This window comes from Terriglobales bacterium, assembly GCA_035651655.1.
In the GTDB taxonomy this organism is placed as follows: Bacteria; Acidobacteriota; Terriglobia; order Terriglobales; family Acidobacteriaceae; genus DASRFG01.
Genome location: DASRFG010000023.1, coordinates 403,701 through 519,043, shown reverse-complemented (window position 1 = coordinate 519,043; position 115,343 = coordinate 403,701). Strand labels below are relative to the sequence as shown.

Sequence of the window (115,343 nt, the reverse complement as noted above, 5' to 3'; positions counted from 1 at the left end):
GGCTGGCGCCAAAGAAGCCGAGTTCCCCCATCGGTTTCACCAGTTCGCGCGGAAAACGGCCTTCGCGGTTGCACTGCTCGATGATGGGAATCAGGTTTTCTTCTATGAACTTGCGAGAGGTGTCGCGAACCAGACGTTCGTCATCGCTGAGCAGGGAATCGAATTCGATGAAGTCAACCCCGCGAAATTTAAGGGCCATAGCTGTCCTTCGGCAAACTTTTGACGTTAGCAAAGCTGCTGGATGGCGTCAAACCCCGGGGCTGCGATTGGCGCTACCCCTCTGCAGTAAGACAAACGCGCCACTGTTTTGTTCATCTCACCCGTTTGATTTCATCCGGCTGGCGTACAGGTCGGAGCTCCTGAACGGCAAAGGGAGGGTTCCTGCGGAGCGGTTGCCGAACTCGACAAGATGGCGAATTCCTTCATCCTTTGCAGTTATAGGCACTTATGGCGAGTGACCTGTGCGGTATTGCTAGTGCTGCTAGTTCCTGATGCCGCCGGCGGGCAGACTACGCCCACTCAGCGCCCTCCCCAACTGCCCAAGACCGCCCCGCAGGTTGCGCAGGTACTCCCTTCGTATGAGGGGCAGAACGTGGCGTCGGTTGAACTCGCAGGCCAGCCTGACCTGGATCCGGCCAAGTATCTGCCGCTCCTGGCGCAGCGTGTGGGTGAGCCTTTTGCGCAAAAGAAAGTGGATGAGAGCATCGCCGCGCTGAAACGGACAGGTCAGTTTCAAGACGTGCAGTTGGAAGTCCGTCCGGACCCGAATGGCATACGGGTCTTGTTGGTCTTGCAGCCGGCGATGTATTTCGGGATCTTCGAATTTCCCGGTGCGGTGGAGCATTTTTCGTATTCGCGGCTTCTGCAGGTTACTAATTATCCGCCGCGTGGCGAATATACGCCGGTGGACGTGAGCCAGGCACAAGAAGCGCTACAAAAATTCCTGAAGCGTTCGGGATATTTTCAGTCGCAGGTCCGAACCGAGGTGCAAACCGACAAGCAGCACGGTCTGGCGAACCTTATTTTTCACGTCACTCTGAATCGCCGAGCGAAGTTCGGCAATGTAAGCATTACCGGCACTTCGCCGCTGGAGACTGCGCGACTGCAGCATACGCTGCGCTCTGTTATGGCTCGTTTGCGCGGTTCGGCGATCCGTGCAGGGAAGAACTATAGGTATAAGACTCTGCAGAACGCCAGCCAATATCTAGAGAACCAGCTCACCAAGCGAGATCTGTTAGCAGCCAAAGTTCATCTGGTTGGCGCCAACTACAACCCGGAGACAAACCGTGCTGACATCACCTTCCATGTGCAGCCCGGGCCGGTGGTGCACGTCAAAGTGGTGGGTGCACATCTCTGGAGTTGGCAGCGCCACAAGCTGCTCCCGGTGTACGCGCAGATTGGGGTTGATCCGGAACTGATCCAGGAAGGACGCCAAAATCTGATCTCGTTCCTGCAATCGAAGGGTTACTTCGACGCGAATGTCACCTCACAAGTTCAGCAGCAAGCGACAGAGGAGACGATTGTTTACAACGTGGTCAAGGGTCCGAAGCACAAGGTGGTGGCCGTGGGCGTCGCCGGCAACCAGCACATACCGGAAAAGGAAGTGTTGGCCCACGTTAAGGTGCAGAAAGGGAACCGTTTCCTCTTTTTTTCGCACGGCAAGTACAGTGAGCGTCTAGTCCGCTCCAGCGTGAAGAACCTCGAGGCGCTCTACCAATCCGAGGGGTTTAGCCAGGCGAAAGTCACGCCGCAGGTCAAAGATCAGGGCGGCAAGATCCTGGTGACGTTCCGCGTAGATGAAGGTCCGCAGGACATTGTGGAAGCACTACGCCTGGACGGCAACAATACATTGCCCCAAAGTCAGCTCGCGCCCCAGGGCCTGAAGCTGGAGCCTGGAAAACCATATTCGCAGAAACGAGCTGACGAAGATCGCACCCAGATCATGACGCGCTACCTCGAGCGGGGCTACTTGACGGCAACTTTTCGCGAAACCGTGAGGAACTTACCGAAGCAACCTCATAGGCTGGAGGTGGTGTACCACATCTACGAAGGACCACAAGTTCGCACCGCCTCGATTATTACCTTGGGCCGCAAGCATACGCGGCAGAAACTCATTGCCAGAAACATCCCAGAAATTCAGGTGGAAAAACCGCTCTCTGAAGGTGACTTGCTCACCGCGGAAAGCCGCCTCTATGGAGTAGTAGGAGTATTCGATTGGGCAACCATTGATCCGCGACGGCAGATTACTACGCAAACTGAGGAAGACGTAGTCGTCAAGGTGCACGAAGCCAAGCGAAACTCGTTAACCTATGGTTTTGGTTTCGAAGTGATCAACCGTGGGGGCAGCGTTCCCGGAGGTACGATCGCGGTGCCGGGAATACCGCCGGTAGGACTGCCTTCCAAATTCAAAACCAGCCAAAAGACCTTCTACGGTCCCCGTGGAACGCTCGAGTACACGCGCAATAATCTCCGCGGCAAAGGGGAGTCAATTACCCTGAGCGGTCTCGCGGGACGACTGGATCAGCGGGCGAACATCACCTATACCGACCCAACATTTCGCTGGACCAACTGGAGTGAAAACGTAACGCTCTCCGGTGAGCACAACAGCCAGAACCCCATCTTCAGCTCCCGTCAGGCGGAATTTGATTATCAACTGCAGCGGCCGCTCGACCCCAAGAAGACGCAGAATCTGTTTGTCCGCTATAGCCTGAGCCAAACCGGATTGACGCGGCTGCTGATACCCGATCTGGTGCCGGCGTCAGACCAGCATGTTCGGCTGTCCACTTTCTCCGGGACATATAACCGCGATACGCGCGACAACTCGCTTGACGCTCACAAGGGAATTTACGAAAGCTTTGAGTTAGACATTAGTCCGAAAGTGTTGGGATCGACCGCGAGTTTGGGTAAGCTCCTGGCGCAAGCGGCGTATTACAAGAAGCTCCCCGCCGGCCTGGTCTGGGCAAACAGTCTCAGGCTCGGAGTGGAGGTGCCATTTGCTGGTAGCCACATTCCGATCAGTCAGAAATTTTTCTCTGGCGGCGGCAGCACGTTGCGTGGCTTCCCCTTAAATGGAGCGGGCCCGCAACGGACCATTGTGGCGTGCGGCAATCCCGCCGATAAATCCACGTGTGTGCCTATAACTGTTCCGGTGGGTGGCAATCAATTGGTGATCCTCAATTCAGAATTCCGTATTCCAACCCATATCAACAAGAACCTGAGTGTAGTGACGTTTTATGACGGTGGGAACGTTTTTCAAAGAGTCGGCTTCCACGACTTCTGGGGAAACTACACGAACTCTGTCGGGTTAGGTCTGCGTTATGCCACGCCGGTAGGGCCAGTGCGCATCGATGTAGGCCACAACCTGAGCCCAGTGCCGGGAATCAAATCTACACAATACTTCATAACATTAGGACAAGCGTTTTGAGCGCCCTCCCCATACCGCCGCTGCCTCCAGAACACCGCCAGACGTTGCGGTTCCCGAGGCGACGCCGCTGGAGGAGGGTAGCCGCCTGGATCGGTGCCGGCGTGTTGCTTCTTTTCCTACTCGTCGTTGTAGCAGTCGTGGTGCTTCTCAAGAGTAGGTCGGTGCATGGTTACGTGCTTCGCACTGCGCAAGAGAAGGCCAGCGCTGCATTGAACACTCGAGTGCAGTTGCGAGACTTCGCTCTGCATTTTTCCGGCATAAGTCCAACTCTAGATCTGTACGACGTGGCAGTGAGTGGCGCTGCGCCATATCTGAATCCGCCACTGTTGCAGGCACAGCGTGTGGAGGTGAGGGTTCGCGTTGTGTCGTTGCTGCACCGCAAGTGGTACCTGGAGGACGTGAAAGTTGATCGCCCGATTGTGCGCGCTTTCGTGGATCGCAATGGCGCCAATAACCTTCCCAAAACCAAGAACAGTAATAGCCAGAGTCACACGAGCGTATTCGATCTCGGGGTGCGGCATGCCCGCCTGGAAGCGGGAGAGGTTTACTACAACAATCGTAAGAGCGCCCTCAGCGCCGACCTGCACGATCTGAATTTCCAGTCCGCATTTGACGTCGGCCAAAGCCGCTACTCGGGGACCATGAGCTATCGCAATGGTCACCTGCAGGTTGGAACTTTCAATCCCCTGGTTCACAACCTGGACGCGCGCTTTGATGTGACTCCGACGAAATTCACGCTCGATAGGGCGCTGTTGACCAGCGGGGTTTCACAGGTTGATCTCATGGCCACAATTGAGGACTTCAGCCAGCCGCGCGTCCAGGCGAGATATTCGGCGGCGGTGGATGCGGGCGAGTTTCGGCGAATCACCAAGAACCCTTCGCTGCCGCTGGGGATTTTGCGGTTGGCAGGGTCAATGCAGTACCAGAGTGAGCCTAACCGGCCAGTGCTCGAGACTCTGAAGGCGGATGGCGACCTCAGCAGCCGAGTCCTGCAAGTAGTGACGCCCAGTTTGCGGATTGACATCCGCAATATCGGAGCACACTACACGCTCGACAAGGGAAACGCCGAAGTGCGGGACATACGTGCGAACCTGCTGGGCGGCCAATTCAACGGCAACATGACCATGCTCGACATTGCCGGCGCTTCCCGATCCCACCTGCAGGCTGTTTTGCGAGGGGTGTCACTTGCGAACCTGAAAGCGGTGATGAATTCCCCTTCACTGCAGCGGGTCGCGGTAGGCGGGACGGTCAACGCCGACGCGGACGCGAGATGGGGGAAAACGACCGCCGATCTGGTAGCGACTAGCAACGCGATGATCAACGCCAGTATTGGACCGGCCAGTGTTGCAGCGGTAGGTCCAAATGCGGGCGGAGCCGCCAAGCCCATGCCGGTGAACGGCGTCATTCACGCGCGTTATGCCGCCCCGAGCAAGCAGATTTCGTTAAGTCAAAGCTATGTGCGGACCCCGCAGACCTCATTGAGCATGAACGGTACCGTGAGTAATCGCTCAAGCTTGCTGATTCACCTGCTGTCCAATGATCTGCATGAACTCGAAACCGTTGCCGACATGTTCCGCACGCCGACACCCGGACACCCGGCGCAGGCATTGGGCCTGTATGGCACGGCCGCCTTTAACGGGGCTGTACGAGGTTCGAGCAGCGCTCCACAAATCACCGGCCAGTTGAACGCTACCAATCTGCGGGTGAAGGGAAGCACGTGGCGGCTGCTGCGGACAAATGTTAGCGTCAGTCCAGCAATGGCGAGTTTGACGAATGGCGAATTGGATCCGGCAACGCGCGGGAGAATTACTTTTGATGTTAACGCAGGCTTGCGACACTTCGCGTTCTCGCAGGATAGCCCGATTCAAGTGGCTTTGAATGTGTCGCAAGTGAATGTCGCTGACTTGACCAAAGTAGCCGGCTCGCAGGCACCGGTGGAGGGAACACTTTCGGCGAACATCGCGATGCACGGGTCGGAACTAAACCCCGTTGGTCAAGGTTCCATCAAGCTCACCAGTGCCAAGATCGCAAACGAGCCAGTTCAGTCGGTGAACCTGGATTTCCGTGGGACCGGCGATCAGGTACTGGCGAACCTGGCCATGCACTTGCCCGCCGGGGCAGTCCAAGGCGTGTTTACCTTATTCCCGAAGCGGCGGGAATACGTCGCACAATTGCGGGCTGATGGGATCCGCCTTGACCAACTGCAGGCCGTTAAGTCACGCGACATGCAGCTGGTGGGGGTGCTGAACCTGGATGCCAATGGCCGTGGCGCATTGAGCAATCCGCAGCTCACGGCCACCGTGCAAGTACCCAAATTGCAGGTTCGTAACCAGACCATAAATGGAGTCAAATTACGGGCGGATCTGGCGAATCATTTGGCGAATGTGGCGGTGGATTCGCAAATGCTCAGTACCTATCTCCGAGGGCGTGCCCAGTTAAACCTAACCAACTATTACGCTGACGCAGCCTTGGATACGAGTCCAATCCCATTTCAGCCACTGCTCGCAATGTATGCGCCGTCGCAAGCTGCCAACATCACCGGCCAGACGGAGCTTCACGCAACCCTGCGCGGACCGCTCAAGAACAAGTCTCTGCTTGAGGCCCATGTCACCATTCCGACGCTGGCGATGAATTACAAGAACACGGTGCAAATCGGGGCGGCAAGCCCGATCCATGCCGACTACGTTAACGGCGTCCTGTCATTGCAGCGAGCGGTGATTCGGGGAACGGGTACTGAGCTGCAGTTTCAGGGAAGGATTCCAATGAACAGCTCCGCGCCCGCTTCGCTACTGGTATTAGGAAATATCGATTTGCGGGTTGCGCAATTGATCAGCCCCGACATTACTAGCGGAGGACAGGTTCGCTTCAATGTAGATTCGTACGGCGTGCGAAGCGACCCCAACATCCAGGGCCAGATTCAGATCGTCAATGCCACGTTCGCCAGCGGCGGCATGCCAATTGGTCTGGAAAACGGAAACGGAGTGTTGACGTTGACCAAAGACCGCCTAAGCATCACTCAGTTCCACGGCACGATTGGCGGCGGTACGGTTACGGCGGCAGGCGGAGTCGTATATAAGCCGTCGCTGCAATTCGATATGGCCGTCTCTGGCAGAGGAATTCGGATGCTGTATCCGGATGGCATGCGGGAGGGATTCGATACGGACCTGAGGCTGGTCGGTTCTCCTCAGAACGCGGTGGTGAATGGGCAGGTGAATCTTGATCAGCTCTCGTTCACGCCGGATTTCGACCTGTCAGACTTCATCGGCCAATTCTCGAGTAACACTCAATCGCCACCACCCCAGGGCATCACACAGAATATACAACTCGATGTTGACGCACGCTCCACGACTGGGATCAATCTGGTGAGCAAGACGTTAAGTCTGGAGGGTTCGGCGAATCTACATGTGCAAGGTACGGTGGCGCAACCAGTCGTGCTGGGTCGCGTGAACTTGAGCGGCGGCGACCTGATCTACGCCAAAAAACGGCTTATTTTGCAAGGCGGCACCATAGATTTCGTCAATCCGGTGCAGACCCAGCCGGTAGTGAATTTGACCCTGAATACAACCGTCCAGCAATACAACATCCACATGCAGTTTCAAGGCCCAATAGATCACTTGCGAACGAACTACACTTCTGATCCAGCGCTGCCGCCAGCGGACATCATCAACTTGTTGGCCTTCGGCGGTACGGCCGAGGCTTCTTCAGCGAATCCCACCCCCAACAGCGTCATGGCAGAGTCGGCAATTGCCTCACAAGTAACTGGTACGGTCACGAGCAAGCTCTCGAAAGTTGCCGGTATCTCGCAGCTTTCGCTCGATCCTACACTGGGAGGCAACGGTACTGACCAGAAACCAGGGGCGCGTGTGACCATCCAGCAGCGAGTTACGGGCAATATATTTGTGACCTTTTCTACCGACGTCACCTCGACCCAGAACCAGGTGATTCAGTTGGAATACCGTACCCGGAAACTCTCATTCAGTGGCACCCGGGACCAAAATGGCGGAGTGGGTTTTGATACCCGCATCCATAAGTCCTGGTAAGAGCGCAACACCGATTTAACTTGCGCTTTTGCAGAGGATGGCAAATTATATGGGTTTGTCTGTTGGCCCTGAGAAGGCTAGCATACATTCGACAGCCATGATCGCCCGCACACCCGTTCATTACGCATGAAATACCGCGTCCTGTTAGTGGATGACGAACCCGCTATTTTGTTCAGCGTCTCCATGATGCTGGAGGGAGACGATCTTGAAGTGCATACCGCGACATCGGTGGAAACTGCCAGGCAGAAACTGGTTACAGAGAGTTATGACCTGGTACTTACCGACCTGAAGATGGAAACCCCGGCGGCGGGTTACGACGTGGTCGAGGTCGCCAATCAACAAGATTACAAACCTGCAACCGCGGTCATGAGCGCCTATTCGGCATTGAGCAGCGACTGGGCCGACCACGGCGCCGATGCGGTGTTTGAGAAACCCACCAACCCTCCCGAACTCCTCCGGGCTATTAAGAAGTTGCTGGAAGCGCGCGAGCGCAAACTGATGCGTGCCTGAGCAAACGTTTTAGGCGCCCGCTCCGGCAGCGCGGGTTAGGTTGCCGCTGTTATGCGCAGCGGCCGCTTTGTTCTGGTTCAATTGGCGGGTTGCGAACCGAATTACATCTTCAAGGGTCGCCCCCTTGACGTAGGGCGCCATGCCGCAAGTGACAGACATGTTGTAGCTCAGTTTGGGCGTGCCGTTCCAGTGATCAATTGCGTCCAGCACGCGCACCACGGCACGTTCGGCCTGGTGCAGGTTAGTGTCCGGCAAGGCCAGAATGAAATGGTCTTCACCGTAGCGAGCAAGTGCGTCGCAGCCACGGAATACAGTTTGCAGCAGGTGTGCCGCTTCAACGACGAACCTTTCGGACTCCGCGGCACCGTATCTACTCCTCACTAATTCCAGTCCGTTGAGAGCAAGCATCAGGATTGTTAAATCACCTCCACTGCGGGCGGCGCGTGAGATTTCCCGTGGGATCAGTGCCGCCATCATGCCGGGAAACAAATGGAGGGGATATTGGTCCTGCTCGACCAGAGTCTTTTGTCGGTCATTTTGCATGTGGACAGCTCCTGTTAGCGAGCTGGTTGTTGCCATCAGCAGCTCGCGGCGCAAAAGTGGAATGACCATACTCAATATGGCGACCGCCTTCCGCGGCAACAAGGTAACGGAGGTATGTATGAATTCACCCGAAATGGCCAGGGGTGCCGGTTTCTGAGGAATATCAACGGTAGAAGCCCTTCCCAAGCAAGAAGCAACTGTGCAATCTCATGCAAACATGCCGAGCACAGGAGCATCCAACCCGAAGTGAAATTACCAAAATGGATTTGGCGGGCCCAGCTCGCAAGCCTGCTGGTGGTCGTCTGCTGCATGATCTCTTGCGGCGCTGTCACCAACATTTGCGACTGTTTGCCGGTTGCTCCAGATATTTCCGATTACCGCCATCGGGCGAAACATGTTCCTTTGCCTAATGCCACGGCCCAGGAGATTACGGTCGCGACTATCTTCAGTTGGCACCAAACCCCAGTGTTGCCGCCCGAAGCGCCCAGATTTGGGCGCGAAAACCAGCTCTTTCACGTCGCCAACGCGTTCTTGCAAAATGCCAGCGTCAATCCCTCTGACTGCGACGTTCACCTGGAAATTTCAGCGGTGGCCGACCGCAAGGCGCCGCGCGTGGTAGTGGAAACACCGGTGGATGGGGAATACTGCGCCGCGCGCAAGCGAATTCAGTCGGATCTAGCCCAACGTGGATTCAAGCTGGACGTACAGCATGGTGGCGATCTTCCTCAAGCCATGCCAGCCGAGGTGCTGGGTATGGCCTTCGAAGATTTTGAACATGGCCGGGGTTCACCCCAGGTAGCTACGCTCTGGGAACTCCATCCCGCGATTGTGACTCTGAAATAATGCGCCTGCTACGATTTCTCCTGTGCACTTAAGTCTTCAGTTCGGGATGCGGCTCGGATTCTGGTTCCTGTTCGCGACTATTGCTGCCCAGCCGCTGCAGTCGTATTCCGTCCTCTCGCACGAGGAAATCATTGACATCGTATGGGAATCCGATATTCATCCGGCATTGATGAAGCGATTTCCCGAAACCACACCGGAGGAATTGGGTCGGGCGCATGCTTTTGCCTATGGAGGAGCACTGATCCAAGACCTTGGCTATTACCCGTTCGGCGATCATGAATTCACCTACTTGGTGCACTACGTTCGCAGCGGAGATTTCGTTTCCTGGATGCTGCGGGATGCGCAGAACGTTGACGAATTTTCATTTGCGCTGGGCGCGCTCAGTCACTATGCGGCGGACTGCTGGGGACATCCCGCAGTGAACTCTTCGGTTCCCATCGAATACCCGAAGCTCCGCAAGAGGTTCGGTGAATTTGTCACGTATGAAGATGATCCCGAAGCCCATCTAAAAACTGAATTCAGTTTCGACGTAGTTCAGGTCGCAAAACGGCGCTACATCTCAAAGCAGTATCACGATTTTATCGGCTACAAGGTTGCTGAGGAACTACTGAAGCGCGCCTTTCTCGACACCTACGGAATCCCAATGACCGATATCGTGCATGCCGACACTTTGGCATTCGAGACATACCGCTTTAGCATTGCACACGTGATTCCAGAAATGACGCAGGTAGCTCTGGCCTATCGCAAGCAAAACCAAATGCAAGAAAAGCCCAATGCTGCGCGCCAGGAGTTTCTATACCATCTCTCGCGCGCGGATTACGAGAAGGACTTTGGGGCGAAGTACCGGCGGCCCGGAATTTTTGCCAGGATACTGGCATTTATTTTAAGGCTGATCCCGAAGTTCGGCCCCTTCAAAGCTCTGCAATACAAAGACCCCACCCCGGAGACCGCAGACCTCTACTTCCGCAGTGTGGACAAAGTTATTCGGGAGTTTCACCTGGAGATCCAGGATGTAAATTCATTAAAGATCCAATTTGTGAATCGCAATCTGGACACGGGAGCACTAACGCAGGCCGGCCGGTACTCTTTGGCAGACACAACTTATGCGAGTCTGGTCCGCCGGCTCGAACACGACCATTTTTCCCATCTGACACCCGCATTGAAGGCCAACATTCTTGCGTACTTCGCCAGCGGACCCGCGAACCTTTCCCTCAAACCAAAGCAGTGGCGAAAGACTGAGATGGCTTTGAGGGAATTGAAGGCTGCAGCAGCACACCCACCGGTGACGCCTGCTGGCAAGCCATGAATTACAACACTCCAGGGATGCACCAGCAGACCGATCATCTACTCGCCGACTATAGATTGGTTTCGCTCCAAGAATAAATTCTGAGCGTTGCGACTTCTTTACGGAAGTTTGTCTATGTAGCAGGGGCCATCTTTAGGTTGGTCGGGGGGCACCGGCGGAACCCGCCAGGGTACATTGTTGAAATCGAAAAACTCACCCATATTCATCTGCGCTTTATCGCGTTCTGACAGGTTTGGCAGGTTAAAACGCTGTTCGATCAGGCGAAGGATGGCGGTGTAATCCGCAACCGTGTGGGATACGTAATGCTTCTTTGTAAAGGGAGAGACCACAATCAGGGGCACACGGAAGCCGGTGTACTTAAAATCACAAATCGGACTAGGATCCAAGCCTTTGGAGCTCCAACAAACATCGGCTTTCTGACCTCTGCTCGGCCCCATTAGATCTTTGGGTGGAATGCCGTCAGGGCTCGGCATGCGCTGCGGCGCAACATGGTCATAAAACCCGCCGCCCTCATCCCAAGTCAAAATAAACACCGAATCTTTCCAGGATGAGCTGTTCATCAGCCCATTAATTAGTGAAGCAACGTAATGAGAGCCTTCCTGCACCGATCCCCCAGGCGCCCCCTCGGCCGGATGTTCATCTTTGCCATCCTGATAGCCACCCTCGATCATCGCAACCTGCGGCAAGGTTCCGTTAGCTAGATCGTTGAAGTAGTCCGGAATCACGGGAACCATCTTGGCCTTCACCTCGGGCTTTTGAGCGTAGGTGAACATTCCAAGATAGCTGTCGGGAGGCGAGTCCGTAATGTAGATCTTCCAGCTGATGTGGTTCTCGTCGAGTTGCTGAAAAATGGTTTTGTTGGGCAACGGTGCGGAGCCGGCTCCGGATGCCGGAATGGGTCGAACGCGGCCGGCAGAAGTCCCGGCCAGCAGATACATGCGGTTAGGCTGCGTCCGCGTCATGACCGGAGAAAACCAGCGATCCGAAGTGGCAAATTCTGAAGCCATGAAGTAGTAGTAGGGGAGAGCGCGTTCGTCGTAATACCCCATGACGCGGCGGCCTGCCTTATCGAATCCGTGTATAGCATCGCCGGCGGCGGTGGTAACAAAGCCATCGAGGGTAGGCGTGGTCGAAGTCGGATGAACCAGATTGAAGTCGACGTGGCTTTCATTCCAAAAAGGGCTGGGATTTTCAATGCACATGCTGTTCATGGGAAATGGCGTGACCGTTCCGCTGCCATCCGGAGTGGGATTGGAAGCGTTATCGGGAGTTCCATCCACGTCCGCGGGTAATCCGAGCGACGCGCGATACTGATTCAGGTGGCCGAAGTAGTGGTCAAATCCGCGGTTCTCCTGGGCCATGAAAATGATGTGATTAATTGGGGTGAGAGAAACAGGGGGCGGATCTGGTGTTGGTGGTGGCGGGGGCGGCGCGCCTGGGGGATCGCCGGGTCTCGAACCCGAGCCTGTGCCTCCACACGCAGTCAGAATCAATAACAGTCCCAATACGCCGTAAAAGAACCACTTGCGCCCCATCGTGCCGCGCCTCCGGACGGGATGTACGTATCCGGAGAACTCAGATGTTGCTAAGTGAGTAGCTGTTGGCCAGAGTAGCCTTAAAGCTCATGAACTTGCCACGCGTCTGGGGGACGGGACGGCGGCTCCAAACCCTACTTCGAGGCACGAAAAGCAAGTTTGACCTGCGCAGCCAGGGGGTCGTCCGGGGAGGAGCGCACGAATTCCGACAACAGCCGTTGACCGGCGTCAGAGTCGCTCTTCTGCAATGCGGCAAGCGCCACTTTTCGGGTGGCATTGTCAAAAGATACTTCCCCAAGAATTTTGGCCAGAAGCTCCAGTGCATGGTCGCCGGGAATGCCGGCCAGAACTTTCGCCGCTTTGGTGCCGAAGCGTGACTTGCTGGCAGCGTCGCCAAACAAAAAGCCTTCTAATCCACCTAAGGCGCTTGGATCTCTCAAATACAGAAGCTCATCCAACACGGGATCGAGAAGCGACGGGGCAAACTGGGTCAGCGAGTCTGCGAGGAGTTCTGCTCGGCCAGGCAGTCGAGTTTTGGTGACTACATTCAAGGCTGCTTGCTGCACCCGGTGGTCGGAGTGGCACAGCGGGCCACGCAGGCAAAGCAGTAATTCCGGGTCTTTCAATTCACCCAGAACGGTACAGGCGTTACGTACGACGTACCAACGCTCGTCATTTAATTTTTTGCGCGCAACTTCCAGCGCCGCGGCGCCGGTCTGTCCGATAAGGCGAACTAATACCAAACGATTAGCGCCCTTTTGTTCCTGCTCCAGGCGCTGGAAAACGGTTTCCACAGCACTGAATCCACTCCAGCGCAGCAATGCCGCCGCGGTTTTAAGCCAGGCCGAGTCCTCGCGTTGCTTGAGCGAGAGCTCAATGATGCGTTCCACCGATGCCGGCGCCATCAGGTTCTTGAGCGCGCTGCCGCAGCATTCCGTGTGCCGGGAAGGATCGCTCATCAGACATTGGTTCAGGGTGGAACCTATTGCCCGCACCGCCTCATAGTCTTCATAAAGAGCAACCGTCTTCCCCAAGGTGGCAATGCAGTGAGCGATTTGATAATGCAGGAATGGGCTCAAGTCTGAACGCTTTAATCCGCCGGAAAGCCGTTCGCTCGTCTCCTTGACGAAGGAGGAAGGTTTGCCCGCCACCAGTTGGATCAGTTCTGAAGCCCGGCTCAATTCTTCAGGACTGAGATCACCTCTTGAGAGATTCAGGGTTTCAAAGTAGCGGTCAGCTAATTTTGTGGCAACGTCCGTTTTTTCCTTGGTCAGCAGCTCTTGAATCAGGTCTTTCAGACGGCGAAACTCGGTGGGACTGAAGCGCGCAATCTTTAGCAGACGCTCCTGCTTTTGAGCCGGTGACAGGGCTGCCCATCGGGTCTCGTCCTGGATGCGATCATAGACGCTCTGGGGAAGCAGTTTGTCGCTAACAGCTTGCGCAAGTTTGTTCGACAAGCGTTGTGCGACGTTGGTAACTTTCATGCAGCGCAGCACAACACGAACAACCTCGTCCTGCGCCACTTCGCTGTTGGGAGTGCCCTCTTGCGCGGCGGAAATGTGTTTTGTCGCCCAACGCAGGGTAGTGTCTCCGATGAGTTCGCCTGCAAGTTCTTCGGGCTGCAGCGCGCTGAGTTCTTGCTGGCGAACGGCAGAGAATCCAAGCGTGGGATAGTCCAGGGGAATTGCCCGTAAGACGTGAGCCAACGCTGAGCTGCATTTGTCCGGGTCGCCGCGGTCGCCTACTAATGCAGCCTCCACCGTAGGACCGATTAACCGCATGATCTCGCTAGGGCCGCCGCCCGTAAGCTGCGGGCGGGTTTCCAGGCCGGTAGAGTCCATGAGCAGAGCCACGGCTTCGACGTAGCCGTGACGCAGTTTATCGTCATCGCGGGTCGAATCCGAATCGTCATCTAATCGCAGTGGTGATATGCGGAAACTTTCAAGCCGATTGTGTTCTAAGAAGGAGTCCAACCCTCCCTGCTTCTCGATGGTCTCGGCAGGAGTGGCCAGGATGGCAATGGCTTGCTTGTAGCGAGCCATGGTAATACCGATTTCAAAGCTCACCGACTTGATGGTGCGCTTCAGAAATTCTTTCTCAAGGTGGGCGAGGCCGGTGTCTGCGGTCAGCGTGCCGTTCAGCCGGACGCGTGTGCCCACAAATCCCAGCGTTAGTTTCCCAGTGCGCTTCAGGAATGAGTTAAGGAGATCAAAGCTTTGTTGGACGGGACGAATGGCGCCAGCGTGATCCACCGAATAGATTGCGACAATGCGCATTACGGCCTGCAGACTGCGGGCATAGCGCAGGCCTGCCGAGACTATTTCCTTATCTAACATGCGCTGAAAGAATCAATTTGCAAGATACGGATGAAATGCTAACACCGCGAACTGCCTACATCACGTACCGGAGGTTACGACAGTAACAGTACCGGCGGGGGCGTGGGGGTTGCGCGCGAACTTGGGGAGCGCCAGCGACAACGCCTGCAACGCAGTGTATATTCATCAGCTTCCATCATGACAAGGTGCATACGGAAAGCAGCCGCTCTTCTTCTGACGGTTCTCGCCATTACATCGCTGGCCGCAGGCGAGCCTGCCGATACCGTAGCCGTTGATCCGAACCTTGTCGCGGGACTGCGCTGGCGATTGATCGGTCCCTTCCGCGGCGGGAGAGTGCTAGCGGTCGCGGGCATCACCGGGCAGCCGAACACCTACTACTTTGGCAGCGTAGCAGGCGGCGTTTGGAAGACCTCGGACGCTGGGCAAGTTTGGGTGCCGATTTTCGACCAGCAGCATATTGCGTCCATCGGCGCATTGGCGATCGCGTCGTCCGATCCCAATGTGATTTATGTGGGCACGGGCGAGGCGGATATGCGTTCCAATATCAGCTTCGGAGATGGCGTGTACAAGTCCTCCGACGGCGGGAAAACCTGGGCAAACGTCGGACTGCGGGACACTCGCCATATCGGACGAATCCTGGTGGATCCGAAAAATCCCAATATTGTTCTAGTAGCTGCCTTGGGACACGCCTACGGTCCAAGTGCCGACCGCGGCGTGTTTCGCTCAGCGGACGGCGGTAAGACGTGGCAGAAGGTTTTGTACAAAGACGAGAACACCGGGGCGGTTGACCTCGCAGCCGATCCCGATAATCCCCAGACGGTGTATGCAAGTCTATGGCGGACGCGCCGGCCGCCGTGGAGCACGTATCCACCCTTAGGTGGCCAAGGCATCGGGTTATACAGGTCCAAGAATGGAGGGGCTACATGGACCGAGTTGAGCGGTCGCGGTTTGCCGGCGGCCGCAGTTGGCCGTATTGGTGTAGCCGTTGCGGCCGGGACGCATGGCAATCGGGTTTACGCCATTGTTGATGCGAAAGACGGAGGGGGACTGTATCGCTCGGACAATGGTGGTGAGAATTGGTCGCTAGCCAGCAAGGACCCGCGAATTCACGGACGCGGCTGGTATTTCGGGACAGTCACTATTGACCCGAAAGACTCCGATACGGTTTACATCCCGAACGTTACGCTCTATCGCTCGAGTGATGGCGGAAAGACCTTCACGGCTCTTAAGGGAGGTCCGGGCGGAGATGACTACCACCTGCTGTGGATCGATCCTAACGATCCGAACCGTATGATTCTGGGTTGCGATCAAGGCGCTGTGATCAGTGTGGACCGAGGCAAGACCTGGAGCAGCTGGTACAACCAGCCCACGGCGCAGTTTTATCACGTAGCTGTTGATAATCAGTTTCCCTACCGGGTGTATGGAGCGCAACAGGACAGCGGCACGGTCTCAATTACTAGCCGTAGCGATTACGGCCGGATCACGTTTCGAGATTGGTACTCAGTAGGAGCGGGCGAAGCCGGTTATATTGCCCCTGATCCGAGCGATCCCAATATTGTTTATGGTGGCGACACGTATGGTGAGCTGTTTCGTTTTGATAAGAAAACGGGACAGTCACAAACTATTACAGCCTGGCCTGCGGCAACATTTGGAACACCAATCAGCGAACGCAAGCTCCGCTTCACGTGGACTTCGCCGTTGGTGTTTTCTCCACAAGATTCCCACACCATCTATCTGGGATCGCAATATGTTCTGAAGACCACAGACAGAGGTAACAGTTGGGAACGGATCAGTCCCGACCTGACGGGAACCCAGCCTGGCGCAAGTTCAAGCGGACCGTTAGCTGTGGAGAATGCGCGGGCGCGCGGCTACGGCGTGGTTTATACAATCGCGCCCTCCCCAGTGCGGGAGAATTTGATTTGGGCAGGCACCGACACCGGACTTGTCCAAGTGACATTGAATGGTGGCAAGACTTGGGAGAACGTGTCCCCGCCGGGTTTGGAAGAATGGAGCAAGATCAGCCTGATTGAGGCTTCGCGATTCGACGCGGGCGTCGCTTACGCAGCGGTGGATCGGCATCGTCTGGATGATTACCGCCCGTATATCTATCGCACTCGCGACTACGGTAAAACCTGGACCAGAATCAGTGACGGCATTCCAGCGCCCGCCTATGTGCACGCAGTACGCGAGGACGCCGTGCGCAAGGGGCTTCTGTTTGCGGGAACAGAAACCGGAGTGTACGTCTCCTTCGACGATGGAGACCATTGGCAGGCCCTGCAGTTGAATCTTCCGATAGCCCCGATCCACGATCTGGTAGTGAAGGACAACGATCTGGTGGTAGCTACACATGGGCGATCGTTCTGGATACTGGACGACATTGCCCCGCTGCGCGAGATTGTGCCGCAGCTCGCAACCTCCGATGTCCACTTATTTCGCCCGGTTGAGGCGGTCCACGTCCGGCGCAACGAAAATCGCGACACTCCGCTCCCCTCGGAAACTCCCGCGGGAGAAAATCCCCCGGCAGGGGCGATCATTGACTACTACTTGAAATCTCCGCCGGCGGAAGAAATCACGCTGGAGGTCCGCGATCCGCAAGGTAAGGTGGTGCGGCGCTATTCCAGCAAGGAACCGAAGCTGCCATCCGAACCAGCACCGCCGTTGACCAGTGATTGGGTGCAGCCGCCGGCACGCCTAAGAAAAGGGACGGGGATGAACCGGTTCGTCTGGGATTTGCGGTATCCCGCGCCCGACGTGCTGCAGCACGAATATCCAATTTCTGCGATTCCCGGCAATACGCCTCCAGGACCTGAAGGACCGCTAGCGCTTCCAGGCCAATACGAGATATCACTTACGGTGGGCAGCCGGGATTATCGCGAACCTCTGGTCGTCAAAATGGATCCGCGGGTCAGCGTCTCGCAAGCTGACCTGGCCCGGCAGCTCGAGCTGGAGCTAAAGATCAGCGATCTACTGTCACAAATCACCGGGGCCCAGCGTCAGATACTGGCGGTGCGCACACAGTTGAATGCACTTAGAAGCCCAGCTGCCGTGGGACGTGGGAGTGCCGACCTGAACGCGGCGGTCTCTGCTCTCGACAAGAAACTGGAATCCACTGCCGGTTCTCCCGGGGAGGAGGCAGCGCCACAGCAGACCCTGCGCGGGGTAAGTGCGACCCTCGCTGGGTTGGTCTCCGGCCTGGACGGAGCGGATGCCGCGCCTACTCAGCAAGCCGTGCAGGTTTTTGACGAAAGCCAGGTCTTCGCGACCCGGCTTCTCTCTGAATGGCAACAGATTCAGCAAACCGATCTGGGCGCGCTGAATCACGCATTGCAACAAAATCATCAACCGGAAATCACAGTTCCGCCAGCTCCTGTCCTGCCGTGAGTGGTCTTGGGGCTGCGCTTTTTGTCGTTTAAACCGGAATTTTGGCCAGCTCCAACAGTGACCAAAGTACCGTTTGAATTGACCCATCGATATGTAAGACTTCCTTAGCGCCACCTACCCCCGGCCTGCGCGCTGAACGCATTCCCTAAATTTCAAGGAGCAATCATTGTGAAGTTCCGGACTCTATCCCTGCTTGCTAGCATGGTGCTGTTGGCCATCACCGCCTTGACTCAAAATTATCCGCAGAAACTTGCTACCGCTACTGTGCCCTTTGATTTTGTTGCCGGAGATGTCCAAATGGCCGCGGGCACGTACACCTTCCGTCAAATTAACCCCGAGGTCATTCAAATCCAGTCGAAGGACGGACACAACTCAGCCAAGCTTGCACCGTCCTCCCTGAAATGGCAAAAGGGTGAAAACGGAGGGAAAGTAGTGTTCAAGCGCTATGGGAAAGAATATTTCCTGTCGGAAATCTGGTCTTCCGATGACAAGCTGGGACGCGAGTTGCCAGTGACCAAACGCGAGCGCACCATGCTCGCCGGGAGGCCATCCGCCCAAGCGCAGAACGTTTCCCTGGTTGCCCGCTGAAGTAAGGCGAGCGCGCGAAGAAGTTAACCTCGACCGAAGAAGGCTCGCCACTTAAACTGGCGGGCTTTTCTTTGGCCAGGTCTACGTCCGGAATAAGCTGCCCTGGCCTTCCGAAGCGGCAGCACGTCTGCTCCTGCGGCCCAGAAAACGCCGCATCGGCGCATGGCTCGCAATGGTTACGCAGTTTCTACCAGAGTCTTTCGAAACATACAGTGCTTGGTCAGCCGCCTCGATGACCTGATCTACGGTTCGTGTACTGACATTTGCCTCGGCCACCCCGATGCTAATGGTCACGTTGGTGTCAATGCCCCCGCTTTTCGCGCGAATCATTCTGCGGGGAGTGCGAGAGGTGAGCTTGCGCCGATCACTACCGCGCCCTTGAGAGCGCCGCTCTCCCGTACGGACTCGGAAGACTGAAGCTTCTATCTCCTGACGCAACAAATCGAGGTGGGGGAAGGCTTCCTGGGCCGATTTTCCCCGAAACAACACTGCAAATTCCTCGCCGCCGACGCGGTAAGCCGCGCCCCCACCGGTGACGTTGGCCAGGCGTGATGCCACCATGCGGAGCACTTGATCGCCAGTGTCATGCCCGTAGCGGTCGTTAAAAGACTTGAAGTGGTCCACGTCAATTGCCGCCAGGGAGTAGATCTCTGACCGGCTACGTAGATGTTCGCGGAAGGCGCGCCGGCTAGGTAGACCCGTGAGTTCGTCGTGATACGCGAGGAAGTATGAGGTCTCGACAAGGGAAGCGCACAGAATCAGAGCGGCGACCGCCAGATAGGCTGTCGCAGTGATGCGGTTTCCACTCAACAGACCCAGCAGTATGGCCAGCAGACTCCAAAGGAATCCGCTCTCTACGGGCCTTCGATAGTGGACAAGACGTAAGGCAAAGATTGCAAATGCGATGGCAAATAGGATGTTCACAGGTGATAAAACGCTCCACCCAACATTCGTGGCTGCTGGTCCATAGGGGCGCCCCGTAACCCCCACGGCCACAAAATCTGCAACCAGAATGCCTAACCGTATAGGAATTGAGGCCAGCGTGAACCCGCGTTCTGGAAGAAACGAGAACACGACAAAATTCACTGGCAGCAGCACCGCAACCAAGGCCATGGTGACGCGAGCGGCAGCGAATGAGGAAAGCCCGGAAATGGGCTGCAGGGCGAGAGCCAGGACCAGCAGAAGACAGAACACTCGGGTGGAACTGAATCGCCAGGCGAGTAAGCATCCCACGATGATTGTGGCGTAACAAGCGAACTGAATTGCCGTCTCAAACCCTCGCCCCGGGGGCATGAACTGCATCAGCAGAACAGCGGCGAAGAGCAGCAAACCTCCGGGCAGCAAGTACGCAAACGTTCTCGCCCGTCGCAAATTCACAGAAAATTCACCAACTTGGAGCCTATGCGGCCTGCCCGGAGGGCACAATAACAACCGGGATACATGTGTTACTCGAAGTCGAGTTGCAGCCTTCGGAGAACAGTCCTTGACACGCAATCGCGGAGGCGTATGTTTGAGCGAATGCGAGGGTAAGAGGGATAGGGGCCATCCCTGTGATACCGCTCATCCTCCTACTTTGAAGCCGCTTGGGGGGCATCATGCAGAACTGCCGGTTACCCCGCCTCAGTTTGGCGATCACTCTGTTGCTTGTATTCGCGGTTAGCGCTGGTGCACAAACCCGTCCAGGTGGAAACGGCGGGCGCCCCACACCGGGTACAGGTAATACTGGGAACACTCCAACGATTACCCGTCCCAACAACCTACCCAGCATTACCACTCAACCCAGGTTGATGTTCCTTTCGGGAAAAGTAAGGTTGGAAGACGGCAGTCCGCTGACCGATCAGGCGATCATCGAGACTATCTGCCGCGGACAACGGCATGCGGTGGCCTACACCGATAGAAAGGGCAACTTCAGTTTTGAATTCGGGCAACGGCACTCCCCCATGGCGGAAGACATAGGCACTGGCGAGGCCAACATCTCCGGAGGCCCGACCGGACCGGTCTCCGGAAACCGTTCGGAAGTTGAGGGCCGGATGTGGCGCGAATGCGAATTGGAGGCAGTTCTGCCAGGATTTACATCGCAAGTGATTGAACTCGGTCGATTTGACGGCAGTGGAGCGACAGACGTGGGGACCATCGTGCTGCATCGGATGGGAGAGGCGCAGGGGCTTACCGTCAGCGCTACAACCGCTCAGGCACCCTCGGGTGCCCGCAAAGCCTTTGAAAAAGGACAAGAGGATGCGAAGAAGGCCAAGTGGGACGCGGCTGAGGAGAAGTTCCAGAAAGCAGTTCAGATTTACCCCAAGTTTGCTATCGCGTGGGTAGATCTAGGGCGTGTGCAGATGCAGAAGAAGGACAATAATGCTGCCCGGCAATCATTCGGACGTGCAGCCGAGGCAGATCCCAAACTGGTAAGTCCCTATCAGGAGCTGGCACGTATTGCGTTCGCGGAGAAAAACTGGCAAGAAGTAGTCACCCAAACCGACCACGTCCTCGCGCTTAACCCGGTGAGTTTCCCACAGGACTGGTTTCTTAACTCCGTCGGCAACTTCTACCTGGAGAAGCTTGACGCCGCCGAAAAAAGCGCCCGACAAGGCATTAAGACTGATGTGGAACGGAGAATACCCAAGATGGAATTCGTTTTGGGGGTAATTTTGGCGCAAAAGCACGACTACCCCGGGGCCCTGGAGCATCTACGAACCTATGTGCGTTTAGCACCAAATGCTCCCGATGTCGTAAATGCGAATAACCAGATCGCACAAATGGAGAAGATTACTGGAACCGCAACTGCCGCGCCCAAGTAGTCGTTACGCGGTGGTGGTGGGTTTCGCTTCTGCGTTGCCTGTACTTTTAAAATTATCAATTCCGAAGCCAAGCATCATCTGGAGCAATTGTCGCTTCAGACCTCTATAAGGACCGAGCTCGAGGTCTGGCATGTCAAGCGTTTATCGGACTTTCTTCCAACTATTTGGTTTCGGACGGATCGTGACCCCGTCTTTCTTTTTGATGCTGGTAATAGGCCTCAGCTCGGCAATCGCCGATGCACAAAACTGCCCCACCTGCGATGCGCCGCAGGAAAAAACTGTGGAATCAGCCTCCGGGCAGGAATGGATTTTTACCAAGAACGTGGACGAAGTCAGTGTTCTATTTACGGCGTCTAATAAAGGGAAGTTCGTCGATGACCTCACCTCGAACGACGTGGTCGTTCAAGATGACAAAAAGCCGCCCTCCGCAGTTATCGATTTTCATACGCAGCGCGATCTGCCATTAAGGGTTGGCCTGGTGGTGGACACCAGTGACTCCGTGCAGCCGCGTTTCAAATTTGAGCAAAATGCAGCGGGATCGTTCCTTGGGGAGATCGTCAAAGCGGGACGCGATCTCGGCTTTATCATGGGATTTTCAGAAAAACCAAATGTGGTGCAAGATTTCTCCGATGACACTCAGCTGCTCTCGCATGGGCTAGCCAAGCTGCATCGTGGTGGCGGAACGGCGTTATTTGATGCCGTCGCCGCGGCAGCGGAGAAACTGAAGAATCGACCCGAGCAGCAGATGGTGGCGCGCATAATAGTTGTGCTTTCCGATGGCGAGGACAATTCCAGTCACCTCAAGTTGGAAGATGCAATCCGTCTGGCCCAGCAGTCGGAGCTGATGGTCTACGCCATCAGCACCAACACGGTGGATTTGCGCCTGGAAGGCGACCAGAATTTACAAAAGCTGGCCGACGAGACCGGCGGCCGGGCACTCTTCCCTACTAAGACCAAAGAAGTGGCCAAAGCCTTTTCGCATATCGAGGACGAGTTGCGCAGCCGTTATGCGGTCTCTTATAGGCCGGCAGATTTCAAGGCTGATGGCCACTTTCGGCATATCAAAATCGTGGCCCGCCGGCTCGGCAAGAAGCTTAAAGTTCGTGCCCGCCGAGGCTACTATGCGCTTGGCCAGCTTGGCGCCGGAGCCACCGCACTGAATAGTTCTTTTGTGGATATTTCGAATAAGTAGTTGCGCTCGTACGCGAGGGCTCAAGTTAGTTTATCCTCTTGGGTTTCCCGGAGGATAAGTGGCCCTGCAACGCCTTTCCCTTTGTTTGTCCTTAGCTTTTTTCTTCTTCTTCTCATTTTCCCCGGTCGCCATCGCGCAGTCATTCAGTCCTGACCTGTATTCAGGAATGCGCTGGCGCATGATCGGTCCCTTTCGCGGCGGCCGGACCGTGGCGGCTAGCGGGGTGCCTGGCCAGCCGAACGCCTTTTACATTGGCGTCAACAATGGGGGCGTGTGGAAGACCAACGATTATGGTCGCACCTGGAAACCAATTTTTGATGGCCAGGCCACAGGATCGGTCGGAGCGCTGGCGGTGGCTCCGTCCAATCCGAGCATTATTTATGTTGGGAGTGGCGAGGGATTGCGACGGCCCGATCTCTCCACCGGAGATGGCATTTACAAATCTACCGATGGTGGCCAGACCTGGCAGCACCTGGGGTTGAGGGATGGCCAGCAGATTGGGGCGTTGATCGTTGACCCGCAGGACCCTAACCGAGTATTCGCTGGCGTCATGGGTCACCCCTATGGGCCGAATGCAGAGCGTGGGCTTTACCGCTCCACTGATGGCGGGCAGACCTGGCAGAAAATTCTCTACAAGGATGAGAACACGGGCGCTATTGACGTGCAGTTCGACCCAGTGAATCCGCAGACGGTTTATGCCTCACTCTGGGCCTCGCGCCGACCACCCTGGACAACAGGCAATGCGCTTCAGGCACCGGGCAGCGGGCTCTACAAGTCCAAAGATGGCGGCAACAACTGGCAGCAACTGACCCAGGGACTGCCAACCCAGGCAGAGGGCCTTGGGCGCATCGGGATCGGTATTGCTCCCAGTGACCCGAACCGCATTTACGCGTTGGTGGATGCCCCCATAATCGGCGGACTCTTTCGTTCGGATGATGGCGGGCAAAGCTGGCAGCGAATCAATGGCGAGGAGCGGATCTGGGGGCGCGGCTCCGATTTCGCCGGGGTGCGCGTTGATCCCAAGAACAAAGACGTGATCTATGTTGCGAATACCTCCACTTATCGCTCGAATGACGCGGGCGCCACCTTCACCGCAATTAAGGGAGCGCCAGGAGGAGATGATTACCACACCATCTGGATCAATCCGGAAAATCCGCAAATTATTTTGGTAGCCAGCGATCAGGGCGCGACCATCAGCGTGAACGGCGGTCAGACCTGGAGTTCCTGGTACAACCAGCCAACGGCACAGTTCTACCACGTGATTACAGATAACCGATTTCCCTATTGGGTCTATGGTGGCCAACAGGAGAGCGGTTCAGCAGGCATTGCCAGCCGCGGGGATGACGGCGAAATCACGTTCCGCGACTGGCATCCAGTAGGAACAGAGGAGTACGGGTATGTGGCCCCCGATCCCTTAGACCCCAATATTGTGTATGGCGGCAAGGCCAGCCGTTACAACCAGACCACCCACCAAAGTCAGGATATTTCTCCTGTGGTGCTGCGCACCGCGAAGTACCGCTTCAACCGGACCGCGCCGCTGATCTTCTCTCCCGTTGATCCGCACGTTCTTTATCTTGGTTCCAACGTGTTGTTCAAGACCACCAATGGCGGACAAAGCTGGGACATCATCAGTCCAGATTTAACTCGCGAGGATCCAGGTGTGGCGCCGAACTTGGGGGTGTTCGCCTCCGCCAAGGAGGCCAAGGAACAACATCGCGGCGTGATTTATGCTGTGGGGCCGTCCTTCAGAGACGTAAACCTGATTTGGATAGGCACAGACGATGGCCTGATTCACTTGACGCGGGACGGTGGAAAGAGTTGGCAGAACGTCACCCCGCCGGAGCTCACGCCGTGGAGCAAGGTCGCGCAGATCGAGGCCTCGCACTTCGATACTGAGACGGCCTATGCTGCGATCAATCGCTTCCGGTTAGATGACCTGCATGCCTATATTTATCGCACGCACGATGGCGGCAAGAGCTGGCAAAGGATTACCAACGGGCTTCCTGACAACGCCGCCGTTAACACTGTGCGTGAAGACCCGCAGCGCCAGGGATTGCTGTTTGCTGGTACTGAGAACACCGTCTATGTCTCGTTCGATGATGGCGAGCACTGGCAGTCGCTACAGCGGAATCTGCCTGCGACATCGATTCGCGATCTGGTGGTTCATGGCGACGATGTCGTGGTGGGAACACACGGCCGGTCGTTCTGGATTCTGGACGACATTACGCCGCTTCGACAACTGGATTCGCATATCGCAGAATCGACTGCTTATCTTTTCCGTCCGCAGTTGAGTTATCGAGTACGCCGCAGCACCAATACCGATACTCCGCTTCCTCCCGAAGAACCGGCGGGTCAGAACCCGCCAGATGGTGTGATCATCTATTACTTCCTGAAATCTGCCGCCTCTGGATCGGAGACGCTGGAGATTCTTGATCGCTCCGGCAAACTGGTGCGGCGATTCTCAAGTACCGACCGGCCGGAAGCGATCAATGAGAAGGAGCTGACGGCGCCTATGTATTGGGTGCGCCAGCCGCGAACCCTGGCGAGCGATGCCGGGATGCACCGCTGGGTGTGGGACCTGCATTACCCCTCGCCGCAAGCGCTGAGCCACGAGTATCCGATCTCTGCCGTGTACGGCGATACTCCTCGCGACCCGCTGGGAGCGCGCGCCTTGCCGGGCGAGTACACAGTAAAGCTGACGGTCGCAGGACAGACCTACACGCAGCCGCTCACCGTCAAGATGGACCCGCGGGTAAATACATCCGAAGCTGGCTTAGTACGGCAGTTCGAGCTTGAAACTCAAATTGTGGCTGCCATGAACGGGGAGTATCACGCCCTTCAGGAGGTACGCGATCTACGCGCGCAACTTAAGAGACTGCAAGGACAAACCAACAACCCACGATTGGCCAGCGCCATTGCGGCACTGGACACAAAGCTTTCGCCGCTTGACGGCAACCCCACCGCATATGGCGGCGCAGGAGGAGAAGGGTTGACCGGCTTGAACGGGCAACTCAGCTACTTGCTCGGAGTTGTGGACAGCGCCGATGCTCCACCGACTACTCAGGCGGCTGCTACGTTTAAAGAATTACAGCAAAAAGCCGCGGAGTTTGAAATGCATTGGGCAGCGTTCAAGAACCAGGATGTGCCTGCGCTAAACAAGCAGTTGCGAACTGGTCGATTGCCAGAGATTAAGGTTGAAGCAGCCGATCACGAGCGCACGTCTAAATAATATTCTCCGAGACGTCGTGCAGCCACCTCGCTTGCGAACTACCATGCAATCAAACTGACATTGTCCAGCCAGACATCGTAGTTGTGTTGTGCGTAGTCTCCGTCCATCTGGAAGGCTACGTTCACCTCGAATACGTTCATCGGCTTAGGCTTGAAATACATGTTGATCGGGTGAGCAACGCCATCGAAAGTCATGCTCACAAAGTGTGCCCGCTGGTCGCTGGTTCGCTCAAATTCCCAGGTTAGGTGGTGCCAGGTGTTAGCGCTGGGCACAGGGCAAGGTACCCCGGTGTGTATCCATTTTTTGCCGGCAGTGTCCCAAACGTCCCACTGATGACCGCGGCCCTTGTAGTCGCACTGGGTGCCGAAAATATATTTCAGGTTATCGGTTGATTGATTGACGTCGAATTCTAACGCTTGGGATGCACCAGGGTCCCTCACATAAAAGTAGAGGTCATAGAGGAAGTGGTGGAGATTGTTGTTGCCGCCCAATTGTTTGTCCCAAATGGCGGCGGAATAGGGAGTATGTCCGCCGAGCCAGAAATGGGCAGAGTTGCCATCCATGCTGGGCGAGGAGACCCCTTCGGTCATGGAGTAGAGCGCCACCGGGCCCCGGGCATTGATACCCGCACATACGGTGCAACTATCCCAGCCACCAATCTCCTCGATGTGCGTGAAGCGCGAGGCATTGGGAGGACCCAAGGTTGCAGGATCTGACGACGAAGATTTCACGTTGACCTGCACTGTGCTTTGGTAGGAACGTTGGGAGCTGTCCCATGCTTCCCCAGTGATGTTGTGCTTCCCAACGGGCAGTGTGATCTGAGTATCTATTTGGCTGGTGGCGGATTCATACACGGATTTTCCGTCCGCTAAAATTTTGATTCCCGCCACAGGCGTCGCGGACCGTGCCGACATCACCACACGAAGCGGAGACCCGACGGTTGCGCCATTGGCAGGTTGGCTGATGGTAACGCTGCTGGTGAGCGGGGCGGCGGCCTGCACCTTGGCTGGCTGGTATCCACCACCGCCGCAAGAACTCAGTAACACGGGCAGGACGACAGTGGTCACCGCAAGAGCAGAGAAATATCCTTTTCGCATCGCGCGAAGCTTAACTCCTGTTCATTTTTTGGAATGTGTCACAAAGGTAGAGCAGCATCTACTCTGCCTCAATCAGGAGTTCACCTTACGATGGAGTTACTGGGAGGGATGGCCCGCGCCTTAGTCCTACTTGCCAGCTAGCTAGCAGTCCGGCAGTTCGAGTTGATCGGCATGCGACTTGTTGGATTGGTGCTCTTTAGTCAGCACCAGCTCCAGCCATTTGGCCTGTTTCTCTGCGCGTGCGGAATCGGCGATTTCGGGAGGGTGGCTGATAGAGAACTCCTGGCCGCAGTGGTCGCAACGAACCGTGCCCATGCTGGTAAATCCCGGAGCCTGCGCCCGCTCCTGGCCTTTCCTAATTGCCACTCCGGTCATTGGTATTCGGTGGGTGGTTGTCCCTGTCCCATTTTACTGTGGAGGTCAGGAATTCTCTGCACGAGTTCAGCTCGGCGGTTCTTTTCGAAGGTACCCTGAGCACTCGACAACCGGGAGGCGAGGATACTTGGGAAAACTCTGATCGCGGAATGAGAGCTGGCACTGGTAAAACTTCGACGAGCGCGGAGTTTCGATCACCCGCGCGTTCTCGCAATCCAGGCACAAACCTAGGCGACGTCTTTCATCTTCACGATCCATGGCAATAAAACCGACCGCGCACGAGTAGCTGATGCTCCAGTAACGCAGGATTGAGTGCTGCTGGATGCAGCTCTCGCCGGCGCACGGCAGCACGGAGCGTAGACCCTGCATCTCTTTAACCTAAGGTGATTGCGCCGCGTCCAGGCGGCATTTGATTTCCGACTCTACCAGAGAGACTATACATGCCATCAAAAACGGTTCTCATAGTTGACGATAACGAAATCATCCTAAAAACTCTAACCGCGATTTTTGAAGGGGCAGGGTTTAGCGTCCTTGGCGCGCCCAATGCTCGCTCCGCTTTCGGCCTTTTCCGAGACAAAGCGGTAGATCTAGTGCTGTTGGACTTTGCTCTTCCGGATGACGGGGAATGGGTGGGACCGGAGATGAAACGCATGAAGTCAGGTGTGCCGATCGCTGTCTTTTCGGGCGATCCTGCGGCGGCGAAAGCTCTGAGCTTTGCGGATGCCCTCATCGCCAAACCCGAGAGTCCAGAGATACTGCTTGCGACTGTCCGAAAACTGATGGACACGTCGGAGAGGCAGGCGGCATAGAACCACCCAAACTGCTACGGGATCTTACAAGTTTCGAGGTGTGAGGCGTTCCTTCACTACGCCGCCTGGCGGCGGCCGTTCTTCAGGAAGATCACTTTTTGGCTCGGTGCAACCGCCTTAATCTGGCGTACCAAGGCTTGCCCGCGGTCCTTCTCGCGACGGATGTCCACAAATACCACGTCGTACTGATCCGGTGCCCAGAGCGAGACCGCTTCGTCCTGATTTTTTGCCCACCGAACCTGGTATCCAGCGCCAGACAGCTCTTCGCGCACGATCTTTCCGATGGTCGGATTATCCGCGACGAGTAGAACCGTCTGCAGGGCAAGTTCCTGAGTTTCCACGTTGGCAAACCGTCCAAATGCTTCTAATTTCAAGGATTCTAACTAATTGATGCCCAGACTCAAAGCATAGATTCAGACCTAGACGGAGGTCGTGCCGAATATCCCCTGAAGCCACTCAGCTCCGATAATGGTTTCCGCTTGTCTACCCGGACAGGGATGTAGAAATCCAGAGGGCAGTTCCTATATAGCTGAAAATTATGGGTTTGCGAGTTAGATTGCGGCCGAATAATATTGTACCGGACCGGTGCTATATTGTATTATCATAATCGTACCGATTCAGTACTGTATGTTTGTAGCCGTTTCAGCGGTGACGTTCCGAAAGAACAGGAGCCGGCGATGATCCGACTGGGTAAGTTAACCGACTACGGACTGGTCTTGATGACCTACATGGCGAGCAACAAGCCACGCGAGCTGCATACTGCGCGCGACCTGGCTTCCGACTCGCAGTTGCCCTTGCCCACGGTTAGCAAAGTCTTGAAGCAGCTCCTGCAAGCGCGCTTGCTGGTTTCGCATCGTGGCACCAAGGGGGGGTATACCTTGGCTCGTGGCCCCGAGGAAATCTCAGTTTCGGAAATCATTGGCGCCCTCGAAGGCCCAATTGCTTTAACCGAGTGCAGCACCGAGGTGACCGGGCTTTGCGAGTTGGAACCTTCCTGCCCAATCAAAAGCAATCAGCGCATCATCAGCCACGCGGTTAGAGGCGCCCTCGAGAAAGTAATGCTCGCCGATTTAGCGCAGCCGCTGCAATTGGTGGGAATCAAAGATGGCGAGGGCAAAGTCATACCCGTCGGTCTTATATCTGGGAGAACGCAATGAGCACTAATGTAAATATCGAGGACCTGGCGAATCGCGAGTACAAGTGGGGATTCGTCACCGACATTGAAGAAGAGCGGATCCCAAGGGGTCTGAACGAGGACATCGTCCGCGTGATTTCGGCCAAGAAGCAGGAGCCGGAATTCATGCTGGAGTGGCGGCTGAAGGCATATCGCCATTGGGCTTCGCTGCAGAAGTCGGAAGCCGAGCCTAAGTGGGCGAACATTAAGTATCCGCCAATCGACTACCAGAACATCTACTACTACTCCGCGCCCAAGAAGAAGGCTGGGCAGAAGAGCATGGAGGAAGTCGATCCGGAGATCCTGCGCACGTACGAAAAGCTGGGCATTCCGCTACAGGAACGGGCAATGCTGGCAGGAGTGGCTGTGGACGCGGTATTTGACAGCGTATCCGTGGCTACCACTTTTAAAGAAAAGTTGGCGGAGAAGGGAATTATCTTCTGTTCGTTCTCCGAAGCGGTACAGAACCACCCTGAGCTGGTGCAGAAATATCTCGGCACGGTAGTTCCTTACAGTGACAACTTTTTCGCAGCGCTGAACGCAGCCGTGTTCAGCGATGGGTCGTTCGTGTACGTCCCTAAAGGCGTGCGCTGTCCGATGGAGCTTTCGACATACTTCCGCATCAACGCGGCGGAGACCGGACAGTTCGAGCGCACTCTAATCATTGCAGACGAAGGCGCGTCCGTCAGCTATCTGGAGGGCTGTACCGCGCCCATTCGCGACGAGAACCAGTTGCACGCTGCCGTGGTCGAACTGATCGCGCTCGATAACGCTCAGATCAAGTACTCCACGGTGCAGAACTGGTATCCGGGCGACAAGGAAGGCAAGGGCGGGATCTATAACTTCGTCACCAAGCGCGGAAAGTGCGCTGGGGTGAACTCCAAGATTTCCTGGACACAGGTGGAGACCGGCTCGGCCATCACCTGGAAATATCCGAGCTGCATTCTGCAGGGCGACAACTCAGTTGGCGAGTTCTACTCGGTCGCTCTGACCAACAATTATCAGCAGGCGGACACCGGCACCAAGATGATCCACCTTGGTAAGAACACCAAGAGCACGATTGTCTCGAAAGGCATTTCTGCCGGGCACGGCCAGAATACCTATCGCGGCCAGGTAAAGATCCTGAAGAACGCGGTGGGCGCGCGTAACTACACGCAATGCGATTCGCTGCTGATCGGCGATAAGTGCGGCGCGCACACCTTCCCGTACATCGAGGTAAAAAATGCCACGGCTCACATGGAGCACGAGGCGTCGACTTCGAAAATCGGCGAAGACCAGCTCTTCTACCTCCGCCAGCGCGGACTTAAGGCTGAAGACGCCGTTTCCATGATCGTGAACGGCTTCTGCAAACAGGTATTCCGCGAGCTGCCGATGGAGTTTGCAGTAGAGGCCCAGAAGCTGCTGGGCGTCAGCTTGGAAGGCAGCGTCGGATAACTAATGCCGCCTCGGCGGAAAAAGAACAGCCGGTGAGGACGCCGGCGTACACAAGCCGACAAGATTTCGGCGCTACGAAAAGGAAAAATCACGAATGAGTCTTCTCGAAATCAAGAATTTGCACGTGGCGGTGGACAACCACGAGATCCTCAAGGGCCTTGACCTGAAGGTGAATCCGGGCGAGGTGCATTCCATCATGGGGCCGAACGGCTCGGGCAAGAGCACGCTCGCGCAAGTGTTGGCTCGCCGCGAAACTTACAACGTCACCAAGGGCGAGGTCCTGTTCAACGGCAAGGACCTGCTGGCTATGAAGCCGGAAGAGGCGGCTTGTGAAGGCATATTCCTGGCTTTTCAGTATCCGGTGGAGATTCCCGGCATTGGCAATGCGTATTTCCTGCGTGCAGCTTTGAACGCGCAGCGTAAGGCACGTGGCGAAGACGAGCTGGATGCCATGGATTTCCTGCCAATGTTCAAGGAGAAACTAAAGCTGCTGGAAATGGATGAGCGGCTGCTTAATCGTTCGGTGAACGAGGGTTTCTCCGGCGGCGAGAAGAAGCGCAATGAGATTCTCCAAATGGCGGTGCTGCAGCCGAAGCTTGGCATCCTCGATGAGACCGACTCCGGGCTCGACATCGATGCCCTGAAGATTGTGGCAAAAGGTGTGAATGCCATGCGAGGGCCTGACCGGTCCTTTGTTGTGGTGACGCACTATCAGCGGCTGCTCGATTACATCAAGCCGGATGTGGTGCACGTTCTGGTGGACGGCCGCATCGTGAAATCTGGCGGACCAGAGCTGGCGCTGGAACTCGAAAAACAGGGCTATGTGGGGATCGAAGGCGAAACCCGCACCGCCAGATCGGCGTAAGGATCAGGAACTAATGTCAAATGTGATCACTACAACTCCGCAGCTGGCCAGTTATCTGGATGCCTTCAGCGCGTTCAACAAGCGCGCTCCTGGACACACGCAGCCCTGGCTTCGATCCTTGCGTGAAGACGCCTTTTCTCGCTTTGCCGAGGTTGGTTTCCCCACTACGCACGACGAAGACTGGCGCTTCACCAGTGTGGCTGCGATTGCCAACACGGCGTTCCAGCTTCCGGCAGCCGGCAAAGCCAAAGTGTCTGCCCATGAACTTGAGCCGTATCGATTCACCGCGTCAGCGTGTCAGCTGGTATTCGTTAATGGGCGATATGCGCCGGAACTCTCGGTTCTTGGTGTCCTACCTAAAGGCGTGAAGGTGGGTAGCCTGGCGGAGCAGATTACAAATAACGCCAGTGCAATTGAACCTCACCTGGGTCGTTACCTCAATACGCAACGCGATGCCTTCTGCGCCTTGAACACTGCGTTCATCGAGGATGGCGCCTACTTACACATCGCGCGCGGTGCGGTGCTGGAAAATCCGATTTATCTTCTGTTTGTCTCCGTAGGCAGCGACACGCCGCTCATGACGCACCCGCGCAATCTAATCATCGCGGAAGAGAACAGCCAGGCAGCCATTATTGAAGATTACATTTCGCTGGGCAGCGGGGAGCCGGCATTTTCCAACACTGCTACTGAGCTGGTCGCGGGCGACGACAGCGTCGTTTCGCATTACATGCTGGAGCGCGAGCACGCGCAGGCGTTCAACATTTCGACTTTGCGCATTCAGCAGGGACGCAGCACCAGCGTCGCTTCGCATTCCGTTCTGTTGGGTGGAAGGCTGGTGCGTAACAACGTCCATCCTGTGCTCGCGGGCGAAGGCGCCGACTGCCTGATCAATGGCCTGTTCATCGGCAACGGCCGGCAGCACATGGACAATTACATGCTGGTGGAGCATGCCAGCCCGCACTGCGGCAGCCGCCAGTTTTACAACGGTATTTTGGACGGGCACTCTCGCGGCGTTTTTCATGGCCGCATCATTGTCCATAAAGACGCTCAGAAGACCGACGCGAAGCAAACCAATCGCAACCTGCTGCTCTCTGACAACGCGCAGATTGATACCAAGCCGCAGCTGGAGATCTATGCCGATGACGTGAAGTGCACCCACGGCGCGACCATCGGTCAGATCGAGGAAAACGCACTGTTCTATTTGCGCTCACGCGGCATGGATGAGGGTTCCGCGCGACGCCTGCTGCTCTATGCGTTTGCCAGCGAGTGCCTGGATCGCATGAAGCCGGAGGCGCTCCGCGCGCATCTGGAACAATTGATAACCGGTTGGCTCTTCGGGGAGGGTGGTTTCGCGAGCGAAATCACAGCGGCGCACGCTTTAGAGGCTGCTTCCGGTCAACCTACGCAAAGAAAGCCGGGAAATTGGGAGGAGGTCGGATGAGCATCGCTGCCAACACGGTTACCCGAGAGATGCACCCGTTCAGTGTTGCTCTTGCGCCTTACGACGTGGAGAAGGTACGCCGTGACTTTCCGATTCTGCAGCAGAAGATCCACGGCAAGCCGCTGGTCTATCTGGACAATGCCGCAACCACACAAAAGCCGCAGTCGGTGATAGACGCAATTTCGGCCTACTACCAGGAAGATAATTCCAACGTGCATCGTGGCGTGCACACGCTCTCCGAGCGGGCCACCGAACAATATGAGCGTGCACGGGCTCTGGTGCAGCATTTCATCAATGCTGCCGATCCGAGCGAAATCATTTTTGTGCGCGGAACGACCGAGGCCATCAATTTGGTTGCACAGAGCTACGGCCGCAAGAACGTCGGCCGCGGTGACGAAGTCGTAATTACCGCCCTCGAGCACCACTCTGACATCGTTCCCTGGCAAATGCTTTGCGAAGAGAAGGGCGCGCGGCTGCGGGTGGTGCCCATCAACGAACGTGGCGAGCTGCGGCTCGACGAATACGAGAAGATGCTCGGCCCGAAGACGAAGATCGTCGCTGTGGGCCATATCTCGAATGCTCTGGGCACGCTGAATCCCATACGGAAGATGGTCGAGCTTGCGCACCGCTGGAACATTCCGGTGCTGGTTGACGGAGCGCAGGCGGCGCCGCGGATTAAAGTGGATGTACGCGAGCTGGATTGTGATTTCTACGCCTTCTCATCCCACAAGCTGTATGGCCCCACCGGAATGGGCGTGCTTTATGGCAAGGCGGCTCTGCTGAATGCTATGCCTCCCTATCAAGGCGGCGGAGACATGATCAGCTCCGTAACCTTTGAGAAGACGACTTACAACAAGCTGCCACACAAATTCGAAGCGGGAACCCCGCACGTGGCTGGCGCAGTTGGACTCGGAGCGGCGATCGAGTACGTCAATCATTTGGGCATCGAGAACATCGCCGCCTACGAGCATGAGCTGTTGAAGTACGCTACTGAAGCGGTTTCCGCCGTGCCCGGCGTGCGCCTGATTGGGACCGCGCGGGAGAAGGCGGGCGTGCTCTCATTTGTGTTCGAGAACATCCACCCGCACGACATTGGTACTATCCTGGATCAGGAAGGCATCGCCATTCGGACGGGCCACCACTGCGCCCAGCCGGTAATGCAAATCTTTGGCGTGCCGGCAACGGCACGTGCATCTTTCGGTTTATACAACACTCGCGCCGACGTGGACGCGCTGGTCGCAGGCTTGCACAAGGTGCGGGAGGTCTTTGGCTGATGGCTGACCTGCGCGATCTCTACCAGGAAGTGATCCTGGAGCACAGCAAGCAGCCGCGAAACTTCCGCGAGCTGACCGGCGCAGAGCGCAAGGCCGAAGGCTACAACCCGCTCTGCGGCGATCATTTCACGGTTTATCTGAACATGGATGGCGATGCCATTCGCGACATCGCGTTCCAGGGCTCCGGGTGTGCAATCTCCAAAGCTTCGGCCTCCATGATGACCCAAAGCTTGAAGGGCAAGACTCGGGCGGAAGCGGACAAAATCTTTCATCGCTTTCATGATCTGGTGACCGGCCAAACTCATCCCAATGGCGACCAGCCGGAGCTGGGCAAGTTGGCGGTATTCTCCGGCGTTCACGAATTTCCGGCGCGAGTGAAATGCGCCACCCTGGCCTGGCATACCCTGAATGCTGCCTTGGAAGGCACGCAGGAGCCAGTTTCAACGGAGTAAAGTTATGGATCCGAATAAGCTCATTCGCTTGACCAGAGGGTGCGAAGTCACCGCCATCCCCAGCGGAACGCGCAGCCTGTTGCCGGCCGGCACCGAAGTGCGCATCATGCAGTCACTCGGCGGCAGCTACAGCGTGTGGTCGAACTACGGCGAAATGTTTCGGGTGGATGCGAAGGATGCCGACGCTTTAGGAGTCACTCCCGCCGTCAAAGATCAGGCGCCGCAAACATCGGCACAGCCCCAGGAATTCAGCGAAGCCAAAATCTGGGAACAGCTCAAAACGGTTTACGATCCCGAGATTCCGGTTAACATCGTTGACCTTGGCCTGATTTACGCTTGCGACATCAATTCTCTCGAAGATGGATCGAAGAAGCTGGATGTCAAAATGACCATGACGGCCCCAGGCTGCGGCATGGGCAACGTTCTTAAGGCTGATGTAGAAAGCAAGCTGTCTCACCTGCCTGGCGTAAAAGAAGTGCAGGTAGAGGTAGTTTTCGATCCGCCATGGACGCCGGTTCGTATGTCCGAAGCTGCCCGGCTGCAGCTTGGCATTGATGTGGATTACGGCTCCTCGGATTCGTCAACTACGGCTTACAAGTAATATCTCCTCAAATCCGTTTTTTTCTGCTTGCTGCCCGTATTTCGGGCCTTCACAAAACGTTATTTACGCGTCCAAACCAGAAGGGGTAAACTCCCGCGTTGGCTTTTGCATGAGCGCGCCAGTATGCTGCGCGTAAAAAAGCCAAGTCGAGGACCTATGCTCTCCCGATTCGACGAGTGGGTGCTGAAGAAAGTTCATGACGCGGCGGGCAATCCGCCGCTACGGCTGGCCCTGGCAAACGGCCCCGAAGTTCGTCCCCAGGGGCGCGCGCTGGGCAGCATAGTTTTTCAAGATCGGTGGGTTGTGGCGAGACTGGTGGTTGACCCTGATATTGGCTTCGGCGAAGCGTATGCAGAAAACAAACTGCGCGTCGAGGGCGACCTGGTGGCCATTCTGACAGCCGCCGACAAAAGTATCCTGGAGCGCGGAAAACGCAACTGGTTTCCCAGTCCAGCAGATTTGTGGCTGCGGCTTACACAGCAGAACACGCGGCGCGGTTCTCGCCATAACATCCATAGGCATTACGATATCGGAAACGATTTCTACAAACTGTGGCTGGACGAGCAACTCGTGTACACGTGTGCTTACTTTCCTAGCCCGGAAAGCGGGCTGGAGGAAGCGCAACTGGCCAAGATGGACCACGTATGCCGCAAAGTTCGATTGCAGCCGGGTGAGAGGGTGGTAGAGGCAGGTTGCGGCTGGGGAGCGCTGGCGCTGCACATGGCCCGCTACTACGGCGTGAAGGTGAAGGCCTTTAACATTTCGCGCGAGCAGATCGCCTACGCACGCTGGCGCGCCGCAAAGGAGGGTCTCGATGATCGCGTGGAGTTCATCCAGGATGACTATCGAAACATCTCGGGAGGCTTTGATGTTTTTATGTCAGTGGGCATGCTCGAACATGTAGGAAAATCGCATTATTCCGCATTCGGCAAGACCATCCAGCGCGCCATTGGCGATCGCGGACGCGGTTTGCTGCACTTTATTGGGCGCAACCAGCCCAGGCCGCTCAACGCCTGGATCCGCAAGCGAATCTTTCCTGGCGGCTACACGCCCTCTCTCCGGGAAGTAATACAGATTCTGGAGTCCCCAAATTTTTCCGTGCTTGACGTAGAGAACCTGAGAATGCACTACGCGCACACGCTGGAACACTGGTTGGAGCGCTTTGAAAATTCCGTGGACGAGGTGAGAGCGCGATTCGACGAGCGTTTCGTGCGTATGTGGCGGCTTTATTTGGCGGGCTCTGCGGCAGCCTTCCGGGCAGGTTCGATGCAATTGTTTCAGGTGGTATTTGCGGGATCAAAGTGCGCGGCATTGCCGTGGACGCGGGCCTACCTTTATGAGCCGCAAGTCGAAGAAGATCAGTCTTCAATGCCCGCGTTCGGATAAGACACATGAATTCCTGCGACGTTCTGGTTGTGGGCGGCGGACCGGCGGGATCCTCCTGCGCCTGGAAGCTGCGAGCGACTGGCCTGGACGTCCTAATTCTCGACAAGCAAACGTTTCCTCGCGACAAAGTCTGCGGCGGATGGATCACGCCTCAGGTGTTGGATGAGCTGCAAATTGATCCCTCCGATTACGGCCCTGGCCGCACCTTCCAACCCATTCACGGTTTTCGCACCAGCCGAATCGGCGATCCAGAGATTGAAAGCGATTACGGCCGGGTTGTCAGTTACGGGATTCGGCGTTTCGAGTTCGACGAATATCTGTTGAGGCGCTCCGGAGCCCGCGTGATTGAAGGTGTGCCTTTCGAGCGCCTGGAGCGCAACGGCGACGGCTGGGTGGTGAACGGCAACATCCGGGCGCATCTGGTGATTGGCGCCGGCGGGCACTTCTGCCCGGTCGCACGTTTTATGGGAGCCCGGATGGGCCGGGAAGAAATTGTGGCGGCGCAGGAAGCCGAATTCGAGATGAATGTGCAGCAGCAGGAAAAGTGCTCGATCCGGCCGGAGATGCCAGAACTTTATTTTTGTGCAGACATGCGCGGCTACGGATGGTGTTTCCGCAAGGGAAACATTCTCAACGTGGGATTCGGCAGGCTCGATCGCCACAGTCTTTCGAAGCAGGTGGCTGAGTTCCTGGAGTTCTTGAAGCGGACGGGCAAGGTTGCCTTCGACCTACCTAGCAATATTCTTGGTCATGCTTACCTTCTTTATTCCAAAACCACCCGCACGCTGGTGGATGACGGGCTGATGCTGATCGGCGATGCTGCTGGATTGGCATATTCGCAGAGCGGCGAGGGGATCCGGCCGGCCATAGAGTCGGGTCTGCTGGCCGCGCAGGTGATTGCCGATTGTGCCAGAGACTACAACCGGGCTGGACTGGAAAATTACAGCAAACTGCTGGCGGACCGCTTCGGTAGCACGCGGGGAGATTGGGCTACGAATCTCGGCCGCAAGCTATCACCCCGCCTGGTCAGCGGCATCGCACGCCAGTTGCTTCGAACGGAATGGTTCCCGCGTCGAGTTGTGCTGGACCGCTGGTTCCTGCACGCGAATGAATCGGCACTTCGTACTCCTGCACTCCAGCCGAAGGCGAGACAAGCGTTGGCGGGTTAGCCCGCCGGGAATAAAAAACTGGAGCTACGAAACCCGCCTGCTAGTCTCTTAATTCCACTATGGGTGAGTCGCCGCTGCAGAAGGTGGCTACGCGCTTGATTTCACCGTTGGCGGCGGGAAGGGTGACCACTCGTCCGAAGCAATAGACGGCATGCCCATTCTCCGCCATGTACCATTTACCTTTGGTCGGCGGCTTGTGGCGGGCGGTGGAGAGGGCTAAGGCTTGCGGCTTGGGTGAGGGTCGGGTGATCGTGGCCGAACTGAGGCCCACGAGCAGGACTGCAATCAGAGCTACTTTCATTTTTCCCCTGGGAGGCGGGGTAGAACTTATACCGCGCTACACTGTCCAGAGGCAATTCCTCTGCCATCGCAATTGAAGGGAAAATCAGCAACTTGCCGCCACCGTGGGTGGCGGGCGCAGAAATTTCTTGCCATTGATGGCAAAGTTGTTGCACAGAGCCGGATGATTGAATCATGTTGACCGGCAGAGACATCGGTTAAGAGAACGCGAATCCAAATTCTGCAAGATCTGTGAGGTCTGAACCCAAGGTGATTATTGCGAACCGGGTGTTGAAGGCTTTCCTAGGATCTCTTTTTGCTGTTTTGTTGGTACTCCCGGCACCGGTCGCCGGGGAGAAGCCTGTCCCCGATCGCAGCGACGTCTCCGGCTCGCTGCCCCAGGATACCGGCACCGCCGGCTTAAAACAGATGCTGGTGCGGCTACGGACGACCGCCCGGATGATGCACACCATTGCTCACCCTGACGATGAAGATGGCGGCATGCTGACCCTGGAATCGCGCGGAAAAGGGGTAAGTATCCTGCAACTCACGCTCAACCGTGGCGAGGGCGGCCAGAACAAGACCGGGAGCAATCTTTTCGACGAACTGGGCCTGCTTCGCACCCTGGAACTGCTTGAGGCTGACAAATACTACGGCATTGAGCAGCGCTTCTCCCGGGTGGTGGATTTCGGCTTCTCCAAGACTCCGGACGAAACTTTCCAAAAGTGGGGCGGGCACGATGTAGCCCTGGGCGACATGGTCCGGCTGATACGCACTTTTCATTCCGATGTGCTGGTCTCGCGTTTCCAGGGCACCTCGCGAGACGGCCACGGAAACCACCAGGCCGCGGCCATTCTGACCAAAGAAGCTTTCCGCGCGGCGGCCGATCCTAGCCGTTTCCCTGAGCAGATTAAGGAAGGACTGCTGCCCTGGCAGGTGAAGAAGCTCTACACCGACCATGTTTTTGAGGGTGAGCCATACGACCTGAAGCTGAACACGGGCCAAGCGGATGCCGCACTGGGAACCTCGTACGTGGAATTCGCCTTAAAAGGCCTGAATCATCAGCTCTCGCAAGGAGCGGGAAATTGGAAGGTCGATGCCGGGGACCGCTTCGACTACTACAAATTGGTGGATTCGGTGTTGCCGCGGACCGCTGCCGCAGACGGGCACGAGCAGGATTTTTTTGACGGGATCAACACCACGTTGCCCGGGCTGGCGGAGCGATTGGGGGCCGAACAGTCCACGCTACCGCAATTGCGACCCGCGCTGTTGAAAATCGAAGAAAAAATAAAGCAGGCGGCGCACGACGCCGACAAAGATCCACAAAAGGCAGCCGGTCCTTTGCTGGAGGCATTGCAAGTGCTGAACGGAATGATTTTTCAGGCCGAGAAATCCGATCTCAGCCCTGCCGCAAAATTTGACCTGCTCACCCGCCTCCAGGAAAAGCAACAGCAGTGTGAGACTGCCGCCAACCTGGCCATGAATGTTTCATTCAAGGCGACGGTCACTCATCCCACGGGCGCTTCCAACGAACCGGCAAGCTCCCGAAATGCGCACACTACAGTTTCGCCCGGTGGCAGTGTGTTGGTGGTTGCAAGATTTCATAATGGCTCAAAGGAACTGCTGCAGATTGAGGAGGTAGGTCTCGATGCCCCCGAAGGCTGGATCACGGGTTCTTACAAAGGCCGCGACACGTTGCTGCATCCGGGTGAGGATTACTACGCCAACTACCGGCTGAAAATTCCGGAGAATGCCGAGTACACGCGGCCCTACTTTCAGCGATCTTCGCCGGAGCAGGCTGTTTATGACATCACTAATCAGCGGGATCTGACGTTGCCATTCCCGCCGCCTCCTGTCCATGCGCATGCCAGCTACTCCATTGTGCCCAGGCGCGGTGGATTGAACTTTTCAATCTTCAATAGCGCGCCGCATGACGTGGGAGGCGCGAAGGGCGGTCCTGGGAGCCGGATCTCGACCGCGGTGACTGCACCGTATGTGGACGATAAGAACGTTGAGCATCGGCCCACTCTGGCAATCACACCAAGATTTTCGGTACTTGTGGAATCCGGGACGTTGGTTGTTCCGGCGGGTGCAAATGCCAGTGGGCACGTACTGGTTGATATACGCAGCAACGTTTCCGGGCCGGCTAAAGGCACATTGCGCCTGGAAGTGCCGGAAGGCTGGCGCGCCGATCCCGCCGAAATGCCGGTCGAATTTGCACAGCGCGGTCAAGAACGTAAGCTCGACTTCACTTTGTGGCCGGCGACTTCGGGCGAAATCCGGAAGGATGTAAGCGCTGTGTTCGAATCGGACGGGCACGAATACCGCGAAGGCTACACCGTGGTCACGCGCGAAGACCTCGACACTTTTTACTATTACCAACAGGCTCTACAACACGTCAGTGTAGTGGACGTGAAGCGGCCGGAAGGGCTGAAAATCGGCTACATCATGGGGGCAGGCGATGATATTCCTACAGTGCTGCGGCAACTCGGCATGGACGTCACTTTGATTTCCCCGCAGGAGCTCGCCAGCAGTGACCTGAATCACTACGGAACGATCGTCACGGGAATTCGCGCCTATGATACTCGAGATGATGTGCGCGCCAACAACCGTCGCTTGCTGGACTTTGTTTCGAATGGCGGCACTTTGATTGTGCAGTACAACACCGGAACGAACGATTTTAATTCCGGGAAATACACCCCGTTTTCGGCGCATGAGAGCCGGGATCGTGTGAGCGTGGAGGAAGCCCCGGTGGACATTCTGGCGCCGCAAGACAGCGTATTCCGTTACCCCAACCAGATTGCCGCTCGGGATTTTAACGGCTGGGTGCAGGAGCGCGGACTCTACTTCATGGACCAGTGGGACAGTAAATTCCAGCCGCTGCTGTCCTCGCATGATCCCGGCGAGTCGGCCATGCGCGGGGGCCTACTCCGAGCGGAGTATGGCAAGGGCACCTACATCTACAACGGATACGCGTTTTTCCGGCAACTTCCTGCAGGAGTACCGGGAGCAGTTCGTCTGTACGTGAATCTGCTGAGCGCAGGACATGAACGTTAAGAGTGCCGCCGTCCCGCCGGACCGAGCGTGGGCGGGACGGCCACGAGACAGCCGGCGGGATGCCGGCGCCACATGAATCGGGCCTCTGATATCAGACCCGCCGAATCCGTCCCATCTCCTGAGCTGATCCGCGGCATTGGTCTGGGCAGCGCGACCGCCCTGAGCATGATTGACATGATCGGGGTGGGCCCGTTTATCACCATTCCGTTAATGGTGGCTGCAGCGGGCGGCCCCCAGGCCATGCTGGGCTGGATCTTCGGCGCCTTCTTCGCCATTTGCGATGGGCTGGTGTGGGCAGAACTGGGAGCTGCAATGCCCGGCTCCGGAGGCTCTTACCGATACCTAAGTGAAATTTACGGGCCGAAGCGGCTGGGACGTCTGCTCTCGTTTCTTTTCATCTGGCAGCTCTCGTTCAGCGCGCCGCTTTCAATTGCTTCAGGATGCATCGGATTTGCGAGGTATGCCGGCTACATCTGGCCGATTCTGGAGACCCCGCAGTTTGCCCGCGGGTTTCATCTCACCTTGCCTGTAGTGGGAACCATTGAGGCGAACTCACCCGTAACTGCCATGCCTTTTGTCGCGGTGTTGGTTTGTCTATTGGCAGTGCTGCTGCTGTACCGGCGGATCACCAGCATCGGAAAGCTTTCCAAATTGCTCTGGGTCGGAGTGATGGGCACGATGCTGTGGATTATCGTCGCCGGCCTCAGCCATTTCAACGCGGCACGAGCGTTCAGCTTTCCGCCGGGCGCGTTTACTCTGTCGCACGAGTTCTTCATCGGCATGGGTTCGGCAATGCTGATCGCAACCTATGATTACTGGGGCTACTACAACGTTTGTTTCCTGGGAGGAGAGATAAAGGACCCCGGCAAGACAATTCCACGCGCGTTGCTGCTATCCATCGTGTTGGTTGCTGGTCTATATATCGTCATGAACATCAGCATTCTCGGAGTGCTGCCCTGGCAGGAGCTGGCGCAGGCTGGCCGCACCGACACGCGCTTTTACGTGGTTTCAATGTTCATGCAGAGAATTTACGGCAGCTGGGCGGGATATCTGGTAGCAGGGTTGATTATGTGGACGGCATTCGCTTCGGTCTTCTCGCTCCTTCTGGGCTACTCGCGCGTGCCTTATGCGGCGGCCCTGGATGGAAATTATTTTCGCGTGTTCGCGAGAGTGCATCCCGAGGGCCGTTTTCCTTATGTCTCATTGCTGGCTTTGGGTATAGTTGCGGCGGCATTTTGTTTTCTCAGATTGGCCGATGTCATTGCTGCCCTGGTGGTGATCCGCATTATGATCCAATTTTTGGTACAGGCCATTGGCGTGATCGTTTTGCGGGTACGCCGGCCAGATATGCCACGCCCGTTCCGGATGTGGTTCTATCCCTTACCGGCTTTGATTGCCGCATCGGGATTTCTTTTCATCCTGATCTCAAGGAAAGACTTTCTGCGCGAGATCCGTTATGCCACGATCATCATTGTGGTCGGGGTCGCTATTTACCTGCTTCGATCGTGGCGCCGGCGCGAATGGCCCTTCGGGGAAGCTATTACCGAATTTGCGGAAACAGCGCGCGGCAATCAAGCCTGAAGCGGTGTGAAGAATTTAAAGATGGGTTGGGAGAGAATGGCCCCAAAAGCTTCAGCAACTATGGCGGGAGGATCAAAGCACAGGTTCTCGCCATGGGGCCCATTTCGTGAACCCGTCTTCCGCTCATTGTGGATCGCGGCTGTAATTTCTTACACCGGCACCTGGATGCAAAATCTGGGCAGCGGCTGGCTCATGACCTCACTCAGCATGTCGCCGCTGATGGTCAGCCTGGTACAAGTGGCGTCGAGTCTGCCGGTGTTTCTCGTGGCCTTACCGGCGGGAGCACTAGCTGATCTGGTGGATCGCCGGCGGCTGCTGATTGTGACCCAAACCTGGATGGTAATCGCCGCGGCCGCCCTGGGTGTGATCACGGTGCTTCATCTGGTCACTGCCTGGTTGCTGCTCTTGTTCACGTTTTTTCTGGGGCTGGGGGCGGTTATGAACGACCCTGCCTGGCAGGCCATCACTCCGGAGATTATCTCAGGGGAACAACACGCGTCGGCGGTGGCGCTCAACTCCGCCGGGTATAACGTGGCACGCGCCATTGGACCTGCGCTAGGAGGCGCGGTGATCGCGGCTGCGGGATCGGGTGTGGCCTTCCTCATCAACGCCGCTTCTTTTTTCGGTGTGATTTTCTTTCTCTGCCAATGGAAACGAAAGGCTAAGAACGGCGCGGAGGGTGGGCGTATCTGGGGGGCTATGAAGGAAGGGATTGCATACGTCCGCCAATCGCCCGCTGTGAAGGCAGTGCTGGTCAGGACCCTGGCCGTCAGCCTCTCAGCCAGCGCATTGCTGGCATTGTTACCGATCATCGCTCGCCCGCATGGCGCAATAGGTTACGGACTTCTATTAGGTTCCTTTGGGCTGGGAGCGTTGGCCGGAGCGGCCATTCTGCCGCGAATCCGAAGTCACACCGGCATGGACAATATGGTCGGCGCTGCGACGGTAGTGTTTGCCGTCGTGACCTTTGCTGCTGGTCAGGTACACTGGTTCGCGCTGCTGGGGGCTGTGCTCTTCCTGGGTGGGGTGGCTTGGATCACCATTCTGGCATGCCTGAATGTGACCGCGCAGACCATGTCGCCTCCATGGGTACTGGCACGTTCCCTGTCCATGTACATTCTGGTGCTGCAAGGTGGAGTGGCTGCAGGCAGCGTTATCTGGGGAGCGGTAGCAGAGAAGCAGGGCGTCCCGCGGGCTCTAATGTATGCCGCGCTCGGCCTGGTGCTCGGGCTTATCAGCATGAAGTGGCATCGGCTGCGGGGCAGCGAAGTGGATTTGGCGCACTACGCAGACGCGGGCGTCACTCATGCCTAAGTTTTCATACACAAATTCTGAGGAGAAAACATGAATAACAGATTGTTCTTGATTGTACTGGTCTTGTTGGGATGCACTTCGTTCACGGTCGCACAGTCCAAACCCACGAAGCCAAAGAAGGAGACCATTGCAAGTGTTCTGGACGACCAGCTCAAGGGTGTCGAGAAGGAATTTGTCGGTGCCGCTGATGCCATGCCGGAGGACAAGTATGACTTTGCTCCTACAAACGGTGAGTTCAAGGGAGTGCGCACCTTCGGCCAGCAGGTGAAGCACGTGGCGGCAGTAAATTACCAGGTATTTGCCGGCATTCTGGGAGAGAAAGTTCCGGTTGATATAGGCAGCGAGAACGGTCCGGATGCCATGAAAAGCAAGACGGACATTATGAAATTTCTCCGTGACTCATTCACTTATGGTCACAAAGCCACGGCCGTTATAAACGCAAAGAACGCCACCGCTTCCATCAAGAGTCCGTTTGGTGACGGAACCGAGACGCGGCTTGGTCTTGCAACGCTAATTGATTACCATTGCTTTGATCATTACGGACAAATGGTGGAATATTTGCGTATGAACGGCATCATTCCTCCTGCCAGCAGACCTCAACAGAAATAGAGAGGGCTCAGGCAAGGGGTTGGGCCGGCGGCCCAAGGCCTGCCGGTGTAGCCATTAGTTTTCAATGGCTTACGCAATACAATGCAAAAATGGCGCGGCTAAACCCCTAAATAGCCCCTTTCATGCATTTTCGTTGAGCCTGGACGGCTTCCGAACCTACTATCACCCTAGCTCTATCCGTGTGATTCTGAGGGGATTTCAGTGTTCGTGCGGTCCCACAAGCACGGCGGAAGCTCAACTAATTTGAACACCGGTTGCCCAAATTGGGCGAGGGCACTTTTTGGCGTGTCCGTCTGCTGACCCGGTGAAAGCGAGAGAAAATGCACAAGCCGGTAAAATATGTGGAGAAGGCCCTCAACGTCGCCGCGAACGGCGCGTGGCTCCTTTTCGAGAGGCTGAATCGCATCCATCCCAAGCCATCGTTCACGCCCAAGTGGTCCGATAAGCCGATGCTGAAATCTTACGAGAAGAGCAAGCCCCCACTGGGCTGGCCGCGGACGACCGACTCGCTGTGCCCGAAGTGCGTGCCTGAAATCCGGCAACAGATCCTCGATGGCAAGTTGCCCCACGACATCCTGCTCAACCAAAAAGTAGGCGAGATCAAAGCGCAGATCATCGAGCGCGACGGCAAGATCCTGATGGTGAAGGACTGCCCCAAGCACGGGCACTTCGAAGACGTGATGGCAATGGACACTGCCTTCTTCAAGCACCTGGAAGATTGTTTTCCTGGCCGCGACATTCGTTCTCACAACGACGAACGCCTGCATAATCACGGTTCCAGCACGGTGAAATACGGCCGCGGTTCAGTTCTTACCATTGATCTCACCAACCGCTGCAACATGATGTGCGATCCCTGCTTCATGGACGCGAACCAGGTGGGCTTTGTTCACGAACTGACTTGGGAAGAGATCAAAACACTGCTGGATAACGCGATTTCCATTAAGCCGAAACGGCAGATGTCGGTGCAGTTCTCGGGCGGTGAGCCGACACTTTCGCCATACTTTCTGGATGCTGTGGCATACGCCCGCAAGGTGGGCTACACCAGCGTCCAGGCGGCGACCAACGGAATTGAATTCGCCAAGAGTAAAGAGTTCTGCAATCAGGCCAGGGAAGCGGGCCTGCGCTATGCCTACCTGCAGTTCGACGGCATCGGCAATGCCGCGAACTCGCACCGCAAGGTCGGCAACTTGTTCGACGTAAAGTTAAAAGCCATTGAGAACCTGCACGAAGCAGGGGTTGAGCTGGTGCCGGTCACTACCATTGTGAACGGCATCAATAACGAGCAGGTGGGACGCATCATTCAGTTTGCACTGGACAATCCCAAGATGATGTCGTTCCTCTCCTTCCAGCCGGTCTCGTTTACCGGCCGCGACGAAGCGGTAACTGACGAGCGCCGCCAGGCGCAACGCTATACGCTTTCGCATTTGGCGCACGACGTGAAGAATCAGACCGGACTCGGCGAGCCGGCGCGCGATTGGTTCCCACTCTCCTTCATCAGCACCTTCTCCGATTGGTCTGACCTGGTACACGGTCCGCAGGCCGAGTGGGGACAAGTGAGCTGCGGCTGCCACCCGAATTGCGGCGTTGGCATGGCCATCATGATTGACAAGGAAACCAAGGAAGCGGCACCGATGACCGCCTTCCTGCACGCTGACCAGATGGCAAAGGACGTGGCCAGCATCAACGATGCGGGACGGGGAAAGTTTCTGTCATCGCTCGGCATGGCGCTTGCCCTGATGCGCAATTACGACCCGTTCAAGACGCCAAAGCATTTCACCATCTTCGACATGTTGACCAAGTTCGACAAGAGTTTTGGCGTGACCAAGAAGGCCCAGAGCGGCGGCTACGGCAAAGTCACCGGTGACCGAACTCTCGAAGACATCGAGAAACGGCGTAAAGACCGCTGGAATGTGCTGTTCGTTGCAGGAATGTGGTTCCAGGACCTGTACAACTACGATTTCCGGCGAACCGAGCAGTGCATTATTCCCTATGCCACCCAGGAAGGTGAGATTTCCTTCTGCGCCTACAACACTGGCGTAGGCTGGCGGAACATCATCGAGAAAATGCATATGACCGCCACCCTCACCAAATGGTACGAGGAGCACGGGCGGCATGAGATCTTCGCCGGCGGCAAGAAGGTGAAAATCGCCGACAGTGAGGGTGCGCTGACCTTGAAAGAAGGCATCATCACCACCGAGGAGCAGAAGGACCTGGATGTGCTAGGCATCGCCAAAAACTCGCGTGAAGAGAAGATGCGGGCACGTGCGGCCAGGGTGAAGCAGGAAGAAGAAAATGCACGCATGTCCAAGTTGTACCGCGAGCAAGTTCTCGGCGAGAAGCCTGCGCCCGGCGGCTTCGTGCCGCTGGAATCGCTGGCTGCGCCCCGGCCCATAGACGACGATGTTGCTACCAAGGAAGAAGTTAAGGAAGAGGTTTACGGCGATTAACCTCTAGCGATTCGGGAATGGGGCCGCCGGAAGCGCTTTCGGCGGCCTTAGTGTTTTTGGGGCCGGAACGAGAGCCGTTTGGGTAGAATGTTGCGGGGAGTTGAATGGCGGTTCCCGGAGCTTTGGACGAAGTCTTGAATTCCAGCATTAAACATAAAACCCAGCCCGCGCCGGTTTACTGGCGGGTTGAGGGCAGCCTGTTGAACCTGAGTACGGTGCGTCCGGTGGCGTTCTTCGCCTGGAATGCGCAAACGTTCAGCGAGCGCTGGCTGCGTCGCGGTGCTATTTTTCTGCAGGCGCTGCTCCGTCCCATCCTGTATGCAATTGATCGCACCTTCGCTACTCGTCTTGTCCACACTATTTTGAGAGGAATAAGCCGCGATCGCCTGGACCTGCTGGGCGAGGAATATTTCTGGTATGTACTGAAGGCCCACCTGAAACCGGAAGGTGTTCAAAAGCTGCGGCAATTAGTTACGACGGGCCAGGAGGTGGTCCTGGTGAGCCAGGGGCTGGATCACGTCATGCGTCCGCTGGCGGAGTACCTCGAAGTGACACGGCTCCTCTGCAATCGGCTGGAATTTCGGGACAACTATTGCACCGGGCGGCTGCTCGATCCCGTGATTCGCCCTCGGGGCATATTGGCGCTGATCACCGGCGGCGCGGCCAACGGTAGTCGAACTCTCGACGAGCTTTCCACCGAGCTTGATTTCCGGGGCAAGATCGACACTCTCTCCTCGGCTGTTGTTTCAACCGAACGGAAGCTAGCGCATAGGACTCATCCGGTCATCCACTTTGATTCCGTGAAGGAGCCGCGGCGGTTCTCGGTCCGAAGCGCACTGGCGGGCAAGAACGTCCTGCTGATTGGGGTCACCGGGTTTATTGGCAAAGTGTGGCTGGCGCAGTTGCTCGAGAGTCTGCCTGAAGTGGGCAAGATATACCTGCTGATACGCCGGCAGAAATCCAATTCGGCGCGGCGGCGTTTTGAAAAGATCCTCGAAGAATCTCCAATCTTCGATCCGCTTCATCAACGCTACCGAAGCGAATTCGAGCGGTTTATCTCCCGGCGGGTGGAAGTGTTGGAAGGAGATGCCGGTCAGCCCGGGTTCGGGCTGCCGGCTGGAGTGCTGCAACCGCTGCAGGCCACCCTCGATCTGGTGGTCAACAGTTCGGGGCTGACCGACTTCAACCCGGATCTGCGCGAAGCTCTCGCCTCCAATGTGGATTCCGTTCTCCACTTGATCCAATTTGTACGGCAATGTGATCACGCCGGTTTGCTGCATCTTTCTACGTGCTATGTGGCGGGTGCGCGCGACGGGCGAGTCGAAGAGGAGTTGCACCCCAACTACACGCCGCTGGGCATATCAGGATTCGACGCGGAAAGCGAACGCCAGGCGCTACACAAGACGATTCAAGATGCAATTGCACGTTCGGAAAGTCCGGAGATCGACCGGGAGCTACGAAGGCAAGCTCAGCAGAAAACCGGCGGGAAAGAGCTCTCGGCGGTCGCCTTGGAGAACCAGATCAGGAAGAACCGGGTGCGATGGCTCCGGGCCTATCTCACCGAGGCGGGCACCAAGCGGGCCAAGGAGCTGGGATGGCCCAACACCTACACCCTCACCAAGAGCCTGGCGGAGTCGCTGATCCAAAAGCTCGGGGCGGGGCTGCCGATCGCGGTGGTGCGTCCGTCTATTGTTGAGACCTCAGTGACGCAGCCGTTCCGCGGCTGGAACGAAGGCATAAACACTTCGGCGTCGCTTTCATATTTATTGGGCACATACTTCCGGCAGCTGCCAAGCAATGAGCGCAAGCGACTGGACATTATTCCCGTCGATACCGTGTGCCGGGGCATGACCCTGATCGCAGCCGCGATCGTACAGCGCTGTCACGAGCCGGTTTACCAACTGGCGACTTCGGTCAGCAATCCTTGTGATATGGCGCGCTCCATCGAGCTTACCTGCCTGGCGCATCGAAAGTTTTATCGCGCACAGGACGATCCTGAGCTGCGCCGGCGGTTACGCTTCGACACGATCGCAGTTTCAAAGCAACGCTATAACCGGCTTTCGGCGCCAGCGCAGAAGGCGTTGGTAAAGTCGTTGCAGAAAATCACGGCGCCATTTCCTTTTCTTCAGCCGCCGTTGGTACGCACCGAACGCGGACTGGAGCGAGTGGAGAAGCTGATCGAGTTGTTCGAACCGTTTATCTTGCATAACGAGCACGATTTTGAGGCGGAGCACATCGAGTGGTTGTCGCAGGCTTTGCCTGCCGAAGAGCGTTCGGTCTTTGGCTACGACACCCGCAGTCTTGACTGGTACGAGTACTGGATCAACATACATATACCTGCGCTGCGCAAATGGACGTATCCGCTGATCGAGGGCCGTCCCATAGAATCCGGGCCCCGGCCCAGGTTCCAGATGTCCTCTTCGCCACCGCCCGAAGGCGGCGTGGCCGCCGATAATGACCAGACCCTACAAACTGGAACGGGAACCACGTGGCAATATTCCTGACCGGCTCAACCGGCTACATTGGCGCCCACGTTGTCGTCGGTTTGCTGGAAGGCCACCGCGACAATCTAAACCTGCTGGTTCGGGCGAAGGATGCGCATGAGGCCGAAGTGCGGTTGTGGCGGGCATTGCAGTTGCACATGGAGTTCCCGCGTTTTCACGCGCACTTGCGATCACGCATCAAGATTTTTCGCGGCGACCTTGTCGATTCAGGCTTTGGGTTGGACACCGACGCTTACCGCCAGCTCATGGAATCCACGGATTCTGTTATTCATTGCGCTGCGTCTCTGAACCGAAAGTCGGAAAAAGCCTGCTTGAACGTGAACCTGCGCGGGACACTTGAGGTGATTAAGCTGGCGCAGGCGGCGCGTGATCACCACGGTCTGCGGCGCTTTAGCGATGTCAGTACAGTTGCTGTTGCGGGGAAGCGCAGCAATGAGGTGGTCAAAGAGGACGATGCCATCGATTGGAATCGTTCTGATTACGATCCATATGCCCGCGGCAAGAAATTCTGCGAGCACATGGTACGCGAGCTGCTGCCCGATGTTCCGCATACCATCTTTCGGCCAAGTATTGTGCTGGGCGATAGCCGCTACGCCCAGACCACGCAGTTCGATATGGTGAAGGCGTTCGTATTTCTCGCAGGATTGCCGGTGCTCCCCTTCCGGCCAACCGACCAGATTGACATCGTGAACGTCGATTTTGTTGCCGATTCGATCGTTACGCTGCACCAGAAGGCGAAGCCCGAGCACGATATCTATCATCTTTCGTCGGGCACCTCGTCGCAGACATTTCGCGAACTCACCGATGCGCTCTCACGAGCACGCCACAAACGCGGTCCGGTCTATCTGCCTAGCTTGGAGCGGCCATTTGCTTGGGCCGTCGAACAGCTCTCGCGAAGCCGGCGCAATGTAGGTCACGGGGCATCGCTGCTGAAAGTGTTCTTACCGTATCTGGTGTGGAACACGGTTTTCGACAATACTCGCGTAGTTCGAGAGACGGGACGCCGTCCGGCGCCCTTTTCACAGTACAGTTATCCGCTGCTCAAGTTCAGTTGCGAGAATCGCTTCACCTACAAATACCAGGAGTGGCCGAGCGCGGCCGGAGGCTCAGCCGCATGATGGACTTGGTGCTCGAGGCGTGGGTCAGCGGCGCCATCGAACTCACCAAGCTGAAGTGGATGCTGGGCGAGGGGGATTCCTGGCGGCCTGGCGAAAAGCTGAAGCTGCTTTTTGCCGGCTACAATGGCACGCGCAACACTGGTTCCGATGTTCGCGTGGAAGAGATGCTGCGCCAGGTGCGCCGAATCCTCGGCGCCGAGAACGTCAGCCTGAGCGTGATGAGCCAGAATTTCGAGCGGTCTCGCGGGTATTTCGGTGACGCCCGCCAGGTCCACCTGCCGGATATTTTTCCGCCCTTTCTCTACAACGAAGTACCGAAACATCATGGTGTGATGGCGTGCGAAGGTTCGATGTTCAAGAGCAAGTTCGCCAATGCATTGACCACGATGATGATCGGCTCGCTGGCGATTGCATCGGCGCAGAACAAATTGTCAGTTGGTTACGGCGCCGAAGCTGGCGAAATGGATCCGCTACTGGCCCGCATGTGCGCGCGCTATTGCCGCGAGTCGCTGATTATTACGCGCAACGAGGAATCGCGAACCGTGCTGCGTGAGCTTGGCGTTTCCACCGAACTCGGCACCGACACGGCGTGGACATTCGAGCCCCACGGTCCCGACTACGGACGAAAGGCCCTTCACGAAAAGGGCTGGGACAGCAACACAACGGTGCTCGTGATTTGTCCTATAAATCCGTTCTTCTGGCCGGTGAAAGCATCCGTTGGAAAATACATTGCTCATGCTGCCACCGGAGCCTACAGGAAGAGCCATTATCGCTCGGTTTATTTTCACAATTCCGGGCCGCAGGTGGACGCGGCTTACCAGCGCTACCTCGCGGCCATCGCCAATGCAGTGAATTCGTTTCGCAAGCAGCACAGCGTTTTCCCCGTGCTGGCGGCAACGGAGCGCCTCGATACGGATGCCTGCCGCTGGCTTGCCGATTGTCTGGGTGGCGCGCCGGTCTTCAGTTCTGACGAGTACGACATGTACCAACTGGTCAGCATTCTGCGGGCGTGTCACATGATGGTGTCTTCGCGATACCACGGGATTGTGACCTCCATGCCCGGGCTGGTGCCATCGGCGGGAATTACAATGGACGAGCGCATCCGCAACCTGATGCGCGAGCGTGGACATAATGATCTTCTGCTTGAAGTGGAAGACCCCGAGCTCGAGCCCAAGTTGGTGAGCATTCTGGAAAAGCTGTGCAAGCAGCGCGAGGCTATCGCGCAAGCCATTGGTCATACGGTAGTAAGAAACCTCAAGCTCATGGCGAAAATGGGAAGCTATTTTGAGGCACACGTGCAGCAACGCTATCCCGAATTCCCGGTGCGCACGGGCGCGCTGAGCTGGGAGGATTACCTGCCTCCGCTCGGTCCCAACCTCTGCCGCTTGCTCGAGGCATACGCCTGATGGCGCGCGAGCCGAATGTCCTGGAACGAATTGTTCAGAACCTCAACACCTTTTCCAGCCGCAACATTCTGGAACAGTTATGGGAACAGCACGGCGTGTTTGCGACCGGCAGTGAGCTGCTGACCGATATTGCCAGAGCGCGAGCCTTTTTGCGTGGAGCTGGACTGAAAAAGGGCGACCGCTGTGTGCTGCTGGCGCCCAACAGCATTCGGTGGGTCGCGGTCGATTTGGCGGCAATGTCTGAAGGCCTGATTGTCGTGCCGCTTTATTCCCGGCAAGCACCCAATGAATTAGTAGTGATGATGAGGGACTGCTCACCGGCGCTGATCGTTTGTAGTGATACGTCCTTTAGAGATTCCATCGCTCAGCACTGGCCGGAAGCGCCCCGTGGGGCGGTATTCGATGAAATCTTCGCGAGCGAAGCGGAAGATGTGAATCTCCCACCGGTTTCCCTAGCCGAGAACGACGCCGTAACTATCATTTACACCTCCGGTACCTCGGGCGAAGCCAAGGGCGTGATGCTCACGCTAGGGAATATCAATCACATGCTGGGTTGTACCTCGCAGCGCCTGGACAGGCTGATGCAGGGCACCAGAGGACAAGACCGGGTATTCCACTATCTGCCATTTTGCTTTGCCGGCTCCTGGATCATGCTGCTCACCTGCTTGCTGCGCGGCAGCTTGCTGATGATGTCCACGGACCAGAACCGCCTGGCGGCAGAAATGCGCAGCGCTGCCGCGAACTACTTCTTAAATGTTCCGTTACTGCTGGAACGCGTGCGCACGGGCGTGGATCGCCAGTTTGCGGAATTCGGCGGCATCGTTGAGACGATCTACGGTAATGCCAAAGAGGCGTGGTTCCGGCAGAATCGCGGCGAGCGGCGAGCTCTGGACCGCTTTTGGTTGGCGTGGGCCCGCGCCATTCTATTTTCCAGCGTTCGGAAGAGGATGATTGGCGCGAACCTGAAAGCCCTGATCTGCGGCTCGGCGCCCCTGGCTAGGGAAACGCAATTGTTTTTTGCCATGCTTGGGGTTCCGGTGCTACAGGTCTATGGTCTGACGGAAACGACTGCGATTTGCACCATGGATGAGCCCGGGCAGGTTGAACCCGGACGTGTCGGACCGGCGATCCCTGGGGTTGAGATGAGAGTCGCGGAAAACGGTGAAATTTTGGTGCGGGGCCCGAATGTGTTCCCCGGTTATTGGAATCGGGCGCAAGCCACGGCTGACGCTCTGCGCGACGGCTGGTTTCACACCGGCGATCAGGGCGACGTCAATGAGGCAGGGAATTGGCGAATTTCCGGGCGTGTAAAGAATCTGATTATTCTTAGCTCCGGACACAATGTCGCACCCGAGCCCATTGAGGACCAGCTGCTCCGGCTGCTACCGGATGCCAAGCAGGTCATGTTAGTCGGCCATGGGCGCGGGTTTGTGGCGGCCCTGGTGACCGGGACCCCAATGCCAGAACAGGTGCAGTTTGCCGTGGACGAGGTCAATCGTGACCTGCCACATTACAAACGGGTACGGGCATTCCAGATTGTCGAGCAGCCATTCAGCGTAGAAAACGGTATGCTGACGGCGAATGGCAAGCTGAAGCGCGACTTCATCGCGGCGCAGCTTCAGCAACAAATCGAAGAGCTGTACCGTGACCGGCAGAGCGCATGAAGAATTTTCGCGGCGAGGCCATTTCGTGGGAGTTGGTCGAGGGCGTGATTGAATTGGCGCTGCACCGTCCGCCTGCGAACGAGATTGGATCAGTCACGCTGAAGGAGTTAGAGCGGTTCGTTGAGGCATTGAGTTTACTGGAACGTGACGCCGCAGCGCTCATCATCTACAGCCAGCTTCCCTCGGGATTCAGTGCCGGCGCCGACCTGCGTGAGCTCTACGAAAAGACGCAAAGCATGCGGTCGGCCGACCGCGTTCGCGGAGTGCGTGAGTTTTTGGAACGCATTCATGCTGTGTTCAATGCTATTGACGGTTCGTCGTTGACCACCATTGCGGCGGTACATGGAGTCACGTTTGGCGGAGGATTCGAGCTGGCGCTGACGTGTGACTTGATCATCGCCGACAAGATGGCACGCTTCTGTTTCCCCGAGCTGCGCTTGGGGCTGATCCCGGGATTTGGGGGAATTCCGCGGCTGAAGCGGGATTTGGGGAATGCGGTGGTCCGTGACCTGTTGCTAACGGGACGAAGTATTAACGCCAGCAAAGCGCAATCTGTGGGACTGGTCAGCCAGATGGCGGCCGAAGGTGAAGCATTGCGGGTTGCGCGCTCGACAGCTGCCCAGGTGCGGAAGTTTGACCGCCGTACCAGCGCCGCGGCGAAACGCTTTATCAAGCCCATTCCGCAGGAGGAACTGCGTCTCGAAATTAAGATCTTCTGCGACCTATTCACCCAGCCTGCGGTAGAAGAGGGTCTGCGAAAATTCGTGGAGAACACCACGGTGCAGCCATATTTGCCATAATGAAGAACATGGCGAACCGCGATCAGACATTGAACGAAGTCCTGGCTCTTGCCTCCACTCACTTCAAGGTGCCGCGGGAGACGCTTGCCGCAGACGACGATTTCTTTCAAAAGCTGGGCATTGACAGCCTGCAGGCACTGGAACTGCTGACCCGCCTGGAAAATCACTTTCATGTCGAGCTGCCCGACTACGAGCTACAAGGCGTGACCGACTTCCGTACGCTGGCCGAACGTATCCAGGCACGGTTGTGAGACTCAACTCGCCGAATGCTTGATCTATCCCAATATTCTTGCCTGGGAGCAGCCTTACGCGATGCGCTGGAGCGCTGGCCGGACGAGCTGTGCCTGATCGAAGCCGACCGCGAGCGCGAAAACAGCCGCCTCACGTATTCGCAATTTAAACAGGCGGCCCTACCCCTGGCTGCGGCGCTGCAGCAGATGGGATTCGCGGAAGAGCACAGGGCGGCGATCATCATGACCAACCAGTCGAAGTGGCTGATCTCCGCTTACGCCGCGCTCTATTGTGGAGGCGTGCTGCTGCCGCTCGACTACAAGCTGACCGCACGCGAGCAACTGCAGCTGTTGGCGCACTCGAAAGCTCGCGTACTGATCACTGAGTACCATCTGTGGCGGGCAATTATGGCCGCGCCCGAGTTCACAAATTTACAGACCGAACATGTGCTTGTAACAGAGGCCCCGCCCAACGCCGAACTCGGCCGAGGGCGCCGCTGGGAAGAAGTTCAGACTGAAGCAGCTGGTGCGGGCTTACAGCCTAAGTTCGTTTCACGCGAGCGGGTAGATCCCGCCTGCATCGTGTACTCCTCCGGTACCGGAGGACGCCCTAAGGGATGCGTCCTTACGCACGAAAATTATTTGGAGCAGTGCCGCTCACTGACGGAGCTGGTTCCCTTCTGGCCCGGAGTTCGCTATCTGAGCATTCTGCCTACGAATCACGCTATTGATTTCATGGTGGGATTTATCGGGCCGTTCGTCTGTGGCGCTTGCGTGGTGCACCTGCGGACGCTGCGGCCCGAGTTCATCCGCGATGCCTTCCCACGGTACAAGATCACCTACATGACCCTGGTGCCGCTGGTGCTAAAAAATCTGGAGAAGGGAATGCGCGCCAAGTTCGACCAACTTCCGCCATCTCGCCGGCTGCTGCTGGACGGGCTGATCGCCTTGAATCGGCGCCTCACCCGGAAGCGCCCTAACGTGAAACTCAGCCGCCGGTTGCTGCCGCAAGTGCATGCGGCGTTTGGAGGAGAACTGCTGGAGTTGTTCGTCGGTGGGGCGTTCATGGAGCCATCCACCATTCAGTTTTTCTATGATTTAGGTATTCCGGTTGCCAATGCATACGGGCTCACGGAGGCGTGCACCGCCATAACTGTGAATGATATGAAACCGTTTCGCGCTGATACTGTTGGGAAGCCGCTGCCTGGGATGGAAGTGCGGATTGTTAATCCTGATCGCGATGGAATTGGTGAAGTGACAGTGCGCAGCAAGACTGTGATGTCACACTATTTAGACGATCCCGAGCTGACAGCGCAAACCATCGTCGATGGCTGGCTAATGACCGGCGATCTGGGGCGAATTGACAGTACTGGTCATCTGCAGCTCTTCGGGCGCAAGAAGAACATGATTGTTACCGAAGGCGGGAAGAATATTTACCCTGAGGACATTGAAAACGCTTTCGAGGGATTGCCGGTAAAAGAATTCTGTGTGTTCGCCGCTAATTACATTTGGCCGGAACAGAAGCTCGGTAATGAAATGCTGTTGCTGGTGGTTCGTCTAGACCCGGGTCAGCAATTTGGCGAAGAGTTGCGGGAAGATCTCACAAGGCGCAACCAGCGGTTACCGGATTTCAAGCGAGTCGGCGGGTATATGGTGTGGGACCATGATTTTCCGCGGACGGCCTCAATGAAGATCAAACGTAACGTTCTGGCCGAGGAAATACACCAGCGCACCGAGCGTGCGACCGCCTTAGTTGAATTGTGACCATGCACTCCCAATCCAACTCGAAATTCCTCGCCATTGTGAATCCGGCTGCTGGGGGTGGACGGTCCGGAAAGTTGGTGGGGCCTGCGCTCGATCGCCTGCGTTCGGCTGGGCTCGAATTTGAGGTCATGCGGACCGGTCGTCCCGGTGACGCGACCGTTATTGCCCGCGAGGCATTTGCCAATGGTTGGCGCCAGTTCCTGGCCGTGGGTGGCGATGGTACTTCCTACGAAATCGTCAACGGAGTATTTCCGGCCGCACAGAATGTGGGTGAGCGTGAACCTCCGGTGCTGGGTTTTCTCCCTCTAGGCACTGGGAATTCCTTTTTGCGCGAGTTCAGCAAAAGTGGGCTGAAACACGCCACCGAATCTCTTATCGCTGGACGACGCCGGGCGTGCGATGTCCTGCGGCTCACCCACAAAGCAGGCGTGCTGTATTACATCAACCTGCTGAGCGTCGGCTTCGCAGCTGACGTGGCTGCGGAACGCATCCGACGCTTTGGCGGAGTAGGCGAGTTGGGCTATCTGCTGGCCTTATTCACCCGGCTGGTGCGGCTTAAGCGGCGCGCTTTTCCGCTGGTTGTGGATGGTGACGCCAAGCCGGACCTGCGCCGCTGTCTCTTTCTCACCTTTAACAACAGCAAGTTTACCGGCGGCAAAATGATGATCGCACCCAAAGCCGAGATTGCCGACGGGCTGCTGGAGTACGTGCGCTGGGGGCCGATCAGCCGCCTGGGGCTGTTGCGCAACCTGCACACACTCTACGATGGGTCACATCTGAAACATCCACTGGCGGAGCGGCGTGCGACTCGTGAAATCAATTTTGATCTAGACGCGCCCGTAGACGTGATGGTCGACGGTGAAGTGCTCACGCTTCACTGCGAGAAAATCGACGTATTGCCCAACGCCTTGGAAGTTGTGGCGTAAGAACATGCAATAAAAAGAGACGTAGTGGTCTACGTCTCTTGTGCAAAGTACGGCGATAGCCAATTACCAGAGCGGTTTACCTTCTTTGTCCCGGAACATGAACGTCTCTTGCTTGCGGGTGATCTCGCGAGCAAGAACGGTATCTACTCCATCCCACATCACCCTGGAACCGAGCACCTCGACCCCGTCGCCCTTGGCAAAAATCATTTCGTAGCTTTTGGTGTACTTGGTGGCGGCAAGATGCACTTCAACCAATCCCCCCGAAGTGGTTTTCAGGGTGAGATGTGAACCCAGGGTGCCGCTGATCGGGCATTGATAATCACGGACATCCTGGACCGTCCCGCTGACGCGCACCTCGTTGGACTTGTCGTACTGGGGAACTGTACCGGCCTGCGCGAATGCAGCTATTCCAAACACTGTAACAATCAATGCGATTAAGAAGTTTTTCATGACCGCTTTCCTCCTTGCTGCTGTGAAGATTATGCGCCGGGGCGAAGAAGTGAACTGGTGAGCTCCGTCACAGCACATCGTGATGAGGCTCACGGGGATGAAGGTCACCAGTTATGGCGCCGAATTTGAGGGGGGCAGAGATAGCGGTTACTTGCTTGCGGTTTCCTTCAGCCGTTCGAGAAGGCCAGCCGCCAAATCCATCATGTCCTGGTCCACCATGCGGCTTTGGCCAACCGCCTCAGCCAGCGGAACAGAGACTATCTTGTTGCCGCGCAAGGCGGCCATGCTGCCAAACTCCCCGCTGTGGACCATATCAATGGCGCCGATACCATAACGGGTGGCCAGTACGCGGTCGAAAGAGCTGGGCGAACCGCCGCGTTGGATGTGTCCCAGCACCACCGCACGTGTTTCGAAGCCCGTAAGCCGCTCCAGTTCGCGGGCCACCGTGTTGCCGATCCCACCCAGCCGGGCATGCCCGAATTCGTCCGTCCCCAGATCGCTCACCACCGGGGTGCCATGCTGGGGATCAACGTCGCTGGCAAATCGCGCGCCTTCGGCGACCACGACGATGCTGAAATAACGTCCGCGACCGTGCCGCAGTCGTATGCTCTCAGCCACTTCTTCAAGATCGAAGGGCTTCTCGGGAATCAGGATCACATCGGCGCCACCGGCAATGCCGCTATACAGAGCAATCCAGCCGGAATCACGGCCCATGACTTCCACCACCATCACCCGGTTATGCGCTTCGGCTGTGGTGTGCACACGGTCAATTGCGCTGGTCGCAACGTTCACCGCCGTATCGAAGCCAAAGGTGTAATCAGTACCGCTGAGGTCGTTATCAATGGTCTTGGGAACGCCGACAACTTTGGCGCCCATTTGGTGAAGCTTCAGGGCTACGGAGATGGTATCGTCGCCTCCGATAGCGATGAGCGCATCCAGTTGGTGCTTGCGGATATTTTCCAGGCAACGTTGGAGTCCGTGCTCATGCTTGGAAGGATTGGTGCGAGAGGTACGCAAAATGGTGCCACCACGCGGAAGAATACCGCCCACGCTTGAAAGGTCGAGAGGCTCGGTTTTGTCTTCGAGAACGCCGCGCCAACCTTCCAGATACCCAAGGAACTGGTCGTCGTAGTGGAAAACTCCCTTGCGTACTACGGCCCGTATAACGGCGTTCAAGCCGGGGCAGTCACCGCCACCAGTGAGAATGCCAACCTTCATCTCCGCTCCTACGGCGCCGGCACAGGCCAGCGCGATGGGTCAGTGTTGTTCGACCCAGACCTTACCAGTGGCAGGAAGATAATTAGACTAACACAGTCGTTCTGGATGTTTGAATGCCAGAAAAGCTCATTCCGCAGAGTGAAAAAAGGCCGCCCGAAGGCGGCCTGGCTATGCTGAAATTTAAGTTAACCCACTCACTGGGCTGTAAGCGCTGCTCGCATGAAGCCCGCGGGATCCGAGTCCAGACCTGCCCGGACTCCTCCGTGAGTCTGCAAGAACTGGTTTAACTGCGGATGGCTCGCCAAATAATTTGGGTCTTTAGCGAGTGCGGGGTTCTTGGACAGCTCAGCATTCAGGTTCGGATGCGCTTGCAGGAACTGATGGAAGTTGTGCAACGCGGTGTTGCGATCCTCAGTGCTCGAGTACCCGGTTTCTCCATGCATGAAAGCCGCAGGATTGCTCTGCAGACTCGCTTGAACCCCACGATGGGTCTGGAGGAACTGGGCAAGAGCGGGACGCTGGCGCAAGTAATTAGGATCGTTCACCAGTCCTGGATTTTGAGTCAGCTCGGCCCGAATGTTCGCATGGGCGTCGAGGAACTGGTCAAAATTGCGCAGCTCGGCCTGGTTGTAATTTGGCGCTGCTGCTTGACTGGAAGCTGCAGCTGGCTGGGCTGGCGCCGAGGTGCGAGCGGCCTCCTCGGTTTTCGTCTTGAAGGTCTCAACTCCACTCATGACCTTTGTCCCAGTGCCTTGGGACTGAGCCGACTCGACCCGATAGTAGTAGGTCGTATTCGGCTGCAGGTTCTTCAAGTAAACCCGGTGGGTGTGTCCACCCCACGGCTGCTGGGCAGAATGGTCAAGGTTATTGGGAGAGGTACCATACTTCAGAACCGTGCTGGCGTTCTCGTTGGTGGACCAGGCGATCGTCGCCTTGTCGTCGCGTACGTCCTCCAACACCGGTCCGTTGGTCAGCTTTACATTCCCCCGTTTGGCCTGATCATCTTTATCTTTATTCTGGGTCTGTTTGTTCTTGTTGTCACGGTCCGCGTCCTGTGTCTGTTTGTTCTTGTCATCGCGGTCAGCGGAGTTCTGGGCCTGAGCCACTGTCCAGTATCCGCAGGCAATGATTAACGCAAAAAGCGCAATTCTGCTCCTCATAAATTCGAGCCTCCCTGCTGTGTCGCCGATGTACGAAGGGCGTTAAAGGTGAGATGCCCGTGCTAGTGGACGGGTGGCCATTATCCCTGACGTAAACGGCGCATTCCAGCTACTCAGGAGAGAGTTGCTGTAACCCATGAAAATGGGCCACAATACTGGCGGAATGAGCTCAGCCAAGCTGCTCAATCGGATGTTTCGCACCTTGACCGCCGTGCTGCGCGAGATCTTTGACGAGTCGGCCTACGCTCGCTTCCTGCGCCGCCATGATTTGGCGCCCTCCCGAGAGGCTTATGCTGCGTTTCTGAAAGAGAGCGCAGTTGGCAAATCTCAGCGGGCAAAGTGCTGCTAGCTCGCTACTAAAGTCTTGCCAGCGGTTCGGCTCGGTTGATGCCGAATTCCACCCCGAATTTTGAAAATCACAAACCCTGGGATTCTTACGCCAGTGCTAAACTCTCTCCTGATGCGGGTCCTGGGAGTTGACTGCGGAACCGAATACACCGGCTACGGCGTGGTAGAGCAGTCTGAAGACGGCGAGCTTCACTGCCTTTGCTGCGGAGCCATCCACGCCAGTCAGCGCGATCCGCTGCCGGTACGTTTGCGAATCATATTACAGGGGTTGGCAGAGTTGATCGAACAGCACCGGCCCGATGCCGCCGCCATCGAAGAGGTGTTCTACGCCGTTAACGCGAAGTCGGCCTTGAAACTGGGCCAGGTCCGGGGGGTGGCAATGCTGGCCGCTGCCCAGGCGGGTTTGGAAGTAGCGGAGTATGCGCCACTGACCATCAAATCGGCGGTGGTAGGCTATGGCCGGGCAGAGAAATCGCAGGTCCAGAGCATGGTGGCTCGACTGCTGCGTTTGGGCTCACTGCCCGAGCCACCTGATGCTGCCGACGCTCTGGCAATCGCGATCTGCCACTTGCATACCTCTGCAACCCTGTTGCGCCAGGCCGCAGCAAACAAATAGACCGGGTTCGATGACACCGATGAAGCCATTGCGCGTGACCGTGCTGGTTGTACTCGCTATGCTTTTGGGGCAGCTTGGTTCCTGGGCACAAGCTGCAGAACGCGAAACGAATGGCCCTACTATCGGTTTCTCCTTCAACTTACCCGGATCGGAGCCGGGCACCTACTCGTTCGCAGTGCAGTCAACAGGAAAGGCGACCTATCGCTCCAACTGGGGTGCGGGCCAAGACGGCACGCCAGAAGACTCCTACTCCACCAAATTCGAGTTATCAGCTCCCACCCGAAATCAAATCCTCGAGCTAGCCAAGCGCGCGCATTATTTTCAGGGGGATTTCGACTATCACAAGGGAAACCTGGCGAATACCGGTACCAAAACTCTCTCCTATACAGATGAGAGCAGGAAATTCCAGACCAGTTATAACTACACCACCAATGCTGCCGTTCAGGAGCTGACCCGAATTTTCGAGGGGATGTCGGCTACTTTGGAATTCGGCCATCGCCTCGAGAAGCTCTACTCTCACCAGAAGCTGGGGCTGGAGGAGGAACTCAAACGCATGGAGGACATGGAGAAAAACGGTCAATTGGAAGAGATTTCGGCGGTCGCGCCCCTGCTCGAGAAAATCGCTCATGACCCGTCGGTGATGCACATCGGCAAAGAGCGCGCCCAGCGGTTGCTCCGCGCAGCAGGGCTACAAGCCGGTCTCAGAACCACTGACCGATAGCTCGAGAGCTCAAACTTCTACGACTCCGATTGCACCGCAAGCGTACAATTAGCGTCTAATAGAGTAGGAGAACGTAGGGGGTGTTATGTCAATACAGCGAATAGGCATCGTGCGGCTTGCACTGGCACTGCTGGTCTGCATTTTGTTCGCGGTGTCGGCTTTCGCTGACTCCCAAGTGCGGATTGTGCGTCTCAGCGACCTCGAAGCCGAGGTCCAGATCGACCATGGCACGGGTTATGAAAAAGCCATCCGCAACATGCCTATCACTCAGGGCGTGCGTTTGTGGGCTAAAGAGGGCGGATTGGCGGAAGTAGAGCTGGAGAACGGAACTACGGTTCGGCTGGCGCCTAACACTATTATGGAATTCCCCGAGCTTTCGCTCAGAGATTCAGGCGCGAAGGTGAGCGCGATCGTGCTCAAGCAGGGTACCGCCTATTTCAACATCAATAAAAGCAAACATGATGAATTCCAAGTAGCGTTTGGCCACGAGCAGGCCACATTGAAAAACAATGCCCGCTTCCGTGTGCAGCTTGGGGACGCCAAGGCGGAGGTATCAGTCACCAAGGGCGATGTGCACTTCGTTGGACCCTCCGGTGACGTGAAGATCGGCAAGAACAATACTGCCAGCTTCGATTTAGCGAACCAGGACCGCTACACGCTTGCCAAGGGTGTCTCTCCTGAGCAATACGACGACTGGAACAAACAAGAAAACCAATATCAGAACGACTATGCCTACCGGAACTCGGCGACTGGCTCCTGGCCTTATAGCTACGGCTTGAGCGATCTTAACTACTACGGAAATTACGCATATCTGCCTGGATACGGCTTGATGTGGCAGCCCTTCTCCGCGGGCGCAGGTTTCGATCCCTTTGTGAATGGTGCTTGGAGCTGGTATCCGGGGTTAGGGTACACCTTCGTTTCCGGTTATCCATGGGGTTGGATGCCCTATCGCTACGGCAGCTGGGCTTACGTTCCCGGATTTGGTTGGGGATGGATCCCAGGGGCCTTCAACAGATTTAATACTGTTCCGGTGGTCATCAACCCTCCGGCCGGTTTCCGCCCACCCCAGCCACCAGCGATTGCCGGGATCAACAGACGTCCGACCATCCCCGTCAGACAGGTTCCAGACGCGGCCGGCGTGTCCCTGCGCGGACGTGAAGTGGGACCCGGACTCGGCGCGGCAGCCAGGGGACGGACCCTTACAGGGCCGGCAATGGTGCATGGTGCCCCCATAATCTCCGGACGCCATGGCCAGGCCACGGTTGCCAGACCTGGCGTTTTTGCATCGCCGGGAATGGGCCGAGGCTCATTTGCTGGACGTGTCAATTCGGGGGGCAGGGCTACTTCGGTGGGGCATTCGATGGGCGGAGCAGGAAGGTCCGGCCCCATGGGCGCGAGCGGCCAGGGGCGAGTTTCAGCTCCTCCACCATCGCACCGCTGATTTCAGGTGAACATCTCCAACGGGCGACCCATTGGTCGCCTTTTTATTGGATAACGATTCCGGCGTAGCCGACGACTGAGGAACGGTCGCCGGAAATATCTCCCGACGTCGCATACTTCACAAGCTTCGCGGAAGCGGCGGCCAGACGCTTGCTCGCGACTAACATCGCTACCGTCGGGCACGAGCCACACATGGTGATCGCTTCCCTGAATACCACGTCGTAGAGCCCTTGCGGATCGAGCGCCAGCACCTTTTCAATAGCTTTTCTGTCTTTTTCGCGAGTGGTGCTGTCGTCCTCGTAGTGATTCATGTCACTGGAGGAGATCAACAGCACTTTTTCTTTCTCTTCACTTAACACTCCGGCCAGTCCTTCGCCTAAGGCATGCAGTATTTCGTATTGGCTGGTCCCCACTGAGATGGGGACAAAGCTAAATTCCGGCGTTGCCAGTTGCAGAAAGGGGAGTTGCACTTCGATGGCGTGCTCGCCGCGATGGGCAATAGCGTCCTCTTTCAGATACGGGCAGGCATCGCAGAGCTGCTCGGCAAGTCGGGAGTCAATGGGCGCGCACCCAAGCGGCGTCTGCCAGGCGCCGGAGCGCATGATTGCCAGCGGGCTCCCATGACCGGTGTGATTGGGACCGAGAACTATGAAGCGCTGCGGTAGCTCCATGGCCGCATACACCGAACCCGCGACATGTCCGGAATAGATATAGCCGGCGTGAGGAACCACACATCCCAGCGCGCTAATCTTTTGTTCCGAGAGAGAAAAAAATGATCGAAGGTCGCGGCTGAGCGCTAGAGGGTCGCGAGAGTAAAAGTGACCGGCCACCGCGGGCTGTCGTACGGTGGTACTCATCATCTATCTCAATCTGCGGGCGCGGCCTGTAACTTGCGGAAGAGGCCGGCCATCTTCTCCAGGGAGAGCGCTTCTGCCCTGCTGCTGGGTTGCACTCCTGCCTGGCGCAAAGCTGTTGTTAGAAACTTGGAATCGTAACGCGACTTCAAATTATTCCACAACGTCTTGCGCTTCTGCGCAAACGCCTGCTTAAGGAAATCCAGGAACTCTCGTTCGGGTACCCGCAAGCGCTCCGCCTGCGGAGCCATGGTAAGCCGAACCAACGAGGAATGCACCTTGGGGGGTGGGGAGAACGCTCCCGGAGGCAACGTGAATACTAATTCCACCCGGGAATAAAGCTGCGCGGTAGCAGAAAGCAGCCCGTACTCGCGCCGACCGGGTTTAGCGGCCAAACGCTCGGCCACTTCGCGCTGCACCATTACAACGAGGGTTTCAAACTGCTGGGGGAACTCGAGCAGGTGAAGCAGAATGTCAGAGGTGATGTAGTAAGGGAGATTACCCACCAACCGCACTTTGGTAGGAGTATGCACGATCCCGGGACGCGTGGAACCGGGGCGAGGGCCAAGCAACGTGGCAAAGTCAATGGCCAGGACGTCGCCCTCGATGATTTCAACATTGGGCGTGCCGGAGAACTGCATGCGCAACTGCGCCGCCAGAACACGATCGAGTTCGATGGCGATCAACCGGCGCGCGCGCCGGGCGAGAATTTCAGTGAGAACGCCGCGTCCGGGGCCGATTTCGATCACGGTTTGGGCGGACAAATCGCCAAGGGCTGCTACGATGCGCTGGGCTGCGTCCTGGTCAGTCAGGAAGTGCTGTCCCAGTTTGGGCCGTTGGCCGCGACGCCGGGATTTTGTCACAATTGCATCAGAATTTGTGCTCTTGGGCACGTTGACCCTCTTTCACTCCGCGATTTAGACTCGAGCTTCACCTCGTGGGCTACCGGCGCAAGCGGTCGTGCATCAATTCTGGTGCAGGACGGCAGAGGTGCGCGGGCAGGTCTGCGCAGTCTCTGGAGGTTTCTGTTCATGCACATTTCGTTCGCCGCTTCGGAATGCGTTCCCTTTTCAAAAACCGGCGGTTTGGCCGACGTGGTAGGCGCTTTGCCGCCAGCCCTGGCCTCGCTCGGACACCGGGTCACAGTTTATCTTCCGCGCTACCGGCAGACGAAATTGCCAGATGCCAAGACGGTGTTGCGCAGCATCACTGTTCCCTTCGATGATCATCACCGGTTCTGCTCTTTGCTGGATGGCGGGGTGCACTCCGGAGTGCAATTCTATTTCATAGAATATCCGCCTTTTTTTGACCGCGAAGCATTGTATGGAACCTCCATTGGCGATTACCGCGATAACGCCGAGCGCTTTGCGCTGTATAGCCGTGCTGTCCTGGAAGCCTCCAAGATTCTGGGTGTGCCCGATGTTTTTCACTGCCACGACTGGCAAGCCGCGCTGATTCCCGTGCTGCTGAGGTCGGTGTATACCGAAGATCCTGCCTTTCACGATGTGGGGACCGTTTTTACCATTCATAACATGGGATACCAAGGTCTCTTCCCGCCGGAGATTCTGCCTTTGCTGATGCTGCCCTGGGACTTGTTCACCATCACCAAGATGGAATTCTACGGGAATGTGAACTTTCTTAAAGGCGCGCTGACTTCTTCTGATTTCATCACCACGGTGAGCCGGAAATATAGCCAGGAGATCCAGACAGCAGAATACGGCTTTGGGCTGGAAGGCGTGCTACGCGCCCGGTCGGGGACAGTAAGCGGCATCCTGAACGGTGTGGATTACAACGAGTGGAGTCCGGAAAAGGACAAGCTCATCATCGCGCATTACTCGCCCAGCGACCTGAGCGGTAAGCTGGCGTGCCGGCACGATCTTCTCAGCCAATTTGGAATCAGCAATGGCAGCACCAGCGTGCCGGTGATTGGGATCGTTTCGCGCTTTGCGGCACAAAAAGGATTCGATCTGATCTCGCAAATCGCGGACCGCCTGGCACGCGAAGAGATGATCGTGATTGCCCTGGGCAGCGGCGACAAGGAGTACAACGATCTGTTTCTACGGCTGAATAAGCAATACCCTCAGAAGTTCGCCGTGAAAATCGCCTACGACAACACCCTCGCCCACAAAATTGAGGCGGGCTCGGACATGTTCCTGATGCCTTCTCGCTACGAACCGTGTGGCTTGAACCAAATCTACAGCCTTAAGTATGGGACAGTGCCTGTAGTGCGTGCTACTGGCGGCCTTGACGATACCATCGAGCCTTGGGATGCACGTACACGCAAAGGCACCGGTTTCAAGTTTAGCGAGTACAGTGGAGAGGCGCTGCTTGCCACTATCCGTAACGCCTTGCAGGCCTATCAGGACCGCGAAAACTGGCAAATCCTGATGCGCAACGGTATGGCCAAGGACTTCTCCTGGAATGCTTCGGCGCGAGAATACGTGCGGGTGTACGAACGAGCCCGGCAGCTGAAGAGCCTGAACACGAACGGACAAACATTGAGTCTGGTAGGAGCATAGAGCACATGATCACTAAGATGGCGATTGCAAGTGCACTGGTACTTATCACCACCGCGGCCCTTGCTCAGGAGAAGAAAATCAAGCGCTCGGACTTGCCACCGGCGGTTCAGAAGGCGGTAGTTAGGGAGAGCCGGGGAGCAAAAATCCGCGGATTTGCCGAGGAGAAAGAAAAGGGCCAGACCTATTATGAAACGGAACTGCTGGTCGATGGCCACAGCAAGGATGTCCTGATGGATAAGGACGGAACAGTAGTGGAAGTCGAGGAACAGATTGCACTCGATAAACTGCCCCCGGAAGTGAAAGAGGGATTACAGGAGAAAGCTGGGAAGGCAAAGATCTTGCAAGTAGAAACCCTCACTAAGCACGGCCAAGTTGTCGCCTACGAGGCCCAAATCTCAAGCCACGGGAAAAAGTCCGAGGTCCAGGTGGGTCCTGACGGGAAGCCGCTGGCGCACGAAGAATAAGCGCTGACCGTCAGTTGTCGGACGTAAGCAGTTCATGAAGTCTGGGTCTGCGTCCGCCGACTCTTAAACCAATAAAAGACAGGCACTCCCGCCAGAATCACCGCCGTTCCCATGGCGGAGTTCAGCAGGTTTGCGGCGAAGGTGTAATAGAGCAGGAACGCGGCGGCTGCAACGAACAATGCCGGGACCAGAGGATATCCCCAGGTACGATAAGGTCGCGGCGCGTCAGGATCGCGGCGGCGAAAGACGAATACCGTACTGGTCGCGATCATGTAGAAGAGCCATTCGGCAAAGATGGTGAGCGAAAATAGCTTCTGGAAACTCCCCACTACTAATAACAACATGATGCTGAGCACCGCCTGCACAATGATGGCGAAAGAAGGCGTGTGGAAACGAGGATGTACCTCCGCCAACGCTTTGAAGAAGTAACCATCACGCGCGACCGCAAAAGGAATGCGCGCCCCGCTCATGATGGTGCCGTTCAAAGCCACCAGCATGGCAATGGCCATGCCAATGGATACAATGCGCGCGCCCCAAACCCCCAGCGCCAGGGCGAGCGCTTCGGAGGCAGGTCTTGGCGAAGTAGCAATCGAAGAAGCCGGAAGGACGTATTGCACGGCTGCATTCACGAGCATATACAGCACCGCCACGAGAGCGACTCCAACAATTAAGCCGATGGGAATGTTTCGCTCCGGCCGGCTGACCTCGCCAGAGACCATGTTGAGATCGTTCCAACCGTCATAAGCCCACAGGGCAGCCACCATTGCGGCCATGAATCCGGCAATGCCCCCAGTTGCGCCCGGATAAACCGTCTTGAAATTTGTCCAACTGCCGTCGGAATAACTGAAACACGCAAACAGGATCACAAAGATGATCAGGACCTTCAGCGCGGTAAAGACAAGTTGAAAATCGCCTGCCTTTTTTACGCCGATGTAGTTGATGCCCGAAATCAATATGGCGCCTGCGATCGCAACGAATTGGCCGTAAGTAATTGGAAGTGGAAATGTAATTACGTTGTGCTCAAAAAAAGAAAACACAGAGAACGTGCCCAGAATACGTACCATTCCAATGGTAAGAGACCCGATGGAGCCAGGTTTGGCGATCACGAACCAGGTCCAGGCATATAGAAATCCGGGGAGCGGCCCGTAAGCGTCGCGCACGTAAATGTACTCCCCGCCGGCTTGCGGCTTCATGGCGCCAAGTTCAGCGTAAGTCAGCGCGCCAAAAAACGAGAGTAGACCGCCGGTAATCCAGGCCAGATAGACCAATTTGGCTGAACCCGCCGCGCGCATCATTTCCGCAGGAACAAGAAATACACCGCTGCCGATTACCGTGCCCACAACGATGGAGACGGCGTGGCCTACGCCGAGTTCGCGTACCAATTCGGGTCGCGCCGCGAGAGAGGACGTTTTAGAAGCAGCTGGTGGCATGGTTATCGACTCTGGGAGCTGGCGAAACGATGCTGGCAATATACCCGATGGCGAAGGTTACCGCGGTACCAATCACCACGTACCAGGTCCAGGGAACGTGGGTGAATTGCCAGACCCAGACTTCAACGGCGAATCCGCAAACCATTCCCAGCATGGCGCCGCGCTCATTGGCACGCCGCGTTAGCAGCCCGAGCAGGAAAATTCCCAGCATTGCGCCATATGCGACAGAAGCGATGGAGAGGCCGACTTCCAGCACACGTCCACCCCGGCGAGAGAGCAGTGCCAGGAGAAATAGCACAACCCCCCAGGCGAGCGTAGCTGATCGAGAAACCGCGAGCCGGCGAGCTTCGCTGGTTTCAGGATGCCGGCGTAGATAAAAATCAACGATCGAACTCGATGAGAGAGAATTCAGGGCGGCACTGAGGTTCGACATGGCTGCCGCCAGAATGGCTGCGATCAGCAGGCCGGAGATCCCCCCCGGCATGTGAGTCACAATAAAAGTCGGGAAAATGCGGTCGGAACGGCCAAACGGAACTGCCGGAGGAGACTGCCGATAAAAGACAAATAAAGCGACACCCACCAGCAAGAACAGCGTGAATTGAAACAGAATGGCGATACCGCTTGAAAGCAGCGCCTTCTGCGATTCTCGCTTGTTCTTGGCGGAAAGCAGACGCTGCACCATGAGTTGATCGGTGCCATGACTGGCGGTGGTCAGGAATGTCCCACCGATGATTCCTGCCCAGAACGTATAAGTCCTAAAGAAGGTCGGCGTGAAATCAAAGATGCGCAGCTTGTCGAATGAAGCGGCAGTCGTGTGGATGGTGGGCCAGCCGCCGGGTACCAGATGGAGCAGGGTGACAAATCCAACCAGCGTGCTGCCGATGTAGATCGCCATCTGAACAACATCCGTCCAGATGACGGCTGCCATGCCCCCTTCAAAGGTGTAAATCAAAGTGAGCAGCGTGATGATGGCGATGGACGCAATCTCGCCGGTCCCGATTGCAATGCCGATCACAATCGAAACCGCGAACACGCGCACTCCTTCGGCGGCGGCGCGGGTAAGCAGAAAAAGTCCCGCTGCCACCGAGCGCAGGCGCGGGCCAAAGCGGCGCTCAATGAGCTGGTAGGCGGTCAACATCTCCCCGCGAAAATAAGCAGGAATAAAAATAATGCTGATGATGATGCGGGCGATTAAATATCCGAATACCACCTGCAGGAAGGCGAGATTGGTGTCATAAGCCAGGCCGGGAATGCTGATGATGGTCAGCGTGCTGGTTTCGGCTGCGACAATAGAGAGCGCAATCGCCCACCACGGGATGGTGCGGTCCGCCAGGAAGTAGTCGCGGAGCGAGCGCTGGCGCTTGCGAAAACGCAATCCAAACAGGGTGACCCCCGTGAGATACAGCGTGATGATGATGAGGTCCAACCGGTCGAGCCGCATGCTTGTTGCCGTCCATTACATGCGTTGAGGGGGCAGCACGAAAGTAGATAGTTGGTTTCGCGGATGGACGCGGAACCATCATGGCACAACCCGCTACGAAGGAGGTTCTGCCAGGGGGAATTTCTCCTGGGACGCATTAGCGCCTATGTTACAACTAACTCCGTGGCAATCTTCGTCGGCATTGATGGTGGCGGCACCAAGACCACGTGTCTGGTGGGAGACGAGGAAAGAGTATTGGCCGCCGCTAGTTCCGTGGGCAGCAACCCAATTCGTGTGGGCGAGGAGCAGTCTCGTAAGGCGCTTCAGGCGGTAGTGCGTAACGCCTGTGCCGCAGCCAAGGTTGACCTCGCAAGCGTGTCGCGCACTTGCATTGGGTTGGCCGGAGGAGCGCGTCCGGAAGTAGCTGGCCGGGTAGGCTCTATCGTTGCCGAATATCTCGCAGGAGAGATCGTGGTAGTAGGAGACATGGTAATCGCGTTGGAGGCCGCTTTCGAGGGTAAGCCCGGAGTGATCGTGGTGGCTGGTACGGGCTCGATCGCTTACGGCCGGAACCAGCGTGGACAAACCGCGCGCGCCGGCGGCTGGGGTTACGTCATCTCCGATGAAGGCTCAGGACACTGGATTGGTCGTGAAGCAATTTCCGCCGCCATGCGTGCGCACGATACTGGGGAGAGCGCGCTACTGGTCAGCAGCATCATGAACTCCTGGCACCTGGGGACGCGCGACGACGTCGTGCGCACCGCTAATGCCATTCCTCCGCCAGATTTTTCCAGTCTGTTTCCACCCGTCCTGGCGGCCGCCGCGAGTGGTGACCCGCTGGCGCGCACGGTGCTGACCCGTGCGGGCAGTGAACTGGCGGAGTTGGCAAAAATCGTGATCGGGCGGCTTTGGCAGCTTGATCAAAGCTTTGGCGTCGCCATGGCGGGCGGAGTGTTCCAGAATGCTCCAATCGTTCGGCAGGTATTTGCGAACAGTTTACATTCCGAATATCCCCGGGCGGTCCTGAACCCCACCGTCGTACATCCGGAGCATGGGGCGTTGTTCTTGGCCCGGCAAGCCAGGCGTGAGAGTACCAGCACAGCATCGTGAGCGACCTACTGGACAACAACGGGAAAACGGCGGCGGGACAGACTGGCGGCCAAGACGACTTGGAGTCGCGCGTCCTCGGCCAGTCCATCGCTGAATTAAAAGCGCTGGCGGCAGATTCCCGGCTGACGGAAGACCTCGCCCTGGCCATGCTTTCGCGCCGCGACCTCACGGCAGAGATCATCGAGACGCTTACAAAGAATACCGCCGTGATGCAACATCGCCGCGTGCACTTTGCGGTGGTTGCCCATTCCAAGACGCCCCGTCACATCTCGGTTCCGGCGGTACGTCAGTTGTACGCTTTCGAGTTGATGCAACTGGTGCTTTCGCCAGCCGCCCTGGCAGACATCAAACGCGCCGCCGAAGACGGGATTATTTCCCGGCTGGATAAGATCACACTGGGAGAGCGGCTTACACTGGCCAGACGCGCCTCCGGTCGAATTGCGGCGTCCTTGCTGCTGGATCCCGACCGGCGGGTTACGGAAGGTGCGCTCGACAATCCGTTTTTGACAGAGGTGCTGGTCGTGCGCGCTGTGCTCCAGGAGAAGGCCTCGCCCGCGCTGGTGGAGATGGTGTCTCGCCACGCGAAATGGTCAGTACGGCGCGAAATTCGAATCTCTCTGGTACGTAGCCGCAAGACAAAGCCCCTGTACGTGGCTGAGTTTGTGCGTAGTTTTCCCTCCGGTGTTTTGCGCGATCTGCTGAAGGACTCGCGGCTTCCTGAAAACGCAAAGGATTGTGTGAAAAACGAGTTGCAGAACCGGACCGGCGCCTAGCAATCAACTATTGAGGTTTCTCCTGAGGAATGAACCTCTGGTAGTTGTTCTTTGCGGCAGAAGGCAGTTCTTGTGCGCGTCCGGTTCGAATTGATTCTCGCGCTGCGTCCAGTATTTCCATTACCTGCACATTCAGCCAGGGCGAGACCGGATCTTCGATCGCTTTGTTGTTGCGAATATGGTCTACAAAATAGGCGATTGGATTGCTGTTCTCATGAGGAAGAGCGGCGAGCGTGACTGGACGACCATCAGGAGCATCATCATTGTTGTCCTCGGCGGCAGGGCGGTAGAAAAGATCGCGCGCTCGCGCCAGTAGGCTGCCCTTGGGACCAAATACCTGTACCTGTCCAAGATCGTAGGGCCAATTCCATGATGCTTGTAGGATTGCGGTCGCGTCCGGATAATCGAGCACGATCGTGGCCTCGTCATCCACCTGATTATGCTGCTCGATCTTGAGCTTTTTTGCGGTGGCATAAACCCGCGTCGGACGGCCCTTCAGCCACAAGGCCCATTCTGCGCCATAGCAGCCGAAGTCTATTACTGCTCCGCCACCATTTTTGACCGGGTCATAGAGCCAGTCGGCAAATTCTTTTGAGACCCCAATTTCTTTTGGTCCCTGATGCCCGTACTGCACCACAATTTTCCGTACCGCGCCGAGCTGGTCTTCGTGGACGCGACGTGAAATCTCGTGACTTGGCGCAACCCAGGCATTCCAGTAATTCACCATCAGCTTAATGTTGGCCTGTTTTGCCAGCCGCTCCATTTCACGGGCATCGGCAGCATTGGTTGCCATGGGTTTTTCGGTGGAGTAATGGATGTGGCGTTTGGCACATTCGCGCAGGATTGCGGCGTGCTTGTCGTTTTCTGTGGTAACAATCACAGCTTCAGGCTTTGCCTCGTCAATCATCTTGATGTAATCGGAATAGAACTTCACGCTGGCCGGAACCTGTGATTTGGCTTTTTCCACTAGCTCCGGGTGGGCGTCGGCAATCGCGATCAGTACGGCATCGGGTTCGCTTGCAATGTTCTTCAGAATGTCCCAGACGTGATCATGATCCAGCCCCACGATCGCCAGGCGAGTTTTACCCCCTGCCGGAGGGATCTGGCCGGCGGCCAGCGCTAAGTGGCAAAGGGCAGCGACGAACAACCCGTAGAGCAGGGCAGTTTTGAGCATGGTAGTGGCTCCTTGGGAAAGCCGCTTATGGTATCCGATGGCCAGCAAAAAAAGCGAATTTAGGGGATATCAAAATCCGTAGCGCGACTGGACGCAGGCCTTACTTGCTTGCTTGCATCTGGTCGGCCAGCCGAGCGACCGCCGCCACATCGAAGAAGTCGGCGAGGCCTGCATGGCCTGCGAGGGTTTCTCGCTCTTTTCCATTCACTAGTATCTTCACGCGTGTGATCGCGGGAGCATTAGCGGACAAGGTTTGTACCAGGGAGAGCACGGTCAATTCCTCAGCCAGCACTCCGGAGCGGTGCCCGTCAGCCAGCGCGGTGTTCATATCCACAACCGCCAGATTTCCATTGATAACGTAAACTTCATTCACGTCGCTGCCGAGTGGCAAACTATGGGGAGAGTCCTTTTCATCCATCCTGGCAATGAGCGCCCGCAGCAGTTCGCGAACTCGGGGCGCCGGATCTGTTGGCAAGGGCAAAGCTTTGTCTTCACGGCGGAGCACGCCCTGTTGATCATCGGGAACAAATAAAGTCACGTGCTCTGTGGGTCCGGCGATCGGCGGGGGCACTGGACGTTGGATTTCAGCTGACGACGGGGCGATCTGCGCCGCATGGTGCTTCAGGGTTCGCAGGTAAATGCCCGTGATGAGTAGGGCAACTAGCAAAAGTCCGGCCGTAATCTTCAGATGGCGGGGAATCATGGGACGGCCTGCGTAGATTGCGTGGGGGGTTGGGTTAGAACGGAGTGCGCTGCGGCCACTCCGGTGGCTACCGCGGCGGCGACCTGCTCTTGATATGCACCGGTGTTGAGCGCGCCCACGTCTGCGCCTGGAGGCGCGACCTCAACTCCCACGGCGGGCAATGCCAAACTATTGAGGGGCGGCAGGGGCGCGGAGAGAAATCGCGCAGTCACCTTGGCTTTCCCTATCTCCGTAGCTATGGCCGCCGCTATGTTTTGGCTGGCACCCAGAAAGGGAGACTGGCCCGCTTCCCAAGGCAAGAACCGACCGCGCTGGACTGCGCTGGGAGGCAGCAGAGCGCTGTAAATGCGTACGCCCGTCCCCAAAGTCCCGGCGTGGATGGCAACATAGATTTGGGCTCGTGAACTGTTGGCCATTACCGCGCGCTGCTCCAGAGTCAAATCCACGTCGGAATCACGTAGCAACGTGGTACTGATCCCTCGAGATCGCAAATTGCGCTGCAAAAGGCGAGCGATGCTCAAGGTGACGTCCTTCTCAGCCAGAGTCTCCGTCAACGCTGCTCCTCTTTCTGAGCCTCCGTGGCTCGGGTCAATGACCACCGCCGCAGGCTGAGCTGGCGCTGTTGGTTGTGCAGGTGTTACTTGTCCGCCCTGCGTCGGCGAAATCTGTGTAGGAATGGCAGGTGCCGCGGATCCTTGTGCCGGCGGAGCCAAAGCCGCAGGTGTAGAGGCCACTGTGGCTATGGTGATGGTCTTCCGGTCGGAGCTAAAGCGGGCCATAAGCGCCTGATTGCTGGGAATGCTGATCTGGGCCGCTCCGTTGTTTTCAAAAAAGCTGAGGGACGGAATCGTCTTCCCGCCCAAGGCGAGAGTGTTCGGACCAGTTTGAACGACAGGGTCACGCTGGAACACCATGCGCAGTGCGCCGGGCTCAGTGGAGATGGTCGGATTCACCGCTGAAGAAAAACTGAGCACTAGCTGTTCGTTCGGGCCTCTTATCAGTTGGGCCGCGAATCGTGTAGCCGCGTTGCCGATGAACAGGCGGTGTCCGGATTCATGCAGCTGAACATTTTGGTCGAGCAAGCGCGGTAGCAGGTTCGGCAAAGAGGAGATTGGAATGATCCCGCGCCCCGAATCCAGATGGAATGCTGCGGTAAGGTCGAGACCGTGTCCACGGATTTTGGCGCGAGTACTACCGTCCTCAAACTCTCCGTCAACGCCATTGAAGCGCAACCGCCACTTTCGGCCGTCAAGGTTTGAGCTAACGCTCCCGAGTGGCGCCAGGGCCTCCTGCAAGCCCACGTAGTCTTTGCCGTCGCGCTGAGTCAGGTTGAGGGAGAAGCTGCTTTGACCTGTATAAATTGAAAGCCGTTGCTGCTGAGCGACAGGAGCAAGGGACAAGAACATTAACAACCAAACGTAGCTAACCGGCGCCAGCTTAATCGAGCGCATACACGGTGAGTCCGCTGAGAAGCTTGGGATAGAAATCGGTGGATTTTTGTGGCAAGACTTGCCCCGCGAAAGCAACATCACGTACCTGCTCCATTCTTGCTGGATTCATCAGGAAAGCAATATTCGCCCCGTCATGCACTCCCCGCATGGCGTCAGCTGCCTCCCGCAAGTAGGAAATATTTTGCTGGTTGCGAATGGCTTCTTCCGAAATGCCAAGCACATTCTCCAGTAACACTTTGTGCAATTGCACCACATCGAGTTGTTGCTGCAGAGTAGAGAACGCATTGAGAAGGGAAGCGGCGGCTCCGGGCCGCGCCCGCAAAAGAAACACTTTCCGGGCTGTCACTGCCAAAAATGCCGTGCCCTTCATTCCTGCTTCGCTCAACAAAGAGGTGGCCCGCTTCGGTGAGAGCTCTACAGACACGTCCTCGAGATCAAAATATCGGCTCGCGCGCTGGAAAAATTCCTCCGCGTTGAATGAGGCCAGGCTGTGTACCACTCTATGGGTAGGCAGGATCACCACACCTTCGCTCTCCATGTTCACGAACGTCATCATCACAAAGTCATTCGGATGGATAGCATTTCCGGGAGTGCTCGCGGCTTCCGCCCGCCGCTCGTTACGGTACGTCAGTGCGGTCTCATAACGGTGGTGACCATCGGCAATGATCAGCTTCTTGTCAGCCATTTTGGTGCGGAGCGACTCGAGAGTGCTGGGCGCAGATATGCGCCAGACACGGTGAAGCACCCCGTACTCGTCCCGGATATCGACATCCGGCGGTGCATCGCTGTTCAGCAGGGTCTCGATTCCTCGTGTCGAATCCCTGTAAAGCATAAAGATTTGCCCAAAATGGGCGCGAGTGGCGCGTAGGAGTTGCAGTCGGTCGGCTTTGGGCTTGGCGAGGGTCTGTTCGTGCCGGAAGACGACCCCTGCGTCATAATCCTCGATCTTCCCCAGCGCGATGAAGCCCCGGCGCTCATATTCCCTGGCGCCTGCGGATCCGGTCACGGTGAAGCGCTGCGTATAGGCATAAATGGAGGGCTGAGGGTCCTGGAGGAATATGCCTTCCTTGCGCCATTGTTTAAAAGCTGCGGCGGCCCGGCTGTAAACATTGTCTTGTTCGTTATCGCCTGGGTCGGTTCGTCCCAGAATAATGCGCACAAGATTGAAGGGATTGGCCTTGTAATACGCCTCTTGCATTTGGGTAGTGATCTTGTCGTAGGGCTGGGTAACTACATCGGGGAGCGGAACGCGGGCAGGGTCATAGCGCAGGGCACGAAAAGGAGCAATGATAGCCATAAGTTACGGAATCTTTGGATTGTAACAAGAGAAAAAGCAAAACTTTTCGCGCCGGGGAAACATCATAACCAGAGGACCCTCTGGTATTGGGTTCTTACTTTGAAGTGATGTCGGCTGTGATAGTATCCCCGATTAAAGAGGAAATTATGGCCCGCAAAAGTCGTAACGGGCGCGGGTCATCTCGCCCCAGCAGGACGAACACGAATAGATTGTTCTCGCTTCCGGTCCAGGGCAAAGCCAGGCCCCTGCTGTTGTGCTTGATTTGGGCCTTCGCGGTCAGCGTTTTTCCAGAGGCCAGGGGGCAAACGGCTACTAATGCGGACGAAGTCCACGTAACCCCTCGAGTTGATCCTGCCAAGGTTACAGCGCCCCCGGTTCTTGATCCTGCGTTGAATACCCACACACGAGCGCTGAAGAAAGATGTCGACCTGGTACTGGTTCCAGTCACCATTACAGACCCGATGAACCGGCTGGTCACAGGGCTGGACAAGGAAAATTTCGCCGTATTCGAGAACAAGGAAGTAGAAGAAATTCGCCATTTTTCCAGTGAAGACGCGCCCATATCCTTGGGCGTGATTTTTGACATGAGCGGAAGTATGGGGAATAAGCTGGACAAGTCGAAAGAGGCGGTGGTTGAGTTTTTCAAGACCGCGAATCCGCAAGACGAATTTTTCATGGTGACTTTCTCGGACAAGCCCGAGGTGATCGCGGATTTCACTCAATCCGTTGAAGACATACAAGGCAAGCTGGTTGAGACTTTTTCCAAGGGCCGGACCGCACTGCTGGACGCGATTTACCTAGGCATCAGCAAGATGCGCAAGGCCAAATATGAAAAAAAGGCGTTGTTGATCATCTCTGACGGCGGCGACAACCACAGCCGCTATACCGAGAACGAAATCAAATCAATGGTCAAGGAAGCCGACGTTCAGATTTATGCTATCGGGCTTTTTGATTTGAGTCCCTCGACCCCGGAAGAACGTTCCGGGCCGGAGATGTTGGCCGAAGTCACCGATGTCACGGGCGGGCGTACCTTCAACATCGGAAATCCCAACGAACTCAGTGATGTAGCCACAAAAATCGGCATCGAACTACGCAACCAATATGTGCTTGGCTACCGTCCAAAGAAACCAGTGCACGATGGCAAATGGCATAAAATCAAGGTGAAACTCATACCACCCAAGGGGTTGCCGCCACTGCATGTGTATGCCAAGACGGGTTACTATGCGCCATCGGAATAATCGTTTCCTTGCCTTTATTGCTCTGTTTTTAGCGTTGGGTACCTGGGTTAGCGCGCAAAATGCGCCCAACACCGCGCCACCGCCTCCTTCGGGTCCACCAGCGCCACCTCCTCGCAGCACGCCTCCGGCAGGCAGCCAGGTCGGGTCAGGCCAACAAGGCCAACCGGAGGGTGAGAACAACGGGGTTTATGTATTTAAGGCGCGAGTGGAAGAGGTGGTTTTACATGCGACCGTCTACGACTCTAAAGGCCGCATGGTGACCAATTTAGACAGGGCTGCGTTCCAGGTTTTCGAGGATGGCGTGCCGCAGAACATCACCTCGTTCCATCGCGAGGACGTTCCGGTTGCGGTCGGAATCGTAATTGATAATTCCGGTTCCATGCGCGATAAGCGGCCGGCAGTCAACCAGGCTGCCGTCAATTTCGTGCGCGCCAGCAACCCGCAAGACGAGGCTTTTATCGTTAATTTCAACGACGAGTACTATCTGGATCAGGACTTCACGAACAAGGTCCCCCAGCTCCAGGAAGCACTGCAGAAGATTGATTCCCGCGGTGGTACCGCGTTGTATGACGCTATAGTCGCCTCTGCCGATCACCTGAAGAAAAATGCTCGTTTGGACAAGAAAGTCATACTGGTGGTCACCGACGGAGAAGACAATGCCAGCCGCGAATCGCTGGAGCAGGCAGTCCGGCGCTTGCAGGCGGAAAACGGCCCGACCGTCTACACCATTGGCTTGCTTGGCACTGAAAAACAGCGCCGAGCTCGCCGCGCGCTAGCCACAATCGCTGAAGATACCGGCGGCGTGTCATTCTTCCCTAAAGATTTGAGCGAGGTGGACGCCATTACCCAGGAAGTGGCGCACGACATCCGCAACCAATACACCATCGGCTACAAACCCATTCGCCCCCAGAGTCAGGGTGGATACCGCTCCGTCCGTGTGGAGGCGAAGGCCAAAGGCTTTAACAAACTTCAAGTGCGAACCCGAACCGGGTACTACGCGGGGACGGCCCGCGCGGCCAACTAGGGCCAAACACCCCTTCAAGTAGCGTCGTGATCGAGTGGTCATTTGACGCTTTTTGGACGGTTCCGTACTCTGTTAATCAGGAATGAAAACTCTTGAAACCAGTCGCCCGCGAGTTGCTGACGATATCACGCAGCTTGTTGGGGAAACTCCTATGCTTCGCCTGCGCCGCTTGGTTCCCAATGACGCGGCAGAGGTTTGCGCCAAGCTGGAATACCTGAATCCCGGCGGCAGCATAAAAGATCGAGCGGCGATTGGAATCATTAAGCGGGCGGAAGAAGAAGGCCGGCTGGCAAAGGGAAGTACCATCATCGAGGCTACCGCTGGGAATACTGGAATCGGCCTGGCACTGATTGGGGTGAACCGCGGATACAAGGTAGTTTTCTTTGTCCCGGAGAGGTTCTCAGAAGAAAAAGTCATGCTGATGCGTGCCCTCGGCGCTGAGGTCCATCGGACCCCGGATTCCGAGGGCATGGAAGGCGCCATCCGGCGGGCCCGTGAATTTGGGGCGCGTACTCCCAAGTCTTTCCTGGCATTGCAATTCGAGAATCCCGCCAATCCTGAATACCATTACCAAACCACCGCGCACGAAATATATGAGCAGATGGAAGGCCGGATTGATGCCATCGTCATAGGCGCCGGAACCGGCGGAACTTTCAGTGGCGTAGCGCGTTTCTTTAAGCAGAAGCTGCCCCGTGTGCTGGCCATTGCCGTGGAAGCGCAAGGATCGGTACTCGGCGGGGGCAAGCCCGGAGAGAAGCACAAGGTGGAGGGCATCGGAGCGAGCTTTATGCCCAAGACATTCGACTCAAGCCTGGCGGACGAAGTCATTATGGTGCGAGATCCGCAAGCATTTGAAATGGTCAGACTGTTGGCGCGGGAAGAAGGCGTGCTCTCTGGTTCGAGTGGCGGCGCCAATGTTCACGCCGCCTTGCAGGTGGCGCAGCGGCTGGGTGCGGGTAAACGCATTGTGACCGTAATCCCCGACTCCGCCGAGCGTTACATGTCCAAGAGGATTTTTGAAGAAGGCGGTCAATGAGAGCACGACGGTAAAATACTTAGCCGCTGGCGCCGAAGGATAGTCATGTCTAAGAAAGTCGAAGCCGGTTTTGCGACGCGTGCCATCCATGTTGGGCAGGAACCCGATCCTCTCACTGGCTCGGTAGTTGCTCCCATTTATCCCACTTCAACCTATGTTCAGGAAGAACTGGGGAAGAACAAGGGATACGAGTATTCGCGCGTTTCCAATCCTACTCGCACGCGTCTGGAAGAAAATCTCGCGGCCCTGGAGTGGGGAACTGCGGCCAAAGTGTTTGCCAGCGGCATGGCAGCAATCAACGCCATGTGCACCTTGTTGAAGAGCGGCGATCATTTGATTTGCTCCCATAATGTGTACGGCGGCGTGCCGCGACTGTTTAATCAGATTCTCGCAAACTATGGCCTGGAGTTTAGTTATGTGGACACCTCGCAAGTCCGTGAGGTGGAGCGGGCGATTCGTAAAAACACTCGCATGGTCTACGTGGAGACTCCCACCAATCCCTTAATGTCCGTCAGCGACATCTGGGCGATCAGTCAAATCTGCCATCGGCGAGGCGTAGAAGTCGTGGTGGATAACACTTTTATGTCGCCTTACTTTCAGCAGCCGATCAAGCTGGGAGCAGACATGGTGGTCCATTCCACCACAAAGTTTCTTAACGGACATAGCGACGGTTTGGGTGGCGTGATTGTTTGCACCAAACCGGAACAGGCAGAGCGATTGGCGTTCATCCAGAAATCGGCGGGGGCCATTCTGTCGCCTTTTGAGTGTTGGCTGGTGCTGCGGGGAGTTAAAACTCTCGCCGTTCGAATGGAGCAGCACGATCGCAATGGCCGCGCCGTGGCCAAGTTCCTGGCTGATCACAAGAAAGTGAAAACGGTGTATTACCCAGGGCTTCCGGACCATCCCCAGCACGAGCTGGCGCGGCGGCAGATGCTCGGCTTTGGCTCCATGATTACGTTCGAGACCGGTTCCCTCAACAACGCCAAAAAGATGCTGCGCAAGGTGCGGGTGTGCTCCCTGGGCGAGTCCCTCGGAGGCGTGGAGACCTTGATTTCGCATCCAGCCACCATGACCCATGCGGCGCTTGGCGAGAAGGGCCGGAAGGCCATAGGAATTACCGACGGCATGGTGCGTATCTCCGTTGGAATTGAGGATATAGACGACATCCTGGATGACCTTGACCAGGCCCTCTCCGCCATCTGATACCGTTCAAATTACTTATTTCTCGGCCGACGGATGAAATCCTGTCGCCCGGGTATTTAGGTTAGTGTTGGGGTATGCTTACGCTGCTGGATTGGCGTTTTTTTCGGGCCTTTTGATGGGTGACTCCCCTGACGTTAAAAGCCAGCATTGAGCGGTGAGGAGCTTTACCATTCGTCTCCGCAATCCGTTTCGCGAACAGGAGTTCGAGCGCGTGGCCATGCCACATGCCGAAAGTCTGTTGCGTACTGCGCTCCGCCTCACACGAGAAAAATCCCTTTCGGAAGACCTCGTCCAAGAGGTCCTCTTGCGGGCCTGGCGCTCGTTTGAGCAGTTTGAGGCGGGAACCAACTGCAAAGCATGGTTGTTCAAGATTATGTTGAACCTGGCAAGTAAGCGGCAGAAGCAGATCCGGACCAGGCCGCAGTTGGTGTCTCTCGAGGAGAACGAGTCCTTCAAGTTGCCGGTCACGGTCACCCGCACTCCGGAGTTTACGGGGTCGGAAGTTGTGACTGCTCTCGACAGCCTGCCTGAAGAACACCGGACCGTTCTTCTGCTGGGAGTAGTGGAAGGATTCACCTGCAAAGAAATAGGGCAGATGCTGAGTATCCCCATTGGAACGGTAATGTCTCGCCTGAGTCGGGCGCGCATTGGATTACGCCGAAAATTGACGGAACCTATAGGTCGGGCGTGCGTCTGTAAGCCGGAAGTTTCCGTGAAGCAGGTACAGAAAGGTGCTTATGAACTGCACTGAAGCGGAGTATCTGGCGCCGCTCTACTGGTCGAACGAGCTCGAGCCGAAAGTGATTCTCGAACTGGAAGAGCATTTGAGTGATTGCGCAGAGTGTGCTCGCGAGTTGCAGGCGCAGAGTCAATTCGACGAGCTATTGCGAAATGCGGTCGATCAAAATGCCATCGACCAACAGTTGATCAATCCTCAAGATGTGCGCACCCGGGTGCGACAGGAAATGCGGGCTTCGGAGAGTCTTTGGCGGCGGATTTTTGCTGGTACCGCCTTACGGCTGGCAGCGGTCAGCGCGGTGCTTCTGATTCTGTTGGGCGGCAGCTTGTTCTATGTTTCGCGCCAACGCGCCTTCGAGCGCACTCTCTATGCCGATGCCGCGGACGACCACCACGATGAGGTCATGGCCCACCTGGTGGACAGCTACTGGCGCTACAAGGTAGCGGATATTCAGGATCTGTTGCAATCCTGGGTGGGGCAGACCACGCTCGCCCAAGCCCTCACTCCGAACGGCTACCATCTTGCCCGTGCTCGTCTTTGCGAATTGCAAACACAAATCTATGTCCACCTGGTTTATGATGACGGTGTCCACGAGGTTTCCATATTCGTTCGTCGAAAAGAAGCGGAAACCCTTGCCGGACGCGCAATCGGCAGTATCAATGGTAAGTCGTTGCACGCTCAGTTCGTCAAAGACCTGCAAGTTGCAGGTTTCCAGTCGCGTGACTTGACCATACTGGTTGTGACCGATATGCCCCGCCGCGATTGTCTGGAGATTGCCCGCCAAGCTGCCTCTCGGGTCTGACCAATCCATGCGGTTTGACTGAGTGGGTTCCCTCACGTATGTGCCTCTGGTAATTGCACCTATTCAGGTGCAAGTTAATCGCATTGCATCGTTCTTTAGCTAGAGCGCCGGAGGAAAACCATGCCACGAATTGCTCCATTATGGCTAGGTATTTTCGTGTTTTCTGGAATTATCTATGCCGCTGATCCTGCACAGCCTGCTCTGACGATCTACAACCAGCAGTTCGCGGTGGTCCGCGAATCTGTCCCGTTGGACCTTTCAGGCGGTGTCAACGAGCTCAAATTCACGGACATCACTTCACATCTGGAACCCGACTCGGTGATGTTGCGCGATCTCTCAGGACAGCGCGCGTTGCAAATCCTGGAACAGAATTACCGCTCCGATCCCGTGTCGCAGGAATTGCTCCTGTCTTTGTATGAAGGCAAGACTCTGGATTTTAAAGTGCAGGAGCGAGACCAGACAGAAATCGTGAAAGGGCGCATCATTCGCAGTGGCTACGTACCGCACTATGCCGCGCTCCAGCAATATGGACAGCAATACTATGCCACGCAAATGGCGTACGCCCAGGGCACCGGGGTTCCCATTGTAGAAGTTGATGGCAAAATTCGTTTTGGTTTACCCGGGCTTCCACTCTTTCCAGCTCTCACCAACGACACCATTCTTAAGCCCACTCTGAATTGGCAGCTTCAGACCGACAAGCCAGGCAAATTCAGCGCTGAGCTTTCCTACGTGACCGGCGGCATGAATTGGCAAGCAGATTACAACGTAATCGCGCCGGTGAAAGGTGATGTGCTGGACATGATTGGCTGGGTCACCATGGACAACCAGAGTGGGAAGACATTCGAGGACGCCTCCATAAAGCTGATGGCTGGAGATGTGATGAAGCTTCAACCCGGGCAAAGAAGTGCGGATGCCGTCTATGTTTTCAACGCTGAGGTTTCAGCCGGCGCAATGCGGCCTCCTGTTTCCGAGAAATCTTTCGACGAATATCACCTATACACTCTGGAACGTCCTACGACCTTGCACGACCACGAAACCAAACAGGTGGAGTTCGTGCGCGCATCAGGGGTCGCCTCGAAGCGAGTCTATGTCTATGACGGCGTGAAGATTGATCCCCAACGCTACCAGTATTGGGCGCTCGAGCAGATTCGCCAGGACCGAGAATACGGCACGCAATCAAACCCGAAGATCTGGGTGATGCAGGAGTTGGTCAACTCCAAAGTCAATCACCTGGGCATGCCGCTGCCCAAGGGCAGGCTGCGTTTTTACCGGCGGGACACCGACGGCCATCTCGAGTTCACCGGTGAAAACGTGATTGATCACACCCCCAAAGACGAGACCATCCGCATTTACACGGGCAATGCATTTGATCGTGCGGGCGAGCGCCGCCGCGTCTCGTACCACATCGACACAAACAAGAATACCCTCGATGAATCATTCGAGATCAAGCTGCGCAATCACAAAACCGAGCCGGTCGAGGTCCGCGTAGTTGAGCATCTTTACCGCGCCTTGAATTGGGAAATTATCGAGGAATCCCATAAGCACGTGAAGAAGGACTCGCAGACGGCGGAATTCCCGGTCACGATTGCACCTGACAAGGAACAGACGATCACTTATAGCGTGCACTATTCCTGGTGAGCGCCGGTGGAAAGCCGTAACGTAGGCCCACACATTACAACTTCGTAACCCGATTCCCATTCAGCGAAAGCGGTAAAATGTAGACATCGCCAGTCCTGCCCATGGCCACACTCAAGGAAATCGTCAACGAAAAGGTGCACGAGGGGGCCTCCGAGCTGTGCGAAACGCTCGACCGTAACCGAGTGCGCTGCTACTCCTGTGGGCACTGCTGCCCAATTCCTGACGGCCAGCCGGGGGTGTGCAAAGTCAGGTTCAACCGGGGTGGGACACTGTACGTCCCTTGGGGCTATGTGGGCTGTGTGCAGTGCGATCCGATTGAGAAGAAGCCGTTCTTTCATGCCATCCCAGGAGCGTTGGCCTATAGCTTTGGCATGCTGGGTTGCGACCTGCACTGCGGATACTGTCAGAATTGGGTAACGTCGCAGGCGCTGCGCGATCCCAATGCGGTCAGTGCTCCGCTGCAGGTGACGCCTGAAGCCCTAGTGGATGAAGCGCGCAGGCACGGCGCCAAGGTGGTGGTCAGCACCTATAACGAGCCGCTGATCACCTCCGAGTGGGCCGTCGAAATATTTAAACAAGTCCGCTCGGCCGGGTTGATGACAGGCTTCGTCTCCAACGGAAACGGCACCCCGCAGGTGCTTGAGTACCTGCGGCCCTGGGTGGATCTGTACAAAGTTGATCTAAAAAGCTTCGACGACCGCCATTACCACGAGCTCGGCGGACGTATTGGGCCGATCCTGGAGACAATTCGGCGGCTGCACGAAATGGACTTTTGGCTGGAGATCGTGACCCTGCTGATCCCAGGATTTAATGACTCCGCCGACGAATTGAAGCGGCTTACGGAGTTTGTGGCAGGGGTTTCGCCGCAGATTCCCTGGCACGTGACCGCATTCCATTCCGACTACAAGATGACCGATACCCGAAATACGCGTCCCGAAGACCTGTTGCGGGCGGTTGACATAGGCAGGCAAGCGGGCCTGCGGTATATCTACCCGGGCAATCTCCCCGGTGAGGTTGGCGACCTGGAGAATACGCGCTGTCACAACTGCGGCAAGCCGTTGATTGAGCGCTATGGTTATTTGATTTTGGGATATCATCTGACGCCCGAAGGAGCATGTCCCGGGTGTGGGACAGCCATCCCGGGAAGGTGGCAGCCGAGCTTCGACCAACAGATCACTTCTCATCCTTTTGCGCCGCGACGGCCAGCGGGTTCACGCGTCTCTTTCTAAAGAGACTCTTCAGGCAGGAGCGCTCACCGGGCTGGAGTTGCCCCGCGGGCGTGAGAAGTGTAGCTTCTAGGGCGGCCCAAACAGCTGCCATTGCGGCGACTGGGACCGGCACGACGGATTCATAAGCGGTGAGGTGCAACATGGCTGTGAAACGCATTACACCGGAGCAAGCAAAAGAATTACTCGATAGCAATCGCGATTACATTTACCTGGATGTGCGTACGGTTCAGGAGTTCGATGCCGGCCATGTGCCTGGCTCAAAAAACATTCCGCTGATGGAGCCGATGATGGGACGGATGCAGTTAAATCCGGAGTTCGTCGCTGTGGTGGAAGGGAATTTCGGCAAAGATGCCAAGCTCATTGTCGGCTGCCAGAAAGGCGGACGCTCTCTAAAAGCCGCCGAGATGCTACAAGAGGCCGGTTTCAAGAATGTGGTAGATATGCGCGGAGGTTTTGGCGGTGAGACCGACGAGGGCGGGCGGCTGACCTTTCCCGGGTGGTCGCCGCGTGGTCTTCCGGTAAGCCGTGAGAGCGGGGCGGAAGACCGCTACGAGCACTTGAACAAGGCGGGCAGCAGCTAAATGGATGCAGTAAAGAAACGCAAGGCCCTTCGCTTGTTTTCCTACGGCATGTACATCATGACATCGGGAGGCAAGCAGCGCTATGCTGCGGGAACGGTCACCTGGATCTCGCAGGCATCTTTCAAGCCGCCGCTATTGATGGCCGCAATTCGTAAGGATAGCAGCCTTTTTCAATGTGTCTCGGAGAGCCGTGTTGCCGTGGTACACGTGCTGGACAGCGGCCAGGAAGCAATCGCGCAGAAGTTCTTTTCTCCCTCCAAAGTCGCCGACGGCAGCATCAACGGCGAGACGTTCATCGCAGGAAAGACCTCTGCTCCCGTTCTGAAGAACATGCCCGCATATGTAGAGTGCCAGGTCCGCGAGATCGTGGATAGCGGGGGCGACCATGCCATGGTCATCATGGAAGTGGTCGAAGCCGGGTTCAAGGATGACGTCCGGCCGCTCACGGTGGCTGACTCACCCTGGCAATACGCCGGGTAACCGCATCTTCCGACTTGCCTGCTGTACAATGCGGCGGCCATGCCTCCAGCCACACTCACAGAAGCTGAAAACTGGCGCCGGACTACCCCCTCCTTTATCGGTGCCTTGTTTGTATGGTTAGCTGTCTTTGCCGCCTATTCTGCTGCCCAATCGCAAGCCAATCCAGAACCAAGGTTCGAAATCTCCTTTCCGGCCGCTGTCAGCAGTAAACCCGTGACTGGAAGAGTATTCGTCATCGTGGCGCGAAAGGAGACCCCCGAGCCGCGTTTGCAGGTAGGAGATTGGAACGCCCACGTGCCATTTTTTGGCGCTGACATCGAGCAACTTCAACCTGGACAACCGGCCGTAATCACTCCGAATACGCTGGGCTTTCCGTTCAAAAGCCTGGGCGAGATTGAGCCAGGCGACTACTACGTGGAAGCCCTGATCAACGTTTACACGGAATTCCATCGCGCCGACGGTCACACCATATGGGCGCACATGGACCACTGGGAAGGCCAGCAGTTCAACACTTCCCCGGGGAATTTTTATAGCGAAGTACAAAAAGTGCACCTTGATCCCGCGAAAGGTTACGACATTAAGTTGAGCGCGGACCACATAATTCCACCACTGGAGGCGCCAGCGGACTCGGCAAAAGTTAAGCGCGTAAAGATTCAGAGCAAGTTGCTCAGTCAGTTCTGGGGGCGACCGATTTTCATGGGGGCGACTGTGCTTCTCCCCCAGGGCTACGACTCGCATCCTGACGTTCGCTATCCGGTGATTTACATCCAGGGCCACTTTGGCCTGGAAGCGCCATTCCACTACTCGGAACAAAGCTCGGACGAGAGCGGCTTGCGTCAATTCCTGGAGCACAACAATGCCCAGTGGGTGAGCGGCTACGATTTCGGAAAGCAGTGGAACTCCTCCAATTTTCCGCGCATGATCGCCGTCACCTTTCAGCACCCGACGCCATATTTCGATGATTCCTATGCCGTGAACTCAGCCAACAATGGGCCATATGGTGATGCACTGCTCACCGAGTTGGTCCCTTATCTGGAAGATCACTTCCGGATGTCGCGCCAGCCTTACGCCCGAGTGCTTACCGGAGGCTCTACCGGAGGATGGGAGTCACTGGCTCTGCAAGTGCTGCACCCGAATTTTTTCGGTGGGACCTGGACTCTGTACCCCGATCCAATTGACTTCCAACGCTATCAACTGGTGAATATCTACAGCGATGACAGCGCTTTTCTAGCTCCGGGATACGATCCGCCGATTCCAGAACGGCCCCTGCAACGCAGCGTAGAAGGGCAGGTGGATACTACCGTACGGCAGATGAGTCAGTTCGAATCTGTGCTCGGCAGCCATGGCCGCTCGGGTCAACAACTAGAAGCATGGGAGGCGGTGTACGGGCCGGTAGGTCAGGATGGCTATCCGCAACCGCTGTTCGATAAGCTGACTGGGAAAATTGATCACAGTGTCGCAGACTACATGCGTGATCACGGCTATGATTTGCGCGATTACACCGAGCGGAACTGGTCGAAAATCGGGCCACAACTTGTAGGTAAGATCCACATTTACGTGGGCGATATGGACAACTACTACCTGAATCTGGCTGTGTACAGAATGGAGGACTTCCTCAAAACAACCAGGAATCCTTATTACGCAGGGTCAGTCAAATACGGTCGGCCCATGAAAGGACATGGTTGGCAGCCAATGACTGACGCAGAACTGGCGCGCATGATGGCAGCCCACGTCGCGACCCATGCGCCCAAAGGCGAAAACACCGCGGCGTGGCACTACAAGTGAATGAATGGGGACACGATGCCATATCTCTTAAAAACTGAGGCTTCGGTATATTCGTTTTCTGATCTTGAGCGCGATAAAACCACTATATGGGACGGCGTCACCAACCCGGTTGCCGTAAAGAACCTGCGCCAGATGACCCCGGGAGAAGAGCTGGTGATTTACCACACCGGCGACGAGCGCCAGACCGTCGGGACAGCTACGGTAGTGAAAGTGGACGCCGGCGATCCCAAAAATCCGCAAGTCACGATCAAAGCAGGGAAGAAACTCAAGCCGACCACATTGGCGGAAATCAAAGCCGACAAGCTGTTTGAAACCTCACCGCTCCTGCGTCAGGGACGATTATCGGTGGTGCCGCTTACTGATGCACAGTACCGCTTTCTGAATCGCTCCTGAGTTTTCAGCGCACGCCCAGCGTGGAGTTCCTCCGTTTGTTTCTCGCTCCCCGCCAATAGAGCAGCAATCCAATGCCGATCGCGACGGCGCTGCCGCCGATCACTTTGAACTCGAATAGAACCTTGTCCTTAACATCCAGTGTGGGGATCAGAGAAAGCACAATGGAGAGCGCGGTCACTGCGAAACCCAATACGCCCGCGACCCAAACCCCCAGTTTTCCGCCGGGGATGAGTACCGCGCCGGTGTTGGTCTTCCGGTCAGGACGGTAGGCCAGCCGGATGGCAGCCGTGTACATATAGAGGAACGGAATAAAATTAATGATAATGGTCGCATTCACCAGCACCAGATAAGCGCCGCGAATGCTTTCCGAGATTTGCGATACCAGCAGGATCGCGCCCGAAATTAATCCTTGCGCAAGAATGGCAACATAGGGTGTGCGCCAGCGGGGATGGATTTTCCCGAAAGCTTTGGGCAAATAGCAATCAATGCCAACCACAAATGGAATGCGCGAAATTCCTGCCACGGTTGCGCCTACGCCTCCGGCATTGCCCAGGCTCACCAGCATGGCAGCGATCATGCCCAAGGCGGCGACGCCCAGTAACGCAGAACCCCGGCCGACCGCCTGGAAGACGCCGTTCTGAACATTAACTTCGTTTGCCGGCACAATGGTGAGCACCGCGATGGTGGCCACAATGTAGATGGTGGCGATCGCCGCCCCTGAGCCAAGCGTGGCGCGCGGCAGAGTGCGCTGTGGATTCTTGATTTCCTCGGTCATGGAGCAAACCAGCTCCATACCGCTGAATGCGAATGCCATCTGTGACCAGAATCCCACCGTATCCCAATCCCAGTGAGGAAGCACGTTGTGCCAGGTGAAGTGAGTCACCGAGCCGAATCGCGAGGCTAAGACAGCCGCCACGCAGACCAGCATCACCAGCGGAACATAAGTACCCACGCCGCCAGCGTTCTGCAGCCACTTGCCAATGTTAAGGCCAATCAGGTTGAGGACCACCGCAATTGAAAGCAAGCCAAAAGACGCGCCGACTTCGTAAGCGCGATTGTCCGCCAGCCAGGCATATTTGGGACCGCCGATGTAGACGGACATGGCTACGCTGGCCAGCAGCAGTCCCGGAAAATAGAAGAAGGTGTAGATCCAGTAGCACCAACCGGATACAAAGCCGTGAAAATCTCCAAATGCCTCTTTGGTCCAGACGTAGATTCCACCTTCGTGCGGATAGCGGGTCGAAAGCTCTACGATGATGAATGCAGTTGGAACAAAAAACAGCAGCGCCGCCAGCATCCACAGGCTTACTGAGGAGGTCCCGTTGTGGGCTGCGGCGGCGATCCACCTCGGCCCGAGCACGCCGGCGATGTTAAACAGCAAGACGTCCCAGAGTCCCATCTCCCGACGTAATTGTGACTTCACGTCTGGAGGGGTGGCTGGCGATTTCAAATTTCTGTTCTCGTGGGGAACATTCTGGCTCGCGGAGAGTTTAGCAGGAAAAGAATGGCGGCCGGTTTGTCTTCTGTGGAAACGTGAGTGGGGCGCAGCGCCAAGCCGCGCCCTCTCGAGCTAAGAGTCTTAGCGATTCATGGCGTTCGTGGGCTGCTTCAGTCGTGCGATGTCGTCGTTGGTGTAGACCTTGTGGGCGGGATGCTGTTTCACCTCCTGGCGAATCTCTCTCGCCACCTCAGCGAGGCTGCGGCCGTTCAACGACGGGAAGTTGTAGGCGTCGTTAAAGCTTCCAATCCCAAAGTCAAGGGCGGGACCTCTCGCTTGCGCCAATGTCTGCCCTTCTGGCGCGCTTGACGTATTTTCCACCGTGCCTACCGCAGGCACGCCTGCCACCGAAACCGGCAGCGTTACGGGTGGCGTCATGATAGCGGTGCTCACCACGCCGAGGTCAACGACGGTAGCGTTGCTCGCCCCTACGGCCAAGCCCGGCGTCGCGCTCGTGGCGCCTGCCGGAGAAGGCGAAGCCGGGGTTGCCCAATCCACTACGGGCGTGCCAATCAGGGGTGCATTAGGCATGTTCCAGATCATGCGATTACTGGCAAAGCCGGTATTGGAGACCCAGGTTTGGGCTTGCGCCGGAGTTTCAGAAAGCGCACTCAAAAAGAGACTCAACAGAATAAGCTGCAATATTCCCACTAGTGAAACTGTCAGAACCCTACCCAGAGCCTTGCCACGCATACTCTCCTCCTAACCCACTTTCGTTGCGACGCGAATCTTAAACCAATAGATGCCAAAAGTCAGCTAAGTTCCTACAAAGCGGGCATATAAACTTCTGGCTACTTTGGTGTCCGTGGTTCCCTTGATGATGGCCCGGCCATCCCGAAAGAGCGTCATTTCATAGGGTTCCCGCCAAAATTTCAGGACAAACTCGGTGTGGCGGACGGTCCCATGGGGAGTGAGCCTTGCGCTCATTTCGACAAAATTCACGTCCCGCTCGTGCTCATGAATCTGTACAGAGTTACGTCCGCAAAGGGTGATATGCGGCCGGTGCTCGCCGGCGAGATGGACGAACTCTCTGCCAACGCAGACGCGGCAGCCCGGAACCGGCTGGCCGGCACCGATTTCTGAGCGCTGATTGGACCAGAGGTCGAATGACAAGAGAGTTCGCCGCAGGGTCCTTTGGGCGTCCGGTTTCTTGTGCCGAAGTAACAGCTTCAGGGCTTCCGTGGCTTGAATCGAAGCCACCATGTTCACGACGGTATTCAGAATGCCCGCCGTGTCGCAGGTCTCAAGCGTTCCTTGGGGAGGATCAGGAAAAACACAGGCCAGACAAGCAGTTTCACCCGGCACAATATTCATGGTCGCGCCGTAGCTGCCCACTGCCGCGGCATAAATCCACGGGAGACCGGCCTTGACGGCAAAGTCATTGATCAGGTACCGGGTTTCGAAGTTGTCCGTGCCATCGAGGACCAGATGCATGGCGGAGAGCAAGGTCTCGATGTTGCTGGGAGTGAGGTCAGCAACCTGCGGCTCGACGACGATCTGCGAATTGAAACCGCTAATTTTTCTGGCTGCTGCCGTGGCCTTAGGCAGGGAATCAGCCGCATCGGATTCATCGAACAAGGTCTGGCGCTGCAGGTTGCTGGGTTCTACATAGTCGCGGTCAATGATGCGGAGCGTGCCCACCCCAGAACGCGCCAATAGCGCCGCCACCGCGGAGCCAGTTGCTCCGCAGCCCACGATGACGACCCGGGAGGCTGCCAGTTGGCGTTGGCCTTCCGCGCCAATGCCCTGGAAGAGGATTTGACGCGAGTACCTATCCTCGAAGGACATGACCAAACTCCCGCTAAAGGTGGATTTCCCAGCCGCTATTATAGGGCTAGGAACTTCCGCTGGGTCGCAGCTATGGCGGTTTGTACCCGGTTGTGGGAAATTGGGAGTACAACAATTCCGGCGGGTACTTTCATCCGACTAGCGAAACTTACATCAGTCAGGGCCCGGAACGAACCAAGGGTCAAGGAGTCTGTTTGACGGCATCCCTCGTCAGAACACTGGCAGCGCTGAGCTTCCTGGCGATCACCGTGGTTATGCCCGCCCGGGCACGGCAGGATGATTTCTCCTCCGACACTTCGTCCGTCCTTCGCCCTTCCGGACAACAGCCGGGCGCGAGCGTAGCCCAAGACTCAACCTCGGTCACAGAGCCGTTGCCCCCGCTGGATGCGGTCCGCGAATATGAAGGAATGATCGTACGTAATATTGAATTTCAAGGCTTTGAAAAAGATGATCTTGAGCATGTCCGCGCACTGCTTCTACAGAAGCCTGATCAGCCATTGGATCCAGCCAAGGTCCGCAACAGTGTGCTGGCGCTGTTTTCCACCGGTCGCTTTGCTGATGTGCAGGTTCTGGCTGACCGCGACACACAGAATCAGCTCTCCCTTGTATTCGTTGCCACAGAAAACTACTTCGTGGGTTTGGTCAATGTGGAGGGTGTCCCCCACAACATGACCAGCGCTCAGCTGGTGAACGCCTGCAAGCTCCAGTTGGGAGAGCTTTTTACCCGCGAGAAGCTACACAGCGGCATTGATCGCATGCGCCTGCTCCTGCAGGAGAACGGATACTATGGGGCTACCATCCGCGAGGGATTGGAACCGGATCCCGCGACCCAGCAGGTAAACATCACCCTTTACGTGAAGTCCGGGGTGCAGGCACATGTGGCTGAGATTACGGTGAAGGGAAGCCCTTTGTATAGCCATTCCGAGCTTCTCGAAATCGCGCATATTCATCCCGGGGACCCGGTCAGTTCGCAGGTCGTCAACAATGCCTTGCGCCGGCTACGCAAGCGATACCAGAAGAAGAATTTTCTGGAAGCCCAGGTCTCGGTCACTAGCCAGCAGTTCCAGCCGCAGAGCAACGCCGTAAGCTACGTTCTGCTCATCCAGCCCGGCCCCACGGTTGACATCACTGTGCAAGGCGCACGCGTTCGTCGCGGAGTACTGAAGAAATACATTCCGGTATACGAAGAAGATGCTGTGGATGAAGACTTATTGAACGAGGGCCGGCGCAACCTGCGCGACTATTTCCAGGCCCAGGGTTATTTTGATGTTGAGGTCAATGTCCGCACCGATCCCGATCCCGGACACAATCACCTGGCTGTGACTTACATCGTGGAAAAGGGAATCCGGCACAGGCTTGCTGATCTTGTAATTGCCGGAAACCGCAGTTTTCCAGACGACCTGATCCGCGAGCGCATGCAGATCCAGCCTGCAGGACGTGTGTTCTCTCGCGGGATCTTTAGCCAGGCCCTGCTCGCGAACGATGTAAGCAGGATAGAGGGCCTATACCAGGACAATGGCTTTCGGCAGGTAAAGGTTAATCCCCGTGTGGAGGATAACTACAAAGGAGAAGAGGGCCGCATCGCGGTTACTTTTCAGATTGATGAAGGCCCGCAGACCATCGTAGCTGCATTGCAAATCGCGGGGAACAACACCATCCCTACAGATCAGCTCATGGAACGAATTCAAAACACAGTGGGACAGCCTTACTCGGACTTCAAAGTATCGCAGGACCGCGAAGCCGTGCTCAGTGAGTACTTCAACCGAGGCTTTCCCAATGCGGTGTTTCAATTCAGTGCTGTTCCATCTCCCGTCCAGCCCAATCAGGTGAATGTCTCCTACACCATCAAAGAGGGCCAGCAGTTTTTTGTGAATCGAGTTTTGGTGGACGGTCTGGAGCACACCCGGCCCTACGTGGTTGAACGCGACATCACAGTCCGTCACGGAGATCCCATCAGCCAGCAAGACATGTACGAATCGCAGCAGAAGCTTTACGAACTCGGGATCTTCAATCAGGTGGATACTGCTGTGCAGAATCCGGACGGCGAAGCGCGGGACAAAAATGTTCTAATGCGGGTACAGGAGAGCAAGCGCTATACGTTTCAGTACGGCGTCGGCCTGGAAGTCCAATCTGGCCAGCCCGCCGGGGCCAACAATCCTCAGGGCAAAACCGGAGCCAGTCCTCGCGTCGAGTTTGCCATCACTCGTTTGAATTTTCGGGGCCGCGACCACACTATCTCTTTCAAGTCACACTTCGGTAATCTGCAGCAGCGCGCCTTGGTCCGTTATGATGCGCCCCGGTTGTTGAACGATCCCAGCTTGCGGTTGATCTTCACCGCGCTTTACGACAACACCTTCGACGTTCTTACTTTTACTTCCAAGCGGTTGGAGGGTTCGGTGCAGGTTTCCCAAAGCGCGAGCAGAATTTCCACCTTGCTTTACGGCTTTACTTACCGCCGTGTTCAGGCCACAAACCTGGTGGTCTCGTCCAATCTTATTCCGCTCCTTTCACAACCGGTACGGGTAGGAATGCCGACGTTCACCTATATCCGCGATAAGCGTGACAACCCAATTGAGACCCACAAAGGCAACTACACCACCTTTGATACCGGGGTGGCTGCAAGCTTCTTCGGTTCACAGGCTAATTTCAGCCGCGTGCTAATACAGAACTCTACATATTTTCCTTTCAAGAAAAACAAGCGTGGCACTCAGCAATGGGTATTTGCACGCTCCACCCGCATTGGCATCGAGAACCTGTTTGGCAAGAACCTCTCGGTGCAGAATCTTCCCGGCAACAACCCTTCGTGCGAGAACCTTGCCGGTAACCCGGCGGTCAACAATCCTACCTGCGACGTGATACCCTTGCCCGAACGCTTCCTGGCGGGCGGCGGTAATTCCCACCGTGGCTTCGGCCTGAATCAGGCAGGGCCGCGCGACGCAGCCAGCGGCGAACCTTTGGGCGGAAACGCGGTGTTCATAAATAACCTGGAGCTTCGTACCCCGCCGGTCTCCCTGCCCTATTTGGAGAATAACCTCAGCTTCGCAATCTTCCACGATGCCGGGAATGTCTTTACAACCGCGGATGGTATGTTGAAAGGATTGGGTCGGTTTCGGCAGGACAGAAGTGGTTGCAATCTCTCCTCGGGGACAACCTGCAACTTCGATTACATCTCTCAAGCCCTGGGTGCGGGAATCCGTTACAAGACGCCGATTGGCCCCCTCCGGTTTGATCTCGGGTACAACCTGAATCCGCCGGTGTTTCCCATTGGCAAGTTGTCCCCTGGACAGGTTGTGACGGGCCCGGCGTGTAAGCCCCCGCTGATCAATATTGGGGGAGGCACATGTGTGCTGCCCCGTGTCGGAACCGCATCGCACTTCAATTTTTACTTCAGTATTGGGCAGACGTTTTAATGCGCACGCGCTTCTTCCAAATCGCACTGGCTCTTCTGGTGACTGCTGCGCCAACCTTCGCCGGCCAGGTTGTGGAGCGCATTGTGGCCACCGTCAATGGTCACCCGATTCTACAAAGCGATTGGGATGAAGCTGTCCGATACGAGGCATTCGTCAATCACCGTTCGCTGGATAGCTTTACTCCTCAGGACAGAAAAGCCACTTTGGACCGCATGATTGATCAGGAACTGCTGCGGGAGCAGTTGAAGGATTCCGAACAGGAACAGGTTCCCGCTCAGCAAATAGAAGAACGTCTGCGAGAGATTCGCAAGACCTACTTGGGCGCTCAGGACGGGTCAGCGTGGAATGCAGATCTTGCAAAATACGCGCTTAGCGAACCAGTGTTGCGGCAGCACATCAGGCTGCAGTTTGATCTCACCCACCTCGTGGAGAGCAGGCTGCGTCCCAATGTGCATGTGGATCGAGATAGCATTGAGGCTTATTACCGCGAGAAACTCCTGCCACAGTTGCGGAAATCGGGGGTGCACGAAGTACCTCTTGCAGAGGCTTCCCCCAGGATAAGGGATCTGCTGGCACAACAGCGCATGGACGAGCTTCTGAATGCATGGATACGCGACCTGCGGCAACAGGGCCGTATCCGTGTGCCCAGTGCACTTGAGGAGGGAGTTGCCGTGCGATGATCCCCGGCGAAGTCGAGGCGCCGGAGCTGCCCAGACGTTCCCGCACCCGGACTCTGGTGCTGGCCTTGCTGGGCATGGGCCTTGTTTTTCTGTTCGTCGGCACCGCCTGGTACCTGACCAGTGCGGAATTCAATTCTCTGGTAAGGAAGAAGGTAGTAGCCGAACTGGAGCGCATCACCGGCGGCCAGGTTGAGCTTTCTGCGTTTCACTGGAACCTTTCCAAATTGCAATTTGTGGCTCGGGACTTGACGATCCATGGCCGCGAGGCCCATGGGGAAATCCCCTTTATTCATGCCGATCTCGTCCTGGTGCGTCTGAAGATTATTTCCTTCTTTGGCGGCGACCTGGGCCTTGGTCATGTCGGCTTTGAACACCCTGTAATCCATGTGATCACGTATCCAGATGGCTCTACCAACCAGCCGACTCCCAAATTCAGTTCACAAACTAAAGGTCCCGCCGAGCATCTCTTCGAACTTGCTATCTCCCGTCTCGATTTACGCGACGGAATATTGCTGGTAAACGATCGTCAAATCCCATTCGATTTCACTGCCGGCGATCTAACCGCCGCCATGGATTACAGCATTCTGGGCAACCGCTATGACGGCAGTATTCATATTGGCAAGCTCGACACAAAGTTGCGCAACTGGCGGCCATTTGCGTCGGTGGTACACGCGGAGTTCAGTCTGTGGGCCTCGAGAGCAGAACTGAAGAGCATTCGATGGGCCTCGGGAAGTTCCCGGCTAGTCGGCAACGGCAGTATAGGAAATTTTCGTCAACCCACGTTGAAGGCCGCCCTCAGTGGGAACCTCAACCTTGCCGAGTTGGGCACGCTGATGCGCGCTCCGCAATTCCGCGGCGGAGTCCTGGATCTCAACGGTACTTTCTCCTACAGTGGGGGCCAGTATGCTAGTGCGGGCAGAGTACTGGTGCGTGATGTCGACTACGCCATCCTTCCCGCCCACGTTCACCTCAGTAGCGCCGCTGCGGATTACTCCCTCGACAACGACCGGTTAACCGTTTCCGCCATTCACGGGCGGACAATGGGAGGAAGCATAACGGGCGATGCGCAAGTGGTGAATTGGCGCTCCGGTGCAACCCTCCACGAGAAATCTGCAGCGCTGCGTTCCTCGGTGGCGGCACAAAGCAAGGCCGCGGCCCTCGAACAACAGGGCAGTGCCAGCCTGCAACTCGGAGGATTGTCCCTGGAAGGCTTAGCAGATGTGTTCTCTACGCCCACATTGGCATTTAAAAACCTCAATCTCGCGGGCAGTGCTTCCGGCGGGGTAAAAGTTTCCTGGCACCGCTCACCGCAATATGCAGACGCGACTATGAACTTGAGCTTCGCTCCTTCGGCGCATCCGACGCCTGCACAGCTGCCGGTGGGAGGCGGTTTACGGGCAAACTATCACGCGGCAGCACAGGTTCTCGAGCTCTCCCAACTTACGCTTAGTACTCCGGCCAGCCGCTTATCGGCAAGCGGTACCCTGGACCCTTCTGCTGCCCACTTAAAACTCACAGCGACGACTAGTGATCTTGCCGAATGGCAAGCCATTGCAGCTGTGCGGGGACAACATCTTCCTTTCTTGTTGCACGGACCGGCCACTTTCCAAGGGATTGCCAGTGGAAATAGCGCGGAGCCAATTCTGGCCGGACATTTGCAAGCCACGAATTTTGAGAGCGTAGTGCCCCCGCATACGGTTCCCGCACCAGCGACCCTCAAGCGGGTGCACTGGGACCTGCTCTCCACCGATCTGACGGTTTCCCCAATGGCGGTGAGTGTGAGACGTGGAGTGCTGCGGCGTGGTAGGGACCAGGCCGAGTTCGACATCAGTGCCGCTCTCCACAATTTCCTGTTCACTATCGGCAACACATTCTCCGCCCGCTTGGCCGTTCATAATTCCAGCTTGGAGAACCTGGAGTCGCTCGCCGGATACAACTATCCTGTGACGGGGGTGGTTAATCTTTCGCTCAACGCTTCTGGCACACTGCTCGATCCACATGGCAACGGCCAACTCAGGATCAGCAATGCCACCATCGCGGGCGAGCCCGTGGACTCCCTCACCGCTGATTTACTTTTCGCAAACGGCGAGGCGCAGGTGAATGATATTGTTCTGCGTCGCGCGCCGGCCAGCGTGGTCGGGAACGCGGCGTATAGCCTAAAAACCAATGGATTCCGCTTCAACCTGCAAGGGTCGAAGTTCGACCTCGCGAAGATCCGGCAACTCCAGACCACACGGCTGAGCGTGGAAGGCGAGTTGGGCTTTTCCGCACAAGGCACGGGTACTCCCCAGGCCCCAGTGGTGAACGCAAGCTTGGACCTGCACAACGTGTTGTTGGACGGTGAGTCCGAAGGCGACTTTAGAGCGGACGCAGTCACTCATGGTGCAAACCTTCATCTGGCTGCCCGATCCAACTTCGAACACGCAACTCTCAACGTGGATGGTGATGTCAGACTGCGCGACGATTTTCCCGCCAACCTCACTCTCAACTTTAGCCGACTCGATATTGATCCCTTGCTGCATGCTTACCTGAAAGGCCGCATTACCGGTCACTCTTCTACCGTGGGCACGATAACGCTGAGGGGCTCCCTACGCCGTTTCCGCGATTTAACTATGAAGGGGAACGTTGACCAATTCTCCTCTGATGTGGAAAACGTTAAGCTACAGAACAGTGGACCGTTCCGCTTTGCATTGGAACAGCGCACACTTACCTTGGAAAGTCTTCACCTGGTCGGTAACGGTACAGACGTTACTGCTTCCGGGTCGGCTCAATTCAGCGGCGAACGCAAGGTTGATCTGCGGGCAGACGGCCAGGTTAACCTGACCATTATTCAAACCCTGAATCCGAATTACCTCTCTTCAGGTCTCATGATGGTTCGAGTGCGGCTTGACGGAACCATGGATGAGCCGCACCCGCACGGACAGGTAAGCATTCAGAACGGCGCCATTTCCTACATTGACTTGCCCAGTGGCTTCAATGAAATCAACGGGACCCTGGCGTTCAATGAAGATCGTTTACAGATCCGCTCCCTCAGTGCCCGCACCGGTGGCGGCATGCTCAATCTGGGAGGTTTTGTCGCTTACAACAATAAGATCAACTTCGACCTCACAGCCAAGGGGAACGATATTCGGCTTCGCTATCCGCCTGGCATGAGTTCCACCGCCGATCTTGACTTGCGTCTGAGTGGATCGCCTTCGGGTTCGCTCCTCTCGGGCAACATCCTGGTCACGCGTTTTGCGGTAAACCGGGACTTTGATTTCGCTCAGTACCTGGCGCGTGTGAAGGAAGCGGCAGTTACTTCTAATCCCAAGTCACCGCTCAATAACCTGAAAATTGACGTGCATATCACCACCGCGCCGCAACTGGAGGTGCAAACTGCCTCGGCGAAGCTTTCCGGGGATGCTGACCTGCGAGTGCGAGGAACCGCAGCTACCCCGGTTGTTCTGGGCCGCGTCAATATTGCGCAGGGTGACATTTCCTTCAATGGCACGAAGTACCACATGGAGCGGGGTGACATCACTTTCGCGAATCCGGTCAGGATCCAGCCAGTGCTCGACCTGCAGGCTACATCCCGTGTCCGCGACTACGACATCACTCTTGGTTTCCACGGACCGCCCGACAAGTTGAGCATGACCTACAGTTCCGATCCACCACTGCCCCCGGCTGACATTATTGCGCTGATCGCCATGGGACGTACCCGCGAGGACACCGCCATACAACAGCAGCCCGGCACCAATTTCACCCAAAGCGCCTCCAGCGCGATTCTTGGCGAAGCTCTCGCCCCGAGCAGCAGCAATCGTCTGGAGAAGCTGTTTGGGGTGGGCCGAATCAAGGTAGATCCAGAGGCAGGGGTCGAGAACAACGCCACCGGTACGCGGGTCACAATAGAGCAGCAGGTGTCGAATAATCTGACCGTAACCTACATCACGAACGTCTCCCAGACCTCGCAACAAGTAGTCCAGGCAGAGTTCTGGCTTACACGGAGTATATCCGTGATCGGTCTCCGCGATCAGAACGGCGTGGTCAGCTTCGATGTGCGGATCCGGCAGCGGAAGAAGTAACCAGAAAAGGTGGGCTCGGCCCTTCACTTGCCAGCATCTGGCGAAAACCGGAAAGTAAGGCGGAACCTGAGCTGATGTCCGGAAACGGCCAATCCGATCCATTTGCCGAACAGCGCCTGCGCATGTGCGAGGAGCAGTTGGTCAGTCGCGGCATTCGCGATCCGCAAGTGTTGGCTGCGATGCAGAAAGTTCCTCGACACGAATTTCTCCCTCCCAAGTATCGCGACCAGGCATATGGAGACCATCCCATTCCGATCGGCGAGGGGCAGACCATCTCCCAACCTTATATCGTGGCCGTCATGCTTCAGATGCTAGCCCTTAGGCCAGTTCACACCGTGTTGGAAGTGGGAACAGGGTCCGGGTATCAGACGGCGCTGTTGGCTGAAATTGCTTCACGGGTCTTCACCATCGAACGACACGCGTCCCTCGCCGGTGTGGCTCGCTCAACCTTGACGCAGCTAGGGTACGCCAACGTTACTCTCCAGATTGGAGATGGCAGCCAGGGGCTGGAGGCTTTCGCGCCCTTCGATGCCATTATTGTTTCCGCAGCTTCGCCCCATGTGCCGCCTGCTCTTTTGTCCCAATTACGCGAAGACGGCCGCATGGTGGTGCCCGTGGGCAATTCACAAGCCCAGGAACTGCAGCTTGTCCGCAAGCAGAACGGCTCGCCTGTGGTGACTGCAACGGAGGGCTGCCGCTTTGTCCCGCTGGTGGGGTCACAAGGTTTTCCCTCGGGATGGTGACCGGCGATTCTCGTTTGGCTTTCACGCACTTCTGTTGTTTCTTCAGAAAACGTTTGAGCTCACATTCACATCTAGTCTATCGGTTCATAGTTAGCTAGGAGGAAAGACAATGATGCGGAGAAAGCGATATTGGCTTTTGTTGCTGCTGGTTGGCGCGATGGCGCTGCCCTTGCTGGCACAGAGCACGAACAGCACACCCGCGATGGGTAACACTCAAGATGCCAGGAGCACCGGGGGTGGAAAATACGATCAGCAGATCCAAAGTGATATCAACAAGTACCTCCAAGGTCGTAGCCAATTTCAGGGAGTTCACGCCACGGTCGAGGACGGTGTAGTCACCCTCACCGGGAATGTTAACCGGCTGATTGACAAACTGGACGCCGAGAAGAAGGCCCACAGTATTGACCACGTACAGGGCGTTCGAGACGAAATCCAGGTGCAGAGCAATGTTTCCGACGACGACTTGCGAAAAAAACTGGCGGAAAGGTTGCGCTACGATCGCGTCGGGTACGGGGTCGCCTATAACGCTTTATCCATTGACGTTCAGAACGGAATCGTGACCGTGAGCGGTTCGGTGCACGATTATCCCAGCCGCGATTCCGCGCTGGCGATTATCGAGACCACACCCGGGGTAAAGGGTGTGATTGACAACATCACGGTGCAACCGACATCACCCTTCGATGACGACTTGCGCATCCGGCTGGCCCAAGCCATTTACGGCCACCCGGCCCTGCAGAGGTACGCCATGGATCCACAGGCTCCAATTCGCATTGTGGTTGAGAACGGACATGTAACGCTCTATGGCGTGGTGGATAGCCAGATGGACAAACAAATCGCCGAGACCCAGGCCAAATCTGTGCCCGGCGTCTTCAGCGTGGATGACAAACTGGTAGTTGCGGGAGAAAACAAACAGAAGTAAGGCGGCGATTCGATCAAGGGCACGGCACACTCTGCCGTGCCCTTTTTTGCTACCATCTTCAAATGCCTCACACCTTCACAACCTCGTATCTCGAGGATTCGTTTGCCGTTTTCGGGTATTACAAGAAACTCGCCGAGCGGGCCATGGAGCAGATCACCGACGAACAGTTGTTCGCAGTGCAAGACAATGAGATGAATTCCATCGCGATCATAGTGAAGCACATGGTCGGGAACATGCGATCACGCTGGACAGACTTTCTCAACAGTGATGGAGAGAAGCCGGACCGCAACCGCGACAGCGAGTTTGTAGATCCGCCAGCAACTCGTGAAGACGTTATGAAACTCTGGGCAGAGGGTTGGGGCTTGCTCTTTGCAGCGCTACGGCCACTCTCGGATGCGGATTTGGGTCGCAAGATCACCATCCGCGGCGAGGCACATTCGGTGATGCAAGCCATTAACCGCCAGATCGCCCATTATGCCTATCATGTCGGGCAGATTGTGTTTCTGTGCAAACATTTTCAAAGCGCCCAATGGAAATCATTAACTGTGCCACGCAACAAATCCGCTGCTTTCAATGCTAAAGTGCTGGCGGGGGAAGCCAGCCAGCGCTAGCGATCGCCACTTGCTCGCGCGGATCGCATTTACCGCTCAATAAATTAGAATCTTCTTGTGCCCGCCTTTCGGAATCTGCGAACCACACTGGAGATGATCAAGTGGGAGCACTCGGTGTTTGCGCTTCCATTTGCGTTGTGCGGGGCAATGCTGGCGGCAAGGGGATGGCCGGCCGGCCGGCAACTCGGCTGGATTGTGGTCGCCATGGTAGCGGCGCGCTCAGCAGCCATGGCATTCAATCGCTTGGCTGACGCTAATCTCGATTCCATTAATCCGCGCACCCAGACTCGCGCTTTGCCGGCAGGCACTCTCTCTCGCGGTTTCGTGAGCGGATTTGTGCTGCTCTCCTGTACCGTCTTCGTGGTAGCCGCGTCGCAACTCAACCGCCTGGCGCTACTGCTCTCACCGGTGGCGCTGGCGGTGCTGCTTTTGTATTCCTATACCAAGCGCTTCACCCGCTGGTCGCACTTGGTGCTCGGGTTCGCCCTGGGAATTGCGCCGGCCGCGGCCTGGATTGCGGTACGCAACTCGCTCGATCCTAGAATTCTGTTGCTTACCGCAGCTGTGACCTTCTGGGTAGGCGGTTTCGACGTGCTCTACGCCTGCCAGGATTACGATTTCGATCTGCGCCATGGGCTGCACTCAATTCCTCGCTATGTGGGAATCCGCCGCGCTCTCCTGCTGGCGCGACTGTTTCACTTTGCAATGCTGTTGTTATTGGTGGCGCTGATCTGGGCTTTTCATCTGGGGGTGGTTGCGGCTCTAGGCGTCATCGCTGTTGGTCTGTTGCTCGGCTACGAGCACTCGCTGGTTTCTTCGGATGACCTCAGCAAGCTGAATGCTGCGTTCTTCACCATGAATGGCGCGATCTCGGTGGTGTTCTTCCTTTTCATTGCCGCGGACGTGCTACGCCGGCGCTAGCTGTGCCTAGGACCTGCCGTGCGATATCATAGTTGCGTGGCTCCTGCGCAAGCGCTTCCGGCACACGCCTTTCAGACTGACGATCCGCGGCTGAATTCCATCGCGGAAAAAGTGCTCAATCGCCAGCGGCTCGATAGTGACGACGCGCTCACGCTGTATCGTTCTTCCGACATTTTGGCCATTGGTTGGCTAGCCAATCACGTGCGTGAGCGATTGCACGGCGACCATACTTACTTCAACGTTAACCGCCATATCAATCCTACGAACGTATGTGTGGCGGCATGCCGTTTGTGCGCCTTTGGCCGCAAGAAAGACGCGCCAGGCGCCTACACCATGGCGCTCGAGGAAGCCTGGCAGACGGCCGCTTCCGGCTATAGCGAGGCGGTAACAGAATTTCACATCGTCGGTGGGCTCCATCCCGACCTGCCGTTCCAGTATTTTCTCGATCTGGTGTCTGGCCTCAAGCAGCGCTTTCCCAACGTTCACCTGAAAGCCTTCACGATGGTGGAGGTTGCCTACCTTGCCAAGCGCGCCAAGCTCTCTATCCGCGAAACGCTGCAGCAATTGAAGACAGCGGGCGTGGATTCACTCCCCGGGGGTGGCGCTGAGATCTTCGCCGACCGCATTCGCCACATTATCTGCGACCACAAGATTGATGGCGACCAGTGGCTGGAAACTGCGCGAACAGCACACCAGCTGGGGTTGCGGTCCAACGCCACCATGCTCTATGGGCACGTGGAAAACGACGAAGACCGGGTTGACCACTTGCTGAAACTGCGTGCTCTGCAGGATGACACTGGAGGATTCCAAACCTTCATTCCTCTGGCATTCCATCCTCCCAATACCGCACTTGAGCATCTGCCCGCGACAACCGGAATGCTCGACATCCGCCAAATTGCTATCGGCCGCTTGGTGCTCGACAACTTCCCCCACATCAAGGCCTACTGGCAGATGCTGACCCCGCGGATAGCGCAGATCTCGCTGCGATTTGGCGCCGACGATCTCGATGGCACCGTGATCGAGGAGAAGATCTATCACGACGCTGGCGCCACTACGCCGCAAGGCCTGCGCCGCCAAGATCTGATTCGTCTGATTCGCGAAGCCGGGCGTACTCCCGTGGAGCGCGACACTCTGTATAGGCCGGTGGAGCGGACAGAGACCTCGGTGACGGTTGCCGTCTAGAGCAATCTATTAACCACCCCGCTTTTTTCCCTGCGCTCCCGATTTAGCACTCTATCCCAGCTCCGAAAAGCAACTTGTGACTTCTTACGCGCTTCTACAGAGACAGGTGTAAAATCCCAATTGCAGGGACTTCAGCAACACGGGTCCTCCACCCGTCTTCGAGGCTGCATGAACGTCCACGTCAGTTACAAGGTTAATAAGACTCCCGATATCGAAAAAGAAATTAATCACCACGTCGAGAAGCTGCAGAAAAGATTGCAGGTGTTCCGCCCCGAGCTCGTGCACTTGAAGGGAGTCATAGAGCACAACTCTGTCCGCGAGGGTTTTATTGTTTCGCTCAACCTGCGCTTGCCTTCGGGCCAAATGGCGGTCCAGCAGAGTGCCCCAGTAGCGACGGCAGCCCTGAAGTCGGCGTTCGACGACCTGCTCCAGCAGCTCACCAAGCACAAGGACCATCTCCGCAGCCATCATAAGTTTCCTCGTTGGCGCGGGCGCGAGGAACGTAGCCGGCGCGAGCCGGAAGTGCCATTTGAGCAGACGGTAGCGGCGGTTCAGCCGCCGATGGTTTCGCCAGAGGACATCAGGAGCTACATTGACGTTAATCTCGACAATCTGAAGAGCTTTGTCGAGCGCGAATTGCGTTATCGGGAGAGTGCTGGCCAGCTGCGGCCGGATTCACTCAAGGTAGAGGAAGTTATTGATGAAGCCATAGCTGACGCTCTGGGAGAGGGCATTGAAAAACCGGAGCGGCTGGCGCTCGAGCCATGGCTTTACCGGTTGGCGATCCGCGCCATTGATCGCCTTTCTCGCCGAACCAGAGACGGATCGGAAGATGTTCCCCTTGAGCACTCTCTGCGGTCCCAGAACATCCTCGCGAGTGACGAGCCATTATTGGAATTTCACCAGCCCGATGAGCAGCTACTGGCAGAAGATGTCATCCCCGATCCGCGGATCGCTACCCCCGAAGATGTGGCCGCCTCTGACGAGATGATTACATTGGTGGAATCGGCCCTCTTGAGCGCAGCTCCCCCGGACCGGGAAGCATTTATTCTCTATGCCATCGAGGGTTTCACCGTGGACGAGATTGCTGCCATTACAGACCGCAAGCCGGAAGAAGTGCGTGCTTCTATTCTTGCCGCTCGCGAGCACCTGAAGAAATCGCTACCTATCCCCAACGAGTTCAAAGATTTGTTGCTGCAGCACTCCAAGATTGCATAGCATCCGTCCATTCGGAGATAAGGAATGATCCGTCGCGAAGACATCCGTGAGTTGGCACAGTTTGAGTCAAAGCAAGGTTGCGCTCTTAGTTTCTACTTTCAGCCGCAAACACCGCAAAACAAATCGCACCGTGAAGAGGCCATACTGGCGAAGGACCTAGTGCAGAACGCGCTCCGCGAGGCAGGGAAGGACGGTAAACACCGTTGTGCGCGCGCCGATCTGGACCGAATTATCCAGGTTGCGGAAGCACTGCAGAACGATCATTCCCATGCGAAGGCGGTATTTGCATCTTCTGAGCAGGGATTCTGGCGCGAGTTCGATCTCCCGCCCCTGCTTTCGGGGAGCAGCCTTGCCCTGAACCGGCGCTTCCATCTGCGGCCGCTAGCGCGGGTGCTCAGCAATCTTTCGCATGCATGCGTGGCCTTGGTGGACCGCCAACTGGCGCGATTCTTTGAACTGTCGTCGGATGAGATCGAAGAACGTAAAGACATCAAGGACAACCTGCCTCGCAGACGTAGTGACGGGTTCGCAGGGTACGACGCCGGCCACATCGAACGCCATGTGGAGCACGAGGCCATGCATCACTTCAAGAACGTTGCTGAGCGATTGAAGGCGCTATACGACATTGGGACATGCGAGAACTTCATCATTGGCTGCCGTGACGAGACCTGGCCGGAGATCGAACCGCATCTGCATCCGTATGTCCGTGAGCATCTGGTAGGACGCTTTGCCGCAGATACTGCAACCGCGACGCTTGAGGAAGTACGGGATCGGGCCAGCGAAGTCTTTACTGATCACCGTAACACCTATCGCGAAGCCGCGATCCGCGAGGCGATTGGCGAAGCCCGTCGCGATGGGCGCGGCGCGGTCGGATTGCGGCATGTGTTGAACTCACTGGAGATGGGAGAAGTGCAGACCCTGTTGTTGGGTGATAAATTCCAAGCGCCCGGTTCCGAGTGTACCAATTGCGGGCATCTCGATTTCCATCCCGGGCCCAATTGCGCGATCTGCGACCATCCAACCAGCGAATTGAGCGACATTTCCGATGCCCTGGTCGGCAAGGCGGTGCGCAATCGCATCGGGATCATCTACGTTGAACAGGACCCGGAGTTCGAGAAAGTCGGCCACATCGCGGCGTTGTTACGCTTCCGCGCCGACCAAAACACTAATCTGAAACAAGCCGGCGATTGAAAAAGCACTCGCGCTCCAGCGAAAACCGCACTGGAAACCTCCAACTGAACCCGCCCCACTGGCGACTTCCCATTCGCCCTGATATGCTTCTGCGTTTTCCGCTCAGGAGGGCTCATGTCCATCTCGCGACGGGATTTCATTGCCACCACTGCATTAGGAGCCGTTGCTCTCAGCGCTGAAGCCAAACAAATCGCAAAGGGTCAGCCCTCGGCTGCCGGCGCCCAGAAGGTCGCGAAAAAGCCAGTGTTGGTCTGCGCCGCCAACGGATTTAACTACCTCGACGATGGATACAAGATCCTCAGCAGCGGCGGCGACACGCTGGAAGCCGCATTGCGCGTAGTGAAGGGGCCCGAAGACGACCCCAACGATCAGAGCGTCGGCCTGGGCGGCCTGCCGAACGAAGAAGGTGTGGTTGAGCTCGACTCATGCTGCATGCACGGGCCGACGCGACGTGCTGGGTCGGTGGGCGGAGTCCGCGAAATCAAGAATGTTTCGCTGGTCGCGCGCGGCGTGATGGAGCACACCGGCCACGTGATGCTCGTGGGCGAGGGCGCGCAGAAGTTTGCAGTCGCGCTGGGATTTCCTCGCGAGAACCTGCTCACGGAGCCTTCGCGGAAAACCTGGCTGCTATGGAAAGAGTTTAATTCAGAGCGCGACTGGTGGGGCCCAGGCTTGGCGGATCGGCGCTGGCGGCCACCGGAGCAAAAGCAGGCGGCTTCCTGGTCGGCTCCGCCGATCTCCGCGATTCAGCAAAAGATACAGAAGCTGGAGCAGATCGCTGCAGAGTTGGGCATTGCGCCCGACCATCGCATGCGTGCGATCCGGCAAGTCTTGTTCCCGCCAACCGGCACGATCCATTGCTCCGCATTAAACGAGAAAGGTGAAATGTCCGGCACCACCACAACCAGCGGCCTCTCTTGGAAGCTTCCGGGACGCTGTGGCGACTCGCCCATCATAGGCGCGGGCTGCTATACCGACCAGGACGTGGGCTCTGCGGGCGCGACCGGCAGTGGGGAAGAAAACATTAAAGTCGCCGGTGCGCACACCATTATCGAGAACATGCGCCATGGGATGTCGCCGTTTGATGCCGGCATGGACGCGCTCAAGCGCATTGTTCGCAATTACAACAATGACATGACCCGGCTGCGTTTTGTGGACATGGTCTACTACATTTTGCGAAAGGATGGGGCCTACGCAGGTGTCTCGCTTTGGACTGGCTACGAGCCTGGGAAACCCCACAAGATCGCAATTCATGATGGGACGAAACGGCTGGAGCAAACCGTGGCCGTGTTTAATGGCGCATCGCAGGAATGGCCGCCCATGCCGGAGATCCCCAAATAGACGCTTTGGAATAGACGTGTTGGAAAAAGACGAGGCGTCAACCACGCCGCGGGCACGCTATCGGCAGAGCTGCTCTAGCCGCTGAGGATGATCTAAGCGAACCTGATTTTGATGTCCGGCTTATTCTCCAGGTGAATGCTGTCTACAAACCGTACTTTCCCCGTAGCCTTGGTGACGATCAATGACGACGTTCGCGTGCCCTCTCCAAAGAAGCGCACTCCGCGCATCAGCGAACCGTCAGTCACGCCGGTGGCAGCGAAGATGATCTGCTTTCCAGGAGCCAGCTCTTCGGCTTTGTAGATTTTGTTCTTGTCCTTGATGCCCATCTTGGCGATGCGTGCCTCAAGTTCCGGCGTGTTAATGATCAACCGCCCCAGCATGTAGCCGTTCAAACAACGCAAGGCCGCAGCCGTAAGCACGCCTTCGGGTGCACCACCAGAGCCCATTACGACGTGGACGCCAGTCCCGATCACCGCGGCAGCAATACCCGCCGAGAGGTCGCCATCGCCGATCAAGCGGATGCGCGCGCCCGCCGCGCGAATATCGGAAATCAGTTTCTCGTGGCGAGGCCGGTCGAGTACCACGACCACCAGATCATCAACATCTCGGTTGAGTCGCTTGGCAATACTCTGAAGATTCTCTTTAACCGGCGCATCCAGGTCCACAGCACCATGACAAGAGGGTCCGACCACAATCTTGTCCATGTAGCAGTCAGGAGCATTCAGCAGCCCGCCCCGCTCAGAAGCCGCCAGCACCGTAATTGCCCCCGGCTGGCCGGTCGCACATAAGTTCGTGCCCTCCAGCGGATCCACCGCAATATCCACTTCCGGGACGCCAAACCCTCCGGGAAACTCAGCCCCAACATTTTCGCCGATATAGAGCATGGGGGCTTCATCGCGCTCGCCCTCGCCGATAACGATGGTGCCGCGCATCGGCACCGTATCCATGGTCTTTCGCATGGCCTCAACCGCAACCTGGTCCGAAAGATGGCGATCTCCTTTTCCCATGGTCCGGGCGGAAGCAATTGCGGCCTTTTCCACCACGCGCAGGAATTCCAGGGCCAGGTCGCTCTCCAGATTGTGACCATAGCTCTTGGCGAGCGCCTTCGGGTTAGTTGTTACCTGAGTAGCCATGATTGCCTCCACTGCTAGTATGCTCCGCCGATTGGCGCAAAGCATCGCGCATCATGCGCCTTTGGATGCACCCTGGTCAAGGCGAGCAGCTCTGCCCCCTGGGCCACGCGTTCGGCGGCAAAATGCAGAATTCCGACGACAGCAATCCACTTTTCTGCTTTACACTGGAGTATCCCATTTGAGATATTTGATTGTGGAAGCCCACTCTATTGTCGTCCTTGATTTCGGAGCCCAATACTCGCAACTGATTGCGCGCCGCATCCGCGAACAAAATATTTTTTCGGTGGTTCTTCCCTGTAATTCTTCGCTAGAAGAGATTCGCCGTTACTCGCCTGCAGGAATTATTCTCTCCGGCGGCCCCTCGTCCGTGTATGACCAAGACGCACCCGCCGCCGATCAACGTGTCTTCAGCATGGGTGTGCCGGTGCTGGGCATCTGTTATGGGCTGCAATACATGGTTCACAAGCTGGGAGGTAAGGTGCGGCCCGCGGCTAAGCGCGAGTATGGCCATGCCAATGTGGAACTGCAGAATGGCTCGCGACTCTTTGAGGGACTGCCCAAAGCGATGGCCGTCTGGATGTCGCACGGCGATGAAGCCGTCGAATTGCCCGCGGGCTTCCATCTGACGGCGAAGTCCCCCAATGCGGTGGCGGCAATCGAAAATCCAGAGCAGAAATGGTGGGCTGTGCAATTCCACCCGGAGGTACACCACACCCGTCTGGGAAACGAGATCCTGCGCAATTTCGCGCTCAACATTTGTGCTGCCCAGCCGACCTGGACAGGGCAGCGCTTTATAGAGGACAGCATCGAAGAAGTCCGCAAGAGGGTGGGCCCCACAGGTCGCGCCATCTGCGCTCTGTCCGGAGGGGTTGATTCCTCGGTGGCGGCCACACTGGTACACCGGGCTATAGGCGACCGACTCACCTGCGTTTTCGTCAACAATGGGGTGCTGCGCAAGAACGAGTTTCAAAAGGTACAGCAGAACCTGCGTGACAAGCTTGGGCTGCACTTGGTTGCGGTGGATGCCTCCGAGCGTTTCCTCTCCAAGCTGGCGGGGGTGACCGATCCGGAGAAAAAGCGGCGCATCATCGGCAACGAATTTATCGCAGTCTTCGACGAGGAAGCTGACCGCATCAGGCATGAACACAGCCACGTAGAGTTCTTAGTTCAAGGAACGCTTTATCCAGATGTGATCGAATCCCGGTCCGTGCGCGGGCCCTCGCAGACCATCAAGACCCATCACAACGTCGGCGGCCTGCCGGAGAAGATGAAGCTCAAACTTATCGAACCTTTAAAGGATTTGTTTAAGGATGAAGTCCGCAAAATCGGCCGCGATCTTGGCATGCCAGAGGAAATCCTTCAGCGGCAGCCATTCCCCGGGCCAGGTTTGGCCGTGCGCATTGTCGGCGAAGTTACCCCGGAGCGTATTGCTATTCTTCAGGAGGCCGACGACATTGTTGTCACGGAGATTAAAAACGCCGGACTCTACCATAAGATCTGGCAATCTTTCGCGGTGCTCCTACCGGTGATGTCTGTGGGCGTCATGGGCGATCAACGAACATACGCATACACTTGCGCGATCCGTGCGGTACACTCCGAAGATGGCATGACTGCCGACTGGGTGCCGCTCCCGCATGAAGTCCTGAAGACCATCTCCAGCCGATTGGTGAACGAAGTCAAAGGTATCAACCGCGTGGTTTACGACATTACCTCCAAACCGCCAGGCACGATTGAGTGGGAGTAGCAGCTTAGTTGTCGAGAGCTAACCTTCAACCCACTCCTCGCAATGCCGCGTACAAGTTTCCGTAAGTTTGCCTAACTCCCTGTGCAAAAAGGTACCAAGGAATCGGGCAAAAAAAATTCTCAGACGCGGGCAACACCACTCGCCCTCTATAGTCATCAAAGTTGACAAGAACTGGCCGAAGTCCCGGGGGCGAAGTGTGAAATCTAGAATTAGCCGCAAGATCAACCCTCCCAAACCGTCTCCGACGGCTTCGCCCCAACTCGATGCCGGCGTAGAGCTCACACCACTGGACAAAGGAATGATGCAGATCCAAACCTTTGGGGAAAACACTGCGGACGTGCAGCGTTATTTGCGTTGGGCGGACCAGGCGCTCAAGACAGATAAGACCGACACGCCGGCGCCACCGCAGCAAGATGTGCCCAAGCAAGCGGCATAATGGGGGTTGCCGTAACGATGCACCGTCCTCTTGGGAATGGGGTGTAGGGGAACCCCCTTGCATGGTGGGATACAATTCTGAGTAGCAGAACATGAGTCGAAAGAAAGTCTTATCAATCGTGTACAGCGCCAACATGCTGGAGCTCCGGCGCATGGTGCTTGAGCAGGCGGGCTATACGGTGATCTCCGTGCAAGGCAGCCGGGAGGTGTTTGCGCTCCAGCCTCCCTTAGATTTTGACGCAGTAATAGTGGGCCATGCCGCGCCCCGCCAGGAAATAGAAGCCATGCTGGCATGGGTGAAGGTCAACATGCCTCACGCGCGCATCGTCGCTTTGCAGTCCGCCAACTCAGAACGCTTCCAGCTGGCCGATTTTTGTGCCGACCCTTACGAGCCCGAACAATGGGTGAATACCGTAAGCCAGGCAGTCGCCTGATTCAGGTAACGCGTAAGCCTTGAAGGCACTGATCCAGTCTTATAGCAACGTGAAACCACGCGCCGCAGCGGCGCTGGACTCCGGAGATAGGCACTCAGATGGTCTCCCGACCCTACGCTCTCTTGGCGCGCTTCTATGATCAACTGATGCCTGGGGTGCCGGAGATGAACCGCCACGCCAGGCAGAAGATCCTAGGCAAAATTCTGCCCAAGCTGCAGTCTGTTTGTGACTTGGGCTGCGGGACCGGCGCCACCGCTGTGGACTTTGCGCAGAGGGGGAAAAAAGTTTACGCCGTAGATGTTTCCTCGGGGATGTGCGCAGTGGCACGGGATCGGCTGCGAAAAAATGGCCTATCCGGGCGCGTACTGCACGGGGACATGCGAAATTTTCGGTTGCCTCAGCCAGTGGACCTGGTGACATGCGAGTTTGCAGCGATCAATCATCTGACCCGGAAAAGCGAGTTGGGGCGTGTTTTCCATTCCGTTTGGCGAGCGCTGAATCCTGGCGGATTCTTCTACTTTGATCTGAACAGCGAGCTTGCCTTTGCGCCATTGCCGGAGATGGCACACTGTTTCGAGTCGCCCGAGTTCCTTTGCGTACTTCGCGGCCAGTTGGACAAGCGCCGTGGCATCGGGACGGTGACCCTGGACTGGTTCATACCTATGGGCACGTTCTGGCGCCGCCACAAAGAGCGCATACCGCACATCTGGTGGTCGGACGCGGAAATTCGGCGCGAACTCAAAGCTGCGGGGTTCCGCAACATTCGCTTCTTTGATGGCGTGCAAGTGCGTCCACCCTCGCCCGACAATCACCCTGGGTACGATCTCTATTATTTGTCGCAGAAGTAAAAAGGCCCGCTTTTTGCGGGCCCCTGCTGCTTACTGGTGGGCGGTCGTACTTGGCGGCTCAGGCGGAATCGGCGCCATGGTCTGATCCCCGGTAACCCCAATTTCTGGTAGTGGCCGCTCCAGAGCCAGCTGCAGGACTTGGTCCATGGCATCCACAAACTTGAGCTTCATGGCCTTGCGCAGGTTTTCGGGTACATCCGGCAGGTCTTTTTCGTTGTCCTTGGGAAGAAGGACTTCAAACAACCCGGCGCGATGTGCTGCCAGCAACTTTTCTTTCAAGCCGCCGATAGGAAGAACTTTGCCGCGCAGCGTAATTTCCCCGGTCATGGCCAGATCGCGCCGCACTGGGATACCGCTGAGCGCACTGGCAATTGCGGTAGCGATGGTGATGCCGGCCGATGGCCCATCCTTGGGGATGGCGCCTTCAGGGACGTGCACGTGAATGTCGAGGTTGCGGTAGAACTCGCGGGGCAGTCCGAGACGGGCGGCACGCGAGCGAATGTACGACATGGCGGCCTGGGCCGACTCTTGCATTACGTCGCCTAATTTGCCGGTGAGCAGAAGCTTGCCCTTGCCATCAACTACCGTCACTTCGGTGCTAAGGATGGAACCGCCCACTTCGGTCCAAGCGAGCCCATTCACTAGTCCGACTTCGTTGCGCTCGTGGACCGCGGTGTCGCGGAACTTGGCGACCCCGAGGAAGTCCCCTACATTGTCGCCATCAATGCTGATGCGGTAGTCGAGACCCTCTTTCACTACTTTGCGGGCCACTTTGCGGCCGATGTTGCCGATTTCGCGCTCCAGATTGCGCACACCGGCTTCGCGGGTATAGTGACGAATCACGTTGGTAAGAGCGTCGTCCGTGAAGGTGATGTTCTTTTCCGTCAATCCGGCCTGCTCGCGCTGCTTGCGAACCAGGAACTGCTTGGCGATCTCCATTTTCTCTGGTTCGGTGTAACCGTGCAGCCGCAACACCTCCATACGATCCTGAAGGGCTGGCGGAATCGTATGCATGACGTTGGCGGTAGCGATGAAGAAGACCTGGGAAAGATCGTATTCCACATCGAGATAATGGTCCACGAACATGAAATTCTGTTCCGGGTCGAGTACCTCCAGCAGCGCCGACGAGGGGTCGCCGCGGAAGTCCATGGACATCTTGTCCACTTCGTCCAGCATGAAGACCGGGTTCTTCGTACCCGCCTTCTTCATCATCTGAATAATCTGACCTGGTAAGGCGCCAATGTAGGTGCGGCGATGACCACGGATTTCAGCTTCATCGCGTACTCCACCCAGAGACATGCGCACGAACTTCCGTCCCGTGGCCTTGGCGATGGACATTCCCAGGGACGTCTTGCCTACTCCCGGAGGTCCAACAAAGCACAAAATCGATCCCTTGGGATTCTTGACCAGTTGCCGGACGGCGAGAAACTCAAGGATGCGTTCTTTGATTTTCTCCAGACCATAATGATCTTCGTTGAGCACTTTCTCGGCACGCGAAATGTTGCGAATTTCTTTGGAGCGCTTCTTCCATGGCACTGCCAGCAGCCAATCCAGGTAATTACGCGAGACCGTGGACTCGGCCGACATAGGGGGCATGGCTTCCAGTTTCTTGAGCTCCTGAAGCGCCTTGTCGTGAACTTCCTTGGGCATCCCGGCGGCATCAACTTTCTTCTTGAGCTCGTCAAACTCGCTCTTCTCGCCCCGGCCTAATTCCTTCTGGATGGCCTTAATCTTCTCGTTCAGGTAGTACTCTTTTTGCGCCCGCTCCATCTGCCGCTTTACGCGCGATTGGATGGTGCGGTCCATGTTCAGTTTTTCGATCTCGATGTCCAGCACATCGGCAATGCGGTTCAGGCGCTCGGCGGGATCGAAAATCTCCAGAAGCTCCTGCTTTTCCTCGATAGAGAGCTGAAGGTTGGCGGCGATGGTATCCGTCAGCTTGGCCGGATCTTCCATGCGCACCGCTGCGATCATGGTTTCGTAATTCAGTGACTGGCAGAGCTTCACATACTGCTCGAAGAGGGAGGTGACCCGCTGCATGCCAGTTTCCATCTGCGGATTAACCTCGGCGGTGTAACGCGCCAGGCGGACGCTGGCCTGCATGTAACCTTCAGTGTCGGTGATTTGTAGGATTTTGCCGCGCTCGATGCCCTCTACCAGCACTTTGATATTGCCGTCAGGAAGCTTGAGGCTCTGTACGATATTGACGACCGTCCCTACCTGGTAAATCTCATTCGCTTTGGGCTCGTCTACGCTGGCATCGTGCTGGGTAGCAAGAAAGATCTTCTTGTCGGCCGCAAGCGCCTCTTCTAAGGCGCGGACGCTGGACTCGCGGCCCACCACGAACGGGGTCATCATGTACGGGAAGATGACCACGTCCCGAATG

93 protein-coding genes (2 of these 93 cut by a window edge) are annotated in these 115,343 nt (G+C 56.6%); 68 read left to right on the top strand and 25 right to left on the bottom strand.

Going from position 1 to position 115,343, the window contains the following annotated elements:
- Positions 1-199 carry the start of an acyl-CoA dehydrogenase family protein gene (locus VFA76_10670; GenBank protein ID HZR32300.1) on the bottom strand. 980 nt of this gene lie to the left of the window's left edge, so only the first 199 of its 1,179 coding nucleotides appear in the window; it begins with the start codon at positions 197-199; its stop codon lies beyond the left edge, outside the window.
- 276 nt (positions 200-475) lie between these two features.
- Here VFA76_10670 and VFA76_10665 point away from each other — a divergent pair, with 276 nt between their 5' ends.
- From VFA76_10665 to VFA76_10655, 3 genes are all read left to right on the top strand, one after another.
- Entirely contained in the window at positions 476-3,424 is a 2,949-nt protein-coding gene (locus VFA76_10665; GenBank protein HZR32299.1) for a POTRA domain-containing protein, read from the top strand.
- The gene (locus VFA76_10660) at positions 3,421-7,464 is read left to right on the top strand and encodes a translocation/assembly module TamB domain-containing protein (GenBank protein HZR32298.1); all 4,044 of its coding nucleotides are present in this window, start codon (positions 3,421-3,423) and stop codon (positions 7,462-7,464) included. The genes VFA76_10665 and VFA76_10660 overlap by 4 nt, the downstream gene beginning before the upstream one ends.
- 126 nt (positions 7,465-7,590) lie before the next feature.
- Complete coding sequence (locus tag VFA76_10655) at positions 7,591-7,974, top strand: response regulator (protein HZR32297.1); 384 nt, start codon at positions 7,591-7,593, stop codon at positions 7,972-7,974.
- A gap of 9 nt (positions 7,975-7,983) precedes the next feature.
- On the opposite strand, the gene VFA76_10650 is transcribed toward VFA76_10655, so the two are convergent.
- Positions 7,984-8,517, bottom strand: coding sequence for a diguanylate cyclase (locus VFA76_10650; protein HZR32296.1), 534 nt, complete (start codon positions 8,515-8,517; stop codon positions 7,984-7,986).
- A 246-nt stretch (positions 8,518-8,763) separates the two neighbouring features.
- Between VFA76_10650 and VFA76_10645 the strand changes: the two genes are divergently transcribed.
- Together VFA76_10645 and VFA76_10640 are read left to right on the top strand one after the other, a co-directional pair.
- Complete coding sequence (locus VFA76_10645; GenBank protein ID HZR32295.1) at positions 8,764-9,360, top strand: hypothetical protein; 597 nt, start codon at positions 8,764-8,766, stop codon at positions 9,358-9,360.
- A 46-nt stretch (positions 9,361-9,406) separates the two neighbouring features.
- Positions 9,407-10,666, top strand: a complete 1,260-nt coding sequence (locus tag VFA76_10640; GenBank protein HZR32294.1) for a zinc dependent phospholipase C family protein — start codon at positions 9,407-9,409, stop codon at positions 10,664-10,666.
- 98 nt (positions 10,667-10,764) lie between these two features.
- On the opposite strand, the gene VFA76_10635 is transcribed toward VFA76_10640, so the two are convergent.
- Together VFA76_10635 and VFA76_10630 are read right to left on the bottom strand one after the other, a co-directional pair.
- Positions 10,765-12,201, bottom strand: coding sequence for an alkaline phosphatase family protein (locus tag VFA76_10635; protein HZR32293.1), 1,437 nt, complete (start codon positions 12,199-12,201; stop codon positions 10,765-10,767).
- Positions 12,202-12,335: 134 nt separating this feature from the next.
- Positions 12,336-14,537 (bottom strand): HEAT repeat domain-containing protein, encoded by a 2,202-nt coding sequence (locus tag VFA76_10630; protein ID HZR32292.1) that lies wholly within the window; start codon positions 14,535-14,537, stop codon positions 12,336-12,338.
- A gap of 177 nt (positions 14,538-14,714) precedes the next feature.
- On the opposite strand from VFA76_10630, the gene VFA76_10625 reads away from it, so the two are divergent.
- Together VFA76_10625 and VFA76_10620 are read left to right on the top strand one after the other, a co-directional pair.
- Complete coding sequence (locus VFA76_10625; protein HZR32291.1) at positions 14,715-17,918, top strand: hypothetical protein; 3,204 nt, start codon at positions 14,715-14,717, stop codon at positions 17,916-17,918.
- 168 nt (positions 17,919-18,086) lie between these two features.
- Positions 18,087-18,506, top strand: a complete 420-nt coding sequence (locus VFA76_10620) for a hypothetical protein (GenBank protein HZR32290.1) — start codon at positions 18,087-18,089, stop codon at positions 18,504-18,506.
- Between the two features lie 81 nt (positions 18,507-18,587).
- On the opposite strand, the gene VFA76_10615 is transcribed toward VFA76_10620, so the two are convergent.
- Positions 18,588-19,835: a GGDEF domain-containing protein gene (locus VFA76_10615; GenBank protein ID HZR32289.1), complete on the bottom strand. Its 1,248-nt coding sequence runs from the start codon at positions 19,833-19,835 to the stop codon at positions 18,588-18,590.
- 266 nt (positions 19,836-20,101) lie between these two features.
- Here VFA76_10615 and VFA76_10610 point away from each other — a divergent pair, with 266 nt between their 5' ends.
- The 3 genes from VFA76_10610 to VFA76_10600 all read left to right on the top strand — a co-directional run bounded on the left by VFA76_10610 (position 20,102) and on the right by VFA76_10600 (position 25,728).
- On the top strand, positions 20,102-21,307 hold the full coding sequence (locus VFA76_10610) for a tetratricopeptide repeat protein (GenBank protein HZR32288.1): 1,206 nt from the start codon (positions 20,102-20,104) through the stop codon (positions 21,305-21,307).
- Between the two features lie 130 nt (positions 21,308-21,437).
- Positions 21,438-22,499, top strand: a complete 1,062-nt coding sequence (locus VFA76_10605) for a VWA domain-containing protein (protein HZR32287.1) — start codon at positions 21,438-21,440, stop codon at positions 22,497-22,499.
- Positions 22,500-22,557: 58 nt separating this feature from the next.
- A complete protein-coding gene (locus VFA76_10600) occupies positions 22,558-25,728 on the top strand; it encodes a glycoside hydrolase (GenBank protein ID HZR32286.1) in 3,171 nt (1,056 codons plus the stop codon).
- 38 nt (positions 25,729-25,766) lie between these two features.
- Here VFA76_10600 and VFA76_10595 read toward each other — a convergent pair whose 3' ends face one another.
- Both VFA76_10595 and VFA76_10590 read right to left on the bottom strand, forming a co-directional pair.
- Positions 25,767-26,825, bottom strand: a complete 1,059-nt coding sequence (locus VFA76_10595) for an Ig-like domain-containing protein (protein HZR32285.1) — start codon at positions 26,823-26,825, stop codon at positions 25,767-25,769.
- A gap of 141 nt (positions 26,826-26,966) precedes the next feature.
- Positions 26,967-27,191, bottom strand: a complete 225-nt coding sequence (locus tag VFA76_10590) for a hypothetical protein (GenBank protein ID HZR32284.1) — start codon at positions 27,189-27,191, stop codon at positions 26,967-26,969.
- Between the two features lie 449 nt (positions 27,192-27,640).
- On the opposite strand from VFA76_10590, the gene VFA76_10585 reads away from it, so the two are divergent.
- Positions 27,641-28,009, top strand: a complete 369-nt coding sequence (locus tag VFA76_10585) for a response regulator (GenBank protein HZR32283.1) — start codon at positions 27,641-27,643, stop codon at positions 28,007-28,009.
- A gap of 56 nt (positions 28,010-28,065) precedes the next feature.
- Here the strand turns inward: VFA76_10585 and VFA76_10580 are convergent, their stop codons facing one another.
- On the bottom strand, positions 28,066-28,383 hold the full coding sequence (locus tag VFA76_10580; GenBank protein HZR32282.1) for a response regulator: 318 nt from the start codon (positions 28,381-28,383) through the stop codon (positions 28,066-28,068).
- A gap of 303 nt (positions 28,384-28,686) precedes the next feature.
- Here VFA76_10580 and VFA76_10575 point away from each other — a divergent pair, with 303 nt between their 5' ends.
- The 9 genes from VFA76_10575 (at position 28,687) to VFA76_10535 (ending at position 37,805) form a co-directional block, all read left to right on the top strand.
- Positions 28,687-29,166 (top strand): SUF system Fe-S cluster assembly regulator, encoded by a 480-nt coding sequence (locus VFA76_10575; protein HZR32281.1) that lies wholly within the window; start codon positions 28,687-28,689, stop codon positions 29,164-29,166.
- Entirely contained in the window at positions 29,163-30,617 is a 1,455-nt protein-coding gene (gene sufB / locus VFA76_10570) for a Fe-S cluster assembly protein SufB (protein HZR32280.1), read from the top strand. The genes VFA76_10575 and sufB overlap by 4 nt, the downstream gene beginning before the upstream one ends.
- A gap of 94 nt (positions 30,618-30,711) precedes the next feature.
- A complete protein-coding gene (gene sufC / locus VFA76_10565) occupies positions 30,712-31,482 on the top strand; it encodes a Fe-S cluster assembly ATPase SufC (GenBank protein ID HZR32279.1) in 771 nt (256 codons plus the stop codon).
- A gap of 13 nt (positions 31,483-31,495) precedes the next feature.
- Positions 31,496-32,923, top strand: a complete 1,428-nt coding sequence (gene sufD / locus VFA76_10560; GenBank protein HZR32278.1) for a Fe-S cluster assembly protein SufD — start codon at positions 31,496-31,498, stop codon at positions 32,921-32,923.
- Positions 32,924-32,952: 29 nt separating this feature from the next.
- Positions 32,953-34,197, top strand: coding sequence for a cysteine desulfurase (locus VFA76_10555; protein HZR32277.1), 1,245 nt, complete (start codon positions 32,953-32,955; stop codon positions 34,195-34,197).
- Positions 34,197-34,649 carry an SUF system NifU family Fe-S cluster assembly protein gene (locus VFA76_10550; GenBank protein ID HZR32276.1) on the top strand — a complete coding sequence of 151 codons (453 nt, stop codon included), beginning with the start codon at positions 34,197-34,199 and terminating at the stop codon, positions 34,647-34,649. The genes VFA76_10555 and VFA76_10550 overlap by 1 nt, the downstream gene beginning before the upstream one ends.
- A gap of 4 nt (positions 34,650-34,653) precedes the next feature.
- Complete coding sequence (sufT, locus tag VFA76_10545) at positions 34,654-35,250, top strand: putative Fe-S cluster assembly protein SufT (GenBank protein HZR32275.1); 597 nt, start codon at positions 34,654-34,656, stop codon at positions 35,248-35,250.
- Positions 35,251-35,406: 156 nt separating this feature from the next.
- Positions 35,407-36,636, top strand: a complete 1,230-nt coding sequence (locus VFA76_10540) for a cyclopropane-fatty-acyl-phospholipid synthase family protein (protein ID HZR32274.1) — start codon at positions 35,407-35,409, stop codon at positions 36,634-36,636.
- 5 nt (positions 36,637-36,641) lie between these two features.
- Positions 36,642-37,805, top strand: coding sequence for an NAD(P)/FAD-dependent oxidoreductase (locus tag VFA76_10535; protein HZR32273.1), 1,164 nt, complete (start codon positions 36,642-36,644; stop codon positions 37,803-37,805).
- Positions 37,806-37,845: 40 nt separating this feature from the next.
- Here the strand turns inward: VFA76_10535 and VFA76_10530 are convergent, their stop codons facing one another.
- On the bottom strand, positions 37,846-38,106 hold the full coding sequence (locus VFA76_10530) for a hypothetical protein (GenBank protein HZR32272.1): 261 nt from the start codon (positions 38,104-38,106) through the stop codon (positions 37,846-37,848).
- Positions 38,107-38,336: 230 nt separating this feature from the next.
- On the opposite strand from VFA76_10530, the gene VFA76_10525 reads away from it, so the two are divergent.
- From VFA76_10525 to VFA76_10465, 13 genes are all read left to right on the top strand, one after another.
- Positions 38,337-41,141, top strand: coding sequence for a PIG-L family deacetylase (locus tag VFA76_10525; GenBank protein ID HZR32271.1), 2,805 nt, complete (start codon positions 38,337-38,339; stop codon positions 41,139-41,141).
- 72 nt (positions 41,142-41,213) lie between these two features.
- Positions 41,214-42,722 carry an APC family permease gene (locus VFA76_10520; protein HZR32270.1) on the top strand — a complete coding sequence of 503 codons (1,509 nt, stop codon included), beginning with the start codon at positions 41,214-41,216 and terminating at the stop codon, positions 42,720-42,722.
- Between the two features lie 36 nt (positions 42,723-42,758).
- Positions 42,759-44,036 (top strand): MFS transporter, encoded by a 1,278-nt coding sequence (locus tag VFA76_10515; protein ID HZR32269.1) that lies wholly within the window; start codon positions 42,759-42,761, stop codon positions 44,034-44,036.
- A gap of 30 nt (positions 44,037-44,066) precedes the next feature.
- Positions 44,067-44,645, top strand: a complete 579-nt coding sequence (locus tag VFA76_10510; GenBank protein HZR32268.1) for a DinB family protein — start codon at positions 44,067-44,069, stop codon at positions 44,643-44,645.
- 320 nt (positions 44,646-44,965) lie between these two features.
- Entirely contained in the window at positions 44,966-47,092 is a 2,127-nt protein-coding gene (locus VFA76_10505) for a radical SAM protein (protein ID HZR32267.1), read from the top strand.
- A 104-nt stretch (positions 47,093-47,196) separates the two neighbouring features.
- Complete coding sequence (locus VFA76_10500) at positions 47,197-49,596, top strand: SDR family oxidoreductase (protein HZR32266.1); 2,400 nt, start codon at positions 47,197-47,199, stop codon at positions 49,594-49,596.
- Entirely contained in the window at positions 49,581-50,714 is a 1,134-nt protein-coding gene (locus VFA76_10495; protein ID HZR32265.1) for an SDR family oxidoreductase, read from the top strand. Before VFA76_10500 ends, VFA76_10495 begins: the two co-directional genes overlap by 16 nt.
- Positions 50,711-52,120: a polysaccharide pyruvyl transferase family protein gene (locus VFA76_10490; protein ID HZR32264.1), complete on the top strand. Its 1,410-nt coding sequence runs from the start codon at positions 50,711-50,713 to the stop codon at positions 52,118-52,120. The genes VFA76_10495 and VFA76_10490 overlap by 4 nt, the downstream gene beginning before the upstream one ends.
- Positions 52,120-53,784, top strand: a complete 1,665-nt coding sequence (locus VFA76_10485) for an AMP-binding protein (protein HZR32263.1) — start codon at positions 52,120-52,122, stop codon at positions 53,782-53,784. Before VFA76_10490 ends, VFA76_10485 begins: the two co-directional genes overlap by 1 nt.
- On the top strand, positions 53,781-54,584 hold the full coding sequence (locus VFA76_10480) for an enoyl-CoA hydratase/isomerase family protein (protein HZR32262.1): 804 nt from the start codon (positions 53,781-53,783) through the stop codon (positions 54,582-54,584). The genes VFA76_10485 and VFA76_10480 overlap by 4 nt, the downstream gene beginning before the upstream one ends.
- A gap of 8 nt (positions 54,585-54,592) precedes the next feature.
- Positions 54,593-54,835 (top strand): acyl carrier protein, encoded by a 243-nt coding sequence (locus VFA76_10475; GenBank protein HZR32261.1) that lies wholly within the window; start codon positions 54,593-54,595, stop codon positions 54,833-54,835.
- A gap of 15 nt (positions 54,836-54,850) precedes the next feature.
- A complete protein-coding gene (locus tag VFA76_10470) occupies positions 54,851-56,578 on the top strand; it encodes an AMP-binding protein (GenBank protein ID HZR32260.1) in 1,728 nt (575 codons plus the stop codon).
- Between the two features lie 2 nt (positions 56,579-56,580).
- A complete protein-coding gene (locus tag VFA76_10465; protein ID HZR32259.1) occupies positions 56,581-57,504 on the top strand; it encodes a diacylglycerol kinase family protein in 924 nt (307 codons plus the stop codon).
- A gap of 63 nt (positions 57,505-57,567) precedes the next feature.
- Here VFA76_10465 and VFA76_10460 read toward each other — a convergent pair whose 3' ends face one another.
- From VFA76_10460 to VFA76_10450, 3 genes are all read right to left on the bottom strand, one after another.
- On the bottom strand, positions 57,568-57,954 hold the full coding sequence (locus tag VFA76_10460; GenBank protein HZR32258.1) for a hypothetical protein: 387 nt from the start codon (positions 57,952-57,954) through the stop codon (positions 57,568-57,570).
- Between the two features lie 147 nt (positions 57,955-58,101).
- Positions 58,102-59,172 carry a 6-phosphofructokinase gene (locus VFA76_10455; GenBank protein HZR32257.1) on the bottom strand — a complete coding sequence of 357 codons (1,071 nt, stop codon included), beginning with the start codon at positions 59,170-59,172 and terminating at the stop codon, positions 58,102-58,104.
- A gap of 194 nt (positions 59,173-59,366) precedes the next feature.
- Complete coding sequence (locus VFA76_10450; protein ID HZR32256.1) at positions 59,367-60,332, bottom strand: fibronectin type III domain-containing protein; 966 nt, start codon at positions 60,330-60,332, stop codon at positions 59,367-59,369.
- A 136-nt stretch (positions 60,333-60,468) separates the two neighbouring features.
- On the opposite strand from VFA76_10450, the gene VFA76_10445 reads away from it, so the two are divergent.
- The 4 genes from VFA76_10445 (at position 60,469) to VFA76_10430 (ending at position 63,458) form a co-directional block, all read left to right on the top strand.
- Positions 60,469-60,681 (top strand): hypothetical protein, encoded by a 213-nt coding sequence (locus VFA76_10445; GenBank protein HZR32255.1) that lies wholly within the window; start codon positions 60,469-60,471, stop codon positions 60,679-60,681.
- A gap of 111 nt (positions 60,682-60,792) precedes the next feature.
- Positions 60,793-61,296, top strand: a complete 504-nt coding sequence (gene ruvC, locus VFA76_10440) for a crossover junction endodeoxyribonuclease RuvC (GenBank protein ID HZR32254.1) — start codon at positions 60,793-60,795, stop codon at positions 61,294-61,296.
- Between the two features lie 19 nt (positions 61,297-61,315).
- Positions 61,316-62,017 carry a hypothetical protein gene (locus tag VFA76_10435; protein ID HZR32253.1) on the top strand — a complete coding sequence of 234 codons (702 nt, stop codon included), beginning with the start codon at positions 61,316-61,318 and terminating at the stop codon, positions 62,015-62,017.
- Positions 62,018-62,102: 85 nt separating this feature from the next.
- A complete protein-coding gene (locus VFA76_10430; GenBank protein ID HZR32252.1) occupies positions 62,103-63,458 on the top strand; it encodes a FecR family protein in 1,356 nt (451 codons plus the stop codon).
- 43 nt (positions 63,459-63,501) lie between these two features.
- Here the strand turns inward: VFA76_10430 and amrB are convergent, their stop codons facing one another.
- Entirely contained in the window at positions 63,502-64,314 is an 813-nt protein-coding gene (amrB, locus tag VFA76_10425) for an AmmeMemoRadiSam system protein B (GenBank protein HZR32251.1), read from the bottom strand.
- Positions 64,315-64,322: 8 nt separating this feature from the next.
- Positions 64,323-65,204 (bottom strand): 16S rRNA (adenine(1518)-N(6)/adenine(1519)-N(6))-dimethyltransferase RsmA, encoded by an 882-nt coding sequence (rsmA, locus tag VFA76_10420; protein HZR32250.1) that lies wholly within the window; start codon positions 65,202-65,204, stop codon positions 64,323-64,325.
- A 138-nt stretch (positions 65,205-65,342) separates the two neighbouring features.
- Between rsmA and glgA the strand changes: the two genes are divergently transcribed.
- Together glgA and VFA76_10410 are read left to right on the top strand one after the other, a co-directional pair.
- Positions 65,343-66,830: a glycogen synthase GlgA gene (gene glgA, locus VFA76_10415; GenBank protein HZR32249.1), complete on the top strand. Its 1,488-nt coding sequence runs from the start codon at positions 65,343-65,345 to the stop codon at positions 66,828-66,830.
- A 5-nt stretch (positions 66,831-66,835) separates the two neighbouring features.
- Positions 66,836-67,294 (top strand): hypothetical protein, encoded by a 459-nt coding sequence (locus VFA76_10410; GenBank protein ID HZR32248.1) that lies wholly within the window; start codon positions 66,836-66,838, stop codon positions 67,292-67,294.
- Between the two features lie 32 nt (positions 67,295-67,326).
- Here the strand turns inward: VFA76_10410 and VFA76_10405 are convergent, their stop codons facing one another.
- Positions 67,327-68,724: an amino acid permease gene (locus VFA76_10405; protein ID HZR32247.1), complete on the bottom strand. Its 1,398-nt coding sequence runs from the start codon at positions 68,722-68,724 to the stop codon at positions 67,327-67,329.
- The gene (locus VFA76_10400) at positions 68,705-70,165 is read right to left on the bottom strand and encodes a sodium:solute symporter (protein HZR32246.1); all 1,461 of its coding nucleotides are present in this window, start codon (positions 70,163-70,165) and stop codon (positions 68,705-68,707) included. Before VFA76_10400 ends, VFA76_10405 begins: the two co-directional genes overlap by 20 nt.
- Positions 70,166-70,327: 162 nt before the next feature.
- Here VFA76_10400 and VFA76_10395 point away from each other — a divergent pair, with 162 nt between their 5' ends.
- Both VFA76_10395 and VFA76_10390 read left to right on the top strand, forming a co-directional pair.
- The gene (locus VFA76_10395) at positions 70,328-71,254 is read left to right on the top strand and encodes a BadF/BadG/BcrA/BcrD ATPase family protein (protein ID HZR32245.1); all 927 of its coding nucleotides are present in this window, start codon (positions 70,328-70,330) and stop codon (positions 71,252-71,254) included.
- Positions 71,251-72,027 (top strand): hypothetical protein, encoded by a 777-nt coding sequence (locus VFA76_10390; protein HZR32244.1) that lies wholly within the window; start codon positions 71,251-71,253, stop codon positions 72,025-72,027. The genes VFA76_10395 and VFA76_10390 overlap by 4 nt, the downstream gene beginning before the upstream one ends.
- Positions 72,028-72,034: 7 nt before the next feature.
- Here the strand turns inward: VFA76_10390 and VFA76_10385 are convergent, their stop codons facing one another.
- The 4 genes from VFA76_10385 to VFA76_10370 all read right to left on the bottom strand — a co-directional run bounded on the left by VFA76_10385 (position 72,035) and on the right by VFA76_10370 (position 76,652).
- On the bottom strand, positions 72,035-73,201 hold the full coding sequence (locus VFA76_10385) for a Gfo/Idh/MocA family oxidoreductase (GenBank protein HZR32243.1): 1,167 nt from the start codon (positions 73,199-73,201) through the stop codon (positions 72,035-72,037).
- Between the two features lie 100 nt (positions 73,202-73,301).
- On the bottom strand, positions 73,302-73,904 hold the full coding sequence (locus tag VFA76_10380) for a GerMN domain-containing protein (GenBank protein HZR32242.1): 603 nt from the start codon (positions 73,902-73,904) through the stop codon (positions 73,302-73,304).
- The gene (locus VFA76_10375; GenBank protein HZR32241.1) at positions 73,901-75,355 is read right to left on the bottom strand and encodes an N-acetylmuramoyl-L-alanine amidase; all 1,455 of its coding nucleotides are present in this window, start codon (positions 75,353-75,355) and stop codon (positions 73,901-73,903) included. The genes VFA76_10380 and VFA76_10375 overlap by 4 nt, the downstream gene beginning before the upstream one ends.
- On the bottom strand, positions 75,342-76,652 hold the full coding sequence (locus VFA76_10370) for a DUF1015 domain-containing protein (protein ID HZR32240.1): 1,311 nt from the start codon (positions 76,650-76,652) through the stop codon (positions 75,342-75,344). Before VFA76_10370 ends, VFA76_10375 begins: the two co-directional genes overlap by 14 nt.
- A 146-nt stretch (positions 76,653-76,798) precedes the next feature.
- Here VFA76_10370 and VFA76_10365 point away from each other — a divergent pair, with 146 nt between their 5' ends.
- The 12 genes from VFA76_10365 (at position 76,799) to VFA76_10310 (ending at position 88,800) form a co-directional block, all read left to right on the top strand.
- Positions 76,799-77,890, top strand: a complete 1,092-nt coding sequence (locus VFA76_10365; protein HZR32239.1) for a VWA domain-containing protein — start codon at positions 76,799-76,801, stop codon at positions 77,888-77,890.
- On the top strand, positions 77,874-78,914 hold the full coding sequence (locus tag VFA76_10360) for a VWA domain-containing protein (protein ID HZR32238.1): 1,041 nt from the start codon (positions 77,874-77,876) through the stop codon (positions 78,912-78,914). The genes VFA76_10365 and VFA76_10360 overlap by 17 nt, the downstream gene beginning before the upstream one ends.
- Positions 78,915-78,996: 82 nt before the next feature.
- Positions 78,997-79,950, top strand: coding sequence for a cysteine synthase A (gene cysK, locus VFA76_10355; GenBank protein ID HZR32237.1), 954 nt, complete (start codon positions 78,997-78,999; stop codon positions 79,948-79,950).
- 45 nt (positions 79,951-79,995) lie between these two features.
- Entirely contained in the window at positions 79,996-81,153 is a 1,158-nt protein-coding gene (locus tag VFA76_10350) for a PLP-dependent aspartate aminotransferase family protein (GenBank protein ID HZR32236.1), read from the top strand.
- A 154-nt stretch (positions 81,154-81,307) separates the two neighbouring features.
- On the top strand, positions 81,308-81,904 hold the full coding sequence (locus VFA76_10345) for a sigma-70 family RNA polymerase sigma factor (protein ID HZR32235.1): 597 nt from the start codon (positions 81,308-81,310) through the stop codon (positions 81,902-81,904).
- Positions 81,891-82,694 (top strand): zf-HC2 domain-containing protein, encoded by an 804-nt coding sequence (locus VFA76_10340; protein HZR32234.1) that lies wholly within the window; start codon positions 81,891-81,893, stop codon positions 82,692-82,694. Before VFA76_10345 ends, VFA76_10340 begins: the two co-directional genes overlap by 14 nt.
- 120 nt (positions 82,695-82,814) lie before the next feature.
- Entirely contained in the window at positions 82,815-84,332 is a 1,518-nt protein-coding gene (locus tag VFA76_10335; protein ID HZR32233.1) for a DUF4139 domain-containing protein, read from the top strand.
- Between the two features lie 101 nt (positions 84,333-84,433).
- Complete coding sequence (gene amrS, locus VFA76_10330) at positions 84,434-85,561, top strand: AmmeMemoRadiSam system radical SAM enzyme (protein HZR32232.1); 1,128 nt, start codon at positions 84,434-84,436, stop codon at positions 85,559-85,561.
- Between the two features lie 140 nt (positions 85,562-85,701).
- The gene (locus VFA76_10325; GenBank protein ID HZR32231.1) at positions 85,702-86,142 is read left to right on the top strand and encodes a rhodanese-like domain-containing protein; all 441 of its coding nucleotides are present in this window, start codon (positions 85,702-85,704) and stop codon (positions 86,140-86,142) included.
- Positions 86,143-86,622, top strand: coding sequence for a flavin reductase family protein (locus VFA76_10320; GenBank protein ID HZR32230.1), 480 nt, complete (start codon positions 86,143-86,145; stop codon positions 86,620-86,622).
- 213 nt (positions 86,623-86,835) lie between these two features.
- Entirely contained in the window at positions 86,836-88,407 is a 1,572-nt protein-coding gene (locus tag VFA76_10315) for an alpha/beta hydrolase-fold protein (protein HZR32229.1), read from the top strand.
- Between the two features lie 15 nt (positions 88,408-88,422).
- Positions 88,423-88,800: an EVE domain-containing protein gene (locus VFA76_10310; GenBank protein ID HZR32228.1), complete on the top strand. Its 378-nt coding sequence runs from the start codon at positions 88,423-88,425 to the stop codon at positions 88,798-88,800.
- A 4-nt stretch (positions 88,801-88,804) separates the two neighbouring features.
- Here the strand turns inward: VFA76_10310 and VFA76_10305 are convergent, their stop codons facing one another.
- The 3 genes from VFA76_10305 to VFA76_10295 all read right to left on the bottom strand — a co-directional run bounded on the left by VFA76_10305 (position 88,805) and on the right by VFA76_10295 (position 92,086).
- Positions 88,805-90,250: an APC family permease gene (locus tag VFA76_10305; GenBank protein HZR32227.1), complete on the bottom strand. Its 1,446-nt coding sequence runs from the start codon at positions 90,248-90,250 to the stop codon at positions 88,805-88,807.
- Between the two features lie 129 nt (positions 90,251-90,379).
- Positions 90,380-90,991, bottom strand: a complete 612-nt coding sequence (locus tag VFA76_10300; GenBank protein HZR32226.1) for a hypothetical protein — start codon at positions 90,989-90,991, stop codon at positions 90,380-90,382.
- Between the two features lie 63 nt (positions 90,992-91,054).
- The gene (locus tag VFA76_10295; protein ID HZR32225.1) at positions 91,055-92,086 is read right to left on the bottom strand and encodes a ThiF family adenylyltransferase; all 1,032 of its coding nucleotides are present in this window, start codon (positions 92,084-92,086) and stop codon (positions 91,055-91,057) included.
- Between the two features lie 194 nt (positions 92,087-92,280).
- On the opposite strand from VFA76_10295, the gene VFA76_10290 reads away from it, so the two are divergent.
- The 11 genes from VFA76_10290 to VFA76_10240 all read left to right on the top strand — a co-directional run bounded on the left by VFA76_10290 (position 92,281) and on the right by VFA76_10240 (position 108,363).
- A complete protein-coding gene (locus VFA76_10290) occupies positions 92,281-95,496 on the top strand; it encodes a POTRA domain-containing protein (protein HZR32224.1) in 3,216 nt (1,071 codons plus the stop codon).
- Positions 95,496-96,176 carry a SurA N-terminal domain-containing protein gene (locus tag VFA76_10285; protein HZR32223.1) on the top strand — a complete coding sequence of 227 codons (681 nt, stop codon included), beginning with the start codon at positions 95,496-95,498 and terminating at the stop codon, positions 96,174-96,176. The genes VFA76_10290 and VFA76_10285 overlap by 1 nt, the downstream gene beginning before the upstream one ends.
- Positions 96,173-100,237, top strand: a complete 4,065-nt coding sequence (locus tag VFA76_10280) for a translocation/assembly module TamB domain-containing protein (GenBank protein ID HZR32222.1) — start codon at positions 96,173-96,175, stop codon at positions 100,235-100,237. Before VFA76_10285 ends, VFA76_10280 begins: the two co-directional genes overlap by 4 nt.
- Positions 100,238-100,311: 74 nt before the next feature.
- On the top strand, positions 100,312-100,980 hold the full coding sequence (locus VFA76_10275) for a protein-L-isoaspartate(D-aspartate) O-methyltransferase (protein HZR32221.1): 669 nt from the start codon (positions 100,312-100,314) through the stop codon (positions 100,978-100,980).
- Between the two features lie 109 nt (positions 100,981-101,089).
- Positions 101,090-101,899 (top strand): BON domain-containing protein, encoded by an 810-nt coding sequence (locus VFA76_10270; GenBank protein ID HZR32220.1) that lies wholly within the window; start codon positions 101,090-101,092, stop codon positions 101,897-101,899.
- Positions 101,900-101,961: 62 nt separating this feature from the next.
- A complete protein-coding gene (locus VFA76_10265; GenBank protein ID HZR32219.1) occupies positions 101,962-102,510 on the top strand; it encodes a DUF1572 domain-containing protein in 549 nt (182 codons plus the stop codon).
- A gap of 57 nt (positions 102,511-102,567) precedes the next feature.
- Positions 102,568-103,431 carry a UbiA-like polyprenyltransferase gene (locus tag VFA76_10260; protein HZR32218.1) on the top strand — a complete coding sequence of 288 codons (864 nt, stop codon included), beginning with the start codon at positions 102,568-102,570 and terminating at the stop codon, positions 103,429-103,431.
- A 36-nt stretch (positions 103,432-103,467) separates the two neighbouring features.
- The gene (mqnE, locus tag VFA76_10255; GenBank protein ID HZR32217.1) at positions 103,468-104,613 is read left to right on the top strand and encodes an aminofutalosine synthase MqnE; all 1,146 of its coding nucleotides are present in this window, start codon (positions 103,468-103,470) and stop codon (positions 104,611-104,613) included.
- Between the two features lie 168 nt (positions 104,614-104,781).
- Positions 104,782-105,831 (top strand): sigma factor-like helix-turn-helix DNA-binding protein, encoded by a 1,050-nt coding sequence (locus VFA76_10250; GenBank protein ID HZR32216.1) that lies wholly within the window; start codon positions 104,782-104,784, stop codon positions 105,829-105,831.
- A gap of 24 nt (positions 105,832-105,855) precedes the next feature.
- A complete protein-coding gene (locus tag VFA76_10245; GenBank protein HZR32215.1) occupies positions 105,856-107,022 on the top strand; it encodes a hypothetical protein in 1,167 nt (388 codons plus the stop codon).
- A 114-nt stretch (positions 107,023-107,136) separates the two neighbouring features.
- Entirely contained in the window at positions 107,137-108,363 is a 1,227-nt protein-coding gene (locus VFA76_10240) for a N(4)-(beta-N-acetylglucosaminyl)-L-asparaginase (protein HZR32214.1), read from the top strand.
- 92 nt (positions 108,364-108,455) lie between these two features.
- On the opposite strand, the gene glpX is transcribed toward VFA76_10240, so the two are convergent.
- Positions 108,456-109,496, bottom strand: a complete 1,041-nt coding sequence (glpX, locus tag VFA76_10235; GenBank protein ID HZR32213.1) for a class II fructose-bisphosphatase — start codon at positions 109,494-109,496, stop codon at positions 108,456-108,458.
- Between the two features lie 193 nt (positions 109,497-109,689).
- On the opposite strand from glpX, the gene guaA reads away from it, so the two are divergent.
- The 4 genes from guaA to VFA76_10215 all read left to right on the top strand — a co-directional run bounded on the left by guaA (position 109,690) and on the right by VFA76_10215 (position 112,957).
- Positions 109,690-111,240 (top strand): glutamine-hydrolyzing GMP synthase, encoded by a 1,551-nt coding sequence (guaA, locus tag VFA76_10230; GenBank protein ID HZR32212.1) that lies wholly within the window; start codon positions 109,690-109,692, stop codon positions 111,238-111,240.
- 196 nt (positions 111,241-111,436) lie between these two features.
- Positions 111,437-111,676, top strand: coding sequence for a hypothetical protein (locus VFA76_10225; protein ID HZR32211.1), 240 nt, complete (start codon positions 111,437-111,439; stop codon positions 111,674-111,676).
- Positions 111,677-111,767: 91 nt separating this feature from the next.
- Positions 111,768-112,109, top strand: a complete 342-nt coding sequence (locus VFA76_10220; protein ID HZR32210.1) for a hypothetical protein — start codon at positions 111,768-111,770, stop codon at positions 112,107-112,109.
- Between the two features lie 98 nt (positions 112,110-112,207).
- On the top strand, positions 112,208-112,957 hold the full coding sequence (locus tag VFA76_10215; protein HZR32209.1) for a methyltransferase domain-containing protein: 750 nt from the start codon (positions 112,208-112,210) through the stop codon (positions 112,955-112,957).
- Positions 112,958-112,987: 30 nt separating this feature from the next.
- Here the strand turns inward: VFA76_10215 and lon are convergent, their stop codons facing one another.
- Positions 112,988-115,343, bottom strand: the 3' portion of a protein-coding gene (gene lon, locus VFA76_10210) for an endopeptidase La (GenBank protein HZR32208.1). Its footprint extends 71 nt past the window's final position; 2,356 of the gene's 2,427 nt are visible here — the last part of the coding sequence; the start codon falls outside the window, past its right edge — the gene reads right to left on this strand; the stop codon is at positions 112,988-112,990.

Coding starts and splice junctions, on each gene's coding strand:
- VFA76_10655 (HZR32297.1), top strand. CDS start 7,591: ATGAAATACCGCGTCCTGTTAGTGGATGACGAACCCGCTATTTTGTTC.
- VFA76_10650 (HZR32296.1), bottom strand. CDS start 8,517: ATGCAAAATGACCGACAAAAGACTCTGGTCGAGCAGGACCAATATCCC.
- VFA76_10640 (HZR32294.1), top strand. CDS start 9,407: ATGCGGCTCGGATTCTGGTTCCTGTTCGCGACTATTGCTGCCCAGCCG.
- VFA76_10635 (HZR32293.1), bottom strand. CDS start 12,201: ATGGGGCGCAAGTGGTTCTTTTACGGCGTATTGGGACTGTTATTGATT.
- VFA76_10630 (HZR32292.1), bottom strand. CDS start 14,537: ATGTTAGATAAGGAAATAGTCTCGGCAGGCCTGCGCTATGCCCGCAGT.
- VFA76_10625 (HZR32291.1), top strand. CDS start 14,715: ATGACAAGGTGCATACGGAAAGCAGCCGCTCTTCTTCTGACGGTTCTC.
- VFA76_10610 (HZR32288.1), top strand. CDS start 20,102: ATGCAGAACTGCCGGTTACCCCGCCTCAGTTTGGCGATCACTCTGTTG.
- VFA76_10605 (HZR32287.1), top strand. CDS start 21,438: ATGTCAAGCGTTTATCGGACTTTCTTCCAACTATTTGGTTTCGGACGG.
- VFA76_10595 (HZR32285.1), bottom strand. CDS start 26,825: ATGCGAAAAGGATATTTCTCTGCTCTTGCGGTGACCACTGTCGTCCTG.
- VFA76_10585 (HZR32283.1), top strand. CDS start 27,641: ATGCCATCAAAAACGGTTCTCATAGTTGACGATAACGAAATCATCCTA.
- VFA76_10575 (HZR32281.1), top strand. CDS start 28,687: ATGATCCGACTGGGTAAGTTAACCGACTACGGACTGGTCTTGATGACC.
- sufB (HZR32280.1), top strand. CDS start 29,163: ATGAGCACTAATGTAAATATCGAGGACCTGGCGAATCGCGAGTACAAG.
- sufC (HZR32279.1), top strand. CDS start 30,712: ATGAGTCTTCTCGAAATCAAGAATTTGCACGTGGCGGTGGACAACCAC.
- sufD (HZR32278.1), top strand. CDS start 31,496: ATGTCAAATGTGATCACTACAACTCCGCAGCTGGCCAGTTATCTGGAT.
- VFA76_10555 (HZR32277.1), top strand. CDS start 32,953: ATGCACCCGTTCAGTGTTGCTCTTGCGCCTTACGACGTGGAGAAGGTA.
- VFA76_10550 (HZR32276.1), top strand. CDS start 34,197: ATGGCTGACCTGCGCGATCTCTACCAGGAAGTGATCCTGGAGCACAGC.
- sufT (HZR32275.1), top strand. CDS start 34,654: ATGGATCCGAATAAGCTCATTCGCTTGACCAGAGGGTGCGAAGTCACC.
- VFA76_10540 (HZR32274.1), top strand. CDS start 35,407: ATGCTCTCCCGATTCGACGAGTGGGTGCTGAAGAAAGTTCATGACGCG.
- VFA76_10535 (HZR32273.1), top strand. CDS start 36,642: ATGAATTCCTGCGACGTTCTGGTTGTGGGCGGCGGACCGGCGGGATCC.
- VFA76_10530 (HZR32272.1), bottom strand. CDS start 38,106: ATGAAAGTAGCTCTGATTGCAGTCCTGCTCGTGGGCCTCAGTTCGGCC.
- VFA76_10520 (HZR32270.1), top strand. CDS start 41,214: ATGAATCGGGCCTCTGATATCAGACCCGCCGAATCCGTCCCATCTCCT.
- VFA76_10515 (HZR32269.1), top strand. CDS start 42,759: ATGGCCCCAAAAGCTTCAGCAACTATGGCGGGAGGATCAAAGCACAGG.
- VFA76_10510 (HZR32268.1), top strand. CDS start 44,067: ATGAATAACAGATTGTTCTTGATTGTACTGGTCTTGTTGGGATGCACT.
- VFA76_10505 (HZR32267.1), top strand. CDS start 44,966: ATGCACAAGCCGGTAAAATATGTGGAGAAGGCCCTCAACGTCGCCGCG.
- VFA76_10500 (HZR32266.1), top strand. CDS start 47,197: ATGGCGGTTCCCGGAGCTTTGGACGAAGTCTTGAATTCCAGCATTAAA.
- VFA76_10490 (HZR32264.1), top strand. CDS start 50,711: ATGATGGACTTGGTGCTCGAGGCGTGGGTCAGCGGCGCCATCGAACTC.
- VFA76_10485 (HZR32263.1), top strand. CDS start 52,120: ATGGCGCGCGAGCCGAATGTCCTGGAACGAATTGTTCAGAACCTCAAC.
- VFA76_10480 (HZR32262.1), top strand. CDS start 53,781: ATGAAGAATTTTCGCGGCGAGGCCATTTCGTGGGAGTTGGTCGAGGGC.
- VFA76_10475 (HZR32261.1), top strand. CDS start 54,593: ATGGCGAACCGCGATCAGACATTGAACGAAGTCCTGGCTCTTGCCTCC.
- VFA76_10470 (HZR32260.1), top strand. CDS start 54,851: ATGCTTGATCTATCCCAATATTCTTGCCTGGGAGCAGCCTTACGCGAT.
- VFA76_10465 (HZR32259.1), top strand. CDS start 56,581: ATGCACTCCCAATCCAACTCGAAATTCCTCGCCATTGTGAATCCGGCT.
- VFA76_10460 (HZR32258.1), bottom strand. CDS start 57,954: ATGAAAAACTTCTTAATCGCATTGATTGTTACAGTGTTTGGAATAGCT.
- VFA76_10455 (HZR32257.1), bottom strand. CDS start 59,172: ATGAAGGTTGGCATTCTCACTGGTGGCGGTGACTGCCCCGGCTTGAAC.
- VFA76_10450 (HZR32256.1), bottom strand. CDS start 60,332: ATGAGGAGCAGAATTGCGCTTTTTGCGTTAATCATTGCCTGCGGATAC.
- VFA76_10445 (HZR32255.1), top strand. CDS start 60,469: ATGAAAATGGGCCACAATACTGGCGGAATGAGCTCAGCCAAGCTGCTC.
- ruvC (HZR32254.1), top strand. CDS start 60,793: ATGCGGGTCCTGGGAGTTGACTGCGGAACCGAATACACCGGCTACGGC.
- VFA76_10435 (HZR32253.1), top strand. CDS start 61,316: ATGAAGCCATTGCGCGTGACCGTGCTGGTTGTACTCGCTATGCTTTTG.
- VFA76_10430 (HZR32252.1), top strand. CDS start 62,103: ATGTCAATACAGCGAATAGGCATCGTGCGGCTTGCACTGGCACTGCTG.
- amrB (HZR32251.1), bottom strand. CDS start 64,314: ATGAGTACCACCGTACGACAGCCCGCGGTGGCCGGTCACTTTTACTCT.
- glgA (HZR32249.1), top strand. CDS start 65,343: ATGCACATTTCGTTCGCCGCTTCGGAATGCGTTCCCTTTTCAAAAACC.
- VFA76_10410 (HZR32248.1), top strand. CDS start 66,836: ATGATCACTAAGATGGCGATTGCAAGTGCACTGGTACTTATCACCACC.
- VFA76_10405 (HZR32247.1), bottom strand. CDS start 68,724: ATGCCACCAGCTGCTTCTAAAACGTCCTCTCTCGCGGCGCGACCCGAA.
- VFA76_10400 (HZR32246.1), bottom strand. CDS start 70,165: ATGCGGCTCGACCGGTTGGACCTCATCATCATCACGCTGTATCTCACG.
- VFA76_10385 (HZR32243.1), bottom strand. CDS start 73,201: ATGCTCAAAACTGCCCTGCTCTACGGGTTGTTCGTCGCTGCCCTTTGC.
- VFA76_10380 (HZR32242.1), bottom strand. CDS start 73,904: ATGATTCCCCGCCATCTGAAGATTACGGCCGGACTTTTGCTAGTTGCC.
- VFA76_10375 (HZR32241.1), bottom strand. CDS start 75,355: ATGCGCTCGATTAAGCTGGCGCCGGTTAGCTACGTTTGGTTGTTAATG.
- VFA76_10370 (HZR32240.1), bottom strand. CDS start 76,652: ATGGCTATCATTGCTCCTTTTCGTGCCCTGCGCTATGACCCTGCCCGC.
- VFA76_10365 (HZR32239.1), top strand. CDS start 76,799: ATGGCCCGCAAAAGTCGTAACGGGCGCGGGTCATCTCGCCCCAGCAGG.
- VFA76_10360 (HZR32238.1), top strand. CDS start 77,874: ATGCGCCATCGGAATAATCGTTTCCTTGCCTTTATTGCTCTGTTTTTA.
- cysK (HZR32237.1), top strand. CDS start 78,997: ATGAAAACTCTTGAAACCAGTCGCCCGCGAGTTGCTGACGATATCACG.
- VFA76_10350 (HZR32236.1), top strand. CDS start 79,996: ATGTCTAAGAAAGTCGAAGCCGGTTTTGCGACGCGTGCCATCCATGTT.
- VFA76_10340 (HZR32234.1), top strand. CDS start 81,891: ATGAACTGCACTGAAGCGGAGTATCTGGCGCCGCTCTACTGGTCGAAC.
- VFA76_10335 (HZR32233.1), top strand. CDS start 82,815: ATGCCACGAATTGCTCCATTATGGCTAGGTATTTTCGTGTTTTCTGGA.
- amrS (HZR32232.1), top strand. CDS start 84,434: ATGGCCACACTCAAGGAAATCGTCAACGAAAAGGTGCACGAGGGGGCC.
- VFA76_10325 (HZR32231.1), top strand. CDS start 85,702: ATGGCTGTGAAACGCATTACACCGGAGCAAGCAAAAGAATTACTCGAT.
- VFA76_10320 (HZR32230.1), top strand. CDS start 86,143: ATGGATGCAGTAAAGAAACGCAAGGCCCTTCGCTTGTTTTCCTACGGC.
- VFA76_10310 (HZR32228.1), top strand. CDS start 88,423: ATGCCATATCTCTTAAAAACTGAGGCTTCGGTATATTCGTTTTCTGAT.
- VFA76_10300 (HZR32226.1), bottom strand. CDS start 90,991: ATGCGTGGCAAGGCTCTGGGTAGGGTTCTGACAGTTTCACTAGTGGGA.
- VFA76_10295 (HZR32225.1), bottom strand. CDS start 92,086: ATGTCCTTCGAGGATAGGTACTCGCGTCAAATCCTCTTCCAGGGCATT.
- VFA76_10285 (HZR32223.1), top strand. CDS start 95,496: ATGCGCACGCGCTTCTTCCAAATCGCACTGGCTCTTCTGGTGACTGCT.
- VFA76_10280 (HZR32222.1), top strand. CDS start 96,173: ATGATCCCCGGCGAAGTCGAGGCGCCGGAGCTGCCCAGACGTTCCCGC.
- VFA76_10275 (HZR32221.1), top strand. CDS start 100,312: ATGTCCGGAAACGGCCAATCCGATCCATTTGCCGAACAGCGCCTGCGC.
- VFA76_10270 (HZR32220.1), top strand. CDS start 101,090: ATGATGCGGAGAAAGCGATATTGGCTTTTGTTGCTGCTGGTTGGCGCG.
- VFA76_10265 (HZR32219.1), top strand. CDS start 101,962: ATGCCTCACACCTTCACAACCTCGTATCTCGAGGATTCGTTTGCCGTT.
- VFA76_10250 (HZR32216.1), top strand. CDS start 104,782: ATGAACGTCCACGTCAGTTACAAGGTTAATAAGACTCCCGATATCGAA.
- VFA76_10245 (HZR32215.1), top strand. CDS start 105,856: ATGATCCGTCGCGAAGACATCCGTGAGTTGGCACAGTTTGAGTCAAAG.
- VFA76_10240 (HZR32214.1), top strand. CDS start 107,137: ATGTCCATCTCGCGACGGGATTTCATTGCCACCACTGCATTAGGAGCC.
- glpX (HZR32213.1), bottom strand. CDS start 109,496: ATGGCTACTCAGGTAACAACTAACCCGAAGGCGCTCGCCAAGAGCTAT.
- VFA76_10220 (HZR32210.1), top strand. CDS start 111,768: ATGAGTCGAAAGAAAGTCTTATCAATCGTGTACAGCGCCAACATGCTG.
- VFA76_10215 (HZR32209.1), top strand. CDS start 112,208: ATGGTCTCCCGACCCTACGCTCTCTTGGCGCGCTTCTATGATCAACTG.